The 115,343-nt window shown below is 40.4% G+C and carries 108 protein-coding genes and 1 riboswitch (2 of these 109 cut by a window edge); of the genes, 54 read left to right on the top strand and 54 right to left on the bottom strand.

Annotated features, from left to right (window positions below; translation table 11 throughout):
* The 8 genes from guaB to F885_RS08850 form a co-directional block, all read right to left on the bottom strand.
* Positions 1-911, bottom strand: partial view of an IMP dehydrogenase gene (guaB, locus tag F885_RS08815; RefSeq protein ID WP_004803627.1) — the 5' portion only. 556 nt of this gene lie to the left of the window's left edge; 911 of the gene's 1,467 nt are visible here — the first part of the coding sequence; its start codon is at positions 909-911; the stop codon falls past the left edge of the window.
* A 141-nt stretch (positions 912-1,052) separates the two neighbouring features.
* Positions 1,053-1,418, bottom strand: coding sequence for a YkgJ family cysteine cluster protein (locus F885_RS08820; protein WP_005317381.1), 366 nt, complete (start codon positions 1,416-1,418; stop codon positions 1,053-1,055).
* A 127-nt stretch (positions 1,419-1,545) separates the two neighbouring features.
* Positions 1,546-2,352: an oxygen-binding di-iron domain-containing protein gene (locus F885_RS08825; protein ID WP_005317378.1), complete on the bottom strand. Its 807-nt coding sequence runs from the start codon at positions 2,350-2,352 to the stop codon at positions 1,546-1,548.
* Between the two features lie 162 nt (positions 2,353-2,514).
* Positions 2,515-3,090, bottom strand: a complete 576-nt coding sequence (locus F885_RS08830) for a TMEM165/GDT1 family protein (RefSeq protein WP_004803622.1) — start codon at positions 3,088-3,090, stop codon at positions 2,515-2,517.
* A gap of 83 nt (positions 3,091-3,173) precedes the next feature.
* A riboswitch (yybP-ykoY riboswitch) is annotated at positions 3,174-3,315 on the bottom strand.
* 34 nt (positions 3,316-3,349) lie between these two features.
* On the bottom strand, positions 3,350-3,637 hold the full coding sequence (locus F885_RS08835) for a hypothetical protein (protein ID WP_004803620.1): 288 nt from the start codon (positions 3,635-3,637) through the stop codon (positions 3,350-3,352).
* 122 nt (positions 3,638-3,759) lie between these two features.
* On the bottom strand, positions 3,760-5,727 hold the full coding sequence (locus F885_RS08840) for a 2-oxo acid dehydrogenase subunit E2 (protein WP_005317375.1): 1,968 nt from the start codon (positions 5,725-5,727) through the stop codon (positions 3,760-3,762).
* A gap of 2 nt (positions 5,728-5,729) precedes the next feature.
* Positions 5,730-8,447 carry a pyruvate dehydrogenase (acetyl-transferring), homodimeric type gene (gene aceE / locus F885_RS08845; RefSeq protein ID WP_005201592.1) on the bottom strand — a complete coding sequence of 906 codons (2,718 nt, stop codon included), beginning with the start codon at positions 8,445-8,447 and terminating at the stop codon, positions 5,730-5,732.
* A 204-nt stretch (positions 8,448-8,651) separates the two neighbouring features.
* Entirely contained in the window at positions 8,652-9,353 is a 702-nt protein-coding gene (locus tag F885_RS08850) for a M23 family metallopeptidase (RefSeq protein ID WP_005201593.1), read from the bottom strand.
* Between the two features lie 105 nt (positions 9,354-9,458).
* On the opposite strand from F885_RS08850, the gene F885_RS08855 reads away from it, so the two are divergent.
* Positions 9,459-9,899, top strand: a complete 441-nt coding sequence (locus tag F885_RS08855; RefSeq protein WP_004803613.1) for a hypothetical protein — start codon at positions 9,459-9,461, stop codon at positions 9,897-9,899.
* 98 nt (positions 9,900-9,997) lie between these two features.
* Here the strand turns inward: F885_RS08855 and lpxC are convergent, their stop codons facing one another.
* The 9 genes from lpxC to F885_RS08900 form a co-directional block, all read right to left on the bottom strand.
* Positions 9,998-10,900, bottom strand: a complete 903-nt coding sequence (gene lpxC / locus F885_RS08860; protein ID WP_004803611.1) for a UDP-3-O-acyl-N-acetylglucosamine deacetylase — start codon at positions 10,898-10,900, stop codon at positions 9,998-10,000.
* 111 nt (positions 10,901-11,011) lie between these two features.
* Positions 11,012-12,193, bottom strand: coding sequence for a cell division protein FtsZ (ftsZ, locus tag F885_RS08865; protein WP_005317373.1), 1,182 nt, complete (start codon positions 12,191-12,193; stop codon positions 11,012-11,014).
* A gap of 164 nt (positions 12,194-12,357) precedes the next feature.
* Positions 12,358-13,620 (bottom strand): cell division protein FtsA, encoded by a 1,263-nt coding sequence (ftsA, locus tag F885_RS08870; RefSeq protein WP_004803607.1) that lies wholly within the window; start codon positions 13,618-13,620, stop codon positions 12,358-12,360.
* Positions 13,621-13,681: 61 nt separating this feature from the next.
* Positions 13,682-14,539, bottom strand: coding sequence for a cell division protein FtsQ/DivIB (locus F885_RS08875; RefSeq protein ID WP_005201594.1), 858 nt, complete (start codon positions 14,537-14,539; stop codon positions 13,682-13,684).
* Between the two features lie 6 nt (positions 14,540-14,545).
* The gene (locus tag F885_RS08880; RefSeq protein ID WP_005201595.1) at positions 14,546-15,472 is read right to left on the bottom strand and encodes a D-alanine--D-alanine ligase; all 927 of its coding nucleotides are present in this window, start codon (positions 15,470-15,472) and stop codon (positions 14,546-14,548) included.
* 91 nt (positions 15,473-15,563) lie between these two features.
* Complete coding sequence (gene murC, locus F885_RS08885) at positions 15,564-17,015, bottom strand: UDP-N-acetylmuramate--L-alanine ligase (RefSeq protein WP_005317368.1); 1,452 nt, start codon at positions 17,013-17,015, stop codon at positions 15,564-15,566.
* A 13-nt stretch (positions 17,016-17,028) separates the two neighbouring features.
* Positions 17,029-18,126 (bottom strand): undecaprenyldiphospho-muramoylpentapeptide beta-N-acetylglucosaminyltransferase, encoded by a 1,098-nt coding sequence (gene murG, locus F885_RS08890; protein ID WP_017402156.1) that lies wholly within the window; start codon positions 18,124-18,126, stop codon positions 17,029-17,031.
* Positions 18,127-18,355: 229 nt separating this feature from the next.
* Complete coding sequence (gshB, locus tag F885_RS08895) at positions 18,356-19,300, bottom strand: glutathione synthase (RefSeq protein ID WP_005317365.1); 945 nt, start codon at positions 19,298-19,300, stop codon at positions 18,356-18,358.
* A 225-nt stretch (positions 19,301-19,525) separates the two neighbouring features.
* Positions 19,526-20,005, bottom strand: a complete 480-nt coding sequence (locus F885_RS08900; protein ID WP_005317362.1) for a glutathione peroxidase — start codon at positions 20,003-20,005, stop codon at positions 19,526-19,528.
* Positions 20,006-20,183: 178 nt separating this feature from the next.
* Here F885_RS08900 and F885_RS08905 point away from each other — a divergent pair, with 178 nt between their 5' ends.
* Positions 20,184-20,636: a MarR family winged helix-turn-helix transcriptional regulator gene (locus tag F885_RS08905; RefSeq protein ID WP_005317359.1), complete on the top strand. Its 453-nt coding sequence runs from the start codon at positions 20,184-20,186 to the stop codon at positions 20,634-20,636.
* Complete coding sequence (locus F885_RS08910) at positions 20,637-20,858, top strand: DUF3565 domain-containing protein (RefSeq protein WP_005317356.1); 222 nt, start codon at positions 20,637-20,639, stop codon at positions 20,856-20,858.
* Here the strand turns inward: F885_RS08910 and F885_RS08915 are convergent.
* The gene (locus tag F885_RS08915) at positions 20,828-21,727 is read right to left on the bottom strand and encodes a hypothetical protein (RefSeq protein WP_005317353.1); all 900 of its coding nucleotides are present in this window, start codon (positions 21,725-21,727) and stop codon (positions 20,828-20,830) included. The two genes, F885_RS08910 and F885_RS08915, sit on opposite strands and share 31 nt — an antisense overlap.
* Positions 21,728-21,886: 159 nt before the next feature.
* Between F885_RS08915 and F885_RS08920 the strand changes: the two genes are divergently transcribed.
* Positions 21,887-22,606, top strand: coding sequence for an SDR family NAD(P)-dependent oxidoreductase (locus tag F885_RS08920; protein WP_005317351.1), 720 nt, complete (start codon positions 21,887-21,889; stop codon positions 22,604-22,606).
* 4 nt (positions 22,607-22,610) lie between these two features.
* Here the strand turns inward: F885_RS08920 and F885_RS08925 are convergent, their stop codons facing one another.
* Positions 22,611-23,447 (bottom strand): GNAT family N-acetyltransferase, encoded by an 837-nt coding sequence (locus F885_RS08925; protein ID WP_005317348.1) that lies wholly within the window; start codon positions 23,445-23,447, stop codon positions 22,611-22,613.
* Positions 23,448-23,776: 329 nt separating this feature from the next.
* Here F885_RS08925 and ddlA point away from each other — a divergent pair, with 329 nt between their 5' ends.
* A complete protein-coding gene (ddlA, locus tag F885_RS08930; RefSeq protein WP_005317345.1) occupies positions 23,777-24,886 on the top strand; it encodes a D-alanine--D-alanine ligase in 1,110 nt (369 codons plus the stop codon).
* Between the two features lie 70 nt (positions 24,887-24,956).
* Here ddlA and pyrE read toward each other — a convergent pair whose 3' ends face one another.
* The gene (gene pyrE, locus F885_RS08935) at positions 24,957-25,607 is read right to left on the bottom strand and encodes an orotate phosphoribosyltransferase (protein ID WP_005317342.1); all 651 of its coding nucleotides are present in this window, start codon (positions 25,605-25,607) and stop codon (positions 24,957-24,959) included.
* A gap of 42 nt (positions 25,608-25,649) precedes the next feature.
* On the opposite strand from pyrE, the gene F885_RS08940 reads away from it, so the two are divergent.
* On the top strand, positions 25,650-26,474 hold the full coding sequence (locus F885_RS08940; protein WP_005317339.1) for an exodeoxyribonuclease III: 825 nt from the start codon (positions 25,650-25,652) through the stop codon (positions 26,472-26,474).
* Between the two features lie 439 nt (positions 26,475-26,913).
* Positions 26,914-27,264: an arsenate reductase gene (locus F885_RS08945; RefSeq protein ID WP_032859429.1), complete on the top strand. Its 351-nt coding sequence runs from the start codon at positions 26,914-26,916 to the stop codon at positions 27,262-27,264.
* Positions 27,265-27,329: 65 nt separating this feature from the next.
* Here F885_RS08945 and F885_RS08950 read toward each other — a convergent pair whose 3' ends face one another.
* Positions 27,330-27,767, bottom strand: a complete 438-nt coding sequence (locus F885_RS08950) for a DUF2147 domain-containing protein (RefSeq protein WP_004803572.1) — start codon at positions 27,765-27,767, stop codon at positions 27,330-27,332.
* Between the two features lie 204 nt (positions 27,768-27,971).
* Between F885_RS08950 and F885_RS08955 the strand changes: the two genes are divergently transcribed.
* Together F885_RS08955 and F885_RS08960 are read left to right on the top strand one after the other, a co-directional pair.
* Entirely contained in the window at positions 27,972-28,883 is a 912-nt protein-coding gene (locus F885_RS08955) for an alpha/beta hydrolase (RefSeq protein WP_005317333.1), read from the top strand.
* A gap of 272 nt (positions 28,884-29,155) precedes the next feature.
* Entirely contained in the window at positions 29,156-30,343 is a 1,188-nt protein-coding gene (locus tag F885_RS08960; protein ID WP_005317330.1) for a GGDEF domain-containing protein, read from the top strand.
* 38 nt (positions 30,344-30,381) lie between these two features.
* Here F885_RS08960 and F885_RS08965 read toward each other — a convergent pair whose 3' ends face one another.
* The 5 genes from F885_RS08965 to F885_RS08985 form a co-directional block, all read right to left on the bottom strand.
* Positions 30,382-31,077, bottom strand: coding sequence for a glutathione S-transferase family protein (locus F885_RS08965; RefSeq protein WP_005317326.1), 696 nt, complete (start codon positions 31,075-31,077; stop codon positions 30,382-30,384).
* A 2-nt stretch (positions 31,078-31,079) separates the two neighbouring features.
* Complete coding sequence (gene dsbD / locus F885_RS08970; RefSeq protein ID WP_005317315.1) at positions 31,080-32,915, bottom strand: protein-disulfide reductase DsbD; 1,836 nt, start codon at positions 32,913-32,915, stop codon at positions 31,080-31,082.
* A gap of 83 nt (positions 32,916-32,998) precedes the next feature.
* Positions 32,999-33,766 (bottom strand): transporter, encoded by a 768-nt coding sequence (locus tag F885_RS08975; RefSeq protein ID WP_005201616.1) that lies wholly within the window; start codon positions 33,764-33,766, stop codon positions 32,999-33,001.
* Positions 33,767-33,798: 32 nt separating this feature from the next.
* On the bottom strand, positions 33,799-34,344 hold the full coding sequence (locus tag F885_RS08980; RefSeq protein WP_004803559.1) for an ankyrin repeat domain-containing protein: 546 nt from the start codon (positions 34,342-34,344) through the stop codon (positions 33,799-33,801).
* A gap of 143 nt (positions 34,345-34,487) precedes the next feature.
* Positions 34,488-34,862, bottom strand: a complete 375-nt coding sequence (locus F885_RS08985) for an HPF/RaiA family ribosome-associated protein (protein WP_005317311.1) — start codon at positions 34,860-34,862, stop codon at positions 34,488-34,490.
* Between the two features lie 369 nt (positions 34,863-35,231).
* On the opposite strand from F885_RS08985, the gene F885_RS08990 reads away from it, so the two are divergent.
* The 3 genes from F885_RS08990 to F885_RS09000 all read left to right on the top strand — a co-directional run bounded on the left by F885_RS08990 (position 35,232) and on the right by F885_RS09000 (position 37,463).
* Positions 35,232-35,957: an outer membrane protein OmpK gene (locus F885_RS08990; protein ID WP_005201617.1), complete on the top strand. Its 726-nt coding sequence runs from the start codon at positions 35,232-35,234 to the stop codon at positions 35,955-35,957.
* Between the two features lie 135 nt (positions 35,958-36,092).
* Positions 36,093-36,644, top strand: coding sequence for a GNAT family N-acetyltransferase (locus tag F885_RS08995; RefSeq protein ID WP_005317309.1), 552 nt, complete (start codon positions 36,093-36,095; stop codon positions 36,642-36,644).
* A gap of 81 nt (positions 36,645-36,725) precedes the next feature.
* On the top strand, positions 36,726-37,463 hold the full coding sequence (locus F885_RS09000; protein ID WP_005317307.1) for a hypothetical protein: 738 nt from the start codon (positions 36,726-36,728) through the stop codon (positions 37,461-37,463).
* A gap of 265 nt (positions 37,464-37,728) precedes the next feature.
* Here F885_RS09000 and urtE read toward each other — a convergent pair whose 3' ends face one another.
* The 7 genes from urtE to F885_RS09035 all read right to left on the bottom strand — a co-directional run bounded on the left by urtE (position 37,729) and on the right by F885_RS09035 (position 46,081).
* Positions 37,729-38,427 carry an urea ABC transporter ATP-binding subunit UrtE gene (gene urtE, locus F885_RS09005; RefSeq protein WP_004657106.1) on the bottom strand — a complete coding sequence of 233 codons (699 nt, stop codon included), beginning with the start codon at positions 38,425-38,427 and terminating at the stop codon, positions 37,729-37,731.
* Between the two features lie 9 nt (positions 38,428-38,436).
* Positions 38,437-39,264, bottom strand: coding sequence for an urea ABC transporter ATP-binding protein UrtD (urtD, locus tag F885_RS09010; RefSeq protein ID WP_004657105.1), 828 nt, complete (start codon positions 39,262-39,264; stop codon positions 38,437-38,439).
* Positions 39,265-40,335 (bottom strand): urea ABC transporter permease subunit UrtC, encoded by a 1,071-nt coding sequence (urtC, locus tag F885_RS09015; RefSeq protein ID WP_004803546.1) that lies wholly within the window; start codon positions 40,333-40,335, stop codon positions 39,265-39,267.
* Positions 40,336-40,339: 4 nt separating this feature from the next.
* Positions 40,340-41,962: an urea ABC transporter permease subunit UrtB gene (gene urtB / locus F885_RS09020; RefSeq protein ID WP_005317303.1), complete on the bottom strand. Its 1,623-nt coding sequence runs from the start codon at positions 41,960-41,962 to the stop codon at positions 40,340-40,342.
* Between the two features lie 88 nt (positions 41,963-42,050).
* Positions 42,051-43,331 carry an urea ABC transporter substrate-binding protein gene (urtA, locus tag F885_RS09025; protein WP_005317301.1) on the bottom strand — a complete coding sequence of 427 codons (1,281 nt, stop codon included), beginning with the start codon at positions 43,329-43,331 and terminating at the stop codon, positions 42,051-42,053.
* A 261-nt stretch (positions 43,332-43,592) separates the two neighbouring features.
* Positions 43,593-45,476 (bottom strand): DNA topoisomerase IV subunit B, encoded by a 1,884-nt coding sequence (gene parE / locus F885_RS09030; RefSeq protein ID WP_004803540.1) that lies wholly within the window; start codon positions 45,474-45,476, stop codon positions 43,593-43,595.
* A 14-nt stretch (positions 45,477-45,490) separates the two neighbouring features.
* Positions 45,491-46,081: a YqiA/YcfP family alpha/beta fold hydrolase gene (locus F885_RS09035; protein WP_005317294.1), complete on the bottom strand. Its 591-nt coding sequence runs from the start codon at positions 46,079-46,081 to the stop codon at positions 45,491-45,493.
* A 262-nt stretch (positions 46,082-46,343) separates the two neighbouring features.
* Here F885_RS09035 and F885_RS09040 point away from each other — a divergent pair, with 262 nt between their 5' ends.
* On the top strand, positions 46,344-47,690 hold the full coding sequence (locus F885_RS09040; RefSeq protein ID WP_004803536.1) for a PGAP1-like alpha/beta domain-containing protein: 1,347 nt from the start codon (positions 46,344-46,346) through the stop codon (positions 47,688-47,690).
* 80 nt (positions 47,691-47,770) lie between these two features.
* Here the strand turns inward: F885_RS09040 and F885_RS09045 are convergent, their stop codons facing one another.
* From F885_RS09045 to gshA, 3 genes are all read right to left on the bottom strand, one after another.
* Positions 47,771-48,319, bottom strand: coding sequence for a hypothetical protein (locus tag F885_RS09045; protein WP_005317291.1), 549 nt, complete (start codon positions 48,317-48,319; stop codon positions 47,771-47,773).
* A 155-nt stretch (positions 48,320-48,474) separates the two neighbouring features.
* Positions 48,475-48,981, bottom strand: coding sequence for a disulfide bond formation protein B (locus F885_RS09050; RefSeq protein WP_005317288.1), 507 nt, complete (start codon positions 48,979-48,981; stop codon positions 48,475-48,477).
* A gap of 18 nt (positions 48,982-48,999) precedes the next feature.
* On the bottom strand, positions 49,000-50,574 hold the full coding sequence (gshA, locus tag F885_RS09055; protein WP_005317285.1) for a glutamate--cysteine ligase: 1,575 nt from the start codon (positions 50,572-50,574) through the stop codon (positions 49,000-49,002).
* 227 nt (positions 50,575-50,801) lie between these two features.
* Between gshA and F885_RS09060 the strand changes: the two genes are divergently transcribed.
* The 5 genes from F885_RS09060 to F885_RS09080 all read left to right on the top strand — a co-directional run bounded on the left by F885_RS09060 (position 50,802) and on the right by F885_RS09080 (position 56,126).
* Positions 50,802-51,341 (top strand): DUF924 family protein, encoded by a 540-nt coding sequence (locus F885_RS09060; RefSeq protein ID WP_005317283.1) that lies wholly within the window; start codon positions 50,802-50,804, stop codon positions 51,339-51,341.
* Positions 51,342-51,377: 36 nt separating this feature from the next.
* Positions 51,378-51,935 (top strand): CC0125/CC1285 family lipoprotein, encoded by a 558-nt coding sequence (locus F885_RS09065; protein WP_005317281.1) that lies wholly within the window; start codon positions 51,378-51,380, stop codon positions 51,933-51,935.
* 18 nt (positions 51,936-51,953) lie between these two features.
* On the top strand, positions 51,954-53,261 hold the full coding sequence (locus F885_RS09070) for a DUF445 domain-containing protein (protein ID WP_005317279.1): 1,308 nt from the start codon (positions 51,954-51,956) through the stop codon (positions 53,259-53,261).
* Between the two features lie 245 nt (positions 53,262-53,506).
* Positions 53,507-54,661: a pyridoxal phosphate-dependent aminotransferase gene (locus F885_RS09075; RefSeq protein ID WP_005317277.1), complete on the top strand. Its 1,155-nt coding sequence runs from the start codon at positions 53,507-53,509 to the stop codon at positions 54,659-54,661.
* Positions 54,662-54,758: 97 nt separating this feature from the next.
* Positions 54,759-56,126 (top strand): MATE family efflux transporter, encoded by a 1,368-nt coding sequence (locus tag F885_RS09080; RefSeq protein ID WP_004803509.1) that lies wholly within the window; start codon positions 54,759-54,761, stop codon positions 56,124-56,126.
* Between the two features lie 63 nt (positions 56,127-56,189).
* Here F885_RS09080 and F885_RS09085 read toward each other — a convergent pair whose 3' ends face one another.
* Positions 56,190-57,017: an SDR family NAD(P)-dependent oxidoreductase gene (locus F885_RS09085; protein ID WP_004657060.1), complete on the bottom strand. Its 828-nt coding sequence runs from the start codon at positions 57,015-57,017 to the stop codon at positions 56,190-56,192.
* A 275-nt stretch (positions 57,018-57,292) separates the two neighbouring features.
* On the opposite strand from F885_RS09085, the gene F885_RS09090 reads away from it, so the two are divergent.
* The 4 genes from F885_RS09090 (at position 57,293) to F885_RS09105 (ending at position 60,877) form a co-directional block, all read left to right on the top strand.
* On the top strand, positions 57,293-57,970 hold the full coding sequence (locus F885_RS09090; RefSeq protein WP_005317275.1) for a TetR/AcrR family transcriptional regulator: 678 nt from the start codon (positions 57,293-57,295) through the stop codon (positions 57,968-57,970).
* A gap of 251 nt (positions 57,971-58,221) precedes the next feature.
* Positions 58,222-58,932, top strand: a complete 711-nt coding sequence (phoB, locus tag F885_RS09095) for a phosphate regulon transcriptional regulator PhoB (RefSeq protein ID WP_004657056.1) — start codon at positions 58,222-58,224, stop codon at positions 58,930-58,932.
* A 9-nt stretch (positions 58,933-58,941) separates the two neighbouring features.
* On the top strand, positions 58,942-60,300 hold the full coding sequence (gene phoR, locus F885_RS09100; protein ID WP_005317273.1) for a phosphate regulon sensor histidine kinase PhoR: 1,359 nt from the start codon (positions 58,942-58,944) through the stop codon (positions 60,298-60,300).
* A gap of 109 nt (positions 60,301-60,409) precedes the next feature.
* The gene (locus tag F885_RS09105) at positions 60,410-60,877 is read left to right on the top strand and encodes a DUF2147 domain-containing protein (protein WP_005317271.1); all 468 of its coding nucleotides are present in this window, start codon (positions 60,410-60,412) and stop codon (positions 60,875-60,877) included.
* 73 nt (positions 60,878-60,950) lie between these two features.
* On the opposite strand, the gene F885_RS09110 is transcribed toward F885_RS09105, so the two are convergent.
* The gene (locus F885_RS09110; RefSeq protein ID WP_005317269.1) at positions 60,951-61,403 is read right to left on the bottom strand and encodes a PACE efflux transporter; all 453 of its coding nucleotides are present in this window, start codon (positions 61,401-61,403) and stop codon (positions 60,951-60,953) included.
* A 94-nt stretch (positions 61,404-61,497) separates the two neighbouring features.
* On the opposite strand from F885_RS09110, the gene F885_RS09115 reads away from it, so the two are divergent.
* Positions 61,498-62,391, top strand: coding sequence for a LysR family transcriptional regulator (locus F885_RS09115; protein WP_005317267.1), 894 nt, complete (start codon positions 61,498-61,500; stop codon positions 62,389-62,391).
* Between the two features lie 426 nt (positions 62,392-62,817).
* Positions 62,818-63,159 carry a DHCW motif cupin fold protein gene (locus F885_RS09120; protein WP_005317264.1) on the top strand — a complete coding sequence of 114 codons (342 nt, stop codon included), beginning with the start codon at positions 62,818-62,820 and terminating at the stop codon, positions 63,157-63,159.
* A 402-nt stretch (positions 63,160-63,561) separates the two neighbouring features.
* On the opposite strand, the gene F885_RS21355 is transcribed toward F885_RS09120, so the two are convergent.
* Positions 63,562-63,687 (bottom strand): hypothetical protein, encoded by a 126-nt coding sequence (locus F885_RS21355; protein ID WP_005201657.1) that lies wholly within the window; start codon positions 63,685-63,687, stop codon positions 63,562-63,564.
* A gap of 97 nt (positions 63,688-63,784) precedes the next feature.
* On the opposite strand from F885_RS21355, the gene F885_RS09125 reads away from it, so the two are divergent.
* From F885_RS09125 to F885_RS09145, 4 genes are all read left to right on the top strand, one after another.
* Complete coding sequence (locus F885_RS09125; RefSeq protein ID WP_005317261.1) at positions 63,785-64,690, top strand: LysR family transcriptional regulator; 906 nt, start codon at positions 63,785-63,787, stop codon at positions 64,688-64,690.
* Between the two features lie 484 nt (positions 64,691-65,174).
* Positions 65,175-66,319, top strand: a protein-coding gene (locus tag F885_RS20705; protein ID WP_085944219.1) for an IS3 family transposase whose coding sequence is annotated in 2 segments (ribosomal slippage) — positions 65,175-65,439 and positions 65,439-66,319 — 1,146 coding nt in all. Because the reading frame shifts where the segments join, the coding sequence is not laid out codon by codon here.
* A 195-nt stretch (positions 66,320-66,514) separates the two neighbouring features.
* Complete coding sequence (locus F885_RS09140; RefSeq protein WP_005317258.1) at positions 66,515-67,360, top strand: ADP-ribosylglycohydrolase family protein; 846 nt, start codon at positions 66,515-66,517, stop codon at positions 67,358-67,360.
* Between the two features lie 199 nt (positions 67,361-67,559).
* The gene (locus F885_RS09145; protein ID WP_005317256.1) at positions 67,560-68,165 is read left to right on the top strand and encodes a LysE family translocator; all 606 of its coding nucleotides are present in this window, start codon (positions 67,560-67,562) and stop codon (positions 68,163-68,165) included.
* On the opposite strand, the gene F885_RS09150 is transcribed toward F885_RS09145, so the two are convergent.
* From F885_RS09150 to F885_RS09175, 6 genes are all read right to left on the bottom strand, one after another.
* Entirely contained in the window at positions 68,146-69,042 is an 897-nt protein-coding gene (locus F885_RS09150; RefSeq protein WP_005317252.1) for a LysR family transcriptional regulator, read from the bottom strand. The two genes, F885_RS09145 and F885_RS09150, sit on opposite strands and share 20 nt — an antisense overlap.
* A 357-nt stretch (positions 69,043-69,399) precedes the next feature.
* Positions 69,400-70,251, bottom strand: coding sequence for an archaetidylserine decarboxylase (gene asd, locus F885_RS09155; protein WP_005209584.1), 852 nt, complete (start codon positions 70,249-70,251; stop codon positions 69,400-69,402).
* Positions 70,248-71,096 (bottom strand): sulfurtransferase, encoded by an 849-nt coding sequence (locus F885_RS09160; RefSeq protein WP_005317246.1) that lies wholly within the window; start codon positions 71,094-71,096, stop codon positions 70,248-70,250. The genes asd and F885_RS09160 overlap by 4 nt, the downstream gene beginning before the upstream one ends.
* A gap of 374 nt (positions 71,097-71,470) precedes the next feature.
* Positions 71,471-72,688 (bottom strand): nicotinate phosphoribosyltransferase, encoded by a 1,218-nt coding sequence (gene pncB, locus F885_RS09165; protein WP_005317241.1) that lies wholly within the window; start codon positions 72,686-72,688, stop codon positions 71,471-71,473.
* 143 nt (positions 72,689-72,831) lie between these two features.
* Entirely contained in the window at positions 72,832-73,317 is a 486-nt protein-coding gene (locus F885_RS09170) for an ankyrin repeat domain-containing protein (protein ID WP_005317238.1), read from the bottom strand.
* Between the two features lie 130 nt (positions 73,318-73,447).
* Positions 73,448-74,971 (bottom strand): catalase, encoded by a 1,524-nt coding sequence (locus tag F885_RS09175; RefSeq protein WP_005317236.1) that lies wholly within the window; start codon positions 74,969-74,971, stop codon positions 73,448-73,450.
* Between the two features lie 195 nt (positions 74,972-75,166).
* Here F885_RS09175 and dtd point away from each other — a divergent pair, with 195 nt between their 5' ends.
* On the top strand, positions 75,167-75,607 hold the full coding sequence (gene dtd, locus F885_RS09180) for a D-aminoacyl-tRNA deacylase (protein ID WP_005317234.1): 441 nt from the start codon (positions 75,167-75,169) through the stop codon (positions 75,605-75,607).
* A 46-nt stretch (positions 75,608-75,653) separates the two neighbouring features.
* Here the strand turns inward: dtd and F885_RS09185 are convergent, their stop codons facing one another.
* The 3 genes from F885_RS09185 to serB form a co-directional block, all read right to left on the bottom strand.
* Positions 75,654-76,133: a hypothetical protein gene (locus F885_RS09185; RefSeq protein WP_005186060.1), complete on the bottom strand. Its 480-nt coding sequence runs from the start codon at positions 76,131-76,133 to the stop codon at positions 75,654-75,656.
* A gap of 148 nt (positions 76,134-76,281) precedes the next feature.
* Entirely contained in the window at positions 76,282-76,617 is a 336-nt protein-coding gene (gene aciT / locus F885_RS09190) for a ciprofloxacin tolerance protein AciT (protein WP_005317231.1), read from the bottom strand.
* A 406-nt stretch (positions 76,618-77,023) separates the two neighbouring features.
* Positions 77,024-78,244, bottom strand: a complete 1,221-nt coding sequence (gene serB / locus F885_RS09195; RefSeq protein WP_005317229.1) for a phosphoserine phosphatase SerB — start codon at positions 78,242-78,244, stop codon at positions 77,024-77,026.
* A 61-nt stretch (positions 78,245-78,305) separates the two neighbouring features.
* On the opposite strand from serB, the gene F885_RS09200 reads away from it, so the two are divergent.
* The 14 genes from F885_RS09200 (at position 78,306) to F885_RS09265 (ending at position 94,959) form a co-directional block, all read left to right on the top strand.
* Positions 78,306-79,601, top strand: a complete 1,296-nt coding sequence (locus tag F885_RS09200; RefSeq protein WP_171068211.1) for a hypothetical protein — start codon at positions 78,306-78,308, stop codon at positions 79,599-79,601.
* Between the two features lie 283 nt (positions 79,602-79,884).
* The gene (gene ribBA, locus F885_RS09205; protein WP_004803465.1) at positions 79,885-81,006 is read left to right on the top strand and encodes a bifunctional 3,4-dihydroxy-2-butanone-4-phosphate synthase/GTP cyclohydrolase II; all 1,122 of its coding nucleotides are present in this window, start codon (positions 79,885-79,887) and stop codon (positions 81,004-81,006) included.
* A gap of 11 nt (positions 81,007-81,017) precedes the next feature.
* Positions 81,018-81,488 (top strand): 6,7-dimethyl-8-ribityllumazine synthase, encoded by a 471-nt coding sequence (ribH, locus tag F885_RS09210; protein WP_004803462.1) that lies wholly within the window; start codon positions 81,018-81,020, stop codon positions 81,486-81,488.
* A 3-nt stretch (positions 81,489-81,491) separates the two neighbouring features.
* Positions 81,492-81,941: a transcription antitermination factor NusB gene (nusB, locus tag F885_RS09215; protein ID WP_004803459.1), complete on the top strand. Its 450-nt coding sequence runs from the start codon at positions 81,492-81,494 to the stop codon at positions 81,939-81,941.
* Positions 81,942-81,955: 14 nt separating this feature from the next.
* Positions 81,956-82,873 (top strand): thiamine-phosphate kinase, encoded by a 918-nt coding sequence (gene thiL / locus F885_RS09220; protein WP_005317222.1) that lies wholly within the window; start codon positions 81,956-81,958, stop codon positions 82,871-82,873.
* Positions 82,851-83,372: a phosphatidylglycerophosphatase A family protein gene (locus F885_RS09225; protein WP_005317219.1), complete on the top strand. Its 522-nt coding sequence runs from the start codon at positions 82,851-82,853 to the stop codon at positions 83,370-83,372. The genes thiL and F885_RS09225 overlap by 23 nt, the downstream gene beginning before the upstream one ends.
* 19 nt (positions 83,373-83,391) lie before the next feature.
* Positions 83,392-84,756, top strand: a complete 1,365-nt coding sequence (glmU, locus tag F885_RS09230; protein WP_005317216.1) for a bifunctional UDP-N-acetylglucosamine diphosphorylase/glucosamine-1-phosphate N-acetyltransferase GlmU — start codon at positions 83,392-83,394, stop codon at positions 84,754-84,756.
* A gap of 12 nt (positions 84,757-84,768) precedes the next feature.
* Positions 84,769-86,607, top strand: a complete 1,839-nt coding sequence (glmS, locus tag F885_RS09235; RefSeq protein ID WP_005317212.1) for a glutamine--fructose-6-phosphate transaminase (isomerizing) — start codon at positions 84,769-84,771, stop codon at positions 86,605-86,607.
* A 159-nt stretch (positions 86,608-86,766) separates the two neighbouring features.
* On the top strand, positions 86,767-87,576 hold the full coding sequence (locus tag F885_RS09240; RefSeq protein ID WP_005142106.1) for a heteromeric transposase endonuclease subunit TnsA: 810 nt from the start codon (positions 86,767-86,769) through the stop codon (positions 87,574-87,576).
* Positions 87,560-89,650, top strand: a complete 2,091-nt coding sequence (locus tag F885_RS09245) for an integrase catalytic domain-containing protein (protein ID WP_005142108.1) — start codon at positions 87,560-87,562, stop codon at positions 89,648-89,650. The genes F885_RS09240 and F885_RS09245 overlap by 17 nt, the downstream gene beginning before the upstream one ends.
* The gene (locus F885_RS09250) at positions 89,647-91,299 is read left to right on the top strand and encodes an AAA family ATPase (RefSeq protein WP_005142110.1); all 1,653 of its coding nucleotides are present in this window, start codon (positions 89,647-89,649) and stop codon (positions 91,297-91,299) included. Before F885_RS09245 ends, F885_RS09250 begins: the two co-directional genes overlap by 4 nt.
* A 15-nt stretch (positions 91,300-91,314) precedes the next feature.
* Positions 91,315-92,847, top strand: coding sequence for a TnsD family Tn7-like transposition protein (locus tag F885_RS09255; RefSeq protein WP_005142112.1), 1,533 nt, complete (start codon positions 91,315-91,317; stop codon positions 92,845-92,847).
* The gene (locus F885_RS09260) at positions 92,837-94,423 is read left to right on the top strand and encodes a Tn7-like element transposition protein TnsE (RefSeq protein ID WP_005142113.1); all 1,587 of its coding nucleotides are present in this window, start codon (positions 92,837-92,839) and stop codon (positions 94,421-94,423) included. The genes F885_RS09255 and F885_RS09260 overlap by 11 nt, the downstream gene beginning before the upstream one ends.
* 125 nt (positions 94,424-94,548) lie before the next feature.
* Positions 94,549-94,959, top strand: a complete 411-nt coding sequence (locus tag F885_RS09265; protein ID WP_005142114.1) for a VanZ family protein — start codon at positions 94,549-94,551, stop codon at positions 94,957-94,959.
* A gap of 266 nt (positions 94,960-95,225) precedes the next feature.
* Here F885_RS09265 and F885_RS09270 read toward each other — a convergent pair whose 3' ends face one another.
* The gene (locus F885_RS09270; RefSeq protein WP_005317206.1) at positions 95,226-95,927 is read right to left on the bottom strand and encodes an IS1-like element ISPa14 family transposase; all 702 of its coding nucleotides are present in this window, start codon (positions 95,925-95,927) and stop codon (positions 95,226-95,228) included.
* Between the two features lie 384 nt (positions 95,928-96,311).
* Between F885_RS09270 and F885_RS09275 the strand changes: the two genes are divergently transcribed.
* The 5 genes from F885_RS09275 to F885_RS09295 are packed head-to-tail and all read left to right on the top strand — an operon-like array spanning position 96,312 to position 102,911.
* Positions 96,312-97,583 carry an effector-associated domain EAD1-containing protein gene (locus F885_RS09275; RefSeq protein WP_112986303.1) on the top strand — a complete coding sequence of 424 codons (1,272 nt, stop codon included), beginning with the start codon at positions 96,312-96,314 and terminating at the stop codon, positions 97,581-97,583.
* Between the two features lie 13 nt (positions 97,584-97,596).
* Complete coding sequence (locus F885_RS09280) at positions 97,597-98,706, top strand: GTPase-associated system all-helical protein GASH (protein ID WP_005317202.1); 1,110 nt, start codon at positions 97,597-97,599, stop codon at positions 98,704-98,706.
* A 2-nt stretch (positions 98,707-98,708) separates the two neighbouring features.
* Positions 98,709-99,665 carry a TRAFAC clade GTPase domain-containing protein gene (locus F885_RS09285; RefSeq protein WP_005142130.1) on the top strand — a complete coding sequence of 319 codons (957 nt, stop codon included), beginning with the start codon at positions 98,709-98,711 and terminating at the stop codon, positions 99,663-99,665.
* On the top strand, positions 99,658-100,509 hold the full coding sequence (locus F885_RS09290; protein ID WP_005142131.1) for a TRAFAC clade GTPase domain-containing protein: 852 nt from the start codon (positions 99,658-99,660) through the stop codon (positions 100,507-100,509). The genes F885_RS09285 and F885_RS09290 overlap by 8 nt, the downstream gene beginning before the upstream one ends.
* A 5-nt stretch (positions 100,510-100,514) precedes the next feature.
* The gene (locus F885_RS09295) at positions 100,515-102,911 is read left to right on the top strand and encodes a GAP1-N1 domain-containing protein (protein ID WP_005142132.1); all 2,397 of its coding nucleotides are present in this window, start codon (positions 100,515-100,517) and stop codon (positions 102,909-102,911) included.
* A 482-nt stretch (positions 102,912-103,393) separates the two neighbouring features.
* Here F885_RS09295 and istB read toward each other — a convergent pair whose 3' ends face one another.
* Positions 103,394-104,149: an IS21-like element helper ATPase IstB gene (istB, locus tag F885_RS09300; RefSeq protein ID WP_005317197.1), complete on the bottom strand. Its 756-nt coding sequence runs from the start codon at positions 104,147-104,149 to the stop codon at positions 103,394-103,396.
* 115 nt (positions 104,150-104,264) lie between these two features.
* On the opposite strand from istB, the gene F885_RS09305 reads away from it, so the two are divergent.
* Positions 104,265-105,194, top strand: a complete 930-nt coding sequence (locus F885_RS09305; RefSeq protein ID WP_005313773.1) for an IS5-like element ISAba10 family transposase — start codon at positions 104,265-104,267, stop codon at positions 105,192-105,194.
* Here the strand turns inward: F885_RS09305 and istA are convergent.
* From istA to F885_RS09320, 3 genes are all read right to left on the bottom strand, one after another.
* Complete coding sequence (gene istA, locus F885_RS09310) at positions 105,172-106,713, bottom strand: IS21 family transposase (protein ID WP_005142168.1); 1,542 nt, start codon at positions 106,711-106,713, stop codon at positions 105,172-105,174. The genes F885_RS09305 and istA overlap by 23 nt on opposite strands.
* A 174-nt stretch (positions 106,714-106,887) precedes the next feature.
* Positions 106,888-107,082, bottom strand: coding sequence for a DNA-binding protein (locus tag F885_RS09315; RefSeq protein WP_005142171.1), 195 nt, complete (start codon positions 107,080-107,082; stop codon positions 106,888-106,890).
* Between the two features lie 117 nt (positions 107,083-107,199).
* Positions 107,200-107,682 carry a hypothetical protein gene (locus tag F885_RS09320; RefSeq protein WP_005142172.1) on the bottom strand — a complete coding sequence of 161 codons (483 nt, stop codon included), beginning with the start codon at positions 107,680-107,682 and terminating at the stop codon, positions 107,200-107,202.
* 99 nt (positions 107,683-107,781) lie between these two features.
* Between F885_RS09320 and F885_RS09325 the strand changes: the two genes are divergently transcribed.
* A complete protein-coding gene (locus F885_RS09325) occupies positions 107,782-107,994 on the top strand; it encodes a helix-turn-helix domain-containing protein (RefSeq protein WP_005142173.1) in 213 nt (70 codons plus the stop codon).
* A 111-nt stretch (positions 107,995-108,105) separates the two neighbouring features.
* Here the strand turns inward: F885_RS09325 and F885_RS09330 are convergent, their stop codons facing one another.
* The gene (locus F885_RS09330; RefSeq protein WP_005142257.1) at positions 108,106-108,339 is read right to left on the bottom strand and encodes a hypothetical protein; all 234 of its coding nucleotides are present in this window, start codon (positions 108,337-108,339) and stop codon (positions 108,106-108,108) included.
* 189 nt (positions 108,340-108,528) lie between these two features.
* Here F885_RS09330 and F885_RS09335 point away from each other — a divergent pair, with 189 nt between their 5' ends.
* The 4 genes in view from F885_RS09335 to F885_RS09350 are tightly spaced (at most 29 nt apart) and all read left to right on the top strand, a layout consistent with a single transcriptional unit that may run on beyond the window.
* Entirely contained in the window at positions 108,529-110,028 is a 1,500-nt protein-coding gene (locus tag F885_RS09335) for a type I restriction-modification system subunit M (RefSeq protein WP_005142258.1), read from the top strand.
* The gene (locus tag F885_RS09340) at positions 110,025-111,176 is read left to right on the top strand and encodes a restriction endonuclease subunit S (RefSeq protein WP_005142259.1); all 1,152 of its coding nucleotides are present in this window, start codon (positions 110,025-110,027) and stop codon (positions 111,174-111,176) included. The genes F885_RS09335 and F885_RS09340 overlap by 4 nt, the downstream gene beginning before the upstream one ends.
* A gap of 29 nt (positions 111,177-111,205) precedes the next feature.
* Positions 111,206-114,646, top strand: coding sequence for a DEAD/DEAH box helicase family protein (locus tag F885_RS09345; protein WP_005317191.1), 3,441 nt, complete (start codon positions 111,206-111,208; stop codon positions 114,644-114,646).
* A 17-nt stretch (positions 114,647-114,663) separates the two neighbouring features.
* Positions 114,664-115,343: the 5' portion of an ATP-dependent nuclease gene (locus tag F885_RS09350; RefSeq protein ID WP_005317189.1), read on the top strand. Its footprint extends 1,186 nt past the window's final position; the window shows 680 of its 1,866 coding nt (coding positions 1-680); its start codon is at positions 114,664-114,666; the stop codon falls past the right edge of the window.

Raw genomic sequence — 115,343 nt, 5'->3', positions numbered from 1 at the left:
CAGATTGAACCAGGGCCGATACCGACTTTCACAGCATCTGCACCTGCATCAAGCAATGCCAATGCTGCATCACCAGTCGCAATGTTACCGCCAATCACTTGAACTTGCGGGTAGTTTGCTTTAACCCAGCGTACACGTTCAATGACACCAGCTGAATGACCATGGGCAGTATCCACCACAATCGCATCTACACCTGCATCGACCAAAGCTTCGACACGGCTTGGTGTTTCAGCACCTGTACCGACCGCAGCACCAACACGTAAACGACCCAAATCATCTTTACAACTGTTTGGATAGCTTTCAGCTTTACGGAAGTCAGTTACGGTAATTAAGCCTTTAAGCTCATGGTTCTCACCAACAACCAAAACTTTTTCAATACGGTGTTTTTGCAATAATGCTTGGATATTTTCTTTAGACTCGCCTTCACGAACAGTCACGAGACGGTCTTGACCGGTCATGATGTTGCTTACAGGTTGTTCAAGATTGGTTTCAAAGCGTGTATCACGACCCGTGACAATACCCACCACTTTGCCATCTTTTACAACAGGCACACCGCTAATGTTATTCGCTTGGGTAATCGCAATCAGCTCACGCACTGTTGTTTCAGGGCCAACAGTGATTGGGTCTTTCACCATACCAGCTTCAAATTTTTTCACACGGCGAACTTCAGCGGCTTGCGCTGCGATATCCATGTTTTTGTGCAAAATACCAATACCGCCATTTTGCGCCATCGCAATTGCCATACGTGATTCAGTCACTGTATCCATTGCAGCAGAAACGAGAGGGATATTAAGTTGAATTCCGCGAGTTAAACGTGTCTTTAAGGAGACATCTTTTGGGAGAACAGTTGAGTAGGCAGGAAGTAATAAGACATCATCGAAGGTTAGCGCTTCTTGAACGATGGTCAGCATAACAATCTCACTGGTAATTTCCGTGAGCTATTATAAACAAATTTCGATGTGATTTTCATTTTCTATGATGAAAATAATTTCAAGCGTTGCTTAAAAAGCTTTCTGATGCACACTTATGCCTACCGAATCCTATAATTCCTGTTAGCAAACCTGATCATAATTGTCATTATTTTCAGAGGCCTGCTGCTCAACCGTGACCAACGGAATCAGGTTGTGCGCCAACCGTGTTTTGTTACAATGTGAATCGGCAATCTGTACTTCCTTGCAACTTGAACTCCGAAATGGGTAGATGGAACAGCTCACTTGCTGTCCCACCTCCCCTTGCAAAGCCACACATTTGACTTGTGCTTGATTGGTTCCCTTCATACAGGAATAGACGGCTGTAAGTGGTTCAACCATGTGCTCAGGGATCCGTTCTGCCTCAGCCCAATAGAAAGAAACACGGTAATTTGCACAGCACGCACCACAACTGACACACGCATCTGGTGTCGCAATTTGAGACAACATTTTCTTAAAATTCTCGTTATCAAATTCAATCCTTTATCTAATGAATCCTAAGAAAATTTATTGATGGCGACAAGCGTGCTCAATCAGCGATTTATGTATTTCCCAGTCATTTTCCGGACTCAGAAATTTAGCTCATTTCAGTCGGTAAACTAAAAACATATTCATTCATCAAATCTACGCCACATTCCAGCGTTTCGATCCAGTCTAGAAATTGATTGATCATCTGTTTACCAACAAAAGCGGTTCCATGTTGCGGCACAATCATGTCGATATCCATTTGGCGAACCATATTGACCCACAAACGGATCACCTTATTAGAACACATATAGCGCTGATGGAAACCTTTCATCTTTTTGATATGTGTTTCAAAATCTGTAATCGGTAGGCTTGCATCATCAACGATCGAAGCCCCCATATCCCCAGAAAATAGGATTTTGGCAGTTGGATCATAAAACTGGAAATTACCAACGGAATGCAGAAAATGTGCAGGCACTGCAACAATCGCAGACTCGCCCAAAGGAATAATTTGCCCTGTATCGGACAGTTCAATCAGACGATCTTCCCAATTCCCCTTCATACGCTCACTCATAAAAGCTGAATTTAAATGCGGTAAAAACCGTGCCCACAGCTTAGAAGCCACTACTTTGGCATCGGTATACACCAACCAGCGCGGCATTGAGGTAATAATGTCAGGGTCTTGATGCGAGGCCATGACATAGTCGAGATTTTTCAATTTGGTATAGCGATTGAGTTCCATGGTTAAAGGAACATACGTCAGATCGCCACCCGGATCTAAGACAGCGGCACGTTCATGATCAATAATTAAAAATTGATTGGCCTGAATACCTTCCCCTTTAACCAAACTGGTAAAACTAATGCATTTATGTGTGCCATTATCAAACAATATTTGCGATGTTGTCCGTTCAAAACTCATAACCACCCCAGAAAAAATCTTTAAATATGAAATATTTTTAATTCCATAATAAAATAATGGGATTTAGTTCATGTTTCAATCAAATATTGGACTTTTATCATAATTTATAAAAAAGACCCATCACTGTTGGATGGGTCTGGACTGATTTTAAATTCGAATCATTTAGAAGAAATAATGCTGCACTAAAGTTGAAATACCCACAATCAAGAAAATCGCGGCGCCAATTTTATGAATTAATGAAATCGGCAATTTATCCGCCAGCTTATTACCAATAAATACCGCAGGGGCATTGGCAAGCATCATCCCAAATGTGGTACCTAACATCACCCAGAACACACTATCAAAACGTGCCGCTAAAGCCACGGTTGCAATCTGGGTTTTATCGCCAATTTCAGCCAAGAAGAATAAGATGAAGGTGGCACCAAATACCCCAAATTTCTGCCATTTATTGATGTTTTCAGTTTCATCTCCCAATTCATCTGGAATCAGCATCCAGATTGCCATACCAATAAATCCAAGCGCCAAAATCCATAATAGAATTTCAGGACTGAGTACGGTGGTAATCCATTGTCCCAAGACAGCAGAAATACCATGGTTAATCGTAGTGGCCAGTAAGATGGCAATTAAAATCGGAATCGGTTTACGGAAACGTGCTGCAAGCAAGAGAGCGAGTAATTGCGTTTTATCACCCATTTCAGCAAGGGCAACAATTGAGGTGGAAATGAGAAATTCATACATAGTTGAATGCTCTGGCTAGCAAAATATACCGATGACCTACCCCTCCTGCTAGCCAAAATCAAATAGATTGATGCAGAGTGGTAAATCAAAGGTCTTGCCAACAAAAGCACAGCTGAGAAGCTGTTCTTGGTTCTTTGCTATGATGACCATGTTCGGTTGAACAATTATGTTGATCATCACCTCTTTACTTTGCGTAAAGAGCGGCTACTCCCCAATGAAGTGAAACTATTCTAGCAAACAATAAAATGCTTTTGAATGGTTAAACCCAAAATTTTTGGTAACTCCAGATCAACACACGCAGACAACCAAGTAAAAACGCCAAATAAGCACTTAAGCCCAGAAAACCAAAGCTCCCCCAGCCACTCGCTCCACCCACATCTTGGGCTTGATATTCCATCGCCATGACGACAGTCGCAAGCAGCACTTCAACTCCCATCACCACATACATCACCCAATCCCATGGAAAATGTAAGAAGCTGACCCACAAGCCCATCGCCACAAAAACAATCAGCAATAAAGGCAGCATCACCCGATAAATCACCAACATCCCTGCTCCTTCAGCAATGAAAATTTATTTTAAGTTCAACATAACATACATCTATTCATATTTTATTCAGCCTAAAAACAGAAAACCCCGCCAAAGCGAGGTTTTCTAAATTCAAAAAGCGATTAGAGCAATAAGCTACGAATGTCTTTGAGTAACTTGGTCAACTTATTGGTAAAACGTGCTGCATCCGCACCATTAATCACACGATGGTCATAAGACAATGATAATGGCAACATTAAGCGCGGATCAAAGTCTTTACCATTCCACACAGGTTGCATGGTCGCTGGTGAGATACCCAAAATCGCGACTTGCGGCCAATTGACCAACGGCGTAAATGCGGTACCACCAATACTACCCAAGCTGGTAATGGTAAAATTGGCACCTTGTAGATCTTTCGGTGACAATTTACGATCACGGGCTTTTTGGCTGAGTTCAGCCAATTCTGCTGCAATTTGCTTAATTGATTTTTGATCAGGATTGCGCAATACAGGCACTGTTAAACCATCTGGGGTTGCAACTGCAATACCCATATGAATTTCGTTACGCAATAGCACCGACTTCTGATCATCAGCCAAATGCCCAGCAAAATACGGCTCTTCTTTTAACAAGTGCGCAACCGCTTTGGCAATAAAGGCCAAGATAGTCAGGCTAAGGCCTTGCTTTTTAAAGCCATCTTTCAGCTCACCACGCCATGCTTCAAGCTCGGTAATATCCGCCAAGTCAAACTGCGTCACTTGTGGAATGAAGTTGTTCAATGACAATTGCGGTACAGACACTTGCTGTAAACGCGTCATCGCTTTCACTTCACCACCACCAAATGCATTAAAGTCTGGCAACTTCGGTAAGCCTGAAGCAACTGCTGCCGCTTGGGTTACTACAGCCGGTTGTGGTGCAGTCAGACGTGTTTTCACATAGGCAAAGACATCGTCCTTCATCACACGGCCGTGCTCACCTGATGCTTTCACTTGTCCAAGAACCACGCCTAACTCACGTGCCAGTTTACGCACGGCTGGACCCGCGTAGACTTTTGCATTGTCAGCTTCTTGCTGTTTAGTCAACTTCTCAGCTTGCGCAGGCTCACTTGGTGCCGCTGTCACGGTTGCTTGTGGTTTTGCTGGAGCTGTCGTTGCTGCTGGTGCCGAATGAGCTTGAGCTTTTGGTGCAGATGCTGGTGCAGCGGCCTGACCACTGACCTCAATCGTTGCCAAAGCCACGCCTTGACGCACTTCTTGATTCGCAGACACATGGATTGCTTTCACAATCCCTGCTACTGAACTTGGCACTTCAACCGACGCCTTATCTGACTCAACCACGCATAGGCTTTGTTGAGCTTCAACGCGATCACCGACATTGACTAGAATTTCTGAAACAAGAGCTTTTTCTACACCTAGATCAGGTACTTCAATTTCAACATTACCTGTTGAGGTATTTGTTGCAGCTGGTGCTTCTGTAGTTGCGACTGGCGCTTCTGTTTGAGCTAGGGCTGCTTGTGGTTCAGATGACGTTGCAGCGCTCGCAGTCTTGACCTGAATCAATACCACGCCTTCTTTGATGCTGTCGCCTTCTTTAATCTGGATCGCTTCCACAATCCCCGCAACCGAACTTGGGACTTCTACCGTCGCCTTGTCCGATTCAACCACTACAATACTTTGTTCAGGTTCAATCTGATCACCGACTTTGACCAGCACTTCTGCAACCAAGGCTTTTTCTACACCAATATCTGGAACTTTTACATCCACAATCTGGCTTGAAGTCGCTGCTGGAGCAGCAACTGGTTGCGCTTTTGTTTCAGCTTCGACAGCTTTTGCTTCGGCTTTTGGCGCTTCTTGCGTCGGTGCTTCGTTCTTAGATGTTTCAGCAGCAGACTCAGACTCTAATTCAATCAATGCGACGCCTTCAGTGACTTCATCGCCCTGTTGAACCAGAATACTTTTCACGATACCTGCCGCAGTACTTGGTACTTCTACCGTTGCCTTATCTGATTCTAAAACCAGAAGGCTATCGTCAACTGCAACATGGTCGCCTACTTTGACTAAGATTTCTGCAACCAGTGCTTTATCTACGCCAATATCAGGTGCTTGGATTTGCATGATTATTTCCCCTCACCTGTTTGCGTTTCATGGTATTCAGCAACTGCCTGAACTTCTGGATGTGCTTGTGGCGCCCATGCCACTGGACGGTCCGTATCTAACTCAAAGTTAGAAATTGCGTCTTTCACCAAACGGTTTTCAACTTCACCTTCGTCCGCTAATTTTTTCAATGTCGCAACCACGATATGCGCAGCATCAACACCAAAGAAACTACGTAAGTTTGCACGTGTATCTGAACGTCCATAACCATCAGTACCTAATGCAACAAATGGACGACCATCTGGAAGATATGCACGGATCTGTTCACTGTACGCACGCATATGGTCCGTCGCAGAAACCACGATACCTTCTGTACCACGTAACTGTTTAGATACCCAAGATTCTTTTACTTCTTCAGTGAGCGGGTGTAAGCGGTTGTATTCTTCACATGCCATGCCATCACGCGACAACTCATTGAAGCTGGTGACGCTCCACACGTTTGAGTGGATTTGGTATTCATCACGCAAGATTTTCGCCGCTTTAATCACTTCACGAAGGATTACACCTGAGCCCAATAATTGCACAGTGGCTTTTTCATCTTTTTCGAACAAGTACATACCACGTTTAATGCCTTCCTCAGCGCCTTCTGGCATTGCAGGATGCTCGTAGTTTTCATTCATTACGGTTAAGTAATAGAACACTCGCTCTTGGTTCACATACATACGTTGTAAACCGTCGTGTACGATCACAGCCAATTCATAACCAAAACATGGATCATAAGATACGCAGTTTGGAATGGTGTTCGCCAAGATATGTGAATGGCCATCTTGGTGCTGTAAACCTTCACCGTTCAATGTGGTACGGCCAGCAGTCGCACCGAGTAAGAAACCTTGTGCCTGCGCATCACCAGCAGCCCAGGCAATGTCACCAATACGTTGGAAACCAAACATTGAGTAGTACATATACATTGGAATCATCGGCAAGTTATTGGTTGAATAACTGGTTGCCAATGCAGCCCACGCACTCATCGCACCCGCTTCGTTAATTCCTTCTTGAAGCATGTGACCATCACTTGCTTCACGGTAATGCATTAACTGTTCTTGGTCTTCTGGGGTATATTTTTGACCGTGTGCCGCATAAATACCAAGCTGACGGAACATCCCTTCTAAACCAAAAGTACGCGCTTCATCTGGAACGATTGGCACGACGCGGTCTTTAATTGCTTTTTCTTTCAGTAAAGCCGCAATTAAACGAACCATCAGCATCGTGGTCGATTGTTCTTTACCGCCTGAACCATTTAATACCGCATCAAATACAGAGAGTTCAGGAATCGCTAAAGTGTCACTCTCACGACGACGTGCTGGTAGGTAACCCCCTAATGCTTCACGACGTGCCTTCATGTACTTCATTTCTGGAGAGTTTTCACTTGGGCGGTAGAATGGGAGTTCTTCTAACTTGTCATCTGTAAATGGCAGGTTAAAACGGTCACGTACATATTTCAAAGAGTCGATCTGCATTTTTTTGATTTGGTGAGTTTTGTTCACCGCTTCAATTTCCTCAGACAGACCATAACCTTTAACCGTTTTCGCAAGAATAACGGTTGGTTGACCTTTGGCTTTCATTGCTTCTGCATAGGCAGCAAAAACTTTGTACGGATCATGACCACCACGGTTAAGATTATCGATGTCTTCATCACTTAAATCTTTGACCAGTTCCGCAGCTTCTGGGTACTTGCCAAAGAATTTCTCACGTGTATACGCACCACCTTTCACTTGATAGCGCTGATATTCACCATCAACTGTTTCTTCCATGACCGCTTTTAAAGCGCCTGAATTATCTTGCGCAAGTAGTGGGTCCCAATGACGGCCCCACACCACTTTAATCACACGCCAGCCCGCACCACGGAATAAAGATTCTAATTCTTGAATAATTTTACCGTTACCACGTACAGGACCATCGAGACGCTGTAAGTTACAGTTCACAACCCAAATGAGGTTATCAAGCTTTTCACGACCCGCAAGTGAAATTGCACCTGTACTTTCTGGCTCATCCATCTCACCATCGCCAAGATAAGCCCAGACTTTACGATCTTCTTCTTTGATCAAACCACGATTCATCAAATACTTTTGAATGTGTGCTTGGTAAATCGACATAATCGGGCCTAAACCCATCGATACGGTTGGGAACTGCCAGTAATCAGGCATTAAATAGGGATGCGGATAACTCGGAAGACCATTGCCACCCACTTCACGGCGGAAATTATTCAATTGATCTTCAGTTAAGCGTCCTTCCAAGAACGAACGCGCATAAATACCAGGGGCACAGTGACCTTGGTAATAAATCATATCACCGCCAAAGTTATTGCTGTTTGCGCGGAAGAAATGGTTAAAACCCACATCATATAATGTTGCAGATGATGCGAAACTTGCAAGGTGGCCACCGAGGTCATCGCCTGTTTTATTGGCACGTAATACCATCGCTAAGGCATTCCAGCGGATCAAGGCACGGATACGGCGTTCCATATCCTGATCGCCAGGCATCGCTGGTTGTTCTTCAACTGAAATGGTATTGAGATAAGGTGTATTTAAGCGCTGGATTGGCACATGTTTCGCAATTGCCCGTTGATAGAGTTTTTCTAGTAAGAAGGCAGCACGTTCCGTGCCCATATGTTGTAATACTGAATCAAATGCTTCTTGCCATTCTTGGGTTTCTTGCGCGTCAGAGTCGCCATAAAACGCCATACAATTCACCTTTTCCCTTAAGTTATTTGTCGACCCTATTTTTATCATGTTTTGCTGTGATAGAACTATTGCCCCAGATGAATGCAAAACGCCTTATTATTTTCTGACAAAATAGTCATTGACCTAAATGAAACAAAACACATAAAAAATCGCCAATAAAGGCGATTTTTTTGAATATTTATATACAACTGTTAACAAATTACATTAAGGCAACATTGCTAAGTAAGTTGATGGATTTTTACGTTGACCATCTTTGACTACTTCAAAGTGTAAATGTGGGCCCGTACAACGACCTGTACAACCAACATTGGCAATATGCTCACCAGCACTCACACGATCACCCGCATTCACGATTAAACGTGATGCATGGGCATAACGAGTGATATAGCCATTACCATGATCAATCTCGACATACTGACCATAGCCTGTACCCCAACCCGACTTCGTCACAACACCAGGACCAGTTGAGTAAATTGGCGTACCAGAAGGTGCAGCAAGATCAACACCTGAGTGATGACGTGTTGAACCTAATAGGGTGCGGTTACCCCAAGAAGAGCTGACACGGCCTTCTTGCAATGGATGACTCACCAACCAAGAATAACCTGTGTTTGCAGAGAATGAAGGAGCATTGTCTTGAGATGAAATCGCTGAACGACCATATTTCTTCTCGATCGTTGCGTTGTTCAATTCAATGGTTTTTTCACGTAATTTAACTGAGACATTCGATACGGCTGGCAGATCCATATCAGCAGAATGAGTATAAGAACCTTGAGCTAAGGTTTTTGATAATTGCTCTAAGCGGTCATCACCTGTGGCTTGACCAATGTTCTGATAATCTGCGAAAGCAACCGAAGCAGCTGAAGCAGCCAACGAAAATGCGAGTAAAATACGACGCGTATGATGCATAAAAAACCTCTTGAAACCGTCCTTCAAACGTTCCTTTATCATCTGTTCCTTGATAACAGCTGAAGCAAACGCTTAAGATGGACACATCACCTCCGAGGAAGTTCTATGTCTGACCCTAACAACGTTTTCCAACAGAAAGGACAACACATAAAAACTGGAAACTTAACGTTTCTGACGACGCAAGTCACACAATGGAAACAACTTACGAAAATTATTCAACCTTTACTGCCCCAACCAGAGCAATGGCAGGTTGTTTGTTATCAACATGGTGTATTGATCATCACTGGTGAAAATCAAGCAATGATTAGTCAACTCAGCTATTTACAAAGCCACTATGTTGCGCAGTTAGCTCAGCTCGAAGGACTCAAGGAATTACGAAAAATTCAAGTTCGGTTAAGAAACAAAACAGTTGTCTCTCGTGAACCCTCTCCCCCAACAAAAACACTAACATCAGAGACCCAAGAGCAATTGCGCAGCGCCGCTGAATATGTGAGCGACCCTAAGCTTAGCCAAGCTTTACTACGTTTGGCAAGCAATAAAAAGTAAACTTCATATATTAAGTGTTGGAATACACACTAGTTTTATGTGACGAAACTCTCACATTCATTTGTTATAATATAACATAGGCAATAAAAGACAATGACTTATGTCACACTCACATAAGGAATTGGACAATCACTCTCGTTATTAAATGTTACAATTTCATAGCTGCTTGGATCGTTTTGAACATTGCGTAATAGCTGATTGTTTAGCGCATGCCCCGATTTATAGCCATCAAACTTGGCAATAATTTGATGTCCAAGCAAATATAAGTCTCCAACAGCATCTAATATTTTATGACGTACAAACTCGTCGGCAAAGCGCAAACCTTCCTCATTGACCACACCTGTGTCATCGACACCAATCGCATTTTCAAGGCTCGCACCTAAAGCCAGATTATTGGCTTTTAAATAGTCCAAATCTTTCATAAAGCCAAAAGTTCGCGCTTCGCTCACTTCGTAGACAAAAGTTTCCGTCGAGAAATCGATGGTTGCGGATTGATACTCTTTGGCAAAGGCAGGATGATCAAAGTCGATGGTAAAGTTCAGCTGGAAACCTGAATGTGGTGAAAAAATGGCCTTCTTGTCGTCAATTAAAGCCTCAACAGGCTTTAAAATACGAATGAACTTCTTTGGCGCGTCTTGCTCCGCCAATTCACCTTGCATCAATAAATAAATAAAAGGCCCTGCACTACCGTCCATAATCGGTACTTCGGATGCAGAGACTTCAACAATCAGATTATCAATCCCCAGTCCTGCAATCGCACTCATGACATGCTCAATAGTGCCGACTTTGATATCTTCACGGACCAAATTCGAGCACATAAAGGCTTCTTGAATCAATAAAGCATTGGCTGGAAGGTCAATCGGGGGATTTAAGTCGATACGGCGAAAGACAATACCTCCATCAATATGATGTGGAACAAAATTAATCAGCACCTTTTGACCACTGTGCAGACCAATACCGCTCGCTTTCACCACACGTTTGAGAGTACGTTGTTTCAACATGCCATACCAACTTCATTTGCAAAAACCGATATAACTTAGCATATTTTGCCATTTTAAAAAAATAAAAAAGGGGGTAATTACTTACCCCCTTTCTCTAAATATATGATTTTATTATTTACGCTGTTGATTTTTCAGATAGTCTTGAATGCTCATTGGCGATGAACGTGGCGTAGAACTTGCTGTTGCGCCCACTGGTGCATCCGTATTTGCACGTTTGCTGATCGCAGGAACATCATCTTCATCCACTGGTTGCTGAGCTGCTTGAGCAGACGGTGCATGTGAAACTACAGTACGTCTTTTCTGATCAACTTCACTTGCATTACGGGTTAAGCCTGTTGCAATAACAGTCACACGAAGCTCATCTCGCGCATCCGGATCGAATACCGTACCGTAGAAGATTTCACCTTCATCCAAATCAACGATTTGGTTGACTACATCAGTAATGATTTCAGTTTCACGTAGGGTAATGTCATCACCACCCGTGATGTTGATCAACACACCTTTTGCATTGATAATATTTACATTATCAAGCAATGGGCTACGGATCGCCTGCTCTGCTGCTTGACGAGCACGATCTTCACCGCGACCCAAGCCAGCACCCATCATCGCATAACCACGCGTACTCATTGCAGTTTTCAAGTCAGCAAAGTCGAGGTTAATGTGACCACGATTGACCACAAGATCAAAAATACTGCGCACTGCGTTCAACAATACATCATCTGCCTTTTTATAGGCATCTTTCATTGAAATATCGCCATAAACGCTAAGTAAGCGTTGGTTTGGAATGATGATTAATGAATCAACGTGTGCTTCTAAAGCATCAATCCCTTTTTCAGCAGACTTTTGACGACGACGGCCTTCAAAGTTGAATGGTGTAGTCACCACACCTACGGTCAGGATGCCCATCTCTTTGGCAACTTCTGCAACCACTGGTGCAGCACCTGTACCTGTACCACCACCCATACCGGCAGTGACAAACACCATGTCGGTACCTTCAAGATGCTGACGAATCACTTCACGGCTTTCTTCCGCTGCGATTTGACCCACTTCTGGATTAGCGCCTGCACCTAAACCACGTGTACTTTGTTCACCCAATTGAATTTTGAATGGGGCGTTCATGCTATCCAAGGCTTGTTTGTCTGTATTTGCACAAACGAACTTTACACCTTGGATATCAGATTGCGCCATGTGCTGTACGGCATTACCGCCACCACCACCAACGCCAAATACTGTGAAACGGGCTTGACCGTTGCCATTGTCTAGTTCATCTTCTATAAATTCAAATGAGGCCATGACCTTTAGATTTCCTAATATTAATGGCAGTTACTTCAGCCCGTTACTGCCCTGATTTTTAAACAACTGATGTTTAGGATGCTGTTCAATAATAGCTAGCTTGTCAAGTACAGTGGCTGATTTAGAACAACTTCCTAACAAATTTTCCCAAAAATAACTACAACTTAAAAGATGGCCTTTAATTTGCTATTTAATGCATTCCAACCATTGGCAACACGATCAACAAAACTACGATCATTTGCTTCTTCTGGCTCTTCAACCGTATCTTGCAAATCACTTTGGCTAAACATCAACAAGCCAGATGCGGTTGCGTACATTGAACGACGCAATGCAGCTAAATGCTGATCATCTGCATACACCTGTAATGGCGGATTGCCCAAATGCGCAGACACCCCCAACATTCGACGCGCCAAATTCACCATACCTTCAATTTGACACGCATCACCTGTCAGTACCACACCATGATAGAGACCATGAATCGCACCGCTATGTTCCAATTCTTCACGGATTAAAGTGAAGATTTCTTCATAACGCGCAATGATGATTTCTGCAAGCTCAATACGACTGATGGTTTGCGTACCATCAATCCCCTGCACCTGAATCATGTGATCAGGTTTCACCACACTCAAGTCAACACAACCGTGTAAAATCTTGATGCGTTCCGCTTCTTCTGTGGTGGTCTGCAAAACGGCAGCAATATCACGCGTCACATTCTCACCACCACGTGGCAAGGTTCGTGCCAAAGCCAAACGGCCATCTAGATATACCGCGATATTGGTAATACCCGCGCCGATGTCGACCAGACACACGCCATATTCTTTTTCATCTTTGAGCAGACTGGCTTCAGCGGTTGCCAAGCAAGACACCACCATTTTCTCCACCCCGATATTCGCCCCTTTCATGGCACGATCAAGGTTTTGCATGGTGCTGATCGGCATCATCATTAACTGATAATGCCCAGTCATACTATGCGCCGACATATTGACTGGGTTTTGTACCCACTCCGCTGAATCACCCAACTCGAAGCCCAATGGCACAGCACTGGCAAGATAGTAATCTGGCGATACATGACTGGCTTTCGCCAACTCTAACGCACGCACCACTTCATTTGTCGTAATAATATGATCGTGGTTTGCAACAGGCGTACGGCCTGAGGCATAAAAACTTTGTAATTCAGTACTTGGAATCGACACCCACGCACTATGAATACGACACTCAGCCATATCCTCAGCTTCGGATACCGCATTCTTAATCGCCGCAATGACCTTGTCTAAGCTAACAATCTTGCCTTTAACCATACCTCGGTTGCGAGCAGTTGCCATGCCAATGACTTGGATCTTATCTGGTGCATGGATCTTACCAATCAAAACTGAGACTTTATGAGTCCCAATATCAATCGCAACAACTGAGGGAACAGCTTCACTCATTACTTCAATACCATATCTTTAGTGTTGTTTAGGACGATTGCCCTTTATTTTAAGCCACGTATTATGGCTTTGCCTGAATTGCCCCTGCAAGGCTTGTGTCATCAATCGTTACAACTAACTGACCGTTGACAATCTTCGGCGGAGCTGCGTTTTTCCACTGAATGGCAAGACCATTCCGATAACGCAAATCGATTGCCGTGATTTTTGACCATACAGGTTTTAAATCCGTTTGTGCCAAATGGCTTAAGCGTTGCAGCTTATTCATAGTTTGATCTTGGTCTACAATAATCCGTAAGCCCGAATCAAACTGCATGAACCACGTCATACGCTCGGTTAAATACAATTCTTTTAATCTCAAATTCGCTGGATGAAATAACTGATTAATTTCATTATAGCGACGCATCATCATTTTGGATTGGCTGGCTGGCCCATGTAAAAGCGGCAAGTTTGGATGTGCTGTTGGCACCGCCTCACTAAATACATCGCCATTGTCACTGAGCAAACGCCCTGTTCCCCAACGTGCAATCGCATGGCGCGGCATCACCCGTACCCGAATTGCATTTGGCCAAGCCCGTGACACCACCACACGATCAACCCATGACACTTTTAACGCTTGATCTCGAATTTGTTCTAAATCTGAAGTGAAATAGTTATCTTTAATAATTGGACTCAGATATTGAACTAACTGTTGGTTCTCAATATCAGAATTGGTTCCAACCACCTGCAACTGCGCCGCTCTTGCATCGGTCATGACTTTATATAAGCCAAACAAACCCAATGCCAAAACAGCAAACGCAATCACCAGCAAGACCCAACCGCCCGCATTCACCATTTTTTGTTTAGGCGAAGGCGGTTTCTCGTGAATCGAGCTAATGGCTGGCCGCGTTTTACGGCGCATCGAGGCAGGAAGCTGAGCCATAAATCGTTAAGCCGACGTAGCTAAGGTTTGCTCTAAAATCGCAACACAGAGCTGATCAAAGTTATAACCCACTGCTTGCGCCGCTTTTGGCACCAACGAGTGGCTGGTCATTCCTGGAACGGTATTCACTTCTAATAACCAGAAGTTGCCCTGCTCATCTTGCATCGCATCAATACGGCCCCAACCTTCTGCACCCACCGCTTGGAATGCGCGTAAGCACAATGCTTGTAAGCTTTTCTCTTCCGACTCGCTTAGACCGCAAGGAATACCATATTCCACATCATTACGCTGATACTTTGCTTCATAGTCATAGAAGGCAACGTCTGCAGGTGGCTGTAAACGAATCACGGGTAATGGTTGACCATTTAAGAATGAAATGGTGAATTCACGACCTGTGATCCATTTTTCTGCCATCACTACCGCATCATGCTGAGTCGCTTTTTCAATTGCCGCAGCAAAATCTTCAGCTTTCTCAACCTTGCTCATGCCAACACTTGAGCCTTCATGTACAGGTTTGATAATGACTGGCAAGCCCAATTCAGCAATCACGGCATCCAGATCGGTATCTTTAGTGACAATACGATAAGGTGCTGTTGGCAAATCACTGCCTTGCCAGATTTGCTTGGTTTTAACTTTGTCCATACCGATCGCAGAACCTTGCACACCCGTACCGGTATAAGGAAGGTTTAGCCACTCCAATACACCTTGGATCTGACCGTCTTCACCACCACGACCATGTAATACGATAAAAGCGCGATCATAGCCAACCAATTCAGTCACACTACGATCTTGGGGGTCAAATGCTTCTGCCTGAACGCCCGAACGTAATAACGCCTCTAAAACAGCTTGACCGCTGTCCAATGACACAGCACGCTCAGCCGACTTCCCACCAAACAACACAGCAACTTTGCCGAATTTTGCAGCATTTGACACGTTTATATCCTTAAAAAAACTTCATATATTCTATTAAATCTCTCCCCGCCTCCCTTTAAAAAGAGAGGGGTTCCCCCTTTAACAAAGGGGGTTAGGGGGATTTGGCATACAAGCGATGCTGAGCCAATTCTACCGAAATTGCGCCAACGTTACCCGCGCCTTGTGTTAATAACAGGTCATTTGCTTGTAACACTTTTTGTAAAACGTTTGGTAAATTGCCTTCCACTGGATCAACCAAAATCGGTTCAACATCACCACGTAGACGAATACTACGCGCCAAAGCACGACTATCAGCGCCCACAATCGGCTTTTCACCTGCTGGATAAACTTCCAGTAATAACAACTGATCCACTTGCGATAACACATCAACAAAGTCATCAAAACAATCACGGGTACGGCTAAAACGGTGCGGCTGGAACAACATCACCAAACGACGGTCTGGATGGCTGGCACGCGCTGCTTTAATGGTTGCTTCAACTTCTTTTGGATGGTGACCATAGTCATCCACCAATTTTACTAAGCCTTCATCAACCTCAAATTCACCCTGAACTTGGAAGCGACGACCAACACCACTAAAGCCTTCTAAGGCACGGCAAATCGCGCCATCAGACACGCCTTCATCAGTCGCTACACCAATCGCAGCCAATGCATTCAAGACATTATGCAAACCTGGTTGATTGATAGTAACGCGCAATGGCTCACGGTCTTTACGCAATACGGTAAAATGCGACTGCATACCTTCTTGCGCCACATCCACCGCACGGATGTCATTGTCTTCAGCAAAACCATAGGTTAAGACTGGACGACCCACGCGCGGCAGAATCTCACGGATATTGGCATCATCGCCACAGACCACAGCCAACCCATAAAATGGCAGGTTATGTAAGAACTGGATAAAGGTATCTTTTAGCTTATCAAAGCTGCCTTCATAGGTGTCCATATGATCCGCATCGATATTGGTCACGATCGCAGCCATCGGTTGCAAATACAAGAAAGATGCATCTGACTCATCCGCTTCTGCCACGATAAAACGGCTTTCGCCTAATGCAGCATTTACACCTGTGCTATTCAGCAAACCGCCAATCACATAAGTCGGATCAAGGTTTTCTTCCGCCAACATGGTGGTCAATAAGCTTGTCGTTGTGGTTTTACCATGTGTTCCCGCAACCGCAATACCATGACGGTAGCGCATCAACTCACCCAACATTTCCGCACGACGCACGATTGGGGTACGTTGTTCGATAGCTGCTTTAATCTCTGGATTTTCAGGATCAATCGCAGTCGACACCACCAATACATTGGCATTTTTAATATTGTCAGCTGAATGGCCAATAAATACTTTAATACCATTCGCTTCGAGTTGAGCTGTGGTTTTCGACGCTTTAATGTCTGAGCCTGAAATTTTATAACCTTGGTTACTCAATACTTCGGCAATACCGCACATCCCCGCACCACCAATACCAACAAAGTGGATATTTTTAATACGGCGCATTTCTGGCACTTTAATCAGCTTTTTGGCTTGGTTTGGATTTGTAGGAGACATAAATAAACTCGAATTACAATTTTTTAATCAGATCAACCACATGCTGTGTTGCATTCGGTTGTGCTTGTTGACGTGCTTTTACAGCCATTTCAGAGAGTAGCTGACGATTTAATAAGGTCGCTAATAACTCATCTAAAACAGCAGGTGTCATGTCTGCTTGCTGGCAAATCTTAGCTGCGCCAGCATTGGCCAAGAATTTCGCATTTGCTGTTTGGTGGTCATCCACCGCAATCGGTAAAGGCACAAAAATCGCCGCCAAACCTGCGGTTGCCACTTCCGTCACCGTTAAAGCGCCAGCACGGCATATAATTAAATCTGCTTCACTATAGGCTTTTGCCATATCGTGAATAAAGGGTTCCACTTGAATATCCAAACTCGCAGGTGCACCTTGATACAATGCACGTGTGGCATCTTGCTTGTTTTGACCACACTGATGGAACACCTTCAGCGGAACATTGACCTTTTTCAAAGCCTCAGGCAAACGCTCATTCAATGCTTGTGCGCCCAGTGAACCACCAACAATTAAAAGATTGATGGGCAATTGTTCCTGTTCACGGGTTTGATAACGCCATGACGGATTTAAAATCGCTGTAATCTCCGCACGCACAGGATTACCTGTGGTCACGACTTTATCACTGTTTGCAAATGTATTTGGAAAAGCCTGACACACGGTCTTGGCAATACGTGCCAATTGGGTATTGGTAAATCCTGCAATCGCATTTTGCTCATGAATCAGCACAGGAATACCCAGCAAACGTGCAGCTAAGCCACCTGGACCTGCCACATAACCACCAAAACCCGCCACAGCATCAATCTTGAGCTGCTTCATATAGCGCATGGCGCTGAGCGTGGCTTTTAAAATTTTAAACGGCGCACTGAGTTTACGAACCAAGCCATTACCGCGTACACCTTGAATATCAATTTGATAAATTGGAATATTTTGATCTTTCAGCAACCGATTTTCCATTCCCGTAGGCGTCGCTAACCAAGAGACTTGGCAGCCTTCCTGTTGCAGCTGTTTGGCAACAGCAAGCGCGGGAAACACATGCCCACCTGTACCTGCGGCCATCATCATGACATGTTTGGGTTTGTTCTGCGGTGAATTGGTCACGGTCTAATTCTTCAACTCAAAAAAAGAAGGTTATCGTCTATTGTTTTCGGAAGTTATTTTAATCCTAAAGTTTCATTCACGAAAAGCGAATTTCACCTGTTTACAACAGAAAGCTGTGCTTTTTTCGATTCTTTGTTAAAAACAAGGTTCTGCCAATATACAAAAGCCCATTTGCGTCCAAATTTTGATGGAATACAAACGGGCAATTCGGTCAAAAATGCAACTTTTTTTAGTTTTTAGGACCTGCTTCTAAAACATCGAAAAGATCGTCGGCAATCGAGGTGCCAAATTGCGCATCAATCTCACGGATACAGGTTGGGCTGGTCACGTTAATTTCAGTCACATAGTTACCAATCACATCCAAACCAACAAAGACCAGACCTTTTTCACGCAGGAAGGGCCCGACTTTTGCCGCAATCAATTTATCATTTTCAGTCAGTGGGCGGGCCTGACCTAAACCACCTGCCGCCAAGTTACCACGCACTTCGCCATTTTGCGGAATCCGTGCCAAGCAATATGGAATTGGCTCGCCATTGACCATCAAGATGCGCTTATCGCCTTCGACAATTTCAGGGATATAACGTTGCGCCATAATTGGACGCGTGCCCATTTCCGTGAGCATTTCCAAGGTCGAACCAATGTTCACGCCATCTTGGTATAAACGGAAAATCCCCATACCGCCCATGCCATCCAAAGGCTTCACAATCACATCACCATGTTCTTTGATAAATTCACGAATCAGGCTTTGTTGTGAGGTCACCAAAGTGGGTACTTGTAATTCAGGGAATTGGGTCGCGAACAACTTTTCATTACAGTCACGTAGCGATTGTGGTTTGTTAATAATCCACACGCCTTCACGCTCGGCTTGTTCCAGAATGTAAGTGGTATAAACAAAATTCATGTCGAATGGTGGGTCTTTACGCATCAACACCACATCGTAATCGGCCAACGACTCTTTGCGCTGCTCGCCCAACTCATAGTAATGGTTATAGTCTTCAAATACTTTTAGTGGTGAGATCAGGCCAAAGGCTTTGCCTTGGTCGATATATAAATCGTGTTGTAATGCATAACCCAATTCATGTCCGCGACGGCTGGCCGCCCATAACATCGCCATGGTTGAATCTTTTTTAAGATTCACAGTTTCAATCGGGTCCATCACTACAAGTACACGCATAATCTGACGCTCGTATTTTTAATCTTGGCAAAAAGTATAGCGAAGTTTGCGGTCAATCGTGAAACAAGTTGTATAAATCTTAAAGATTAAAAAATCTATTTTGTTCAATTAATTACAACATATTAAAAATATTCAGCTTTATGATTTAATTTGTTTCGGATGAGGAAATCACCAGTGGATACATCGTAGACCAGTCATTTCCATTTTCCTCATTTTTCAGCCTATTTATCGCAAAAGCTTTTGAATATCTTTGGCAATTTTTTCAGGTTTGGTGATGGGAGCATAGCGTTTGACCACTTCCCCGTTTTGATTGATCAGGAATTTGGTGAAGTTCCATTTAATGCTGCTGCCTAACAGGCCTTTAGCTTCAGAAGTGAGGTATTGATACAAAGGATGTGCGCTTGGGCCATTCACATCGACCTTGGCAAACATCGGAAAAGATACGCCATAATTACGTTGACAGAAGCTGCCAATTTCTTCATTGCTGGATGGATCTTGGTTGGCAAATTGATTACATGGAAAACCAAGAATCACCAGACCTTGCTGTTGATAGTCCTGATATAACTTTTCCAAACCTTCAAATTGTGGCGTTAGACCACACTGACTCGCCGTATTCACCACCAATAAAACTTTGCCTTGGTAATCGGCGAGGTTCTTTTGTTCGCCTTCTAACAGTTCAGCCTGAAAATCATAAATCTTGCTCATAGATGCTCTCTCTTCGATCCAATCGTGGATGTACTCAAAATCGTTTGCTGAATCATTCAGCCTGCCTATTTAATATTGCACACAATCACCTTGTGTACAAGTTAATTATGCGCAATATACTTTTTATGCAATCCCATTTATACTGAATGTTCAACAACCGAGTCGAGGACAAATCATCATGGCTGAAGTTTCATTTTTGGATAACCAAGTGTGTTTTGCCATGTATTCCGCGACCAATGCGATGATTCGCCAGTACCGCCCTTTACTTCAGGAATATGATCTAACCTATCCGCAATTTATTGTATTGCTGGCTTTGTATGAGCAGGACAATGTGATGTTGTCTGAAATTGGACAAAAGACTTTTTTTGATTCTGGAACGCTGACACCGATTATTAAAAAACTCGAAGAAAAACAGTTTTTAAAGCGTGTTGCGGTCAAAGAAGATGAGCGAATGAAAAAAGTGATTTTGCTGGAAAAAGCACTGATTTCAAAAGATGAAATTATCGCAATTCCGTTTAAGCTCGCCTGCTCATTGGGTATGGACCCAAATGATCTGCTGGCGATTCATAACTTATGCCATCGTTTTTTAAAGGGTTTGGAACAATCTAAACTCGAGAGTCAGGAAAATTAAATGCAGCAAGCGATTGTCGGTTTTCATCTCGATGAAGAAGCTCATTGGATAGCTGATCTTGCTTGTGGGCATGGGCAGCATGTACGCCATGATCCGCCGTGGCAGAATCGCCCTTGGGTGTTAACCAAACAAGGGCGCAGTAAGAAATTAGGCGTGATGTTGGAATGTAAGAAGTGTGAGGAAGAAAATACTCAATATGATCGTTTTAATAACCTTATTTGATAATCCGCAATACGGTTTAGCTTTCGGGTGTATATAGGAAATTGCTGTTGTAGATAAAGTAAAGCATCTGCCAGTGTCACCTGATGCAAATTTTTACAGGTCCCAAATATTAAATTATCTAAAGTCAGCATGAACTGTGTTAGATCGCCCTCCAAGCTTTGACTATAAATATCCGCATCCAGCTCATCCTCAGGATCCTCTAATGGTGTAGTAGCCTGTATGTGTAGATGGAATTTAAACTTTTGCATTAATTCAGATGGAATTTGATTTTCACACCGCATCAACCAAGTAAGCGTAATTAAATTATGTCCGAAGAAACTAGGTTGATGTATACATTCGTTAAGTAAACTTTGAAAAGTGATATTTTGATCAAAGGATTCAGATAGGATTTGTTTGCTTGTATTACCAAAAGTGGAGGTTAAAAATTCTGTAAAACGATCTAAAAAAGGATATATCTGTTTTTCATTCAACTTAGGCAGCAAAGTCTGGAAAGATAATAATATCGTTACATTATGAGATAAATATTCATTATTCGAGGCAGCTGATTTTATATAATGATCAAAAATATTTTTAAATCCATAATTGCGATACCATTGATATAATGCTGAATATGCAACAGGATAAATACTTCTATTCAATATGCTTTGAATACGAGGTAATGAAAATTTTGTATCATGACTATCTTGAGTAAATGAGCGCACATTATATACTTCACTTTGAAAAATTAATTTATCAGCTTGCTCCCAGATAGCATTATTTCCCAAAACTGTAAAAATATTTTTCGCAGCCTGATAAGATTTTATTGCATGGGGCTGATGAATCGTCGCACTATAATTCAATGCTCTTTCTAATAATTCATCTTCAGTCATAAGAACCTAGTTGATTATATCTTTTTCAAATTACATTCTGATAATCCACCAAATTCCTCATATTATCAATAGCACCACCCTAGTATTCCAATAACTCTTGACCTCAAGTTAACTTGAGCTTTTATAGTGACCTTTTAATCTAAAAATACGGATAGATGGATGGATAACTCAAATAAAACGTTTCTCATATACGGCGTCAGCAAAGGTCTAGGCAAAGCCATTGTTCAAGCTGTACCAAAGCCAACAGATACCATCTACGGCGTATCTCGCAGCCAACCACAAGAAACTCCAAACTTAAACTGGATTTGTGCTGATCTATCCAAACCAGAGCAGGCTGTAAGCGACGTAAAGACAGCAATTGGACAACAAAAACTTGATGTGCTGATTTACAATGTCGGCATTTGGGAACAACAAGCTTTTAGCGACAACTATAATTTTGAAAATGTTCCTGCTACTGAAATCAACCAAATTATTCATACCAATATCAGCACCTGTATCCTGTCGATTCAATCTCTTATTGAAAATCTAAAACTCTCCGATAATGCCAAAATTATTCTGATCGGCTCCACTTGGGGTGTTGATAATCATAACGGTAAAGAACTTGTTTTCTCGGCAACCAAATTTGCATTAAGGGGCATTGCACAATCACTACGTGAAATCTTGCGTGAGCACTTGATTGGGGTCAGTGTGCTGAACTTGGGCTATCTGGCCAGTGAATATGAAATAGATAAAGCTACACAAGATGTTTTAGAACAAACCGAATACTCTCTCATCCCTTTAGCCGATGTGATTCAGGCGATTCATTTTATTCTTTCAACCAGCAAGGCAAGCTGCGTTAAAGAAATCCTGATGCCTGCGATGTTGGACCAGAATGTTTAGCTGTTTATGAATACTCCAAATAGCCAACATAAGATGAACCAATACATTCAAAGCCCATTTGTCGGTACAGTTCTATTGCAGAGGTGTTATCTATATCGACAACGAGGTGTGCCGTACGCCCACTCTCAATGATTTGATTGACTGCAAACGCCAAAACACACTCAGCATAGCCCTGCCGACGATAGGCAGGAAAGGTATACGTTCCGCCTAGACTGACTAAACGATGAGTTTCAATCCCGAATCGGACGATTGAGACAATCTGACCATCAACCTCATACACAACAACTTTCGCTTGCTGAATAAGTACATCCCAATCAGATCGTTCATCTACCGAGCGTTCTTGGTTGTATAAGTGCTGATATTCAATCAGACGAGGAATATCTGAAGTAATCGCTAAACGGCCACTTGTCTGTGGGAAACGACGTGTACAGACCATAATCCATTGATCATACTGTCGTAATATGCTCACTTGATGCCCTGCCACAGAACGCAATACATCACGGCCAAAAGATGTAGTGACAATTCGAAGTGGCTGGAGTTTAAGAATCTCTGAACAAAGCAATCCAGCAGAGCTGCTTTCCTCAGGTAACCAAAAACAAGTCCCTCTGGCAAGTATGGCTGCAACACCGAGGAGCTCATCAGGCTGGTTAGAATCATATAGTCTTAACAGCTGCCACTGTGTATCAATCACTTGTGTCCGATCAAGAAATACGGTGATCCCAAGAGAGTGATAAAATCGAGCATCTAGCCATTGAGAAATGAGTTGGCACTCACTTTGGGATGTAAAAAATCCTCTTATAATTTTCACATCAGGATTTGCCTGCTCAATCTTGTTTTTCACTTTTCTTTTCTCTAACTCTGGTTATATCAATTTGAAACAAATGAAAATATCTTTGATATCCAAGCTAAGTTAATTTTCAACAATAAGCTAAATATTTTAATTCTTTATTTTATTAAAAGATTATTGAGCTTTAGCTAACCTAGAAATGAAGAAAAATATATCGTAACCAATAGTAATCAATCATTCTGTAATGGCTTCCCTTCTCCCTTGATATTCAGATAAATTTAGCTAAGTGTCACAAATATTAATCATGATGTTACATCATTCAGAGGTACATTAAGGTTTAGTTTTTAGTCGAAAATTTAGTAAATATTTAAGGAAATATAGGAATGCAGAAGAAAAATATTGGCATTATATTTGGAGGAAAGTCTACCGAGCACGAGGTTTCGCTTCAGTCTGCAAGAAATATTGTTGATGCAATAGACCGAGAAAAATTTGATGTGACATTGATCGGTATCGATAAAAATGGAATATGGCACCTGAATGAAAGTACTCATTTTTTATTAAATTCAGATAATCCATCTCTCATTTCACTGCATCAATCAGGACGAAATATTGCGTTCATTCCAGGGAAAAATGAAAAACAAATCATAGAGTTTCAAAACAAAACGCTATCGCAATTGGATGTGATCTTTCCGATCGTTCACGGAACACTTGGAGAAGATGGCTCATTGCAAGGATTGTTAAGAATGGTGAACCTTCCATTTGTTGGTTCTCAAGTCCTCAGTTCTGCCATGTGTATGGATAAAGATATAACAAAAAGATTATTAAGAGATGCTGGCTTAAATATTACCCCCTTCATAAAGCTAATGAAGAAAAAAAGAAAAGATATCAGCTTCGAAATTGCAAGTTCACAATTAGGCTGCCCTTTATTTGTTAAACCCGCTAATCAGGGTTCATCAGTAGGTGTGAGTAAAGTCAGCACTCAAGATGAATTTGAAACAGCTCTAGATACAGCGTTCATTTACGACAATAAAGTTTTGATTGAACAAGGAATTAATGGCAGAGAAATAGAATGTGCCGTTATCGGTAACGATGAGCCTTCAGCAAGTGTTTGTGGGGAAATTGAGCTTGAAGATAGCTTCTATTCGTATGACACAAAATATATTAATGATAAAGGTGCAACAGTAACCATTCCCGCAAACATACCAAATGAAATTAGCGAAAAAATTAGAGAGATCTCAATCAAAGCTTATGAAGTTTTGGAATGTACAGGACTTGCAAGGGTTGATGTTTTTTTAACAAAAAATGGAGAAGTTTTTATTAATGAAATAAATACTTTACCGGGTTTTACGAATATAAGTATGTTTCCAAAACTATGGGAAGCGAGTGGACTAAGTTACTCTGACCTCATTACCCGTTTAATAGAGTTAGCGATTGAATATCATGAAAATAACGCTCAACTACAAAATACAGTCTCTTTAAACAAGATAGAGTAATCGTATTTTCCCGCTCAAACCAAAGAATAAAAAAGGAAGCCTCAGCTTCCTTTTCGTTTACATCTAAAACTTAGATGCCATATTTTTCACGATACGCCTGCATATTGGCCAAAGCGTCTTTTTCGCCTTTTGTATCCAGATAATCCATCAAATCTTTCATAGTGATCAATGCATGAACTGGAATTTCGAGTTCTTTTTGTACTTCCTGAATCGCAGAAAGTTCACCTTGACCACGTTCTTGACGATCTAGCGCAACCAATACACCTGCAATTTCAGCACCTGCATTCTTTAAGATCGTAACAACTTCACGAATCGCTGTCCCCGCAGTGATCACATCATCAATGATCCAGACTTTTTGACCTGCAACCGATGCACCCACCAACACACCACCTTCACCATGATCTTTGGCTTCTTTACGGTTAAAGCCCCAAGGTACGCTTTTACCGTGCACTTGAGACAAGGCCACCGCTGTTGCTGCGACAAAAGGAATTCCTTTATACGCTGGGCCAAAAATCACACCAACATTGTCGCACTGCACTAGTTTATCGGCATAGCCTTGCGCTAACAAAGACAGTGCTTCACCATCGTTTAACAAACCTGCGTTAAAGAAATAAGGACTGACACGGCCTGATTTTAAGGTAAACTCACCAAATTTAAGCACTCCACGTGATAATGCGAGTTCGATAAAAGCTTGCGGATGAAATGACACAGGCGTTGTCATATTAAAGTGCTCCAAATTCTTCAATTGAGGTTAAACAGACGTATGATACCAAAGGATAGCTATCCAAGTGATGTAAAAATTCTTCGAGTCGTTTCAATTAACGTAAATGGCTTGCGCTCATCAGTCACCAAAGGCCTACTCGAATGGTTAGAACAGTCGGGTGCCGATGTGGTGTGTATGCAGGAAAGTCGCATCACCCATGAACAATGGACCGATAAATTTAAACCTGAAGGTTGGTATACCCACCTGTTTCCTGCTGAACGCGCAGGTTATGCAGGTACGGCGATTTATAGCCGTCTGCCATTCGTGTCAGTGAAAGATGGTCTAGGCTTTGAACTGGCTGATTCTCAAGGGCGTTTTACCACAGCTGAATTTGATTTAGGGCTGTCACAAACTGTTCATATTGCCTCGTTATACTTGCCATCAGGATCAAGCGGTGACGAAGCGCAAGCACGCAAAGACGTGTTTTTACAAGAATACGCCAAAATACTCAAACAGTGGCGAGATGAAAATAAATCAATCATTGTCTGTGGGGATTACAATATCGTGCATAAACGCATCGATATTAAAAACTGGTCAGGTAACCAGAAATCTTCTGGGGTTCTGCCACATGAACGTGCTTGGCTCGATCATATGTATGACGAGTTAGGTTATGTGGATACTTTCCGCGAAGTTCGCCCTGAAGCAGAATTGTATTCATGGTGGTCAAATCGCGGTCAAGCGCGTGCGAAAAATGTTGGGTGGCGTATCGACTACCATGCCTGTTCTCCAGACTGGAAAGCACGCACAACAAATGCATGGGTGTATAAAGAACAATGGTTTAGTGACCATGCACCCGTGATTATCGACTATAAAATACACGAATAAGTGAACACTTGTTCACTTTGATCGCTTCTTTAGCTTACATAACTTGTCGCTTTTGTGTATTTTTATTTCGCATCTAGAACGGCATTATAGCTTCACGGCACAGGGAAGCGGTCAGGATGACCAAAAAGGGATAGGACGCCGTAGGAAGATAAAATAAACTTAGATTAAGTTTATTTGCATGGATGAGACATTGGACGTTGAAATGAGACCCGCATAATCAGGAAGATTATATGCGGGTTTTCTCTTTTCTAAATCTTAGATTTTCTCGCTTGAATTTGTCTTTAGCAGTTACGCTCAATTCACATGATCATTTTTCGTCATTTCATTGTTGTTGCATACACCCTAACGATCAACTTAATAAAAAATTTCAACTGGTACACCACCCTTCTTTTGCGTTAGGCTTTGGTTCATCTCTTTTATTCTTTTTATGGTTTTCGCTATGTTTAAAATTTACGGCATTAAAAATTGTAATTCGATGAAAAAAGCCTTTGATGCATTACAAGCCAACGGCATCAATTACGAATTTCATGATTATAAAAAACAAGGCATTGATGCAGATACTTTAGCGATCTGGTTAAAAGAGATTGGTGCGGACAAAGTACTGAATAAAAAAGGCACCACATGGCGCAAACTCACTGCAGATGAGCAAACACACGCGACCAGCAATGAACAGAACCTGATTGAAGCCCTAATTGCGCAACCTAGCCTGATTAAGCGTCCTGTACTGCAAACTCCACAAGGTTTTGTGATTGGCTTTGATGAAGCCACCTATCAAGCTCTATCCGCTTAAATTTTATCAATCAGCAGCAATAAAAACCGAGTCTCACGACTCGGTTTTTATTATTTAAATCTGGCTTAGTTGGTACGAATCCAAGTTTGGTTACGACCTAAAGCAGCGACACCAATATAGCCACGTAATTTCAGCTTTTTACCACCTTCGATGATTTCAGCTTTCAATTTATAGGTTTTACCATTTTTAGGATCGATAATTGAACCACCATCGTAGTTCACACCACCGACATTTTTCAGGCCATTTACGATAGTCACGCCTTTCAGTGGTTTGTTATGGTAAGTTCCTTCACATTTAGAACAAGCATTTTCCTGACCTGCTACTAAATATTTTTGAATCGACGCCGTTAACGTTCCATCCTTTTGCTCCGTGAACTTCACGATCGCCTTTGGCTGTTTTGTTTCATCATCAATTGTCTGCCAAACAGTGCCATTCAGCGCATCCGCTGCATTGGCAAAAGTTGTCAAACCGAGCAATCCAAATGCTAAAGCAATTTTCTTCATTTTTGTAATATCCTTAAGGGGTCTTTCAAACTGAAAGTATTGAGAACTTCAATCAATATTGCAATTCTTGATTATGACTATTTGGTATAACCTGAGTAAGGGTGTCATAGTGCACATTTTTTCAGATTTTATCGTCGTGCTTAGACATAGCTTATTTTCAAGAACTTTCTTATTGCTATACTGATCTAACAATATGGAAAAATTATGAAATTTGCTACTGTTTGGAAATATTATTTTACTGAATCCTTACTTAAAGCGACGATTCGGACACCTAGTCAATTTAACTTGGCCCCAAATGCATTACGTCCGTTGCTCGATCAACTGTGTCGTCTATTTCCACAAGATTCAACAGTACAAGTCCGCCCAATCCGTCTAGCGGGTGTACGTGGTGAAGAAATCAAAGCCCAAGCCGCGGCTACACAACTTATTTTCCATATTCACGGTGGTGCTTTTTTCCTCGGTAGTTTAAATACTCATCGTGCTTTGATGACAGATATTGCTGCACGTACTCAAATGCAAGTGATTCATGTCGATTATCCACTTGCACCTGAACATCCATATCCTGAAGCGATTGATGCGATTTTCGATGTCTATCAAGCGCTGCTGGTACAAGGCATTAAACCGAAAGATATTATTATCTCAGGTGATTCTTGCGGTGCTAACCTTGCCTTGGCGCTGTGTTTACGTCTCAAACAGCAACCTGAACTGATGCCAAGCGGCTTGATTCTGATGTCGCCTTATCTTGATCTCACCTTGACCAGTGAATCGCTACGCTTTAACCAGAAACATGATGCCTTGTTGTCGATTGAGGCCTTACAGGCAGGCATCAATCATTATCTTACCGATAATATTCAAACCGATGATCCACGTGTTTCACCGTTGTTTGATGATTTAAAAGGGCTTCCACCCACCTTGGTACAAGTCGGCTCTAAAGAAATTCTATTGGATGATTCAAAACGCTTTAGAGAAAAAGCGGAAAAAGCCGATGTCAAAGTTCAGTTCAAGCTGTATACCGGCATGTGGCATAATTTCCAGATGTTTAATGCTTGGTTCCCTGAAGCAAAGCAAGCTTTGGCAGATATCGCAGAGTTTGCACATGCACTCGATCGTGACTGAACCACATAAAATCGTGTAAAAAATGGTCAGCTATGTCTGACCATTGTCATTCTTAATTCCCTTTGGTCATCATAAAATAAAATTGATTGGATATTCTGATAAGAGCTGATTTATCAAAGAATTTTTCCCGTCCTGATTTGCATTAAAAAGCCCAGAGCTAGACTTTTTTCTCATTCTAAAGATGTTATTGTTATTTCAATAATCGTTCTTCGGTATTTTGACGACAGATCTACAGTTGCTAGGAATCTCATTGCATAAAAGGATGCATGCCAATGGTGAAGATTCGTTTTAATCGGTCAACTGACACAAAAGGATGGGGCTTTAAGCTTTCTTGGGAACATCATATTGTAGTCAATTGGACCATACTCAAAAAAAGTATTTTATTACTGATACTTGCTGCATTTATGAGCCTATTTTGGATCAGTTGGGATATTTTTGTCCTGATACATCCACAGTATTCTGAATGGGTTAATCTTGGGATCGTGCGCTCGCACTTAATGACCAGCCTGATTACGCTGACCGTGATGTTGCTGCTTATTATTCCTTGCCATGTATTTAAGGATCGAACTTGGGCACAGAATGTTTTACCTATCCTCAGTGTGCAGATTTTTACTGCAATGCTATGCCATAAAGGCTATTTAGCAGGCAGTTTTAGCCCAGCGACTATGGTGGGTTATGTCAGTGTAGTAGGTGTGGGTTTAGTGCTGTTTGACCGCAGGATGGTGTATTGCGCTTTGATTCCAGCAACACTTGCCTTATTGCTATGCAACTACCTGAGCATGATTGGGATGCTGACTTATGCGCCTCTGTTTAATATGCAGCGCCTAAATGAAGTACCGATGCATCCATTCTGGGTCGGCAGTATGGTATTTTTCTTATTGCCGATTTTATTGGCGTGTTTATTCTTATTTGAAATTTTACTGACGCAATGGCGAACGCGGGAAATGACCATTCAGATTCTCAGCCGTCTCGACCCTCTGACCAATGTACTCAATCGACGTAGTATCAGTAGTTATTTAAATAAGTTGCATCAACACCCCCACCCACTCTATTCGATTATTCTGCTTGATCTCGATCATTTTAAAACGATTAATGATCAATATGGGCATAGCATGGGCGATCAAGTGCTGATCCAAGTCGCACGATGCTTGGCAAGTAATCTACGTGATCAGGATATCATTGGTCGTTTTGGTGGCGAGGAGTTTATTTTATTGCTGCCCAACACGCCGACGATGCAAGCACAGAACGTAGCTGAACGCTGTCGTCATGCAGTATCACAACTGCGCTTTATTACAGAATATAAGCAGGAATTTAGCGTGAGTGCCAGCTTTGGGATTAGTAGTTCGCTCAGTGCCGATGAGCCACATTTGATCATCAGTCAGGCCGATCAAGCCCTGTATGCAGTCAAAGCTGCGGGGCGTAATCAAGTGAAAATATTTACTGATCTTGCAACAAGCTAGAACAATGAAGGCACAATATGCCTTCATTGCAATGTTGATTAGCCTTTCAAAAATTCTTCTCGATGTTGACGATAAGGTTCATCAAAAGGCACAAACATCTGCTCTTGTTTGGCTTCGTCAATCCATTGCTGTACCGATGGTAAAGACAAGATTTTTTGCACATAGGCTTGGCTGGATGCGGAGAGTGGCAATTGATAGCATTCAAAACGCATCACCACCGGTGCATAGAATGCATCGGCAATACTAAACTCGCCACATAAAAAACCGTCTTCGCTCGGACGTTCAGACCAGATCTGATCAATTCGAGCCACATCGGCACGTAACTGCGCATGTTCGGCCCAGAGTTGTTTACCAATATGACCTAGATCCGCTTCCACATTCATGGGGCAAAGATTACGTAAGCTTTGAAAGCTGCTATGCATCTCTGCACTAATACAACGTGCTCGAGCACGCCATGTCTTCTCCTGTGGCCACAAATCAAGCTCAGGATGCTGTTCCGCAATATATTCACAAATCGCCAAGCTATCCCAGACTACCAGTTCGCCATTCACAAGCGCGGGGACTTTACCCGTTGGGTTGAGCTTTAGAATCTCTGTTTTAAATTCACTTTCAGGTTCAAAACTATCAAACCGAATCACATGCTCCTGAAAGGAAATCCCCGCTTGTGTAAGTAAAATCCATGGGCGCATCGACCACGTGGAGTAATTTTTATTGCCGATAAAGAGTTGATACATTGTTATTGTTTCCCTTTAAATAAAGCCAATTGCTGTAATAGCTCAGCTTTTTGGAATGCACCCGTTAAGCGTAGCGAGCGAATTTCTTGTTGTTGCTGATCTAAGAATAAGTAGGTCGGTGGCCCTAAAATATCCCACTGTGCTAACAATGCTTGGTGTGACGCATCATAGTGGCTTAAATCCATTTTAATCAGATAATAACCAGACAAGGCCTGTTGCACCTCTGCATCTTTTAGAATGCGATGCTCAATCGGCTGACAAGCCACACACCAATCCGCATAGACATCAATCACAATGCCACGGTCTTTGGGCGCATTGGCTAAGATCTGCTGAAATTCATCTGCTGTTTTTGCCACATGCCATTCGGCCAGCTTATCTGCCTGAACTGAACTGAGACTTTGAAAATGCTGATATTGATTAAAGGCCAATGCTGGAATCGCTAAAATCAGTAAGATCGCATAGAGCCATTGCAGCTTACTTTTCTGTGCAAACAGACGATATGCTGCATAAATAATAAAGGCCAAACCAAGAATTAAACTGAGAATTTGAATCGCGAGTTCTGGCAATAAAGGACGGATAAAGTAAATGCTCAAGGCCAGCATTAAAAAGGCAAAAATCACCTTGATTTGGTTCATCCAGTCGCCTGCTTTGGGTAAAGCTTTTGCCCCCAGAACGCTGGCCAATAGCAATGGAATACCCATGCCAAAACCGAGTGTAAACAGCAACAACCCACCTTGCCATTGACTCTGTGTTTGCGAGATAAACAGTAATACCCCTGCCAGAGGTGCGGTCATACAAGGCCCAACCAACAATGCAGAGATCATACCCATGACACTGGCACCAACCAAAGTACCGCCTTTTTGATTGGACTGCAGTTGATCCAGTCGATTGACCCAGTTCTGTGGTAGTTTCAACTCGAACAAGCCAAATAGATTGAGGGCAAACACCACGAACAATAAGCTAAATGCGATCAATGTTGCGGGTTGTTGTAACCAGCGTTGGAAATTCAGCCCTGCTGCAGAAGCAATCAAACCTAATACCGCATAGACCAAAGCCATACTCACGACAAAAGTCAGTGCAATTGACCAAGCTTTGACGCCTTTATTGTCACGTACAATTAATGAAGTCAGAATCGGTAACATTGGTAAGGAACACGGTGTAAACGCCAGTAAAATTCCTAGGCCCAAGAATAATAAGATGCTATAAGCCAGCGAATGCTGTTCGAGTGCACTTGACCACTTTTGGTCTTGTGCCATCACATTTGAATTTTTTGCCGTTGGCTCGGCTTGCACTTCATCATTTGTTGCCGTTTGGGTATTTAAGGCATTGGATGCACGCGCCACATCTAAAAAGCTTTTTTGTGAGTTTGCACTGACATTCTGAGCACTGACTAGACCATCGGCATCGGTCTGAAATTCAATATTCTGTGGAGGATAACAAATCCGGTCTTTGGCGCAGCCCTGCCAAGTCACACGATAATGCTGAGAAGCTTGGGTTGGAATACTAAATTCAGCTTGCTGATAATAAACTTGGCTGTGACCATAATTCTCATCATACTGCTCTACCGCTTTCGGTAAAGTCAATGCGACGGGCTGATTGCCCTGCTGTACTTCAAACTTATGCTGATAGAGATAATAATTTGGCTGGATCGACCAATGCAAACGTGCTTGATTCTGTGCAGTCGACTCAACCGTAAATGCAAAAGCCTGTTCGGGGCTAAGTAATGGCGCCGATGAATTCTCTTGGGCGTAAGTCAAAGACCCACATAACAACAATAAAGTCCCAAGAAAGTAACGCATCAGCGGGAAAGATTTCCCAGCCTGAACAGACATTTGCATGATTATCTCACTATCAATCTCCTGAACCTCCCTCCCACTTATGCAGAAGTGAATTTAAGAGAATTCAGGAGTATTCATTATTGTTAGAATAAAACCGATACGCCGAAGCCACCGTTATAACCTTTTTGATCGCCATTCAGGTCTACACCAATGCTGGCATCCAATTGCGTGCGATTATTCAAAGCATAAATCAGACCTGTACCGAGACCATATTCATAGTCTTGGCTCTCGGCTTTACGATAAACAAACTCTGAATAACCCGATAATTTACCTGCAATTTTATAGTCAATGGTTGGAATTGCAGTCACGGCCCAATTACTGTTCTGCGCTTCATAACGCATCGTGATCGAAGTTCCAATCAAGTCACTAAATTCGTAAGCAACTGCTGAAGTAAGACTATAGATATCATCATGGTTGGTGAATTCATCATTCCCCGTTGCAATGATCGCTTCAGCCAACAATGCCATGGATAAACGATCATCTTTTAGATCAATGGCTTTTTTCAAACCAATGCTGACATCGCCCAGACCATTGGTCTCTTTTTTCGTACCTGCACGTTTGTATTGCTGCCACACTGGACCTTGCCAACCCAATTGCAGTTCCAAACCATCGGCCAAACCGGTACGCAATAACATGTCACCGTTAAGGGTTAAGGTTTTGTCTTTGACACCATCTACCTTACCTTCTTGGTAGTTGATACTCGGTAAACCTTGTTCCCATGCCAACTGTCCCACAGGGGTAATACCAGTCCCTATCCCCGTACCAGGGCGGTCAAAAGAAAAGTCAGCCGCAAAAACGGTACTTGTCAGCATAGATGCAGCAATTAAGCTCAATGTTTGCAATGTTTTCATTCTATTCCTCGTTCTATTTCTAATAGCTTGGCTTATGCGCTGAGCTCTTTTGACATTTTTGCACCATGTTCACGTAGCAATTCCAGTGTTGCACGCTCTTCTGGTAATGACTCCGACCAATCAATTTCATCAAATTCACAATCAAAGAACAATTGGCTGATTGATGATAAAACCGTTAAACCTTCTTCATCACGGGTATTTGGATCTACTTTTTCAACCAATAACCGTTCTACCACAGGCACGCAAGCAGAACTTGCCGCATCCCACAATGGACCATAAAACTCTTCTGAATCCCATAAATGCAGATTGGCTTTGGCTTGAATCAATACATCTAAAATATCTAAATAAACTTTAAGTTGTTGTTGCTTTTCTTCATCAGTGAAAGGCTTCCCTGCTTCATAAGCTTCACAAATTCGTTCCCACCATACGAACAAACCATCGCAAATCACAGAGACAGGCGGACCTTGTTCAGGGTCAATAAAATTCGGGTCGAGTCCTTCAGCAAGTAAAGATTGCACTTGGTCCAAATCGAGTTGTTGTATGGCTTGCACCAAGGCCTGCTGTTGCTTATTTAACATGACCAATTCTCACAATATTTTTTAATATGTCTATTATGCCGAATATCCTGACAGGATTTTATAAAACCATCTAAAAAATCATGTATAAATTTGATACACGCATAAAAAAAGCCCCGAACAGGGCTTTTTTTATGCGTCGATTTTTATGCTTCATCATCCACTTTTACGTCATCATCGACATCAACAAATTCGGGTAAACCGCCACGATGGTGCTCTTTTTTCTCATAAAGATGCTCCAGACTACGTTTCAATTTATCAATCGCACCATGAATCGAGTTATCAATATTTGCTGCTTTATGTGTCACTGCGACAGGTTTCATTCCTGCTGGGCGAGCTTCAATCATACATCGTTTGTCATGATCGCCCGTTTTGTCCCCATTCTCATCACTAATATGAACCGAAAAATGTGTAATACGCTCGCTATAACGTTGGAATTCTTGTGTAAGTTCTGCACGAACATAACTGTTTAAGCGTTCACTACCTTGAATGTTTTTATCTGTACGGATTTCAATATTCATAAATATCTTCCTCTCTTTTCTGTGAGACGGTGCTACAAAACTTTTTTCTTTGCACACTTTGAGCATGCAGTCATTCAGTGCAGTTGTATATTCTGATTGTGTAAATGCGTGTTGTCTCCTCGCTTTGCATCTGTTGTTTTTCAGTATGTAAGAAGATCTTCTATAGTTCCAATATCTGACTTTCCTCCAAAATATGCAAGCTGATTTTTGACATTTTGATGAAATCTTCAACAAAAAGATGACCAACTTTAGCATCCGCTTAGACGGCTTCTGGCATATACAATTCTTTTGTTCATTTGGTCAAATTTGGCTTTATTTTTGCTTAATACCTTGTATCCTTTACACGCCTTTTGGGGGGAGATTTTTTAAATGCAATTGAAGCAACTTGCAGCAACATGTTTATTGGTATCTACAGCAGCTTTCACTCAAGCGAAGCCGATTTGGCAAGATTTCAGCTTGACCGGTTTGTATGGCGAGAACTACGAAGTTGTTGATGAAAAGCAAACAACCATCACCGTTGAATATGCGGCAAAAGTAAAATATGCCGATGTATTCTTCTTTATGGACCGTATGCGTGGCAGCGATGACCATAAAAGCACTTATTTCGAGCTTTCTCCACGTTTAAGCTTGGGTGAAATTTCAGGTCAAAAACTTGCGTTTGGTCCAATCAAAGATGTGCTGATCTCAACTACTTGGGAAAGCAACAATGATGACTTCGCTAGTTTTGACAACTTCTTGTATGGTGTAGGTTTCGATCTTGCGATTCCATATTTCCAATATGCGAATGTAAACTTCTACCGTGCCAACAACGAAAATACTGCTGATGACTATCAAATGACCATTGCTTATGCTTTGCCATTTAAAGTATCAAACGAAGATTTCTTGGTGGACGGTTTCCTTGACTGGTCAACAGGCGAAAAAGATCACGCCAGTGAACTCAACTGGACCACACAATACAAGTGGAACTTGGGTAAACACATTTCACCAGACACTCGCCTCTATTTAGGTGTTGAGCATTCTGTTTGGAATAACAAATTTGGTATGAAAAACCGTGACGAAAACAACGTCAGCGCTTTGATCAAATACCACTTCTAATTGGATTAGAATGTTAAAAAACAGCAAGGATTTCCTTGCTGTTTTTGTTGGTATCACCGAATATAAATGCCTGTTGATCTGTTGTCCGATCAGCATCATATCTGTTTATTTTGTCCAATTTGATGACCTGCACATATGTCTGAACATCTTGCGCTTACTGCTTCTGCCTTAGCCGCACATTTCCACATGCGTTTTGCCACAGTCGATGACCTCGAACAAATCCTCGCGATCTATAATGCAGAGATCCTGAATGGCACAGCCAACTGGAATGATCAGGCGGTTTCCTTAGCTGATTATCAGCAACGTTTTCACGACATGCAGCAACAGCACTTCCCCATGATCGTGGTTGAAAACCTGAATAATCATCAAGTGGCAGGCTATGCCTATTACTCCGCATTTCGAACCATCAGTGGTTATCGCCAAAGTATTGAACATTCTGTTTTTGTTGATCCAAGCTACGCTCGCCAAGGTCTGGGCAAAGCGTTGATGCAACAACTGATTCATCTGGCCAAACAGCAAAACATGCATATCATGGTAGCTGCGATTGATAGTGAAAATAAGGGCTCGATTGTGCTACATGAACAGCTTGGCTTTATTCAAACAGGTTATATGCCTCAAGTGGGACAAAAGTTTGGGACATGGCGAGATTTGGTCTGGATGCAACTGCAACTCACAGAATCTCAATAAAAAGCTCACTTTTACCCTACTGTCCTACGACTGAATTGTGGCTTAGAATGAAAGCAATACTTGATTTCAAAAATAGCCAAAATGATTAAAACATCTCAACTCGGTCTGTGCCTTTCCATCGCAATCGCTTCAAGCGCGAGCTTTGCCGAAGTTTCTTTTGAACAAGAGTTGCAACAGGGCTGTGCCAAAGTAAAACAATATGCACAAGCAGGTAAAAAGTTTTACGATCAAAAGCAATATTTCAATGCCGCCAATCAATTTGAAGAACAGGCTGCTTGGGCGCATTTCTGTCAGGCCAATGCAGCTGAAAGCGGCATTCGGGTCAGTGACCGAGACATTGAAATTGCCAACAACAATGTCGGCTTGAGTTATGCCAAACTGGACAAACCACAATGGGCCAGAGTCTGGTTTCTTCGAGACAAAGACTCGAAAACCAGTCAATACAACTTAAAACAGTTGCCCAAGCCAAAACTATCTTCTGATCTACAAGGGACTTATGTCCGCGCCAACGGTTTTGGGCAATGGGATTACCTCAAGGTTAGTAAAAAGCAAAATAAATATGTGATTGCATTTGATGGTTATTACTTCGGACAACGTGGCCTGATCTATGGACCCAATATGGGACAGTTTGAAACCAGCATGCCAATCAAGTCAAAACAAGCCAGCTATCGCTATGAAGATTGCCAAATCAAACTTCAATTCGCCAATGATGCGAATCTTGGACAAAAAATTGAGGTTGAACAGCTAAATGGCGAATCTTCATGTGGCTTTGGACATAATGTCTATGCAGGCGGAACATTTTATAAGGTTGAAGGTTAACAAACCATCAAAATTCAGCCTCAAATATGATACTCGGAAATGTCATCTACAACCTGAGCAAGCTAAAGCGACTAAAGCTTTAGCGAAGCGCAAGAAAGGTTGCAATAAAGAATGCCTTTGCCCTTACGAAGCTTCAAACGCTTCTCAGGGCGAAACCAAAGTAGGGCGAACCGCAGGTTTATCCTAATATTAGATATAAAACAATAAGATTCCACAATGATCACTATTTAAGCAGGCCGTAGATGGAAAATCTCTTTCGAGTGTTTTAAATCGCCACCAACTCCCGAATTCCCTTCTCAGGCATATCCTCCCCCCGCCCTTGTGCAATCACCTGCCCACGCGCCATCACGGTATACGCATCCGCCAACTCTTCAGCAAAATCATAAAACTGCTCCACCAAAATAATCGCCATCTCACCTTGATCCGCCAGTTTACGAATCACTCGACCAATATCTTTAATAATCGAGGGCTGAATCCCTTCAGTCGGTTCATCTAAAATCAAAACACTCGGCTCTGAAGCCAACGCTCGGGCAATCGCAAGCTGTTGTTGCTGACCACCGGATAAATCTCCGCCACGGCGATGTTTCATTTCATCCAGCACAGGGAAAATTTCATACAAATGGCTTGGCACCTTACGCGTCTTAGCCCCTGAAAATTTCGCCATGCCAATTAAAATATTTTCTTCTACCGTTAAAGTCGAAAAGATATCGCGACCTTGCGGCACATAAGCCAACCCCGCACGCACCCGTTGCTCAGGAGACATCTTGGCAATGTCTTTACCATCTAACAGAATCTGTCCTGATTTAATCGGTAGTATCCCCATCAGGCATTTCAGTAAGGTGGTTTTGCCCACGCCATTACGGCCTAGCACCACACTACATTCACCCACAGGCGCATTAAAAGACACATCACGCAGAATATGACTGCCACCATAGAATTGATTAATTTGTTTCACTTCTAACATGCGCGTCTCCTAACGTCCTAAATACTTTTCGATCACATCTTCATTGGCCTGAACTTCTGCCAATGTACCTTCTGCCAAAATCGCCCCTTGCGCCAATACCGTGACTTTTTCACTGATGGTATCAATAAAACTCATGTCATGTTCGACCACCACAAGGGTGTGATTTTTTTTCAGTTCCAGACACAGTTCAGCGGTGCGCTCGGTTTCAGCATCGGTCATGCCTGCAACAGGCTCATCCAATAAAATCAACTTCGGCCGTTGCATCAGCAACATGCCGATTTCCAACCACTGTTTTTGTCCATGTGACAGCAGACCTGCTGGCTTGTGTACAAACTCCTTTAAACGAATCTGTTCCAGACTTTCATCCAAAGCCAATTGCGCTTCTGGGTCTAAACGAGAAAAGAAGCTTTTCTTCACCCGTTTATCTCGTGGTGCTGCCAACAGTAGATTTTCCATGACAGTAAAATTTTCAAACACCGTTGGTTTTTGGAATTTTCGACCGATGCCCGCTTCGGCAATTTGCTCGGTACTCATTTTGGCAAGATCATAGTTTTGCCCAAAAAATGCCGTACCTGTGGTTGGACGCGTTTTACCAGTAATCACATCCATCAAGGTGGTTTTACCCGCTCCATTCGGTCCGATGATGCAGCGTAATTCACCCTCGGCAATGTACAACGACAAATCATTGAGGGCTCGAAATGAGTCAAACCAGACACTGACTTTTTCCAGATATAAGGCAATACCATGGCTAAAATCCGCACCTTGGGGCTTGGCACGACCATAGCCCTCACCCAGTTGACCGCCATGTTGAGCTGAGTCTATTAATACATCACTCATTTAATCACGCTCCTTTTTAAAACGGTCAAATAAACCAATCACACCTTTTGGTAAGAACAAGGTCACGACAATGAACAACGCACCTAGGATCAATAACCATGCTTCTGGTGCAGCCACAGTGAAATAGGTTTTCACTGCATTGATTAAACCTGCCCCTAAAATCGGGCCAATCAAAGTGCCACGTCCACCCGCAGCCACCCACACCGCCATTTCAATCGAGTTGACTGGGTTCATTTCACTTGGGTTAATGATGCCTGCCTGCGGCACATACAATGCCCCTGCAATGCCTGCAATCACCGCAGACAATACCCATGCAGATAACTTGTACCACAACGTGCGATAGCCAAGATATTGCAGGCGATTTTCACTGTCGCGAATTGCACCCAACACACGACCATAAGGACGATTCATCAGTTGACGCAGGCCAAGGAAGCACAACATCAACATTAACGCTGTGACAAAGCATAAGGTTGCACGCATCGGTGCAGAGGTAATATCAAAACCCAAAATAGTTTTAAAACCCGTAAAACCATTATTCCCGCCAAAACCTGTTTCATTACGGAAGAACAGTAACGCTGCAGCAAAGGTCATGGCTTGAGTAATGATGGAAAAATACACGCCTTTGATTTTGGAGCGAAAGGCAAAAAAGCCAAAGATAAATGCAATCAAACCCGGTACAAGAATGACTAAAGCCAAGGCCCACGCAATATGCTCCGTGCCGATCCAGTACCAAGGTAACTCGGTCCAACTCAGGAAGCGCATAAAATCAGGCAGCCCATCACCTGCGGATTGGCGCATCAGGTACATACCAAAGGCATACCCCCCCAAAGCAAAATACAAACCATGTCCCAAACTTAGAATGCCGGCATAGCCCCAGACCAAATCCAGTGCCAAAGCCACCAAGGCCAAACACATGATCTTGCCAATCAAGGTGATCCAATAAGCAGACAGATAAAATGCCGAGTCAGGAGACAACAGGTGTAACCATGGCAACAACAACAGCACGCCGAAACAAAGCGCAATCGCCACCGCGCTATAGGGCTTGTCGGCAAATAAAGAAGTGATTTTCATTGGCTTACTCCACAAAACGGCCTTTGATGGCAAACAAACCTTGTGGACGCTTTTGGATAAACAAAATCACAAGAACCAAGAGAATAATTTTTGCGAGCACTGCGCCTAAACCAATCTCTAAAACTGTACCGCTAATCCCCAGTCCGAGTGCCGCCAATACCGCCCCCCAAACTTGACCGACACCACCCACAACAACGACAAGGAAGGCATCGATAATGTAGTTTTGTCCAAGGTCAGGTCCAACATTACCCACCTGCGCCAAGGCACAACCTGCCAAACCCGCCAAGCCTGAACCCAGACCAAAAGCCATCATGTCAATCCGTGCAGAACGGATACCAACAGCACGTGCCATTTGACGGTTTTGCGTTACCGCACGTACAAATAAACCAAAACGGGTTTTATTGAGTAGGAACAGCAACAGTAGTAGCACCGCAACAGTAAAGCCGATAATGGCGATCCGGTTATAAGGCAACATCAGGCTCGGTGTTAGCGCAATTCCGCCGCTCAACCATGCCACATTAGAAACCTCGACATTTTGCGCACCGAACACCATACGCACCAATTGCATCAGAATCAGACTCACACCAAAGGTGGCAAGTAAAGTTTCCAATTGACGGCCATACAGCGGGCGAATCACGGTGCGTTCAATCAACATGCCCATCAAGGCACTGACCAGGAATGCCGCAGGAATTGCTGCCAATAAATACCAATCGACTAATCCAGCAAAATGGGTCTTAAAAAAGCTCTGGATTACATAGGTGGTATAGGCGCCAATCATGATGAGCTCACCATGTGCCATGTTAATTACCCCTAGCAGACCATAGGTAATGGCTAAGCCAAGCGCTGCAAGCAGCAAAATGCTGGCGGTACTTAAGCCTGAAAAGACATGGCCTGACCACTCACTGATTTGTAGGCGGGTTTTAATTTGATTGTGTGCATCCAGCAACGCTGCCTTCAATGCAGGATTAGTTTGTGGTTGTTCTAAAGTTTGGTTGATTAAGGCGAATACGTCAGGACGATTTGAATCGGCCAAGACTTTCACTGCTTCAAGCTTGGTAAACTCATCAGCACTGTTAAAATCCAGACGAGCTTTGAGCTGTGCTAAACGTGCTTTGACCTGATCATTTTTTTCATTCAGATAAAGCTGCTTCGCCATCGCGACATCAAGTTCAGCCAAGTTATTTTCTAAAATATCAACTGCAGCTAAACGTTGAGAAGCATCTGTAGAATCTAGTTTGGCTTTGGCTTGACCAAAATTCAGCGCCTTGCGTAAGGTATTCACCAAAGTCACTTGGGATAAATCTGCTGGCCATTGTTCCAGCGCTTGCTGCTCAGGATAACTAAACAGCTTGTCATCATTTTTTAACAGATAGGTATTGCCTGCGCTATCGGTATATAGCTCATTTTGATCAATATAGGCCACCAGTTGATCCAGTTGTTCAATACTGGCAGGCCATTGATTGAGCATGGCACGACGCGTCGCAAAATCGGACTTCACAAAGGTCTGAATGGCATCTTGAGAAGCTGTAGACGTCACGGTTGTTGCGGATGTGGCTTCTGCCCATGCTGGACTAAAAATCATCTGTGCCATGATGCAGAGCAGTGCCAAAACATAGTGTTTCGCCATAGAACTCCCCTTATTATTACGGTTTTAAATAGATCAAAAAAAATCAGAATAGAAAAGCCTGCTGTGAATACAGCAGGCTAAAAGTCAATTATTTCGGGATATACGGGCTCCAAGGCTCTGCCTTGATGGTTTGTGCAGTTTTATAAACCACGTCGAATTGACCATCGCCGCGGATCTGTCCAATCATCACAGGTTTATGTAGATGGTGATTAGTTTCATCCATTTTTAAGGTATAGCCTGATGGCGCAGCAAAAGTCTGACCTGCCATCGCATCACGTACTTTGTCGACTTCTGTAGAGCCCGCTTTTTCAACTGCTTGCTTCCACATATTGATACCGACATAGGTTGCTTCCATCGGATCATTGGTCACTACTTTGTCAGCATTTGGAAGCTTGTATTGCACCGCATATTGTTTGAACTTATTCACAAACTCAGTGTTCTTCGGATTTTTCACCGACATGAAGTAATTCCATGCCGCTAAATGACCCACCAATGGTTTGGTATCGATCCCACGTAATTCTTCCTCACCCACCGAGAAGGCCATCACCGGAATATCGGACGCTTTGATGCCTTGGTTACCTAGCTCACGATAGAACGGTACATTGGAGTCACCATTGATGGTCGAAATCACTGCAGTCTTTTTACCCGCAGAGAACTTCTTAATATTAGAAACAATAGTTTGATAATTGCTGTGACCAAATGGTGTGTACTCTTCCATGATATCGGCATCGGCAACACCTTTCGATTTCAAGAAAGCACGAAGAATTTTATTGGTGGTCCGTGGATAGACATAATCTGTGCCGAGTAACACAAAACGTTCTGCTTTACCGCCCTCATCCCCCATCAAGTATTCAACCGCAGGAATCGCTTGTTGATTTGGTGCTGCACCCGTGTAGAAGATGTTTTTAGACTGTTCCTGACCTTCATATTGCACTGGATAGAACAATAAGCCATTTAGCTCTTCCACCACAGGTAACACTGATTTACGCGAAACGGATGTCCAACAGCCAAAAATAACAGCCACTTTATCTTGGGTAATCAACTGACGGGCTTTTTCTGCAAATAATGGCCAATCCGATGCAGGGTCAACAATCACAGGCTCTAATTTTTTACCCAGTACCCCACCATTGGCATTAATCTCATTAATGGTCATCAAGGCAGTGTCTTTCAGTGACGTTTCAGAAATCGCCATGGTGCCTGAAAGCGAATGCAGAATTCCGACTTTAATGGTATCGCCACTCGCTGCAGGTGCAGTTTTAGCTTCTGTTTTGGTCTGTTCTGTTTTTTCTGCTGGTTTTGAACAGCCTACTAGACCGATCCCCATCATGGCTGCCATGAGCACTGACATCGACATCAATTTGTTTTGCATCTTGTTTCTCCACCCATCAATAATTGTGATTTTTACTGGGTGGAGTTATTCAATTTCTGTGCCAACACAATAAGATATTGTTTTTAATTAATTTAAATAAAATTTAAGTCTTAATTCTTTCATCTTGTATACAACATTGCATACAAAAAATACGTGCTGACCTAAAATGATGCAAATTTGCTCAACTCAAAGATCAAAAACTCAGTCAAAGAAAAAAGCCAAGCATTCGCTTGGCTTTGATCTATGCATTTGATGAAGTGCTTAGACGGTAATATCCGCTAAATTACCCTTTTGTTCTAACCAATGTTTACGGTCCGCCGACCGCTTTTTCGCAAGTAATTTATCCAATAAACCTGCGGTTAAATGCGCATCATCTAAGTCCAACTGCACCAAACGACGGGTATTCGGGTCCATGGTGGTTTCACGCAATTGACTGGCGTTCATCTCGCCCAAACCTTTAAATCGGGTGATCTGAGGATTTTTGTTGCCTTTGACTTTTTTCAGGATGCTTTCAAGCTCGTCATCATCCAAGGCATAGTACACCTCTTTACCAATATCAATACGATAGAGCGGTGGCATAGCGACGAACAAATGACCTTCCTCAACCAAGGTCGGGAAATGTTTCACGAATAAAGCGCATAATAAGGTTGCGATATGCAGACCATCCGAGTCCGCATCGGCAAGGATACAGATCTTGCCATAACGTAATTCAGACAGATCATCACTGCCTGGATCGACCCCAATTGCGATGGCAATATCATGCACTTCTTGAGACGCCAACACTTCATCTGAAGAGACTTCCCAAGTATTCAGGATTTTTCCGCGAATCGGCATAATCGCTTGGAAATTCTTGTCACGTGCCTGTTTGGCACTACCGCCCGCAGAATCCCCTTCGACAATAAACAGCTCACTATCTTCACGGGTTAAACCAACACAGTCTGCCAGTTTTCCAGGCAGCGCAGGGCCTGCGACAATCTTCTTACGTTCAACTTTTTTCGCTGCTTTTAAACGACGTCCTGCTTTGGCAATCGCCATTTCCGCCAGTTGTGTCGCAATCTCGGCATGCTGGTTTAACCATAAAGCAAATGCATCTTTGGCGATGTTCAGCACAATATTAGAGGCTTCACGACTGGATAAACGTTCTTTGGTTTGGCCTGAAAATTGTGGTTCTTGGAATTTCAGCGATAGAATAAAGTTTACGCCATCCCAAACGTCTTCCGCAGAAAGCTTCATATTACGCGGCAATAAATTGCGTAATTCACAAAACTCACGTAACGCCTCAGTCACACCTGAACGCAGACCATTGACATGAGTACCGCCTTGCGCAGTCGGAATCAAGTTGACGTAGCTTTCCTGAATCTGCTCGCCACCCTCCACATTCCAGCAAATTGCAAATTCACAGGCTGCGCGGTCTGCTTGTCCACTACTGACAAAAGCGGGATCTGGCAAGATGTCTCGATCTTGCAGTTCATCCATTAAATAGTCGACCAGACCATTTTCAAACTGCCACTCGATCTTTTCATTATTGATTTTATCGTCATAAATTATTTTTAAGCCCGCAGCTAAAACCGCCTTGGCTTTTAAATTATGTTTCAGTGCTTTAAGCGCAAATTTAGGGCTATCAAAATATTTGGTTTCAGGCCAGAAACGTACTGTGGTGCCTGTCGCCCGCTTAGCGACCTTACCTTCTAAGACCGACAAAGGTGCAACTGGCTCGCCTTGTTCAAAGGCCATTTGATACAGATTACCTTGACGCTGTACTGCCACTTCAACACGGGTCGACAAGGCATTGACCACCGAAATCCCAACGCCATGCAAACCACCTGAGAACTGATAATTATCGGTACTGAATTTCCCACCCGCATGCAGCTTGGTCAAAATAATTTCGATACCGCTTTGTCCATATTCTGGATGAATATCGACTGGCATTCCGCGTCCATTATCTTCGACTGACAATGAACCGTCTTCATAGACCGTGACACAAATCTGGTTGGCGTGACCTGCAAGCGCTTCATCGACTGCATTATCAATCACCTCTTGCGCCAAATGGTTTGGACGTGAGGTATCGGTATACATGCCCGGTCGACGACGCACTGGATCTAAACCAGAAAGAACTTCAAGAGATTGTGCCGTGTATTGTGTCACTTGGTCTGACTTCCTTATTGGATGGCTGCCGATAAAAATTCGAGAACTAAAGGTAATTTTTCTTCAAAATCATCCATTGCATGATTACCATTAGCGTCGGTTAAAATCAATGAGGATGGATGAACTGCACTATAATAGCGTTGAGCTTCACGATAATCCAAAACTTCGTCGCCTTGTTGCAACAGCACCAGAATTTTATCAGCATGAACGAGCTTCGTGTCAGCAATCGATTGTAATTGCTGCAGTTGATCGGCATCAAGCGTCCATGATGCAGTGACTTTGAGCGGGATTTGCTCAACCCCAAATAAATCTTCGAATAATTGCCATGGTCGCATAGCAGGATTAATCAATACAGCAGCACAGCCATATTTTGCGACAAGATATGTCGCATAGAAACCACCGAGACTGCTTCCCACTAAAACTACTTTATCCTGTGCTAAATTTTCGATAAGCTGAGAGAGTTGTTCCAGCACTTGATTGGGTGGCTGATTTAAATCAGGTAAATGCACCTGTATCGCCTCATGCTGTGCACAATATTGTTGCAACTGCTGCCCTTTTATCGACATCGGACTGCTTCGAAAACCATGTAGATAGATAATTTGCATACGCACCAAAATAGGCAATGACTTGACATAAAGTGAAATAAATCACATTATTTTGATTAATAGTTAAACAAATAACAATATAAATTACATTTAAGCTAGATATTGTCTGACACAAAAAACGATACTGTACTCCGTTCATCAGTATTCTAAAAAAATTACGTATGAAAGACATAAGATGTAAGCGTTTGTTGTAGTTTATCTAAACAATATTCAGAAAAAACACTTCAAACCTTCGGTATATATCAAGGATGGGGAAATCAATATGCCAAGTTTAACACCTCTGCATGAAACCTATTGTAAGTGGGATCGCACGCCCCCGAGTCAGGCAGATGTTTTGGAGGGTTTGGCACAGCTGGTCAGTACCAGCCTCAGTGGTGTACATGAACTGATTCAAGTGGTACAGACTGAGGTATTAAGGACAACGCTCGGTTTAAGTGCACAAAAAGCCAAACAATTACAAAAGCACCCGCAACTGCAAAAGTTTTATCAGTTTTCATATGTGGCACTGCAGAAATATGGCAGTCATTTTCTTGCGCCAAATTTACGTCGCATTATTGAAAAATTTCCAGTCTTGCATGACAAGCCCTTAACCCCAACTCTACATTTTTTGGTGGGTGCGTTGAATGGGATTTTTGGTGATTTCTTTTTAAAGCAACACAATCCAATGGCTTTGCCAATGGTGCTTTATGATCACTATGGTTCTTTACAGCAAGGCGAGCTAACAGGCCGTGTGGTGATTCTTGCCCATGGTTTATGTATGAACCATTTAACCTGGTCTAATCATCGTTATGGCGGGATTGGTGAGCGTTTGCTCGCGCAACGTGATAACAACACCATGCTGTATTTGAATTACAACACTGGTCGCCGAATTTCCGCCAATGGTCGTAGTTTTGCCAATACCTTAGAAGATTTGGTACAGCGTAATCCACGCATCACCAGTATTGACCTGATCGGGCACAGTATGGGTGGCTTGGTTTCGCGTAGTGCCCTGTTTTATGGCAAACAGAATCTGTATCAATGGGTGCATATGGTCGAGAATCTGGTTTGTATCGGTTCGCCACATCATGGTGCAGTACTTGAACGCTTTGGTTTTGTATTGCAAGACAAACTTGGTGGATTCCCGTTTATCAACTTGCTTGGTCAGTTGGTGAATGTGCGTAGTAACGGCATACTCGATCTACGTTATGGCAGTGTCCGTGATGATGACTGGGAACATAATGATGCTCGCATCGGTTTTGCCGACGACAATCGGAAACCCGCTCCGTTACCGTCCCATATCAATACCTTCTTGATTGCAGGAACTTTAGAATTTGAGAAGTTACGTAATAAAGCACTGTCTGTGATTGGGGATTATCTGGTCAGTGTGAAAAGTGCCTTAGGTGAACATCAAAATCCGCGTTTTCAATTGAAATTACCTGACACCCATAAAGCGGTTTTCTATGGGCTGAATCATTTTGAAATTCAGTATCATTCCAGTGTGGCCGAACAAATCACACGCTGGTTATATCCAGATGCTAAAGAGAAAGTTGAAGCTGGTGTACAAACCCATATGATCAACGTACCTCAGAACTATACCTTTGATGATTTAGAAGGCATTGTTGAGACCTAAAAGATAAAAGCTCAGTTAGGTTCTAGCTGAGCTTTTATCGATCAAAATCCGTGACAAACTTCATCAGCTTAGAAATACCCTTACTGAACAAATTCACCTTGGTCATTTAATTTCAGTTTTAGATCTTTTCCATATTCTTTATATAAAACCTCATACTTCTGGTTAATAACAATATTTTGAGATGCGTCTAAGGTAATACTTTTAACCAAGCCAAACCTGTTGACCGTCGTCAGATTTATTTCTGGCGTTTCCCTTTCACTTGTTGAGGGGGACGCGATCAATAAAACACCCGCACTTGTTTCTGGGAAAACAACCGAATCGCCATAGCTTGGGTTCATAAATTTATAAACTTTGATCAAACCAACACTATCAATTAAGTTAATTGAGCCACAATTCATTCTCTGTGCAGATAAAATACAATTCAGATGTGCATTTGAGTTATAAGGAAGTGAAGTGATCAGGAAACCATCATCATTTTTTATCTTGATAGATGTTGGGATAGTGTTTTTTGTTTGGCTGTGACGATTAGACTCGCTACTCTTTTGCAAAGTATTCATGCATGAAGAAAGTAAGAGGCTCAAACTTGCCAAGCCGAAAATATATGTATATTTTTTATAAGAAAAATTCATCGTAAATTCCTTTAAAACCAATTTATCTCGTTAATAATTTTTATCTAATCACTTTCTGGATTAGTTTAATACGAACTAATCCAGTCTTAAGAAAATTAAACCCGAAACATGCATTCATATTTCGGGTTTTAAAAGGATTTAGAACAACGATTCGCTTATTTTTGTGTAACGCGATAGCTTCTAAATAATTGCCATAAGCAGATCAATAAAATCAAACTGAAATAAACCAGAGACCAAACGGGTAGCGATTGACCGAGAAAAGTCCAATCTATCGCGGCGCATTCACCTGAACCCGAAAGTACTTCTTGCAGTACGGTTTTCATCGGTAAAGCATCTACCAGATAGTTTAAGCCAGGTCCACAACTCGGCACTTTATCGGGCGGTAGGCTTTGCAACCAAACATGACGAGCCGCAACACCAACCGACCAACCAATGGATAAAGTCGCCAAGAAGGCATAAAAACGTTTAAATCCGTTTGAAACTGGATTATGGATAAATGCCACAAGTGCAATTAAACCCATCCCAATTAAGCCAAGGCGTTGGAAAATACAGAGTGGACAAGGATCCAAGCCCTGCACATGCTCTAAATACAACGCAAATGAGATACCAATAATGCTGGTCAGTACCAGTACTGCACTGACTAAGCGGTAATTCCATCGCATGGGAAGTCCTCTAAAATTTTAACGGTATTGTGCAAGATATTGTTCAAAACTCATGTCGTTATCTTGTTCAAGTTGCGCCTGTTTTTGCAACGAAGTTTGCGCCAATTGTTCAAAATAGTGTTTGCGTTCTTCACTGAGTGGATGCTGGTCATAATGATCAACATGTTGCTGCGCCATGACACTACCAAAGTTCCATGTGCCACCATGTTGCAAGGTATCTGCAATGACGTGCGCCGAAGGTGTGTTTTCAACATGGTCTAGGCGTTGTTGCATCACTTGAATGGCATCTTGATATAGCTGGGTACCATCCATTTGGTCTAGAACCTTGGCACAGGCTTGAATTGCATTTAAATGAGTTTGTGCCCAGTCTTTTAAAGCAATCGACTGGTCTCCCGCTTCAATCTTGGCATCTGCTGCACGACCACGATTCACCACTTCAGTTTGGTTACGATCAATCTGTTCTTGTTCTTCAGCAAAGAGATCTGGACTGTCTTTGAGTAAGCAGTACAAGGCTAAACTTTCAAGGAAGCCTGCCGAAATCTCATCAATCCCAATCGCGCTATACGGATTCACATCCACTGCACGCAATTCGACATAGCCGACGCCACGATTTTTTAAGGCTTGTGAAGGCGTTTCACCCGCTTGTGGCACCTGTTTAGGACGCACCAGACTGTAGTATTCATTTTCAATCTGTAGCACATGATCATTGATCTGAATCGGCTCGCCCTGTTCATCATTTAAACCGAGCTGAGTAAATTCTGGATAGGGGGTATGCACGGCTTTTTGTAAGCCATCCAAGTAATCGTGCAGGTCGTTATAATGAATACCAAGTTCTTTTTGTGCTGAGTTTTGATAGCCCAAACGCCCCATCCGCAATGCTGTTGCTTCAGGTAAATAGAGCGTGCCTTTGACTAAAGGCTGTAAATGATGCTGGCGACCGGTCAGGAAGCAACGACAGACCGATGGACTTGCGCCTAGCATATACATCACTAAAGGAATCAGGCGAATAAAATTACGGATCAAGCCAAAATAACGGTGACTACGATAATCTTGTAGGCTGAGTTGTTTTAATTCTGGACTGCTTTCATGCTGCTGCAAAACAGCAAACAGTTGTTCTGGAAAGGATAAATTATAATGTACCCCAGAAATGGTCTGCATACGGCGGCCATAACGTACCCCTAAACCACGACGGTATAAGGTTTTAAAGCGGCCAATATTGGAACTGCCATATTGTGCCAGTTTAATATTTTCTTCATTATCATCCAGCATACACGGCATCGACAAAGGCCAGAGTTTCTCACCCTCTTCAAGCTGCTGATGTACAACACTATGGATATCACTCAACTCATTTAAAGCGGCAGCAATGGTCGTTTGTGGCGTGGTAATAAACTCCATCAACGCTTCTGAATAATCAGTGGTGATATGCGGATGTGTGAGAGCCGAACCTAAAGCGATTGGGTGATTTTGTTGTGATAAAAATCCATTGCTTTGCATGCGTAGGCTTTCACGCTCAATCCCACGTAACATCCCCTTTAATAGCGAGGCATCTACCCAAGTTGGTATCACAGAGGAAGTAAGGCTGGGTTGATTCATATTCTATGCTCGCTTATTCAAGATCAGCCGACCACATGCATGGTAGCGACATCGTCGATTCTACAGACATGCTGTGCATGCCAATCCCTTCGACTCAGCCAATTATAACGACAATTACAATCTAGTCATCTGATTTAGTTTGGCAATTTTTATCACAATCTTGTTACATAAGACACGCAAAAATTGTGATTTTATTGAAAAATAAATCTTCCAATGGATACTCGACCATGCAAGCGCAAGACATTCTTAATTTTTGGTTTGACCCTGATCATCGTGCACTTTGGTTTGCCAAAAGTGATGATTTTGATGCAAAAATTCGTGCGTCCTTTGCAGAGATTCATCAACAAGCTGCTCAGGCAGAGCTGTGGTCATGGCGCCAAACACCTGAAGGACGTTTGGCTGAAATTATTATCCTCGATCAGTTCTCACGAAATTTATATCGAGATCAGGCACAGGCCTTTGCCTACGACAGCTTGGCTTTAACCCTGTCACAAGAAGCGATTAGCTTGCAGCTGGATGCACAACTCAGTCCCGAGCAACGTTCCTTTCTTTATATGCCATTTATGCATAGCGAATCCAAACTCATACATGAATTTGCCCTAAAATTGTTTCAACGCTTAGGCAATGAAATTAATTTAAACTTTGAGAAAAAGCATAAAGTGATCATTGATCGTTTTGGGCGTTATCCACATCGCAATGCAATCTTGGGTCGCAGCTCAAGCGCTGAAGAACTGGAATTTTTAACTCAACCGAATAGTAGTTTTTAAGTCGACCTCCCTCGACACTGAATAAAGGAATGGCATATGAAAGCTTTATTAATATGCACCCCGCTCCTTGTCGCACTGACATTTGCAGGATGTGCAACGGTTCCCTCCAAACCCAGAACCTTTGATCAACTCGGACAATTCACCGCTTATCCGTTAAATAACAAAACTTACCGCGTTGGTTTCCAAGCGGATAATAATTTGAGTTATGGTACGGCTGAGGAAATTACCTTGCTCAAAGCAGCGCAAACCACGGTCAAAAATGGTTTCCGTTATTTTAGTGTGGTGGACGATCCAAGTAATGCCCGTCATAAAACACCTCGTCAGGCGGTAATTTATCCGACACCATCTTATTATCCTTATGGTTATTATCGTCGTCATCCTGCCTTTTGGCCTGATCCATTCTACGATACCCCACAAGTGGTCAATATTGATCCGATTCAAGTGTCGTATACTATCGAGTGCTTTAAGACACAACAGCAATCACCAGATGCCTTTGATGCACAACTGATTTTGCAATCCCTAGGGCCTAAATATGGCTTGAGTCCATCAGGAGATGTGTTGCAGCCGCCTGCACCACCTCAAAACAAGAAATGAAATTAAAAGGATGACTCAATGAGTTCAGTCGAAGAAATCCACGTCCCAAGCTTACAACGAAGTAAATACTTCGCCACCATGGCACTGATTATTGCAGTGGTGTCATGGGTCGCTTTAATGGTCGCGGCACATTTTCTGCCTGAATATAAATGGCTCATCCATATTTTCATGCTCGGTGCAGAAGCAGGCGTGGTTGGTGGCTTAGCCGATTGGTATGCAGTCACCGTCTTATTCCGCAACCCTTTCGGCAGAATGCCCTTACCCAAACTGTTGCGTGACCACACTGAAATTATTCCACGTAATAAAGCGCGTATTGCCGAATCAATGGGACGCTTTGTACAGGAAAATTTCTTATCACCACAAATTGTGGAACGTAGCTTACAAAATGCCGATATCAGTTTGGCAGTGGGTCAATGGTTGGCCAGTCCAAAGAACAATCAGCAAGTGGTACAGATGATTCAGCATGCTGTGCCGAGAATCTTTGAATTTGTCAGCCAAGATCAGATTGCACACTTTGTCCAAAATAACAGTGTGCAATGGGTCAGAAGTACCAAAGTCAATAAACTGGCCAGTGAAATGCTGCGTGCGGTGCTGGAAAATGATTTCCATCAAGATGTATTACAACGTGGACTGGATCTGGCACATGAATGGATGGTATCTCACCCTGAAGAAGCACGTGATTTGTCACGTAAATTATTCCAAGAACTCGGTGTTTGGAAGCTGGCTAAAGGCGCAAGCTGGATCGGCATTGATGTACAGCAACGCACTATTGATTCACTCATTGAAAAAGTTGAATCGATGCTGGCCAATCCTGACCATCCTTGGCGTCAAGATATTGAAGCCACCACGCATAACCTGATGCTGGAACTGGCAGAAACAGACAGTGACGCCAGCCAACGCTTAAACCGTGGCAAAGATGCCCTGCTCGATAGCCCACAAGTGCTGAACTTTATCAGTGGCGCTGTGGCCATTCTATGTGATGCGATTAAAACTGATTTAATGCAGGAAGATTCAGGCATTGCTACCAATTTACAAGCCGCCATTCAACAGTTGGGTGAGAGCCTGATTCAAAATGAAAAAGTGCGTCAGGTACTGAATGAAAAAATGGTCGGTTTAGCCACCAATTTCAGTGAGCAATATAGCGACAAGATCATTCGTTATATCAGTGAGCGCATTCATGAATGGGATTCTCGGGAAATGATCGCCAAAATTGAAAGTGAAGTTGGCGGTGATTTGCATATGATCCGCGTCAATGGTGTGATTGTCGGTGCGTTTATTGGTTTAGCACTCGGTGTGATTCGTGCCATTGTTGAAAATGTTTTGTAAATAAATCACATCGTAAAGTTCTCTAGCTCAATTTAAGTTGGGATCAACTATCGTGACGGCGGCATGGATGCCGCCCGTAGTGCTGCGGCCTCAAGGATGGGCCATCAGCACTACAAAGGATTTTTGTTACTTTTCATCCTTGAAAAGTAAAACATGCCTATGCAAATTACATATAATTTCTCACAGCATACGAGGCTGTGCAGAGTCATCGTAAAAAAGAAATTAGATATTAAAAAGGACATCCGATGTTGCAACTTCAGTCAAAACTCCCAAGCCAAGGCGTCACCATTTTTAGTGTCATGACTGAACTCGCACACCGACTCAATGCCCTGAACTTATCCCAAGGTTTCCCCGATTTCCCTGCGCCACCTGCATTGCTCGAAGCCCTCAGCCAAGCGACACTTTCAGGTTATAACCAATACCCTGCGGGTGACGGCGTACTGGCTTTAAGACAACAACTGGCCACACAATTCTTGGCACGTGATCAGTTGCAACTCGATCCAGTCACTGAAATCACCATCACCCCTGGCGCAACCATTGCAATTTTCTGTGCCATTCAAGCCTGTATCCACGCTGGCGATGAAGTGATTATTTTCGATCCAAGCTATGACAGCTATGCCCCTGCGGTTCAATTAGCAGGTGGAAAATCAGTACATATCCATTTAGATGCACCCAGCTTTCAGGTGAATTGGCAAAAGGTCAAAGACAGTATCAATGCCAATACCCGCATGATCATTGTCAACACCCCACACAATCCAACAGGTGCAATTTGGTCAGAACAGGATTGGCGTCAGTTAATTGATTTGATTCAAGATAAAAATATCGTGGTGCTCTCAGATGAAGTCTATGAACATCTGATTTTTGATGGGCAAAAACACTATAGCGCACTGCAATTTCCAGCATTGCGTGAACGCAGTTTTGTGATTGGTTCTTTCGGCAAAACCTATCATGTCACTGGTTGGAAAACCGGCTATTGTGTTGCTGCACCACAACTCATGCGCTTATTCCGCCAGATCTATCAATTTGCCAATTTCTGTGGCACCACTCCATGCCAGATTGCACTGGCCAACTATATGCAACAACACCCTGAGCATATTCAAGAATTGCCAAGTTTTTATCAGGCGAAACGTGATCTGTTCAACGCCCAAATTCAAGATTCACGTTTCGACTTCATCCCATCTCAAGGCACCTATTTTCAAAATCTGGATTACAGTGCTATTCGCCCTGATCTTAATGATGTCGAGATGTGCCAATTCCTTGCGGAGCAACATAAAATTGTGGCAATTCCAATTTCGGTGTTCTATCAACAAGCACCAGCCTCATTACGCCTGATTCGTTTCTGTTTTGCCAAAACAGATCAAACACTGCAACGTGCAGGTGAAATCCTCGTACAATGTTGATCAACAAAAAGAAACTGAACCCTCATCTTCAACACAACTGAGAATGTTATGTTGACAAAAATACAATCGTTTCAGGATGAAGCGTGAAGGAAATTGAATGACACCACGCCAACCCTTGGTCATGCAACCAAATCTCTGGAAAACCTTTTTTGTGTTTCTGGTACCGTTGATTGCCACCAATATTTTACAAAACCTGTCAGGAACCATTAATACTATCTTTGTCGGTCAAATGATGGGAGTCAATGCAATTGCCGCAGTATCAGTATTCTTCCCCATCCTGTTCTTTTTACTGGCTTTTGTAATCGGGATTTCCGCAGGCTCCACAGTGTTGATTGGGCAGGCATGGGGTGCGCAGAATCTAGAAAAAGTTCGCTCAGTGATTGGTTCTACCGTCTTTATGACCTTAATCGGCGGCAGCATTATTGCGGTCTTGGGTCTGATCTTCGCCAAACATATTTTGGAGTTGCTGGGTACCGATCCTAAAGTGATGCACCTGTCCTTGCCTTATGTGCAATGGATGTTGGTGGGCAGTCCCTTACTGTTCGTCTATATTATTTATACCTCGATCTTGCGCGGTGTCGGTGATAGTGTGACGCCACTGATTGCCCTGAGCCTCACCAGCTTGATTGGTTTGGGCGTAACCCCCGTTTTACTGAAAGGTTATTTTGGTTTTCCAGCGTTAGGTATTGTTGCCCCTGCGATTGCAACCATTATCGGTTATGCTGCGGTGCTGATTTTTTTAGCCATTTATCTAAATTATAAAAACCATCCGCTGAAAATTGATGGTCTATTGCTGCAACATATTCGCCATGATGCAGAACTGAGTAAATTAATTTTAAAACTTGGTATTCCAACAGGGATTCAAATGGTCACCACCTCCTTAGCGGGTTTGGTGATTATTGGCTTGATTAACCATTATGGTGCGCATGCCACCGCTGCCTACGGCGCAGTCAATCAGGTACTGAACTACATTCAATTTCCAGCCTTGTCGATTTCAATTGCCGCTTCGATTTTTGCAGCACAAGCAATTGGCGCAGGTAAACCTGATTTATTGGCCAAGGTCACCCGTACCGCTCTAGGTATGAACTTCTTATTTACCGGTAGTTTAATTGCCCTCGCTTATTTGTTCTCAAAATATCTGATGGCGCTGTTTATTACCGATCACAGTGTGATTGAACTGGGTCAGCAACTGTTATTTATTGTGCTGTGGTCGATTTTGTTCTTTGGTGCCAGTGCCATTTTTGCATCGATTATGCGTGCCAGTGGTGCGGTCAATATTCCAATGTTGATCAATATTTTCACGATTGTTCTAATCGAAGTGCCGTGCGCGTATTGGTTTAGCTCATTGTGGGGCTTAACAGGCATCTGGATTGCCTATGCGCTGTCCTTTGTTTGCCTATGTCTGTTCCAAGCCTTTTATTATCAATTCTTTTGGAAGAAGACCAAGATTAAGGTACTGATCTAAAACCACCTTCTGACGGATATAAAAAAGCCATTCACAGAGAATGGCTTTTTTCATGCTAACGACTTACATCATCTTGGTTGCAAGCGCTGCAATACGCTGATAACCCGTCGGGAATAAACGTTGGAACGAATCCACAATACGCGCATCGGTCCCAATCAATAAACGGCGTTTATCTTTCAATACTGCATTTAAAATTTGACGTGCAGCTTCTTCTGGTGGGGTACGCAGGAACTTATCAAATTGCTTGATTGATTTGTTTGGGTCCATGCCCAAGCTCTTCAAACTGTCATTCATTTTCGCTGCTTTGGCGATATTGGTACGAATCCCGCCCGGATGTACGCAAAGTGAGCTGACACCACCCTTCTCAATGTCCAATTCCTGACGTAATGATTCAGTAAAACCGCGTACCGCAAATTTAGTTGCGTTATACGCCGATTGGGTTGGTTGCGAGGTTAAACCAAAAATACTGGAGATGTTGATGATATGACCATCTTTGGTTTGTTTGATGAATGGCAGGAATTCTTTGGTGCCATAGACCACACCCCAGAAATTAATCCCAACGATCCATTCTAAATCTTCATAGCTTGCGCCTTCCACTGTCGAACCAAGTGCTACGCCTGCGTTATTGAAGATCAAATTGACTGAGCCATGATCCTGTACAGTCTCTTGCGCCCACTGTTTCACCGCATCACGGTTTGAAACATCGAGGACTTTGGTGGTCACTGTCACAGGGTACTGCTTCACTAATTCGACAGTTTGCGTCAGGCCTTTTTCATTGATATCACTCAATGACAAATGACAGCCTTGTTTCGCCAATAAAACAGCCAGTTGTTGTCCAATCCCAGAACCTGCACCGGTGATCGCTGCGACTTTATTTTTAAAATTTTTCATTGCCTATCCTTTGTGTAAGGGCCTGTTTAACCTGTAACCAATATAATTTTGACAATACGTGTTGTCAATATAGTACACTACAGCTTTAAGACAAATGGCAATAACCAACATCCTACATGTCATAATAGGCCTATTTACATTTCATGACCGATGATGTTTAAAAGAGACAAGGTATATTTTCAAAATATGGTTATGCTAGCAGCACAACAAGGTTGAAATGCACATATTAGACTTAGACATACGATTTAAAGACTTTTTAGGGAACGGTTTTCTCAATGGCAACTCAAGATCAAGCGACACGCAAGAAAAACAATACAGAAGCGAAAGAACGGCAATTCAAAGGTCTGTCTTTAACTGAGCGCAAAGAAGCACGTCGTGAAAAATTGATTGAAGCAGGTATTGCAACCTACGGTACACAAGGCTTTTTCTCAGTCACGGTCAAAGATGTCTGTAATGAAGCCAAGCTGACTGAACGCTATTTTTATGAATCATTTAAGAAAAGTGAAGAACTATTTCAAACCGTATTCTTAAAAATGATTGAAAAAATGCAAACCTGCTTAACCCAAGCTGTCCTCATGGCAGCACCTGAACCCAAGAATATGGTGACTGCAGGTTTGTCAGCGTTATTGAGCGCGATTAAAGATGATCCTCGTATGGCACGGATTATTTATATTGATGCGATGCTAGTGCAGGATTTACATAATCAAGCCACCATTCAAGAAACGCTGACCCAATTCGATCGCATTATTCAGGGCTTCGTGATGATCACCATGCCCAATGCCCCACATAGCACTGAAGAAGTCTCGTTGATGGCAACTGGCCTAAATGGTTATGTCACCCATATTATTATTCGTTGGGTCTCGGAAGGCTTCAAACAGCCTCTGGAAGATGTTCTGTCCGCCTGCTGTGCTGTCTTTTTGTCTTTTATCGAAACCACCTCGCAAAAAAATTAAAATCGTTTTACAGTTTTGTGACACGCAAAGCTGTTAAACTACAGTTAAGTTAAGCAAATGAATTCATTTGCTTTATTGCTAGGCAAATTGTCATCAATCCGTCACGACTCTGCCCCATGCTTGTCACAATTTATTGCTAAATTCGACTTTATTAATTCTTTTGCAATGATATTGTCATAATTAATCTTTGTAATAAGCCTGTCATAACAACAAAACGGTTAAACCGTTACAGATTTTAAGGGTATTGCGCTGTGAAAGATGACTATATTTTAATTGTCGATGATGAGCTACCGATCCGCGAAATGATCCATACCTCTTTGGATATGGCAGGCTTCCAATGTTTACAAGCTGAGGATGCCAAACAAGCGCATCAGATTATCGTTGATCAGCGTCCTGCGCTTATTTTGCTGGATTGGATGCTACCTGGTGGCGTGAGCGGTGTGGATTTATGCCGTCGCCTCAAACGCGATGAAAACTTGGCCGAGATTCCTGTGATCATGCTGACTGCACGTGGTGAAGAAGACCACAAAGTACAAGGTCTGGACGCAGGTGCCGATGATTACATGACCAAGCCATTTTCAACCCGTGAACTGGTCTCTCGCATCAAAGCGGTATTACGTCGTGCCAATGCATTGAGCGGTGAAAAAGTGATTGATGCCAATGGTTTATTACTTGATCCTGTCAGCCAGCGCGTGAGTTTCGGCAACAGTATTTTAGATATGGGCCCAACCGAATATCGTTTATTGGCCTTCTTCATGACCCATCCTGAGCGCGCCTATACCCGTGCTCAACTCCTAGATCAGGTCTGGGGTGGCAATGTCTATATTGAAGACCGTACTATTGATGTGCATATCCGTCGTTTACGCAAAGTGTTAGAGCCTTTTGGTGTCGACCGTTTTGTACAAACCGTTCGTGGCACAGGTTACCGTTTTTCGACACGAGCAGATTTAGCAGTAGGTTAAAAATCCTTTATGTATGAGCCTTACCCCGTCCCTGAACTGGCACGTGAACACCAACGTTTTCGCTACAGCAGTTTATGGACCTTTGCAAAACAAGATTTAAGACTGTTACTTTTTTTCTTATTGATTGCAAGCTTAGTCGGATTCGGGGTGGGTTACTTCTGGAGCTGTATTTTTATTGCCTTCGTGCTGTTTTTTTTCCTACAGCTACGCTCGCTTTATCTGGTCAATGAATGGATTTCCAATCGCCCTTATGATGTCCCACCCAATCTGAACGGGATTTGGGGCGCTTTGCTGTTCAATGTTTACCGTGCACAACGTCAAGAACGCATTGTTCAAGCGGAGATGGTCGGATTGATTGATCGGGCGCAATCCTCTCTGGTGGCATTGGCCGAAGCGGTGGTTTTAATTGATGATCAACATCAAATCGAATGGTGGAATCCTGCCGCTGAAAAATTGTTAGGGATTAGCCCTTTGGATCGTGGCCGCAACTTATTGTCGATTCTGCGCCAACCCAATTTTATTGAATATTTCAACCATAGCGATCAATCTCCTGATGGTATCCGTTTACAGGCGCAGATGGATGAAGAACGTTATGTACAGGTCAAACTCACCCGTTTTGGTGGAGAAAGCCGTCTGCTGGTCGCGTATGACACCACACGGGTGCATAATCTGGAACAAATGCGTAAAGACTTTGTCGATAATATTTCACATGAGTTACGCACACCATTGACCGTGCTCAGTGGCTATATCGAAACCTTTACCGATCAAGATGATATTACCCCGCGTTGGAAACGTGCTTTCACCCAGATGCAATCTCAGACCAAACGGATGAATGCTTTGGTCAATGACCTCTTATTATTATCAAATTTAGAAAATAATAAAAAAGTCGCAAAGAATCAGATTATTGATATGGCCAATCTGATGAACCAAATCTTTGATGATGCCCGTGCCTACAATCTCGATTATGGTCATACCCTCAATCTGGATATTGATAGCCATTGCGACCTGATTGGTTCTGATATCGAAATTGCCAGTGCATTCAGCAATTTAATTACCAATGCGATTAAATACACGCCTGCAGGTGGCATCATCACCATTGGCTGGCATGAAGATGGTGACCATGCCTACTTTACCGTTCAGGATAATGGCATCGGGATTAACCCAAAACATTTGCCGCGCCTAACAGAACGTTTCTACCGTGTCGATAGCGCACGTAGCCGTCAGACTGGTGGAACAGGATTAGGGCTTGCGATTGTGAAACACGTGTTGATGCAACACGGTGCGCACTTGGAAATTACCTCTAAAGAAAATGAAGGTTCGACCTTTACTGCGGTGTTCCCGAAAGAACGCTTATACCGCATGATTTAAACCTGAAGGGAACTGCTAAGTTCCCTTAAATATGATGTGATCATTCCACTAAAATAATATAATAAATTTTTGTTTCATTTCATTATTTATATTTCTCGATGTATTCCTCATGCTCAATACCCCTTTTCTTCGTGCTTGTATTCTCTTACTTGGACTCAATACCCCTTTGGCGATTCATGCTGCTCCAACAGATCCACTGATTGGGACGTGGAAAGTCGTCGATGAGCGTACGGGCTCGTATCTGTCTGATATCGTCATTCGCAAACATTCTGCGACCGAGCAATACAGTGCGGTGATTGTCAAAATGTATCCTTCTGCCAAGGAGGCTGCGCCAACCTTATGTACAGCATGTACAGGTACTTTTAAAAACCAGCAGATTATCGGTATGGAAGTGCTAACTGGTCTAAAGATGTTGAGTCAAAATGAAGAATTTGGACAAGGTGTTTGGCTCAATCCTTATGATGGTCACAAATACAACCTAAATGGACGCCTCAGCAAAACAGGTAAAATGTTGAGTATCAATGCCAAAAATCCAAGCAATAATAGTTTCCGTAATATGACTTGGATTCGACTTTAATTATTTAAATTTCACATAAAAAAGAGTGCATTTTATGCACTCTTTTTTATAAATTTAAGCATAAGACTGTCAATTAAGAGCTGGTTTTGGCACTCATCGCTGCTGGCTCAAGCAAATGACTAGGCAAACCAAAAATATGATCAAAAAAGTAATTATAAACAAAGGTATAACATGGAATCAGCACCATCAAACTAAAATCTAGCAAGAAGGCTTTAACTAAACTGATCTGCATCCACCAAGCAATCAAAGGAATCAAAATCATCACCAAGACAATTTGAAAGCCAATCGCATGTGCCACACGTCTGAGTACCGTACGTTTTTTTGATGTCTGCTTCTTTTCCCACATCTCAAACACATAGTTATAAAAGAAATTGACTGTCACTGCGATCACAGCAATCAAGATCGACAAAGGTCCTGTATGACTGATGGTCGTGCCTGAAAGCACCGCCAACACCATCGCACAGATAAAAAAGCTCAAAACTTCATAGAAAAATACGTAAGTGACTCTTCTCTTGGTTCCTTGCATGACCACACCTTAAAATCAATAATGAGTGGATTTTACGCCTTAAATTTGATAAAAAAAGTCAATCGTCATCAGATTTACTGACAAGGGAATGACCATGAAACTCAGTAGCGAACAGCTTGAACTGATTCTTGAAATTATTGATCGTGGTAATTTTTCCGCAGCAGCACGCGCACTAAATCGAGTGCCTTCAGCAGTCAGCATGGCGATTGCCAACCTAGAAGCAGAGTTAAATTTAAAACTGTTTGAACGTAGTAAAAATCATCTCGCCCCGACAGAAGTCGCGCTTTCAATCGAACCACATGCCCGACTGATTGTGACCAAATTACGTCAGCTCGACCTGCATTTGACCGAACTTTCAACGGGATTAGAAACTAGTCTTTGCATTGGCATCGCTGCAGATGTGAATCAAAAGTTTTTATTGGCAGGGATTGAACAGCTGACTCAACGCTATCCCTTGTTAAATATTGAAATAGTCAGTGCACCACAACAAGAGCTCAAAACACGGCTACACAATAACGAAATTGATCTCTATATCGCGTATAGCTCATCACAACTCGATAACAATGAGCGTTTCCGCTTACTGGGGATGGAACAATTCGTTGCTGCGGTTTCACCGAAAGATGCACAACAGCTCAAAGCACATAATAAGAATGAATTCACCATGTTATCTGAACTCAGACAGATTATTGTTGCAAGCAAACATTACCCTCTACCTGACAGTCGGGTTTTGGTCTCGGATTCTTATTGGTATAGCGACAATTTATCTATGGCCATTGATATGGTGGAACAAGGTCTGGGTTGGGGTAATTTCCCCCTTTCCGTCGTACAAACACATTTTGCCAAACAAAGCCTGGTGCGCTTGGCCTTTCTCGATACCACCAATGGGCTGGATATGCCGATTCATGCCATTTGGCCAGCTTATAAGCCACTGAGCAAATCCATGCAACTCTTGATTGAACTGTGGGAAAAACAAATCCATCGCACATAAAAAAAGCCCGACATCCAAGTCGGGCTTTTTCGTATTCCTTTCACTAGATACAACTCCTGTCATATCTCACGTCCTGATGCGCAAACTTATCATTCTTGTTTTATGTTTTGGAACTTCCTGTTCCTGATGAGTTCATATTAGGCAATTCAGCCTTGATTGAAAATGGGACATTGCCCTGAATTGGTGTAAGTAAAAGCGTACATGGTTTATGTTTAAAAATCTGACAAGAAATATCTAAGCTATTCACAAAGAAGCTATCTTATTTTAAATCAATGGCTTCTTTAATTTTCTTAATATGATCCAAGTAAGTATTTAAATTTTTTAATTAATTTTCCTTCGCATTACAGCTCTTCGCTTAAATAAGAGTATTGCAAAAACTAAATTTATCTATATTTATAGAATAAATCTAAAGTTTTGGAACAGTATATGAATATTTTCCCTTTTCCATTTCAAGTAACTGACTGGAATAAAATAGAAACAGTAGAATACCGTGGAGAAACTGGAAATGCGTATTGGAAAACACAATACTTTGGTGAAGAAGGAAATAGAATTAGAGTAAGAATTGTAGAATACTCAGCTAATTACTTAGCTGATCATTGGTGTGAAAAAGGACATATTCTATTTTGTTTAGAAGGCGAACTTGAAAGCAGATTAAAAGATGGAAGGACGTTTATTTTAACCCAAGGAATGAGCTATCAGGTTGGTGATCATGCTGAACCACACCAATCCTTCAGTTTGAATGGAGCTAAATTACTCATTGTTGATTAAATTAACATTATGTGGCTAAGGTAAAAGACATAAGATTCAATCTTAAGCCTTAGGTTCAGTGATACACCTATTCACTCCAATTCTGTTGGTTATAAAACAATAAGCCAACACACTCAATCACTTGTTAGATTTGCAATAAAAAAGCCCGACATCCAAGTCGGGCTTTTTCGTATTCCTTTCACTAGATACAACTCCTGTCATATCTCACATCCTGATGCGCAAACTTATCATTCTTGTTTTATGTTTTGGAACGTCCTGTTCCTGATGAGTTCATATTAGGCAATTCGACTGAGGCTGGAAATGGGACATTGCCGTTGATCGGTGTAAGAAAAAGCGTACATCGCTGAGCCTTCTCACCCTTAAAAAGTCAGTAATCGTATGAAACTAAGTAGGATGAATTTATCAATCTCCCAATAAATCAATAGTCTGCTCTTTTGTCATCACGCCCATATACTGATCGTAGCTTTGAGCCAGTAAACAAATCACTACAGCAGCAATCAAGGTCAACATCTTGTTTTTCATAGTCATGTTCAGCTACCTAAATCGAGGATCTATAAAAAAAGGTATAAGATTTCTTCCATCTAATCTAATATATAAAAAACAAGCACTGATCTAATTTTGAGATATGTGGACATTCAAACAATTCAATTATCTAATCACAATTGTTGAAACTGGGGGCTTTATTGCTGCCTCGGAAAAGCTATTTATTGCTCAATCCGCCCTAAGCAGACAAATTAAAAATTTAGAAGAAGAAATAGGTTTTGAAATTTTTGATCGATCTGAGAAGAAAATTAGACTCACACCTGCAGGGGAAGCACTGTATAAAAGTTTAAAAACCAATATCGATCATTTAAGAAGTTCAATTGTCAGTGCCCAAAGCATCAGCCGTGGTGAAGGTCGAATCATTAAAATTGCCCATTCCAGTAGTATTGTGTTGGATCAAAACAAGTTGGAAATCTTTGAGCAACTCTGTGATACCCATAACATTGATATCGAAATGAACACTCTATCTTCTGAATTACAGCTCGAATATTTATTGAATGGGACAATTGATCTGGGTTTTATTCGCCCCCCGATTTATCACAATTTAAATGATGTCAATTCGATCAGTTTATACACTGCCCCTTTATATGTTGCTGCCCATATTTCAGACCCATTATTAAGTGAAAAAGAAAGTATATCGATCCGTGAGTTAGAACCTTTAAATTTTGTTTCCGTACCACATAAAGCCCGTGGTGGTTTAAGCTATTTGGCCGCCAATTTATGTTTGGTGAATGGTTTTAGTCCCAAAAGAACCAGAATCTACTCAAGGAAAAGATCTCAACTGGAACTGGTCGCTAATGGTTTTGGCATTTGTATTGTGCCTGAAGAGTTTAAAGTGATTTTGCCCAGCAATGTCAGACTGATTCCAATTCAGGACGAGAATACCCTCAGTGAAGTGAAGCTCATCTGGAAAAAGGATGATGATCTAATCGTTGAGCGTTGTGCAGCATCGATTCATGCCTATTACAGTGCCAAACAAATAAACTAAAGAATTGACTATGTTTCAGCTCAAATGAAAAAAAGCCCGACATCCTGTCGGGCTTTTTCGTATTCCTTTCACTAGATACAACTCCTGTCATATCTCACATCCTGATGCGCAAACTTATCATTCTTGTTTTATGTTTTGGAACTTCCTGTTCCTGATGAGTTCATATTAGGCAATTCAGCCTTGGCTGAAAATGGGACATTGCCCCTAATCGATGTAAGCAAAAACGTACATGACTTTTTAGTTTATTAATTAAATGAAAATTACTTATACAAAATAAGAATACTTTTAAAATATGTACTCGGATTAGTTTATTTAATGATAAAGTAATTAGACTTAGAAAAGTTTCTTTATCTGATTCTTAATCAAGTCATTTTTCTATAGATTCATTTGATCTCAAAAATTATTCAAAGAGGTGGATCAGGAAATTTGAACAACACTTATAAGTGATATTTTGCTCCCCAAATGATGTTATAAACATCAATATATGGAGTATTTTATGGCACGTAGACCAAGAAGAAATCATTCAAATGATTTTAAAGCTAAGGTAGCACTTGCTGCGATTAAAGCAGAAAAAACACTTGCTGAATTGAGTGCTGAATTTGATGTTCATCAAAACCAAATTATCGACTGGAAAAATCAACTGATTTCAGCTTCCTCGCAAGCTTTCGATCAATCAAAAGCTCCAACAGAACCACCCATCGATCTAAAAAAACTACATGCAAAAATCGGTGAGCAGGCATTAGAAATTGATTTTTTAGAAGGTGTGTTGAAGAAACTGGGCCGCTTCAACCACAAAAGTTAATCGATGACTCACTTCAGATTTCAGTATCTAAGCAAGCTCAGCTGCTGAAAGTCTCCCGTGGTTGTTATTACTATCGCCCAAAACCTGTGAGTGCATCAGATCTGAAGCTGATGCGGTGTATGGATGAGTTACATATGCAATACCCTTTTGCAGGTAGCCGTATGATGCGTGATTTGTTGAATCGTCAAGGACATCATATAGGACGACGTCATACACGTACTTTAATGAAGAAAATGGGCATTAATGCGTTATATTGCAAACCAAATTTAAGCCAGGCTAATCAAGCTCACCGCAAATATCCATATCTGCTCAAAGGATTGGCTATTCAGCGCAGTAATCAAGTGTGGTCTACGGATATAACGTATATCCCTATGGCAAAAGGCTTTGTTTATTTATGTGCTGTGATTGATTGGCATAGCCGCAAGGTACTTGCGCATAGAGTATCGATTAGTATGGAGGTTACATTTTGCATAGAAACATTAAATGAAGCTATTGAAAAATATGGTCGACCTGAAATATTTAATACAGACCAAGGCAGTCAGTTTACCAGTGATGCATTTATTGATGTATTGAAATCAAATGACATCCAAATCAGCATGGATGGTAAAGGTCGATGGGTTGATAATGTGATGGTTGAACGATTATGGCGGAGCGTTAAATATGAAGAGGTGTATCTCAAAGCCTACAGCAATGTTTTGGATGCGAAGAAGCAATTAAACGCATATTTTGAATTTTATAATTTGAAACGACCTCATTCGAGTCTGGACAAAATGACTCCAGATGAGTTTTACTATGACCAGCTACCACAACAAAATAAGGTAGCTTAACTAGAGCAGAGTATCACTTATAAATAAGCTTTTAGTTGTTCAAACATGTGGGACCACCTCTCAACATGCTTTTTCAAGGTAAGTTTTAGAAATGTATTTTTTAACTCCATATATTTAAATAAAATACTGTAAATGGAGTTGCATGCGTAGATTCTAATAACTGATTAAAACATGTTTAAAAGAGGGTACATTTGCATGTTAACTGAAATAGCTATTGCAGATGTATATGGTGCAGGATTCGAATTTTGTGCTATAGAAAAAATTAGTCTTCATAATAACTTAGAATCATATTGTAAACATGAGCTATATGATATTTCAGGTAAATATACAGATGATACTCAAATGTCAATTGCTATAGCTGAATTTATCTTGTCTGGAGCAGAATGGAATAAAGAAAATATAGCAGCTAAGTTCTTAGAGTGTTTCCAAAGAGATATTAGGCTTGGATATTCCGAAGGTTTTTATAATTTGTTAACCCAAGTTAGCTCAGGGAAAGAGTTAGTTAAGACGCTGATATCAACTAGTGAAAGAAATGGTGCTGCTATGCGTTCAGTACCTATCGGATTTTTAAAAAATAAAAATGATGTTGTTGCTTTTGCCACACTACAAGCACAAATAACGCATAATAGTAGCTTAGGGGTAGCCTCAAGTTGTGCTGTAGCTTTAGCCGCATATTATGGCTTACAAGAGAGAGGCACATTAGCAGAATTGGAAAGCTTTTTAGGAAATGAAGGCTTTAATGGATGGAATTTTAACTGGCAAGAAAGAGTTTCTTTAAGTGCATATGATACCGTTAGTGCCTCATTTAGTTGTTTAGTAAAACATAACTCAATGAGTTCTCTTTTGAAAGCATGTATTGAATTAGGTGGAGATACGGATAGTGTTGCGTCTATAGCTATAGGTCTAGCTACTTGTTTTAAAGAATACAAAGATGATTTGCCAAATCATCTTTTTGAAATGCTAAAAGAAAATAGATATGGAATATCTTTTCTAAAGGATTTAGATAAAGATCTAATGAACCTACTACACTATTCACAGTGATAAAAAAAGCCCCTATTTTGGAGCTTTTTAAAATCATATCTAAATTAAACAGAATGACCTAAACGCTCACCCATCACCACCGTCGAATTGGCTTTAAACCTTCAAAAAATCAAAATCTGCTTTTGATAAAACCAGACTAATCTTATTTAAACCACGCTGTATCATCTTCTTTTAAGATTGATCTCAAAAGACCATAACAATGCAGCTTTCCATTCTTTTCAGTATGTTTATCTTTTCATTCACGATGTCCATCTCACCAGGACCCATCAATATCTCCATTCTCTCATCCAGCTTAATCTATGGATTTAGAAAAACACTGCCCTTTATCTCAGGTGCAAGCATTGGCTTTAGTTTACTGCTTATATTTTTAGGCTTTGGGATATCTAAAACCATCATGCATTACCCGACATTTTTTATGATCATTGAGGTTTTAGGCAGCTTATTTATTTTCTATATCGGGCAAAAAATTATATGTTCAAAAGCAGAAGTTGAAATATCAAACAATATTGCGGCAGGCAATTTTATGGATGGATTTCTCTTACAGTGGCTCAATCCCAAAGCATGGATTGCCTGCCTCTCTGGTATCTCATTATTTTCCTCCCCCGTGAGTTATCATCCCTTGATTCTGTTTACTCTCATCTATTTCATTACCTGCTATATCTGTTTAATGCTTTGGGGAATTTCTGGGCATAAACTCGCTAAAATATTAACCAACTCACGCCAGCTCAAAATCCTGAATACCATAATGGGTGGGTCGTTAATCATTCTATCAAGCTACATGCTCATTAAACTATTTTGGAGTTAAATGATTGATAAATTCGCTCAATCAAAGCATGTGCAATACTATTGATTGGAATATTGGCAGGCCAAACCGCATACACACTCAATGGCTCAAGTGTCCAATTCGGTAGAACTTTCACAATATTTTGCTGTTCAAGATCAGCTTGGATTAATTCATCAGGAGGCGCTGCCAACCCTGCATTTAATTTTGCCAATCGATACGCGGCTTCAACATTATTCACATAAATATGAGGCTGATAGGAAATTTCGACTTCCTCACCTGTGTGTTGATGCCGCAATATTCTTTTATTTTTTCTCATACTCAAACCAATCCATTTCATATTGATCAGCTCTTTAGGATGAGTAATGGATTGCTGTTGGCTTAAAAATTCAGGTGTTGCAACAATACTTCGGGCTAAAGGAAATAAATAGCGAGCTTTAAATGAACTATCTGGAAGCTCACCAATTCGAACAGCAATATCCACATTCTCAGCGATCAAATCTGTCCGACTATCATCACAAGTAATATGCACAGTTAAGTCCTGATATGCCTCACAAAATGTCGTGATACAGCGCATCAACTCACTGTGAATAAAAACCGCAGGAATAGAAATATGCAGCTGTGTCTTTCTAAGAATAGAACGTTGCTTAAAATCTAAAATACCTGATTCATAGGTTTCCAACATGACTTGGGCGGTATCTAAAAGTTTTTGACCATCATGAGTTAAGGTCATTTTCCGTGTATTTCGATAAAATAAGGCACATTCCAAATTCTTTTCTAACTTGGCTAAATGCATACTCACTGTCGTTGTAGATAAGCCTAATGCTTTAGCACCTTTTGAAATTGAACCAAACTCTGCAATTTTTGCAAAAATAATTAAATATCTTATATCTTCAATCATATGTTTGATCTACCGAAGATGAGTCCATACACAGCAATTGTAATTAATCAGAAATAGTAGTATTTCTTTTATAACGGATATACAAATTTAAACTGGATAATATCCCTGCAAAAATACAATACAGTATAAAAACCGTCATATTAATCAATGGTCGATCCAAAAAATAATTACTGAATATTGTTGCAAAAGTAAGCATTCCTAAAAATTCAAAAAATGAGAGTTGTGGTATTAAAAATTTCATCATTATTTGCCTTTATTTTAAATTATCTAAGACTATTTCACGTCATACAAAATATATAAGAATTAAACTATAAATAAAAAGCCCCAATTTTGGAGCTTTTTAAAATCATATCTAAATTAAACCGAATGACCTAAACGCTCACCCATCACCACCGTCGAATTGGCTTTAAACTGTTCTTCCCAGACCATTTTATCTTTTTCAAATAAAACCACAGCAGTTGAACCTAGGTAGAAACGACCTAACTCGGCACCTTTATCCAATTTCATTTGGTGATGCTGCAATTCAACTTTGCCAGAAGGCTTTACTTTGCCCGTTGCAACCGTTTCAATACCAGCCACGATCATTGCACCCACTAGAACGACCGCCATACGACCCAGTTCGGTATCAAACAAGCACACCATACGTTCATTACGTGCAAACAAGCCCGGTACGTTTTCAGCCGTGGTTTGATTGACTGAGAATAACTCGCCCGGAATATATAAGGTTTCGGTCAATGTCCCCGCCAATGGCATATGGACGCGGTGATAATCTTTCGGCGATAAATACACGGTAGCGAATTGACCATCAATAAATGGTTTCGCCAGCTGCGGATCACCAATCAATTTTTCAGCGGAAAAGCTTTGGCCTTTGGCTTGAAAAATATCACCCGCTTCGATTTTACCCAATTGCGAAATCGCACCATCCGCAGGACAAACAATGCTATCCGCTTGCTCATCAATACCACGGACACCATCTTTCAATGCACGGGTAAAAAATTCGTTGAAAGATTTATAGTGTTGCGCATTGCTTTGTTCAGCAATGCTCATATCAATTCCGTATTTTGCTTTGAACGCTTGAATAACAGCAGTTTTTACCAAAAGATTTTCACTTGCGGCAACCTTACCGACAACACGGCTGAGTTGATGTTGCGGCACAAGATTCTGTGCTTTGATAAATAATTGTTTTTTTAAATCTGCTGCAAAACTCAAGACGGTGACTCCCCTGAAATAATAGGACTATCGAGGCGATTGCCCCATTCACTCCACGCACCATCGTAGGCCCTAACTTGCCAGTTGAGCAATCTTGCTAAAATATACGCCAAGCCAGAACGGTGATGAGACTGACAATACACCACTACAGGTTGTTGTAAATTAAAGCCTAATTGTTCTAAACGTTGTTGTGTGCGTTCAAGCGGGTGTAATTTTAGATGATTTTCACGGTTTAGGGCAGTACTCCATTCAAAATGCAGTGCATTTGGGATGTGACCGCCGCGTCGCGCAGCGAGGCGCAAGCCTGTATATTCCTCGTTGGTACGGCAATCCCAGAGCTGAATATTGTCTTGTTCGACCTGTTGTAACAATTCGTGATATCCAATTCGATGCTGTTGTACCGTGTCTAAATCGATCTGGAACAGATCCGCAACAGGTTTTACGGGATCAACTTCCGCGGTAGTCGGCAAACCTGCCCCCAACCAGCCATGAATGCCACCATTAATCAAACTGGTGCGGTTAAAACCAAGGCAATGTAAATTCCAGATTAAACGCCCTGCCCAAGCCCCACCTTCATCGTCATAAACCACGACATGATGCTGAGGTGAAATATTTAATTTTTCGATTAAAGCGTGTAAACCTGCTAAATCAGGCAATACCCCATTGGCTTGTTCTTGTTGTGCAACCAAGTATTTAGGTTGTAAATGAATCGCATGAGGAATATGCAATTGTTCATAAACCGAAGCTCGGCTTAAATCGACAATACGAATCAACTCGCTGCCTAAATAAGGCACTAGTTGTTCAGGTTCAATCAGTAAACCCAGTTTAAAATCTACGTCAGTCATGGTTATGCTGTTTTATCATCCGCATTGGGGATGATATTAACATAGCCGACTTTTTATCTTTGTCTGATTTTTTGCATTCATTTAGCAGAAAAGTAGATATACCGTCTGACGAATATCCATAATGCTTTTGAGATTTAATATAAGCTATCACATGAAATTGGATACTCGAAAACGTCATCCACAACCTGCGAAATATCTACAAGATATTGTTTCTGCGAAATATAAAATAGAAGAAAGAAATGAACAGGTTTTGTGGATGACAATGGTTTTGCCTACTTTTCCCGAAAGAAAAGTAGGTCGAACCGAAGGTTGAACCTAATATTTAAAAAATGCCCAGTAAGATACCGCCATCACCATCCTCTAAACTTGTTTGCTTAGACGCTAACTTCGTTCTCTTCAATATCAAACACCTGACGCAAATACGCCAAGAAGGTATCATTATCCGTCATAGTCTTACCTGGACTATCTGAAATCTTCGCCACCGACTGACGATTACACTCCACCAATTTCAGCACAATATTCAACGGCTTCTGCCCCATATCATTGGTCAAATTGGTGCCAATCCCAAAACTCACTTGGAAACGGTCTTTAAAATACTGATGCAATGACCATGCTTTTTCTAAATTTAAACCATCACTAAAGGTCAACATCTTGGTCTTGGTATCAATCTTGAGTTTGCGATAATGCGCGAAAGCTTTATCACCCCATTCATACGGGTCGCCACTGTCATGACGCAAACCATCAAATAACTTGGCAAAATACAAATCGAAATCACGCAAAAAGGCATCCATTCCCACCACATCGGTCAAAGCAATACCTAAATCACCACGATACTCTTGTACCCATGCCTCAAGTGCTGCTTTTTGGAAATTACGCAAACGTACATCAAGTGCTTGAAAAGCCTGTAAGAACTCATGTGCCATGGTACCAATCGGGCTAATCCCCAATTGCTTTGCCAACAGCACATTACTGGTGCCTCGGAATACTTTAGGTGCAGCGGCCTGAAATGCCTGCACGACATGCTTTTGCCACTCAAAACTATAGCGACGACGGGTGCCAAAATCAGACACTAAAAATGGTGGATCATTTTCTTGTTGTTCTTGCTCATATTGTTGCAACTGCACCAGCTTTTGCTGCAATCGTCGCTCACCTTCAACCCAAACCTCATCATTACGGATACGGCGGAAATACAATTCATTCACGATCGCCAAGACAAAAATCTCAAACATCATCGCCTGAACCATCGGGCCTTCAATGCGAATATCTAAGCGCCCAGCCTCATCGATACTGGCTTGGATAAAACGACGTTTGAGCTGGAACAATTCCAGATAATCAACGAAATCACTTTTAATAAAACGCAATGAACGCAGGTACTGTAATTCATCTTCGGCAAAACGTAGTTCACACAGCAAATCCAGCTGCTGATTCAAGTCATCCAAAATATCAACTAAGGGATAAACCGTATCTTCTAAATTGCGACAACGAAATAAATACACACTATGCGTTTGCGGAAACTGATGCAACACCACCTGTAACATGGTGAATTTATATAAGTCGGTATCCAGTAAAGATTGAATAATTGGTGTAGACATGACTGAATTAGGATCTATTCTATTTCAAGCATTAAAGCATACTTTTACGCAGAAATGAGTCTGTCTACGACGATGGATATTGTTCTCGAAATCATTTGATTCAGCGTCTTTTAGAATTCAATAGTTTAGAGTAATAGCAAAGCTTAGTTGGATAGCTCAGCCTGAATCTGTTTTAAACGTTGCTGTTGTCCAAATTGAATTGCGAACTGTTCAGCAGTGAGCTGTCCAGTTTTCTCTGCATTAATGTCACAGTCGACCTGACGTAATTGTTTGGCAATACTCCATTCAGCTTTGACAATCGCCCCCATTAAAGCGGTATGTCCACGTTTGTCTCGTAGACAACGATTGGCATTGTGTTGCAACAATGTTTTTACTGCATCTTTCTGCCCATAATAACTCGCCATCATCAATGCGCTATAACCAGAATGATCTTGAATATCAACGGGGAACCCTTGCTTTAAAAACTCTTGCAAGACCTCGATATTGCCGACTTTGGCTGCGGAGAAAAATAGCTCAACCACCTCCTCTGATCCTTTGTCTGTGACAGATGGTGTGTCTGTATTGGCAGAAACAGAGAAACTGCCACAAAGTAAGCTGATCGTAAATAATAAAGACCGAAAATGAAGCATTATTCACATCCAATTAAAAGCCTAAAAAGGAATGCCTGTAACACTCGCCCTAGGTGCAGGAAAGGCTATTGAGGTTACAGGACTTTCTGGGGGTAACATTCAGGCACCTGTTACCACATCATGAAAACGTTTATTCGTCTTTTAGTTGAGATGCTTTGGCCTGTACATTTTTTAGATTCACATTTAGCACTTTGGCAAGACGTGTCCCATAATCGGCATCGGCCTTATAAAAGTAAGACAGCATAATGGTCTTGGTTTCAATGTCTTTTACTGCTCCTAAATCTGCAGCAAGATTACGAATCAAGTCATTCTTTTCAACAGCTGAATAGCTGCGATAAAGCTCGCCTGCCTGTTTAAATGGCTGCTCTTTTTGAATCGCATGCTGCATCACTGTACCTTGCAACGGCGTTTGTACAGCTCTGGCAATCTCAGTGGATTGTTTAGGCTCAATCGTACTTGGCTCATAATTCACATGGGATTCAGTCTGGCCCATGTTCATAAAGCCTTCTTGGTTATTGTTATTTACCGCGACATGTGGACGATTAACTGGAATCTGCTGATGGTTCGCACCTAGACGGTATAACTGTGTATCCGAATAAGAGAAGATACGACCTTGTAATAAACGGTCTTCCGATGGCTCAATCCCAGGAATTAAGTTACCTGGAGCAAATGCCGATTGTTCTGTCTCCTGGAAGAAATTTTTCGGCATACGATTCAGTGTCAAGGTTCCGACTTTCACTTCAGGGACTAGATCATTTGGCCATATTTTGGTTGCATCTAATGGATTAAAATCAAATTTGTCCAGATCTTTTGAATCAAGCACCTGAATGTATAAGTCCCATTTCGGATAGTTTCCGGCATAGACATTTTTGTACATATCATTGGTCAAATGGCTCCAGTCACGGCCCTGTACTTCTCGTACCTGATCCAGATTCAGACCTTTCACGCCTTGTTTCGAACGCCAGTTAAATTTGACGTACTTATACTCACCTTTCTCGTTGTATAACTTGAATGCATGCACGCCAAAGCCATCCAGTGTACGGTAGCTTTCAGGTGTGCCCAAGTTTGAATAGACATAGGTCAACATATTGATTGACCATGGCTGACTTTTTAAGAAATCAAAAACTCGGTTCGGATCTTGGACATTGGTAACAGGATCAGGCTTCATCGCATGGACAAAATCAGGGAACTTGATCGCATCTCGGATAAAGAATACGGGTAGGTTATTGCCGACCAAATCCCAGTTCCCTTGCTGCGTATAGAATTTCACTGCAAAACCATGCGGATCACGTGCAGTTTCTGGAGAACCTTTAGGATGAATCACCGTTGAAAAGCGAACAAAAACAGGGGTTGTGGTACCTGCCTTAAACATAGAAGCGACGGTTAAATCAGACAAATCTTTTGTTGCGACGAAATCACCATAAACACCTGTACCCCGTGCATGCACAACACGCTCGGGAATGCGTTCACGACCAAAACGTTGTAATTTTTGAATCAGTTGTACATCTTGTAGTAGCGTTGCGCCATTCACACCTGCTGTCATTGAGTTTTGATTATCACCTACAGGTGCACCATTGTCTTTTGTTAAAGGCGCTGCATACGCGGTGCCAAGCGTTGCTGCCATTATCGTAAATAAAAAAGTTCGCTTAAACATGCTATTAAATCCAAAATCTAAATACCTTTCCTGCACGAGGACTATACAAAGATTTGAACAATAGATAAAAAAGATAATTTTAATAAAATAAATCGAAAAATAAGATTAAGGCCAACCAAGCATCTTGCTGGGGTCGGTGTAGAACAACCAAATCTGTTAGACTGTTGCGCTGATTCAATACCGATCTTCATTTTTATGCGCGCATTAATTCAACGTGTCCTCGAAGCCAAAGTTGTGGTTGAAGGGCAAATCACTGGCGAAATTCAACACGGCTTATTGGTATTTTTAGGTCTAGGCAAAGAAGACACATTAGAAAAAGGCCAAAAGCTGATTGATAAGATTTTGAAGTATCGTATTTTTGATGATGAGCAAGGCAAAATGGGCTGGAATGTTAGCCAAGCCAATGGTGGGGTTTTATTGGTTTCACAATTTACCTTGATGGCACAAACTCAAAAAGGCCTACGTCCTGACTTTGGACCCGCCATGCCTCCAGCAGAAGCCAAAGCCCTATATGAACAATTGGTTGAATATGCGCAACAACAATTCGACCATGTGCAAACAGGTATTTTTGCAGCGGATATGAAAGTTCATTTAATTAATGATGGACCAGTCACTTTCAATTTAGAGATTGAATAATTCTAGGCAATAAAAAACTCCCGATTTGGGAGTTTTTTATGACAGCTTATTTGCCAGTTTTTTCTTTAATAAAGGCACGTGCTTGACGAATTTTTTCTTTGACTGGTTTTGGTACTTTAGGTGGAATCAACTTCGCCGCTTGGTTAAACCAAACTAGCAGGCTAAAGTCACCTTCCATTTTGATGCTGCCATCTTGCATACCGGTCATAAATGCAGTTGGGTCGCCTTTTAGCAACGTTTTTACACCTTGCTCACTCGATGCAAATTGTAAAATAAAATCAGCTTTTTCTGGGCTACCAGCCACTGTCTCGATCTTGCCACGGTTCACAATGATCTGACGTGCCAAACCTAAATCTGTACCAATCTGAATACGAAATTCACGGTCATGAACCAATTCAATAAACTTTGGGCTCGTACGTGCCAATTGCTTCATACGTAACGCCAAACCTGCCACTAATAAATCAAGTGGATCAGTGCTTACATCAACGATAGGTAACTTAACCACAGGTAAAGAAGAAAGCTTCATGACATTTATGCCTACAGTATTATGATGAAAATTAAGACAACCGTATCCTAGCACAATTGTATATGGGTCTGTAAAAGCTTTGTTGCAGAAAATTAGTACAAAAAAGGCATGCTGAGCATGCCTTTGATGTTATTCAAATTATTATAATTTATCTGCTAGAACATTGCTGCTGGTCGTCCTTATATACAGGTGTATGTTCAATATACTGACGATTTGCCAGCTCTTTTTGTGCTTGTTTGTCTTCACGTAAAAGGATAAATGTAACCGTTATCATCGCAAGGCTTAACGCAGTCAAATAACTATAGGCGACGGACATCTCGAATATGGTTTGCGCACCAAAGCGCACCACTTCTAACAGTCCCCAGCACAGCATACCCGCCAACATAAAACCTAACCAACGACGATAAGGAGAAAAGAAAACAGCAATAACTGCGACAGCGATTAAGCCAAATCCAACCCACATGGTGAAATTCGCTGCTTCCATAGAAACCTCCGTCTTAAAAGGGGTGGTCTGTATTTAATTCAGACCTCTATATTTGTTCTGTAATCTCTAACAGTACTTCGTATTGCATTAACGTCTTTATGCATTATGGAGCGTTTTTTTTAGAAAAAAAGAGCCTGAAATTAACCTTACGACACAAGCTGTCGCAATATGCTTTTGTCATTACATTTTTAAAACATATAAAAGTCTTGAATGTCCATATAGCATCAATTACAGCGTGTCATTACAAAAAACTATGCCTATTTTTTGCTGCAAAAAAACTTTTTTCGGAATTTTTTTATCGTTGTTTTTCTATACATTTAGACATAATTATGACGAATAAATGACGTACAAAAAATGAATAAGGCCGCAGTAAAAGCGACCTTATTGAAACGCGATAAATGTTACTCTAAGCGCGGTTTAAATCCTTATCATGCATACCTAATAGGTACAGCACGCCATCTAAACCCACACTTGAAATTGCCTGATTGGCATTTTGACGGACCAAAGGTTTAGCACGGAATGCAACGCCTAGACCTGCAATTGAAAGCATCGGTAAGTCATTGGCACCATCACCCACGGCCATCGCCTGTTCTAGTGAAATCCCCATTTTTTCCGCCAGTTGACGCAGTAATTCTGCTTTACGAGCACCATCAACAATCGCACCCTTGACCTCACCTGTCACCACACCATTTTCGACATCTAAAATGTTGGCATGTACTTCATCAATTCCCAGTTTTGCTTGTAAATACTCAGCAAAGTACTGGAAACCGCCAGAGAGGATTGCGGTCTTATACCCCAAGGCCTTCAAGGTAGAGATCAAACGCTCTGCCCCTTCTGTCACCGTCAAACGTTCTGCAATTTTCGGCAATACCGAAGCATCCAAACCTTTTAATAACGCCACACGGGCACGGAAACTTTGTTGGAAATCAAGTTCACCCAGCATAGCACGCTCAGTAATTTCAGCAACTTGAGCGCCAACGCCTGCTTCTAATGCCAATTCATCAATGACTTCTTGCTCGATCAAGGTGGAGTCCATATCAAAACAAACTAAACGACGATTACGGCGATATGCATTGTCTTCTTGTACAGCGACATCAATATTTAACTCGCCAGATAGGCTTAAACATGCTGCACGCATCGCTTGAGCATCCAACATCTGTCCGCTGAGGCCAAACTGCACACAGGCACGACGTGGAAATTGGCTTTCTGCATCCAGATCTAAACGCCCAGATAAACGAGTGACCGTTTCAATATTAAAGCCTTGACTTGACACAATTTTAGTCACGGCTTGCAGATGTGCAGCGGTAAGTTCAGGTGCAAGCGCAGTCACGATATAGCGAGTTCGACCACCTTCACTTACCCATTGATCATATTCTGCGTTGGAGATTGGTTTAAATCGCACAGTTAAGCCAATATCATGTGCTAAAATCAAAATCTCTTTCATTGCTAATGCAGTTGCAGTCTCATTATCCGATGCAACAACGATCCCAAGGGTCAGTTGATTATGGATAACTGCCTGCCCCACATCGAGTATTTGCAAAGAATGTACGGATAGTACCTGCATTAATCGAGTAAACTGATTCGGTTGATCTGGTCCTAGAAAGGATATAAGAATGATTTCTCGCATGAATTGACTCGTGGTTGAGCGACAACTATTGTAAGAATCATAACATAACCCATGAATCTATTTGCCTTGGAAATTTAACTTGAATGCGCCTCGCCAAGGGCTATTTGCTAGCCTACTGATCGTAAGTTTTGCATTGCATACCTTTTTATTGGTGATTGCAACGACACATCAACTCAATGAAAATCGCGCTAGCCAAGGACAACTGATGACCAGTCAGTTAGTGGCAGATAGTCTTGCCGAGTTGGAACCAGCCAATACCGTTTCGCTGGCATTGGTGGCGAATCGTTATGCAACCAATCCGAGTGTTGCATCCATTCGTATTTTAGATGCCAATAAACAAGTGCTTGCAACCAGTGGGATGGCTAAAACCCGCCAAGGTGAAGTATTTGTTCGCGATGCGCTACAAAATGAAAAGAAAGTCGGTACCGTTGAAATTACCTTAATCCAACCAAGTATCGGTGAGATTTTGCGAACTCAATGGTTAGCGATTTTAGTTTCCCTGTTCATTCATGGCTTGATTTGGTTGGCTTATCGCGCCATCGCACGCCCAACACGTAGCGAATACTTGGCACGTATCAATCAAGAGAATCATCTCAAGCATGAGATTCAACGTTTAACCCAAGCTCTTGCCCTTGAAAAACAAAATGCCGTGACTTTGGTTACTCAGGCACAACAGCAGGCACAAGTTCAAGCCAAACCGCGTGTTGAAAAAAATCCAGCTGAATCCGTATCACTGGATAATCAAGCTTTGGCGCTCAATATTCAGTTTTATGATCCTAAGCAGTTATTGAATAGTGTGAACCAGTCTGTTTCAGTCCCGTATTTCAAGCTATGCCAATTATTTTTAGATAAAAGTATTGCGCTCTGTGCCAAGCATTACCAGATCGACGCGGCTCAGATTCAGGTGGTTCAAGAATTCAATGCTGATGGTGCAAGCTTAGCAACAACGTCTGAAAACAGTCATGCCCTTGAATGTCTGATGATGGTCGGAGCTGTTTTCCAATTATTGGCCGATGTACTGTATAAACGTTATCGTGAAGATAAACGTTTTGCCTTGCAAACCCGTGGTGCGGTTGCAAGTGCAGTCGATGCAATGCAGTTAGATGCAGTTGAAGCAGCGAAACGATTGGCACAACATTTACATGCCAAAGAAGCAGCGTTGCATTTAAATCATGAGCAGCTCAAAAGCATTCAAAACAGTTATGAATTGGTGGCAATGCCAAACCCAAGTAATATCATGACCCGCCATGCGTTTATGATTAATGGCATGAATGAAGAATGTGCAACATTGGCGCAAACGCTACGTACAGAAATTTTAATGGGTAAAAAAGCCAAAGCATCGACAGAGCTGGAATAAATAGCATTTAGACTACGCGAATAGAGTCATTCAAAACACAAGGCTTTGTCTAGATACAAAGCCTTGTGTTTTTTTGTTTAGCCCATAGATATAAAGCTTATAATCGCATCACACTGTCTTTTAAAGTGGCAAAGCTGGGCAGGATAATGTGTTGCAAGATAATTTGTTTGGCCTGACTTTTTATTGATAAAGAAGCACAGGCGAAATTTTTTAAAATGCGGTAAACTATGCCAGATTTATCGAATACTAGTGCCTAAAAAGGCAAGATAAAAGGTGAAAGCGAATGCCGCTGAGTCATGTTGAAGAGCTTGTTGCAGATATTCGTGCAGGCAAAATGGTCATCCTGATGGATGATGAAGATCGTGAAAATGAAGGTGACTTAGTCATCGCCGCAACGCATGTTCGCCCTGAAGATATTAACTTCATGATTACCCATGCACGTGGTTTGGTTTGCTTAACACTCAGTCGCGACCGCTGTAAACAGCTCAACCTTCCATTGATGGTTGATCAGAACGGCGCGCAACACGCAACCAACTTCACGCTTTCGATTGAAGCTGCAGAAGGCATCAGTACAGGTATTTCAGCTGCAGAACGCGCGCATACTATTCGTACTGCGGTTGCGGCACATGCCAAACCAAGTGATATTGTTCAACCGGGTCATATTTTCCCGTTAATGGCACAACCAGGTGGTGTTTTACACCGTGCAGGTCATACCGAAGCAGGTTGTGACCTCACCCGCTTAGCAGGTCTAGAGCCAGCGTCTGTGATCTGTGAAATTATTAATGATGACGGTACAATGGCACGTCGTCCTGATTTAGAAGTATTTGCAGAAAAACATGGCTTAAAAATTGGCACCATCGCGGACCTGATCCATTACCGCATGACCAATGAACAAACCGTTGAACGCTTGTCTCAAGAAACCATTGAGACTGAATACGGAACGTTTGAGCTGTATAAGTATCGTGAAATCGGCAATCCTGATATTCATGTTGCCTTAGTTAAAGGTGAACCAAAACAAGGCGTCACTACGGTACGTGTTCATGGTTTCAGCCCGATTCGTGATTTATTAAAACTTAATAAAGCCGATGGTTCTCCTGCTTGGAACTTAGACCTTGCTATGCAAACGATTGCTGCAAGTGATCGCGGTGTACTGGTATGGATTGGTCAGGGTCAATTAGAAGATCTTGGTCCTGCATTGCAGAATTTAAATCAGCCAAAACCACTGAAATCCAATGCCGCACTTTCTCACCAATATCAAACCATTGGTGTGGGTGCACAGATTTTACGTGATTTAGGCGTTGAGAAAATGAAGTTGTTGAGTTCTCCACTTCGTTTCAATGCCTTATCCGGATTCAATTTAGAGGTAGTGGAATACATCACTGCCGATCAAATCACAGCAAAATAATCGAGGTTGCTATGGCAATTCGCCGAATTGAAGGTTTATTACATCTCGCAAGCGAAGGTCGTTATGCGATCTTAGTCGGTCGTTTCAACAGCTTCGTTGTTGAACATTTACTTGAAGGCGCAATCGACACTTTAAAACGCCATGGCGTTGCAGAAGAAGCGATTACTGTTATTCATGCACCAGGTGCATGGGAACTGCCGATTGTTGCGAAAAAATTAGCAGCTTCAAATAAATTTGATGCCATCATTGCATTAGGTGCAGTGATTCGTGGTAGCACACCTCACTTTGACTTTGTTGCAGGTGAATGTGCAAAAGGCTTAGGCGTAGTTGCTCTTGAAAGCACAATGCCTGTAATCAATGGTGTATTAACTACAGACAGCATTGAGCAAGCAATTGAACGTTCTGGTACGAAAGCAGGAAACAAAGGTAGCGAAGCTGCATTGACTGCAATCGAAATGGTTAACTTATTAAAGGCAATTTAAAGCATGTCGCAAACACTTCAGGCCGCTTATGCAGCGAAACGCAAAGCACGTCGTTTTGCTGTACAAGGGATTTATGAATGGCAAATGAGTCAGAACCCAGTACATGAAATTGAAGCACGCACGCGTGTAGAAAATGCCATGCACAAAGTTGACCTTAACTATTACCATGAATTACTTACTCAAGTGATTGCTCAACATGAAGCTTTAGATGAGTTGCTCATTCCAGTGCTTGATCGTGAATTAAGCGCATTGGATGGTGTCGAGCTTGCAACCCTACGACTCGGTGCGTATGAACTCCGAGATCATCTTGAAGTTCCATACCGCGTTGTACTTGATGAAGCGATTGAGCTAGCTAAACACTTTGGTGGTGCAGACAGTCATAAATACATCAATGGTGTATTAGACCGTCTTTCATCAAAGCTGCGTGAAGCTGAAAAACAGCAAGCAAAATAATAGGCTTATGTTAAATGGCTGAGTTTTCAATTATTGAGCATTACTTTAAACGCACATCCAATACGGATGTCAGTTTAGGCATCGGTGATGACTCAGCCATTATTACCCCACCTTCTTCACAACAACTGGTGATCTGTGCAGATACACTGGTTGCTGGTCGTCATTTCCCCTTAGACACCGCTGCCCATGCCATCGGCTGGAAAAGCGTTGCAGTCAATTTATCTGACTTGGCAGCAATGGGGGCAAAACCTCATAGTATTTTACTCGCACTGAGTCTCCCAACTGTTGATCATGACTGGCTGGCTGGATTTAGTCAGGGCTTGTTTGATTGCTGCGATCAGTTCGGTGTTAGCCTGATTGGTGGTGATACCACCCAAAGTACTCAACTCACGATTAGTGTGACTGCACTAGGCTGGATTGAACAGGGTCAGGCCATTACCCGTGCAGGTGCACAAGTTGGTGACTATATTTGTGTGAGTGGACAGATTGGCGATGCTGCATTTGGATTACAGCATCTAGGGCATGCACTACAACAACGCTTAGATTATCCAACCCCACGTTGTCATTTGGGTCAACAGCTCAAAGGGTTGGCATCGAGTATGATTGATATCTCAGATGGATTGGCGCAAGACTTAGGTCATATTTTAAAAGCATCCAATGTCGGTGCAAAATTACAGCTTGAGCAACTTCCGTTAGATGCATCACTGAAACAACTTGATCTGCAACAAGCTTGGCATTATGCGCTTGCAGGTGGTGATGATTACGAATTATGCTTTACAATATCACCGCAAAACTTCAAAGAACTGTCGCGACAACAATTAGATGTTCCGCTTACAATAATCGGCGAAATTACCCAACAAACTGGATTGTTATTTGAGTATATGGGCAAAGCACACCCATTACATGTTCATGGATACCAACACTTTGCATAAGCCTCCCATTCACTTTAGCCAAATGACTTGGTTTGCCCGCTTCATCGTATTCTGTGGTGTCGGTTTTGGTTCTGGTTTAGCACCCAAAGCCCCTGGAACCTTTGGTTCTGCCTTTGCACTGTTATTTGTACCACTATGGCTCTATTTGGGTCTGTCGGCCAGTATCGTTGTGGTTATTTTAATGTCCTTAATTGGCATTTATATCTGTGGACATACTGCAAAAGTCATCAATGTGCATGACGATGGTCGCATTGTCTGGGATGAGTTTGCAGGACAATCCATTACCCTCCTGCCTTTGCTCTATTTACAGCAAATGAATTGGCTGTGGGTCATTGTCGGATTCATCTTATTCCGTATATTTGATGTCTGGAAACCATTCCCAATTAGCTGGGCTGACCAAAAAGTGTCTGGCGGCTTAGGGATCATGCTGGATGACATCATTGCTGGCCTTTGGGCAGCACTCTGTATTCTTATTTTTCATTTTTATCTTTTGACTTAAGCCACTATTAGAGTTAGTTATGTCAACAACTGTTATTATTCTTGCAGCTGGGAAAGGAACGCGGATGCGTTCACAATTACCAAAAGTATTACAACCACTTGCAGGTCGTCCTCTGCTTGGACATGTGATTCAAACCGCAAAAAAACTCAATGCCCAAAACATTATTACCATATATGGACATGGCGGTGAGCTGGTTAAAAAAAGCTTTGCAGCAGAACAGATTGAATGGGTTGAGCAGGCAGAACAATTAGGCACAGGCCATGCAGTACAAATGACCTTACCTGTTTTACCACAAGAAGGTGTTTCACTGATTTTATCAGGCGATGTACCTTGTATTCAGGCAGATACGCTACAAAAATTATTGGATGCATCCACTCAAACAGGCATTGGCTTAGTGACACTCACAGTCGATGATGCAACAGGTTATGGCCGGATTGTTCGCCAAGATGGTAAAATTCAGGCCATTGTTGAACATAAAGATGCCAACGAAGCACAACGCCAAATTAAAGAATTTAATACTGGCATTTATTGTGTCAGCAATGCAAAACTTCATGAATGGTTGCCTCAACTTTCTAATGAAAATGCGCAAGGTGAATATTACCTCACTGATATTGTCGCGATGGCAATTGCGGATGGCTTAGAAGTTGCCTCAGTTGAACCAGAGCTTGCGTTTGAGGTTGAAGGTGTGAATAACCGCTTACAACTTGCGACCTTGGAACGTCAGTTCCAACAGCAGCAAGCCAAAGAATTGATGCTACAAGGTGTTCACTTAATTGACCCAAATCGTTTTGATTTACGTGGTACCTTAAGCTGTGGGCAAGACGTACAAATTGATGTCAATGTTATCATCGAAGGCGACTGTGAACTGGGCGATAACGTACAACTTGGCGCAGGCTGTATTCTAAAAAATACCCGTATTGCTGCTGGTACAAAAGTTCAGCCCTATAGTATTTTTGAGAATGCGATTGTCGGCGAAAACACCCAAATTGGGCCTTTCGCACGTTTACGCCCAGGTGCAAACCTTGCCAATGACGTACATATCGGCAACTTCGTTGAAGTAAAGAATACAAATATGGGTCTAGGCTCAAAAGCCAATCACTTTACTTATTTAGGTGATGCAGATATTGGTGCGGGCTGTAATATTGGTGCAGGTACCATTACCTGTAATTATGATGGTGCCAATAAACACCGTACCATTATTGAAGACAATGTATTCATTGGAACCAATAACTCCTTGGTTGCACCAATTAAAATTGGTCGAGGTGCTACAACAGGTGCAGGATCAACCCTCACTCGAGATGTAGCTGAGCATAGTTTGGCTGTCGAACGATCAAAACAGTTTGAAAAAGCAAATTATCAACGTCCCCAAAAGCTGAAAAAATAAGAGGATAAAATTATGTGTGGTATTGTTGGTGGCGTTGCTGAACGTTGTGTAACCGATATTCTGATTGAAGGACTAAAACGCCTTGAATACCGTGGCTATGACTCTGCTGGTTTAGCATTACTCAATAATCAAAAAATCTTACGTGAACGTCGTGTTGGTAAAGTTGCCAACTTAGCTGAAGCCGTGTCAGAACAGCACTTAACTGGAAATGTCGGGATTGCACACACACGTTGGGCAACTCACGGTAAACCGACAGAAAATAATGCACACCCGCACGTTTCGGGTGATGTTGCAGTGGTTCATAACGGGATCATTGAAAACTACCAAGACCTTAAAGATGAATTGCAAGCTTTAGGTTATGTGTTTACCTCGCAGACCGACACTGAAGTTGTTGCGCACCTCGTTAACGATGCGCTAAAGCAAACAGATAGCCTGTTGGAAGCGGTACAAAAGATTACACCACGCCTTAAGGGTGCTTATGCACTTGGGATTGTGCACACAGCACATCCAGACGAGCTGATTACGGTTCGTGAAGGTTCGCCACTGGTGATTGGTGTCGGTATTGGTGAAAACTTTATCAGTTCCGACCAATTGGCTTTATTACCAGTCACCAATCGCTTCGTTTATCTAGAAGAAGGTGATATTGCGCGTTTAACCCGTACCAGTATTGAAGTTTTTGTCAACGGCGAGCCTGTACAACGTCCAGTCAAAGAGTTAGATGCAACGGTCAGCAATGCATCTAAGGGCGAATATAAGCACTTCATGCTGAAAGAAATCTATGAGCAGCCTGAAGCGATTCAGCAAACCATTTCTCAAGCATTGAACGGCAATAGCTTACGTGAAGATTTCCTCAATCATGCCAATGCCGATTTTGACAAGATTCAGCAAATCCAGATCATTGCCTGTGGGACCAGCTACCATGCAGGGATGATTGCTAAATATTGGTTTGAACAACTGATTGGCGTCCCTTGCCAAGTTGAGATTGCCAGTGAGTTCCGTTACCGCACACCGGTGATTGTGGCAAATACACTGTATATTTGTATTTCACAATCTGGTGAAACAGCTGATACCTTAGCCGCATTACGTGAAACCCAAAAACGTGCCAAGGCAAGCAATATTGACATCAGTACCATGACGATTTGTAACGTTGCAACCTCATCAATGGTTCGTGAAACAGATCATCATTTACTGACGCTTGCTGGTCCTGAAATTGGGGTGGCGTCAACAAAAGCCTTTACCACGCAACTTGCAGCATTGATGTTATTGATCTTAAAAATTGGTCAAGTCAAAAATCGCTTGTCTGATGCTCAATTGAATGAGATCACAACAGCACTTTGGCATTGTCCAAAAGTGATTTTAGACACCTTACAAGGTGATACTGAAATTCTGCGTTTATCTGCATTATTCGTTGAGAAAAATCACTGTTTATTCTTGGGCCGTGGTACACACTTCCCGATCGCACTTGAAGGCGCATTGAAACTGAAAGAAATTTCATATATTCATGCGGAAGGTTATGCAGCAGGTGAGTTGAAGCATGGTCCATTGGCATTAGTGGATAATGAAATGCCTGTGGTCATCTTAGCACCACAAGATGACATGCTCGATAAACTCAAATCGAACATGGAAGAAGTACAAGCCCGTGGTGGTGAATTATTTGTCTTTGCAGATGAAAATAGCGGTATTCACGGTAAAGATCGTCAACACGTGGTTCATGTGCCAACGGTAAATGAATGGTTAGCACCGATCGTTTACAGCGTGCCTGTACAACTGTTGTCTTATCATGTTGCCGTGTTACGCGGTACTGATGTCGATCAACCACGTAACCTTGCGAAGAGTGTTACGGTCGAGTAATTCGATACAGCTATCAACGTTGTTTGTGTGTTTGGACAATATAGTTTTAAACTAAACATTAAAGTTCTAAACTGTAACAATATAGTTCTAAACTAGACATTAAAGTTGTAAACTAGCTAAACCCAGCTATACTGATTAAAAAGTAGGCTGGGTTTTTCTATGAGTAGAGCACCGAGATTCTTCACACAAGAACAAATTAGCAAAAGAATAAAAAGTGGTCGTGGACAAGGTATGGGAAAAGATTACCAACCATGGCTGACTATTCAGGATGTACCCTCTCGTGGGGTCTCTCATCGTATTTACTCTCATAAAACGCAAAGAGTTCATCATTTACTTTCTAATTTGGAACTGTATGTTTTTTTGATTTTAGATTGGTCTAGTTCTGTTCAGGATATTCGGGAACAATTTCCTTTGAATCTAGATGACACAAAAGAAATCTGTTTAGAGCATGGTTTGAGACATCCCAGCATACAAGGCTCGGAACAGGTCATGACTTCCGATTTTCTGATTGATACAAATGATAAGAAAAAACCTCAATTCGTTATTCAGGTGAAACCATTAAAAGAACTCATCAAAGAAAGAACAATTGAAAAACTCGAAATTGAACGTCGATACTGGGAGGTTAAAGAAATCCCATGGAGTATTGTGACGGAACAAAATATTCCCACAACTGCCCGAAAAAATCTTGAATGGTTGAGCCCTTTTATTACTGAACATTTAGAACCTGATATCTGGGATAGCCTACATACAATTTCTTATTATTTGTCAAAAAAACCAGGGGTTTCTATCATTAAACTCTGTACAGAAGTGGATACACAGGAAAAAACTACCTCTGGAACAACCCTACAATATTTAAGAACACTTATAGCAAATCGTTTAATTAAATTTGATATCCAACAGCCATTCCAGAAATTAAAAGGGTCTGACCTGCTGTTTGATTTAGAGGTGTCATATGTGGCAAATCAATGAGGTCGTTAAATTTGATGAAAGCCACTACCGGATTTTATTCTTTCAATCTGGCGAAATCATATGGATTCATATGGAGGAAACCAAAGGAGTTCCATCTTTAGTTCTTGAAGAACAACTTTCACAATGGATTGATGAAAAACGCTTATTTAGAAGTTCAGACCCTTTTGAATATCTTAAGTCTATAGAGCCACCCGTAAACTCAGTCGCTTTTGAAAAACGTGCTCAGGCTTACCGAATTATTGAACCAATCGTATATGACACGGGCTGTTTTAATGAAGAGATTAGAGCTAAACGGGTTCGTTTAGTAGAACAGACAAATATCGCAACTAAGGCGACGATATACAAATACCTACGCCGCTATTGGCAAAGAGGCCAAATTCCAAATGCCTTATTGCCAGATTATAGAAATGCTGGTGCACCAGGAAAGCCAAGAACCTTAGCTGGTTCTCAAAAATCTGGAGCAAAGCGTAAATTTGGTAATGGAACTGGTATTAAAATTACACCAGAAATTGAACGGCTCTTTCGATTAGTCGTTGAATCTGAATTATTAAATGACAAGAAAATCAATATCACATCGGCTCATCGACAATTTGAAGAACTTTTTGTCCAACATTACCCACATATAAAACAGGGAGATATTCCGACACGTAGACAGTTTGACCATTTCTACAAACGTGAATACGAACTTCCACAGAGAATAGAAGCCAGAACTCCTGTCTTGAGTTTCCAAAAAGATGTACGGCCATTAAGTGGAACTGCTACAGCTAATACCCTTGGGCCAGGTAGTCGTTATGAAATTGATGCAACTATTGCTGATATCTATTTAGTTGCTGATGATGATCGAAGCAAGATTCTAGGTCGTCCGATCCTATATGTAGTGGTTGACGTTTTTAGCAGAATGGTCGTGGGATTCTATATCGGATTTCATAATCCATCCTATGTTGTTGCTATGCAGGCGATTGTAAATGCTTGCAGTGATAAAGTCAGTTTATGCAAATTGCTTGGAATTGATATCGAGCCAGAACAATGGCCAACCCTAGGCTTGCCCGATGTCATCCTTGCTGACCGTGGTGAAATGATGAGTCATCAGGTCGAACGCTTAATCCAAGGCTATAATGTTCGTATTGAAAATGCGCCTGCTTATCGAGGGGATGCAAAAGGTATTGTTGAACGCTATTTTGGAACATTACAGGCAGAATTCAAACCTTATGCCCCTGGGGTAGTCAAAGGAAATCGTATTCAAAAACATGGTGAAAAAGATTACCGTCTTGAGGCGGTTGTACCTATTTCAGCCTTTGCCAAGATAATCATAAAGACCATACTTTATCGTAATCAGTATCATGTATTGGATACTTATGACAGAGATGCAGATTTCCCTCCAGACTTACCCTCAATTCCATTACATATATGGAACTGGGGAATCCAAAACCGTACAGGCCATCTTCGTACTGTAGATCCAGATACTTTACGGATCATGATACTACCTCGTAAAAAAGTTTCCATTTCCACTTCTGGTGTCAATTTATGGGGCCTGTATTACATTGGATCAGAGATACTTAGAGAAGGCTGGTTACATCGTAGTAAAGAAGTCACTCGCCCACAGGATCTCCAAGCTGCTTATGATCCAAGTTGTGTAGATAAGATATATTTATTCCCAAAACACGATAGTACGATCTATTGGGAATGTTCTTTATCAACCAAAAGTCGTCAATTTGCGGGTATGTCATTTTGGCAAGTGTGGGAGATACAAGATCAAGAAAAGAATCTACATGCAATTGAAAAAGATAACAGTAAAACTGCCCGTAGAGAGTTGGATCAATTTATTCGTGACACCATTGCTGAATCAAAAAAAATGGCGACCAACTCTGGTGTATCCAATCGCCAGCGTTTATCTGAAATTAAATCGAATAAAAAGTCTGTTCGTGAAAATGAGAAATTATCAAATACTTCCTTAAAAACTGATAAACACCCTAAAGATCAGGGAACAATTATTTCATTTAAGCCAAAACAAGATGAATCAAGCTATCCACAGTTCGTTCCAGGTCTTTTTGATGATGAGGATGATCAGTCATGACAAATCATATAATAAGAAATGCAGAATATCAGGACACTGGTGTTCATGCTTATAAAGATAACCCGTTCATTGAGGCTCTACCGCCTATTCAAGAACCTTTTGAAGATACAAAAAATCTTATCTCAAAAGTAACGCCTACTCTTGATGATCTAAAGCAAAAAAGAGTCATTCGTGCCCATAATATCCATCAGATCACAGGTTCTTTTTTTCAGCCTTTAGCAATGCATATGTTACTGAGTGAACGTATTTCTCTCATGATTCGTGGAGGATATGTTGGTCGTAATCCAAACACAGGAAAGTTGCAACAACACCTGCAAAATGGTTATGAAAGATTGCAAACACGTGATTTGAATGCCAAACGCTTTGATGAAACCGAATCAACTGCTCATAGCATGGCCATCATTGGCTGTTCAGGCAGTGGCAAGACGACCTCTTTACGAAGAATACTAGGGTCATATCCTCAAGTCATTTTTCACCCAGCATTAAATCGTCATCAGATCGTCTATTTAAAGATAGATTGCTCACATGATGGTTCACTTAAAGAACTTTGTCTCAATTTTTTTCGGGCGATTGATAAAATCATCGGTTCAAATTATGAGAAAAAGTATGGGATGAAAAGACATGGCGTAGAAACCATGCTTGCTCTCATGGCTCAAACAGCCAATATGTTTGCTTTAGGCCTGTTAGTCATCGATGAGATTCAACATTTAAGTCGGGCAAAGTCTGGTGGTTCAGAGAAAATGCTCAACTTCTTTGTCACTATGAGCAATACCATTGGTATTCCTGTACTTTTTGTGGGGACACCTAAAGCAAGAGACATCTTTGATCTTGATCTACGTTCCAGCCGACGTGCTGCTGGTCTAGGGTCTATCTTTTGGAACCCAATACCACAATACCTACCGGATCAGAAGAGTCAAAATCCTGAGTGGATAGCATTTACTAATACGCTTTGGAAGTTGCAGTATTTGCAGAAAAGAGACCCTATCTTAAGTGATGAGATTCGAGATACCTGGTTTGATTTGAGCCAAGGTATTCTCGATATTGTAGTAAAACTTTTTATTTTGGCCCAGTTACGTGCCCTCGCAACGGGAGCAGAAACGATTACTGTAGAGCTACTCAAGCGTGTTTATGAGGATGAACTGAAACTTGTACATCCTATGCTCAGCGCATTACGTTCAGGTATACCTGAAAGAATCGCTCAATTCTCAGATTTGGCTGTACCCGATATGGATAAGAAAATCATCCATCTTATTCAGAAAATCTCCGCATCTACGGTTGAATCCGAAGAAGACCGAGCCTTAAAACAGTTGAATAATGATGATCAACGACGTATCTACTTGATGCTAAAAGATGAGTTTCCGTCAGACTCCATCATCTTTGCCATTCAAAAAATTGTAGCGTTAAAACCCCAAATATCTAGACAACAGCTCTTGGCTGCTATTATTCAAGCAATGGAAACAGACAATACAACGTCACAAGTACCAGTAGTCAAAAAGAAAAACCAACGGATTAGCTTAAAACAATGGAATGAGCTGGAGGATACCGATCTTCGTCATGTTTTCTCAATGAACCCAACCAGCCCAGAAAGTATTTATACCCAATTAGACCATCAAGGTTTAATTCTGCAAATGTCAGACCTGTTGTCATAGTATGGGGTAAGAATCATGTGGAATTTTCCAACACCGCTTCCTGATGAGCTGATTTACAGTACCATCGCCCGTGCTGGATTACACCATGGCATTCAAAGTCCTAAACAGCTACTTGATGAGGTTTACCAAGATAGAAAAGTCGTTGCTACCATAGACTTACCCAGTCATTTAAATGCTATCGTACATTTATTAGAGCGAACTGGCTGTTTTACTTTAATAGACCTGATTTACAAACATACGATGTTTGGCTTATATGCACCTTTTGTTCAGGAATCCCATCGACAAAAAGCAATCATTTTAATGGCTGAGCAGGCATCTGGATCTATTCATCTTATGCTTGGTCTGAATGCTTCCAGAGTCCCCAACAACACCAAATTCCACTACTGTCCAATCTGCATACAGCAGCAACGAGAAACTTATGGAGAGTATTTCTGGAATCGGGCTTGGTTTCTACCCAATCTTTCAATCTGCCTGAAACACAATTGTTCACTTCTGTCTCAGGATTATATTCAACAACAGCATCGGCATCTTTTCTTGCCCTTATTACCAAATCAAACTCAAGACTCTGCTCATTCCTATTACAAGGAAGACTTCATATTAGGGCAAATGGCTGTAGATTTATTACAACTCGATCCTCAATCATCCCCAAGCTATGAACAATGGACTAGATTCTATCTGGAAATTGCTGATGCAAAGAATTTCCGTAGGGGGAATCATGTTTGTCATGATCAGACCTATGAGCAGGTGATTAATAAGTTTAATGATGTCTATCTCAAATCTAAGAATTTAGGGATTGATCCTGATCAAGATACGTCCTGGTTTAGATCGATTTTCAGAAAACATCGCAAAGCCTTTAGTTTCTTAGAACATTGTATTGTCTGGTCTTCATTTATACCCGAAATGTCACCTAAAGAAATTATGCAATATGTGGGTTCTATTTCAACAACCCCATATTTTGTAAAACGACCTATTTCTACTGAGAATGTTCCTCCTATAAAAATAAGAGAGATTAGACAAAAATGGCAAAATATCGTGCTACTTCATGGTGTAACGACTGGCCGTAATATTAAGTCAGGTCAGGCAATTTATATGTGGCTATATAGAAATGATCAAAATTGGCTACTGACCTTTAATTCAAGACATTTATCACAACCTCAAGTCCGAAAAAATAAAGTAAATTGGCTTATACGTGATTTTTCAATAACCAAAGAATTATTCAAAGTTTTATATCGTTCAAATGATGATTTAGCTTGTCCAAGAATGTCAAAAAATTGGTTTCTCAATCAGTTATCCAAAGGAAATTCCATTTCCAAACATTTGCACCAACTGCCTTTAAGTTCCAAATTTCTTTCAACTTATTCTGAAGATACAATGACTTATCAAATACGGAGAATTACCCATGCCATGATCAAGCTTGGTTATACCCAATCCAGTACTACAGATAGATGGCGGATATTACGACTTGCAGGATTAAGTAAAGAAAGAATTACTCAAGAAGCCCAAATTTTCCTAAATATGATTTGTGAGAAGAAGATTTATGCACATTAAACGCCTCCCTTTAGATACATTGATTACAGGTATAGGACGACTATTTAAATATGATGATAACCCCTGGTTTATTAATCTGTGGGGAGAATCCGAAGAATCTAAAGCAAAATATAACACCTCTTTTTCCCACATGCATTTGTTAGCCAAACGTCGCATTATCAACTCCACACAAAATGAGCATCGAAAGTCAGGCTTTTACCTAAAATTTAGATGTCCCCTACCAGCAGAGTGGATGTCTTTTGCCCAGTCTAAATCACAATTTCACTTTTTTGGGTTTGATGCTCTGGCAACGTTTTCAAATGAAGTTCAAACCGTTAAGCAAGTCCATATTCAATTGCCTCAGCTTGAGTTGGCAAGAGCTTTCTTCTTCCAGAATGCTTACCTAACTCGATCTGCGCTTGAGTTGAATGTGCTGGCAGAAGACTTTGACATTCAGAACAGGGCTGATCATTACTTGATTAATGTTCTTCCCTCATGTGAGGGTTCACTTGCACTTTCTCATTTCAATAAGCCTGGGTTTCGTCGATTTCTTGCATATTTACTCCTAAATAAAAACATAAGAGCTTCATACGAAAGCATCGCTCAACAGTGTCAGGCTTTTGAAAGTATCAATAATACGGTAAGAACATGGAACTTTAGTTTCATCCCACCCAATTTAACAGACGTGAACATTGAAGCGCATGGTTACTATGACAGGTTAACCAATACATTTAAGATAGATGAAATCATTGGCTTTTCTGGGCTCTCCACCCATATTGATAAGCCTGTTTATTTTCATCATGATAAATTTTCTAAAGCCTCAAAAAAATCGGGTAATACCAGTACCATACCACCAAAGCCGAATCATGCAGAGCCCAAACTCAATGATGAGGAAGAAGCAACGCCTAGCAACAAGCCTACTATTGTAGATGCTCCAACCACTTTACTTGATTTTAATGATCCATTTGAAACAAGGAAAGTCGCAGATAAAACTGGTACAAAAAACGCTGTTATCGTGGATGATGCTCAAGAGTATATTGATGAATTAATTGGTGATGTGAATGCAGATGAACCAGGAATTGGTGGTTCAGTTAAAGCGGGTGATTTTGAGGGTGCAAAGGATCAAACTGATGATGCCCATTTATACCTAGACCGTTTCTCCGCTTTTATGCAGATGCTTTATAAACTTGAGGAAAAGTATGGGATACAGTATTCACTAACTCTAAAAGTACTACCTGAAGTAGAAGGATTTACCAAACATCTAAAAGCAGATAAAAATCCACGCTGTATTGCTGAAGTACATTTCATTTATCGAGGCCAACATTTCATTTTACTAGAAGTTGATACATCCGATAATGCGACCCGTCTTTCAACGCAATTATTAACGATAAAAGATATGAATAGTTGGGAAGAAGATTATGAAAAACTTCGCAAGTTTGTGGTTCAAAAAACGCTTAACTGGCCACTTGGCTTTATCAAAAAAATAGCAATGCGACAGATCCGATTGAATCACCCTCGTATTGATGAAGGTCAAAACGTCGCTCTTGCAGACTTAGAAAGCTGGGCTAGTCGGATTTATACAGGTTTAACCCAATAAGAGTAGAAAACTATTAATAGCTATCTTCTAAATTTACACTTGTTTGGATGCTATTCTCTCATTCAATATTATAGATACTTTGTAAAGTGTAAATAGTGACTTTTTCATACTGGAGTCCTTGCTCAATGAAAGCTCTAAGGTTTCTTCGAATACTACCTTTTACGGCCCTCGCTTTAGCCAGTATTTGGGCTGCTAATCGGGCGCCTGATGGTCGTCGTCCTCCGCAGATGGACTTCACCGTTACGTTTGAAACAATCACCAATGCGCTTACCAAGGTTCCGCACATAGCGTCCATGGTTATGCTGTTTATTCTTGCAGTACTCGCAACTGGCTATTCTCGCACTTGGCTTGCTGCCATACTGACATTTCTTGTGGGAGTGAGCTGGGAACTCGTTCAGACCACCGTAATTGGCCACAATCCTCGTGTTGTTGACCTGTTTCCCAACCTCGTTGGCATTATCCTTGCCTGGATCATCGTATCGGTATCATTTTTTCTATGGCGCTCATTCCGTTCCCGCTTTCCAACCTATCGTTGAAAACATAGTATTGAAGGTTTAGAAAGTTGGGCTAATCGGATTTACAATCGGTTAATTACTCTTTAATAGGAAACCAGCTCTTTACTTTGGAATTTGAGAATGTACTAGAATGAATTTCATGCGATCAATCACCAATTTTAAAATTGGTGATTGCCATCCACAATATATGTAATTCAAAAATATATTTTTTCTTATTTCATCAAACTAAAATCATTTTGGATGGAATAAGAAAACTATCAGGTGGTGTTTCAAAAAGTATGCTGACATTAAATGAAGCCATTATTGATGTAAAAAAAGGTTAAGTCGAAAGCTTTAAAATGGTTTTCAATCTTTTTTGAAAAATTACAACTCCTTCTAAAACCGCGCCTAATTCGATGCCTTATTTTGCAATTATTACCTTCAATACCTACAGTAAAAAATTTACCAATACTTTGCTTGCAGTTTTTAAAAGCAGTTATGAAACTGTCCCAATGATCACTTGCAATTCGGGTGTAGTGAATACCTAATTGTTTAAGCTTTGCCTTCAATCGTTGAACTGTAGCTAAGTCTCTTTTACCCCAAACATAAGCAACAATCTCACCTGTTTCTCGATGGTAGGCGTAAATAAGCCATTGTTTATTATTTTTATTTCCCACAAAAGTCCAAAACTCATCAACTTCAAGAGACTCATAATGACTTTGTTTAGGCTGAATTTGGTAGGTCGATTCGGTTAAAGTACGTAAAACTTTACCGATACTGATTCGCTCAACTTCAGCGATATCTCGAATACCACTACCTCTGACCATCAACTGTAATATTTTTCCAGTAATGCCTGAATGACATCCTAGATAGCTCAGAGCATGGCCACCAATAAACTGACGTTTACAGTCTTTGCACTGATAGTTTTGTTTCCCATCTACTTTGATGCCATTTTTCTTTATACTGTCACTGAGGCAGGTTGGACATTTGATTTCTAGAGTTATTCGCATTTCTCTATTTAATCAAAATTCAACCTGCTTTGTTTCAGCATACTTTTTGAAACACCACCCTTTTTCATTGATACAGGGACTGTTTTTGGGGGATTCTTAACAGTTTTAGAAATTTAAAAAGTTGTTCATTCGTAGTTAAGCTAATGCCATACATTTAATGCAATTAAAGGCCAGTCACATCGTAAAAATAAGAATATTTAAAAAAATAATTAACAGCGAGGCATATCAACGAGCGAAGCCCGACAATCAGAGTATTCTTAATTTTTTATCAAAGAAATCATAATGTTAATTAGATATCTATCCCAATAAAAAATTCCAAATATTGTTTTAAGAAAAGTGATTTTGTTATATGATTTAGTATTTCATGCAATACAATTATTAAATATGACTGATGTACTTATTATTTGTGCCTTACGCGATGAATACAATGCCTTACTAAAAACACTAGGTGGTGAAACCTCTTGGAAAGAAGAGGTTGTTGATGGATGGACTGTTGCTAAAGCAACTATAGCAAGTGCATCAGGCACTTTATCTCTAATGGCTACTTGGCAAAACTTTATGGGCCGAGAGCAAGCAATTGCTGCAACCACCTCTTTACTACAACAAGAAAAAAATAGAATAAAGTGCATCTGTATGACGGGTATTTGTGCAGGAAGAAGAGGAAAAGTTCATCTTGGTGACGTTATATTTGCCGATAGGTTATGGTCATATGATGCTGGTAAATCAGTCGTTATTGGAGGTGTCGAAAGTTTTCAAGGAGATCAACTCCAATTTAGACCTAATCCTAAAATTTTACAGAGAATGCAAAGCTTTAAGCTTGAAGAAGAAAAATGGTTAGAATTTAGACCCCAATACTCATTAGACTATCAAGAAAGATGGCTTATTTTACAGCTATTTGAAGGAATCCAACCATCTGATAATGAAATATTTAAGACGTATTGTCCTAGCTTCTCTGAAGTAATTAAACGTTTAAAAAAGCGTAACTGGATTACACCACAGGGATTTAATTTAACTGATGTAGGTTTAAAGGAAGCAGCAACATTAAAAGAGGAATATCTTTTTGGTCTCCCCAATGATCCTGATTTTTCACTCCATATTGCACCTATGGCAACTGGAAGTACTGTGAAAGAAGATGAGAACATATTCAATTACTTAGCTGATCGAGATATGCGTAAAGTCTTAGGGATAGATATGGAGGCAAGTGGATTAGCAGCCTTAGGCGAAATATTAGATATTCCTATCATAATTTCCAAAGCTGTTTCAGATTACGGTGATACTTTTAAAGATGATACGTATAGACATTTTGCATCGCGAGCCGCAGCTGAATGCTTGATCAAACTTTTAATAAATTGTTCTGATTTAATTCTAGGCAATCAAGAAATAAATGAACTTATTCCTGGAGTTTCTGCCTTATCTAATAAAGGTCTAATTAATGAGTTATCAACTTTATATTATGATGTAAATAGTATAAGAAGTATTTGGGTTAAATCAGGCGGTAAACCTTCAGATATTTCTAATATCTCAAATATTTCTGACCTCTGGTTTGAGTTGATACATAAAGCAACTAATGGGGCAAATGTTACTATTGATGATTTAATTAAAAATATTTTAGTAGATTTTCCTAAAAATAAATCTCTTAGCAAATATGTAAATTAAAAGGAATTATCTAATGAGTATGAGTTTTTTAGAAGCTTTAAATAAAGCTGGTTGCATTGATAAACAAATTACTGAAAGTGATGATCGCTTTGATAAAGTAAATGCTGCGGCTGAAAAGTTTGCAAATGATATGGAGCCAAATCTCTTAATTGATGGATTTCATTCTTTAATTAAAGAGTCTTTTTTTGAGACAAATGTGGCAATGCAATCCGCATATTCTACATTGAAAGAGTATTGGATAAATGTTGGTTTTATTTATCCTGATGAAAAGCCCCATAGATTACTTACAGCAATGGTTCTATATGCATGTGTGAAACTTGCAGAAAAGAATAATAGCTATGCATCTATGTTGGCATTAAACATAGTTGATATTTGGCCATATTTATCTGTTCATAACCCTCATATAATTCTAAGTAAAGAGTTAGTTGATGAATGGAACAAAAAACTTAATATTTATTCTTATTCTACTTATACAGAAAGTGTAGAAATTAAAGGATTAAAAAATAAAACTTTTAAGTCTGAAATTTTTCAAGCTGACGGTGAAGTTGAAGTCTCTGCTGAAAAAGTTGCAAAGAATTTTACAGATACATTTAAAGAATTAAATGATCAGATAAATTCTGTTTCCTCAGCATTAAAAAGTCCTTTTGAATATCAAAATGAGCAATTAAATATACTCTGGTGGTATGAAGCAAAGTATTCACAAAGTTTTTTTAAAAGCTATCGAGAAATCGATCCTTTACTTAATCCATTAGTAATGGCAATCGATCTATTACAACTCATTAAAGGATATCCAGCTCCTGTTAGTTCAACTTATATTTTAGCTGAATCAATTAACCAAACAGAAAATGCTAATTATGATACAAAGTATCCATTAATAGATATTCTAAAAAAAATTAGAGAAAATAAAGCGGAGCTATTGACTAAAGATATCTTTAATAATCTTGAACTTTCTTCGAATCAAAATTGCTTGAATATAAGAGATCTTATCGTTTCAGCATTTAAAACTGATATTGATTTAGAAACTTTAAAAAATCAATGTATTATACAAATTGACGAAATCTCTTTACCAAATCTAGCCAAAGCCATTTATAGACAAGAGCAAGTTTATAGATTTCAGGAATAAAAATGTATAAATGTAATAATCCAGAATGTGGTATCGCAGATGGTATAAGCTGTGAAAAAGGTCATCTTCATATGACTGATTGTGAAGATTTTATTAAACCTGAGGAAACCGATGAACAATTAGTCGAGGATACATCTAAATCTGCATATAAAGTTTTTTGGAGTGGAACACATCTAGGTTTTAAAGGTCTACAAAAATTATCCGATGTTCGGAAACCTTTAATTATTGGTATCGTAGGTCCAGCAGAAGCAGGTAAATCTACAATTCTACTCTCACTATATTTACAGATTTTAAGTGGTAAAAAATTAAAATTTGGAGATTTTTGGGCAAGTTATACTCTTGAATCATGGGAGGCCCTAGCAAAAAACTCTAGATTCGCCTCTCCCTTATCCTCACCAGACTTTCCTCCTCGAACACCAAGGGGAGATGCGAGAACACCAGGTTTTTTACATCTATCTTTTAGAGATGAAAACGATGGAATTCGAGATGTTATATTTATAGATGCTCCAGGGGAATGGTTCAATCAATGGGCAACTAATCCTAATTTAGCTCAAGGTGCAAATTGGGTAATAACTCATTCTGACTTACTCATTATAACTTCTGATTCAGAAAAACTTTCACACAAAGATGCTAAAATCCGTGGAAGCACCAGAAATGATATCTCAAGTATTTTTGATCGATTAAAAGACTATCGTTATGCAAAACATATTGCTTTAGTTTGGACTAAAGCGGAAGAAAACAATAATATCCCGAAAACTATTCGTGATTTAATTACTCGTAATCTTAATTCAATCAACTTCTGCTCAACGTCTAATCATTCTTGTTCAATAACACAACCAGATGAAATGTTTACTATAATTAATGAATTAATTTCAAATATTTCAGTAGAACATAAAGAAATCACTGATCATATTATTGGTAATTCTATATTTGAGTCTTTTAGAGGAAACCATGGATAAAACTAATTCTATTATGGTATTAGGAAAGCCAAATAGCGGTAAAACTGTTTATTCAGCTCAACTATATGGAAGATTAACTCGAGGCGTAGAGCAACAAATTGCTATACGTAATACTCCAGAAAATCTTGATATCTTTCAAGAAGCTCTAGAAAGGTTAGCTGAGGGTAATAATCCTCAAAGAACAACCTCTTCTCAGTTTGCGAATGTATCATTACCTTTAGTCATAAAAAATGAAAAAGAAGTAGATCTTACTTGGTTCGATTATGCTGGCGAACAGTTGACTCATATTTTTGAAAGCAGATCAGTAAATGAAAAATGGGCCGAAACTTTAATCAATGCAAATGGTTGGATGGTATTTATTCGCCTGAATGATGAAACTAAATATAAACATAAAATTGAGGATCTATTAACAAATCGAGATGTAATAAAAAAAGGAAAGACAAAACAAGAGGACACAGATAGTGTTGATGCTAACATCTGGTGGATTGAACTATTTCAAATCATACTTCATGTTTGTAATTTGAAAAGAAGTAAAAGAATTTCAAAACCTAAACTTGCAATTGTCTTATCTTGTTATGATCAGATCTCTAACTCAACTAGCACTACTACACCTAAAGAAATTTTTGAAAAAGAATTACCATTATTAAATCAATTTTTACATTCTAACTGGGAAAAAGATAGAATCTCTATATGGGGGTTATCTTCACTAGGCAGACCTTTAGATAAAAGATCACAAAATACTTTTGTAGATAATGGTCCTGAAAATCAGGGATGGATTATTTCTCCAGATAACCCTGAAAGAAGTGCTGATCTAACCTCACCTATAGTTTGGATTTATGGTTAATAATAATGGATAAAATGGCTTGGCCTAAGTATTTAGTATTTGGATATACTTCTCGAGGTCATAAACTAATATCTGAAACTGATATTGAATTTCCTATAGAATTAGTTAGTCTAACAGATATCCCCCCCAGCCAACCTTCAAGCTGGGAATATACCCTTAATTGTGGAACTATAGATACCTATTTCGCTATTTGGTATACAACACCAGATTTAACCCAAACAAGATCTGGCTCAGTAAAGAGTAACGTCGCAATCTGGCCCATCACTCATCTACTGGAACAAGAAGAAATTGATACGGTACTCAATCAATTAATGGGTAAAAATATCATAAATTTTTCTTTACCCCATGATGAATGTTTAACTATTTTAAATACATTAATAGACTCAAATTCTGTATGTTTAACGAACAATATTGAGCAATGGCCCAATATTATTAGTTTTTTATGGAAGTCTTTATGGCCAAAAGCACGTCAAAACTTATCTCTGCATTGTGTATTTAAAGAGCAAGATACAACATCTTTGTTAAACCCAATATTATACTGTGTATTAGGTAACTATGAGCTTTCTTGGACAGATAGATTTAGTAAAGTTAAAAGTCATAGTATACAAAACAGAAAAAACATTTCAGAATTTCTACTGAACAAACACAGTGAAGGTTTTTTATTTTTTAAAGAACTAATTTGTGACTATAACAACTTAAATGAATTAAGAATTGTAGAGAAAATAATAAACAATTATCAGGAGTACAAAAAAAATCCCAACATACCAAACTCTATTAAACTATTAAGAGCTAGTTTATCAACAGGTAAGGATAAAAATTCACTAATTATAAAATTAGTAGAGGAAACTACTGATTTTATAAATAAAAATATAAATAATTTAGATATTGATCAATTGTTTACTCTTGCCAATATTCCTTTACCTCCAGACTATAGCATTGATATATACAATTGGATGATCTCAAATCTAAGCAATAATTTTAATCTAGAAAAAATTGAAATTATCCTTAAAACAGCTAGTGAAAAAAAGTCTTATAAATGGTGGAGTGAAATAGTTTTAGCTGGATTTAGTCACAATATAAATAAAACCAATGGGTTAGCGTCTGAATACTTATCACTATTATCCAATCCTATCATTTCACAAATTATAGAAAATATTCTTACTGATAAAAAATCCTTTGAAGTTAAGTTGTGTGATAAGTCTCAATTTTCAGAAGAAAATATTACTAAAAACTTCTTAGATTTTTGCAAGAAAAATAATTGGTATCATGCACATGCATTAGCCGCAGGATACTTTTATGATGCTAAAGAATCTCTTACACATCAATTAACTTTCAATAACTCACAGAGCTTACAAACCTTGGTAGATAATTATCCTAATTCAGAGATAATTTACGCTATCATTGAATATAAAAATACCAGTATTTTAAAATTTGTAACAAATAGAATTTTATTAGATAAAAAAATATTAAACAATATTGACCTAGGTAATTACATTTGGCTTAAAGTATGGCTTAACTGTCTTGATATCGACAATAAAATTCTTCCAACTAAAGAAACAAAAGAATATTATATTCTCTATATTTTAAGTGAAATTATTAGCAACAATAATCCAGAAAAAATTCTCAACAAAATAATTCAAACTTTGCATATAGATGACGAAATCTCTAATATTTTTTTAAATTATGATAATAGAGATTTAATATGGTCACATATTGAAAACCCTCAAAAAAATTTAATACTTCATTCTGTAGCTGAGAAAATATTGACTCTACTAGCAGTTAAAAATATTAGCCAACCAGAATCATTACTTAGTCAAAAAATCATTCAACTTGCTCAACAAAAAAGCTCTTTACCTTTAAATACGATTATACAACTAATCCAATGGCGCTCTATAAATGAGGAAATTGCAAGATATCTACTTAGCCATGGAAGTTGGAAAAGTCAGGGAAATATGATTGGTATTATAATTAGCCAAAACAAGTGGAAAAACATTGCAAAAGATATCTATTCTTCTTATAAGAGTGGAGACAAGACATTTAAGGAAACTATTCCACATATTAAGGCCTTATTATCTAAGACAGAAAGACTTAAGTTAAAACTATTCGAGGCCAGAAGCTTTCCTACAAGAAATACGATTATTTCTCATCATGAAATTAATGAAATAATTATAGAGTTATGTGCGGAGCTTTTTGCTGACAGATTAAAAACTATATGGCTAAGAGCTGGTGGAAATGCTAGTGATCTAGTTACTAACGGCACCATTTACGATCAATGGGTTCATGCGATTAATGTAGCGTCTCAAGGTAAAATTCATAAATATCCAAAAAGTATTGCAAATATTTTATCTCAAGAATTTCCACGCAATGAAGATGTGAGAAATCTTGTTCAACTTCTAGGATAGGTCAAGCTTTTTTTGACCTATTCGCTAGGCTGTAAAAGCAATGATACTACTTTCATAGTCTATACATGCCCTATCTAAAGTTAAATAAAACTTAAAAAATTTAAAAAGAGCTCTTTTTTATTCCATACCAAAAATATTTTGACATTTACTTGTTTGGACATTAATTTGATATCAAGCATCGATACTATGCTTGTCAGTCCACCGCTCAATTTTAGTTGAGTTGGCGAATGTCCCCTTGTGATAATGTATATTTCTTGTCTTGAGATGAATATTCCTATCCTTATTGTAATGCCATAAGGGTGATGTGGGCTGCACAGTAAAAATGGCAAGCTATAAGGTTAGCACTTATGCAAAACTTAGTTTTCCCATCAGGATTGTCTGTTCAGAGAGCAAAAAAACGTGCCAAAGAACTTGTCAAAAGTGAACAAGCTGTATATCACACTCAAAATCTGCCACCCATTTCACTTTAAAATCTACCACTCTTAAAGAGTGGTAGTTGTATCTAGCATTACAGTTTTCCTCATTGAGTCACCATCTATTTCCAGTGTATAAGAGTTATGGATAATTCGATCTAGAATTGCATCAGCAATGGTAGGATCTTGGAATTTTGTGTGCCATAAATCATATGAGAATTGACTTGTAATAAGTAAGCTGCCGCATATTGAATAATTATCAATAAATTCTAGTAAAAGACTTTCTATTTTTGGAGGAATATTACTAAGACCAAAATCATCAATTATAAGTAAATCATATCTAATCAATTTTTTAATAAAAAGCTTTTCATTTGATTGATCTATAGCTTGTTCTAATGCTTCAAAAAACTCAGATGCTCTATAAAAAATAGTCTTATAACCTTTTTTACATGCTTCAGTTGCGAAAGCACATGCAAGCCATGTTTTTCCTACCCCAGTTGGACCTTGTATGCTCATGTTCTTATGTAAATTAATCCAAGTGCACTCTGAAAATCTATTAACAAATTGCTTTGATAAGCCACGACGTTCTATATCAAACTTAATTTCATCAATACAAGCATGAGGATATCTTAGATGCGCATTTCGTATTAGTCGTTCAGTGAGCTTTCGTGCCCGAGTTAACAACTCGGTTTTACAAGCATCAATCATAGCTTCTTCAAAATTGATTTCACCTGAATAAACAGCATCAATATTAGAATCTAATGATTGAGTAAAACCATGCAATTTCAACTGTGCAAGTAATGTTGATAAATGAGGATTTAACATTTATTTATCCCCTTTATAATAACTGGAACCACGCAGATTTTTATGTTCTTTTACAACATCTTGTTGATCAAACTGGCTTTGTTGCATAAATAAATTTCATCCCCATACATGTTAGATGAATACACAATCAAAAAGCCGATACAAAACAACGAACTGGTCTGAGTACAATCAGGCTTTACGTCAACGGGGTGCTTTCACCATTTGGTTTGATCCCCAAATGCAATGGTCTGCAACACCTACTGGAAAAAAAGGACGTCAACCTACCTACACTGATATAGCAATTCAATTTGCCCTCACGATACGAAACCTGTTCCAACTGGCTTTACGCCAAACACAAGGTTTCATTCAAAGCCTTTTTCAAATGGCTCACCTCGACTGGAATGTTCCAGACTTCTCAACATTGAGTCGGCGAGCAGATAAGCTCCAGCCACTTCTACATAAATCAGCAAAAAATCCACAGGAAGACTTGCATATTTTAGTTGATAGCACAGGGATCAAAGTTACAGGTGATGGGGAATGGGTGCGTAAAAAATATGGCGTAAACCAACATCGTCAATGGCTGAAATTACATCTCGCGACAGATGCAAACAGTGGAGAAATACAAGCGGTTGAAGTCACGACCTGCCAATATGGTGATGCTGAAATGCTCCAACCTCTTTTAGATCAAATTGATGAACCCATTGCATCTGTCACGGCTGATGGTGCTTATGACACAGTGAATTGTTATGATGCGATTTTGAAACGGCAAGCAAATGTAATTATCCCTCCTCGTTCCAATGCTGCTTTATGGGCAGAAAATGAAATTGGTAAAGCAAGGAATCATGCAGTACAAGGCTGTTGGGACAGGGGTCAAAAGCAGTGGAAACGAGATATTGGTTATCATCGACGATCCCGAATAGAGGCTAAAATGTTTGCCTTGAAACGACTTGGACAAGGTGTATCTAGTCGATGCTTTAATCGTCAGGTGGTTGATTTGCAAATAAGAGTCGATATTTTGAATAAATTTACTCAACTTGGTACAGCTAAAACGGTGGCTGTTGCATAAATATCTGAAGATTAGACAACTCTACCTTTCGTCTATTTGTGCAACAAAGCCGATCAAACTCCAAATATGATCTTGATTCAATAATGGACTTTAATCTAGCCAAATTTTCTATTTTTAATTTATAGGCATAACATAAGGCCTGTTCAAGTCGATCAATGAATTGTTTACTATTAACCCAACTTCTGAAATCAAATAAATAATTTAAGTTGTTGTATAAATTTGAGTTTTTACAAATAATCATATTACAGTAATTGAACGTGTTAGTGCCAATTGATTGGGACCAATTTAAAATACTTTCCTTCGATAGATAATCTGTAGTTCTATGATTCTCCGTTTTATGTTCATAAAATGTAGAGATTTTTCCTTCGCCTTGAAGAAGCGTATGTTGAGCGATTAGTTTTTTATCTTGATAGATATATAGCTGATTATCTAAAATTTTTAGCTCAACTTTTTCTCTAATATACTGATGAGGAACAGAGTAAGAATTGTTCAAATATTTCACATGATAATCAGAAGGTACTATTGTTTTCGAATATTCATTCAATACTTTGTATTTGATTAAAGGTAAGGGTCTAAGTAATTTTTTTTCATGCTCAAGAAATATAGCCATCCGACCCTGCGAAAAAGTTTTAGTTTTTTTATGATTATAACAATCCACCATATATTCAAGTCTTTCATTCAAAGCCTTTATACTTGTAAATTTTTCATGACGTATTCTCATTAAAATCTGCTTTTGTACAATATTCACGGCATTTTCACTGACTGCTTTATCTCTTGGTTTCCGTGGTCGAGCTGGCAGAACATTAATTTTATGAAATTCTAAAAATTCTTGAAAATATGGATTAACTTCAACGATTCGATTTCTATGTTTGGTAATTAATGCTTTAGCATTGTCACAAACAATAGTTTGAGGAATACCATCAATTTTATCAAACATTTGAGAGCATCCTCGAATCCAATCTTCGGTTTTTTGTGATTCCGTGGCATAAGCAAAAATTAAACTAGAAAAAGGTAAAGCCCCAACAAAAATATTGGCATTTATTACATCACCATTAAATAAGTCAATATCTACAAGATCCCCACTGTAATCAATTTGTACTATTTCACCCGGATAATATTCTTGCTTCATTGGAATGTCTTTTTGTTTTTGTGCTTGTTTTATTAGTTCACAAAACCGTGTGTATCCAACACCATTTCCATGAGTTTTCAATCTATATTCTTCCCAAAGAATAGCCTTTGTAAGTCCTTTATACGTAGCTAACTCACTACATATCGCTTCGCAGTCAGGTTGTGACTTTTTGATACGTTTTATTGAGCGATTAATTTTTAATTTTTGTTCTAATTCTGAATTGTTTAGTTTAGTAAAATCTTCATAAGTTAATTCTGTCAAAATTAGTAAGGACTTGATTTTTGATACAGTTTCACGAGAGATTTCTACAATTTTAGCTATTTCTCGATTGCTTTTATGACTAAATATATAGCTAATTACTAGCCTAATTTTTTCAATAGATGTGTTCATAATTATACCTCAGAATAAAAAATGAGGCAGAAAACACCCTACAACATTGATTAGAATATCAATGTCTTTTAGAATGAAATTGTCTTGGACCTACAAGTTAAAGACAAATTCATAAAGACTCATGTTCCCGCATGGGTCTTTATGTTTTCTGCAGTAAAAAAGAATAATTAACAATTAATCCATAGTTTTTTGCTCCTTAATACCTAGTTTTACTGCGATTCTGTGACTCTCTCCGCGTAGTGGGACTTTATTATTTTTTAAAATTCGATATACAAGATCAGGTGAGAAATTATTAATACGTGCCCATTCGGCTATAGAAATTCCAGACTGAGAAAAATCATCTCGAACTTGCTTAATTGACTTGATCATATCAGACTAATTTTGAATAAATTTGACGAAAAAATATCGGATGGGCATGCTTAAGTCAAGTAATTATTTTTTATTTTAAGCTATTGTTTTTACTATAATAAATTAATTGAGAAACGTTTATTTATTCATTATATCGTCCATTAATTTAATATTTGATTTTATATTTTTAATATCATTCTCCATAGTTTCTTTATAGTTAATAAAATATTTCTCTAACGTTTTATCATCTGATAATAATGACTGTAGAAATTCAATATTATTTTCTTTATCTTTGATCTGATCTAAAAATTCTGCTTTCTTTTTAGAAAAAATCTCTTCCAGTTTTTGCTTCTTTGTTCGATTCCTGAGTTCATTCATACGTGGTGTTTCCGTATAAGAAAAGATATTTTTTTTGGATATTGAAGGATTTACTTCCAAATATTGAAGTTGCATTAAAACTCTTAAACCAGAATACATAAGCCTCTTAGTTTTTTCATTTCTGTTGTTCTGACTAATATTAAGTTTTTCCCAAAATTGTTTGGCTTCCCAATTTTGAATTTCATAGTTATCGAATAATTCTAAGAATTCGTGATACAACGGCAAATGTACAGGTCTCTTCATGTTCAGTCTTTTAATCTTTTATTAAAAATGAGGATTATAGTCCGTGGATATTTAATCCTCAATTAGTGATATTTCTATTTTTTGAACAATTTATTTTAAATGTTAGAATTATCTATTGAGATTGGTCAATTAATACGCAAAAAAAGAAAAGAGAAAAAAATTACACAAGAAGCTTTAGCGTTACAGTGTGGTATTGACCGTAGTTATCTTGGTCGTATTGAACGTGGAGAGGTCAATATTACAGTTTTAAAGCTTTATGAAATCGCTCATATTCTTAAAGTTGAACCTTATCATTTACTACCTAAAGATTAACCAGATATGAACTTTTTGCTAGAATTCTAAATTATGGTATAAATTTTTACGATAAAGGCTTATAGCATTCTGCTTAGTATGAGCTATTTGTTTGGGGTGCTAATTTTTGTTTCATTTTTTAATTTTGTAAGTTCCTCTACTTGCAAATTTTTTAGCGAGATCGGGGTTCCGCCCAGACAATTGTTTAATTAAGATGGGATCACCATTTGGAGCCTTACTCCATACAGCATCATTCTTTACATACAGTACTGTTTCGGTGCGTGCAGCCTCAATAAATCTTTCTTGCAGTACCTTAGCTGCTGTGGCAGCTATCTCCCTTTCATCTTCTATACTTTGAATTTTCATGTCTAAAACCTTATGTTGCTTTAAATGGGTTAAATTATAGACTAGCAGAATAGATACATTAGTACAGAGCCTCGTGATTTGGAATGATATAAATATAACGCCAAACCCTGTCGCATCTGCTTTAATTCAAATAGCTTTTTTTGTTGATTTCTCCCACAATACTCTCAAAGAAATTTGAGAGTCATCTACGTGATTACAGGCGAAATTAAGAGCAAAATTGACCAGATTTGGAATGCATTTTGGAGTGGTGGTATTTCCAATCCTTTAGAAGTCATGGAGCAAATGACTTATTTGCTGTTTATTCGCCGACTGGATGAAATTCAGATCACAAAAGAAAAAAAGGCAAATAAACTCAGTCAAATTAAAAAGCAAACAATTGCTGTTGAACATCCAATTTTCACGCCTGAGCAAGACCATCTTCGTTGGTCAAAGTTTATTACTTTAGGCGATGCTGCAACTTTATATAATACCGTTGCCAATGAAATCTTTCCTTTCATTAAAAACTTAGGTGCAGAAGACGAAACCACCTATAGCCACCACATGAGGGATGCACGTTTTACCATTCCTACGCCTGCGCTTTTAACCAAAGTGGTGGATTTGGTTGCCGATGTACCAATGGATGATAAAGACACCAAAGGTGATATTTACGAGTATATGCTCGGTAAGATTGCCTCAGCAGGTCAAAACGGTCAGTTCCGTACTCCTCGCCATATCATCAAGATGATTGTGGAGCTGATGCAACCAAAACCAACCGATACCATTTGTGATCCTGCGTGTGGTACAGCGGGCTTCCTTGTTGCTGCAAGTGAATATTTAAACGATCATTACAGTACTGAGATTTTTGCCAATCCTGAAGCGGCAAAACGCTTTAGTGAACAAACTTTCTTTGGTTATGATTTTGATAGCACCATGCTTCGTATTGGTTCAATGAACATGATGCTGCATGGTGTAGAAAACCCACGTATTGAAAACCGTGACTCATTAAGCGAAGCACATTCACATATTGAAAGTAAGTACAGTCTGATTCTTGCTAATCCTCCTTTTGCAGGCAGTTTGGACAATGAAAGCTGTGCCAAGAATATTCAGGCTGTCGTTAAAACTAAAAAGACTGAATTACTGTTTTTAGCCTTGTTCTTACGTTTGTTAAAAACTGGTGGTCGTGCTGCGGTAATTGTGCCTGATGGCGTGTTATTTGGTTCATCTAAAGCACATAAAGATTTGCGTCAAAAGATTGTGGAAGAGCAAAAGCTTGAAGCGATTATTTCGATGCCGTCTGGTGTGTTTAAGCCTTATGCTGGGGTTTCGACTGCGATTATGATTTTTACCAAAACCATGTCGGGCGGTACGGACAAAGTTTGGTTTTATGACATGCAGGCAGATGGTTATTCGCTTGATGATAAGCGTAACGAGCTTGATGCGTCTAAGCATGAAAATAATAACATTCCTGACATTATTGCCCGTTTTAAAAACTTAGAGGGTGAAAAAGGCCGTAAAGCCACAGAGCAAAGCTTTATGGTGGATAAAGCTGATATTGCTGCTAATGGTTATGATTTGTCGATTAACCGTTATAAGGAAGTGGTGTATGAGCAAGTGGAATATGAAGCACCAAGTAAAATTTTGGCGGATTTAGAAGAGCTTGAGCAGGATATTTTAAAAGGAATGGCTACACTTAAGGAGTTACTTAAGTGAAATCAGTACGTTTCGGTGACTTATGCAAATTACAAAACGGTAGAGCATTTAAACCTGAAGAATGGTCTGAGGAAGGAACGCCTATTGTGCGTATCCAAAATTTAAATGATGAGACTAAACCATTCAATTATTGTAATTTTGATGTAGAAAAACGCTTTTGGATTAATTCAGGTGATCTATTGTTTTCATGGTCAGGAACGCCTGGAACTTCTTTTGGTGCATTCTTTTGGAATCGTGGAAAAGGCTTCTTAAATCAACATATTTTCCGTGTAGACGTAAAAGAAGAGCTAGTCGATAAGCATTACTTAAGGTATGCGTTGAATTCTTTAATTGTCAAAATTATTGACCAAGCTCATGGTGGAGTTGGATTAAAACATATTACCAAAGCTAAGTTGGAAGAAGTTCAAATCCCACTCCCATCACTTGCAGAACAACGCCGAATTGCGTCTATTTTAGATCAAGCGGATGAATTGCGCCAAAAACGGCAGCAAGCGATTGAAAAGTTAGATCAGCTTTTACAAGCCACATTTATTGATATGTTTGGCGATCCGATATCAAATCCAAAGAATTGGAACAAATGCCTGCTTGAGAAAGTAACTCATAAAATTACTGATGGAACGCATAAAACTCCTACATATATGAGTTCAGGTATTGAGTTTTTATCAGCTAAAGACATTAAGAAAGGTCGTATTGTTTGGAATACAAACAAGTATATTTCTGAACAAGAACACAGCCAACTCATCAAGCGATGCAATCCCGAAATTGGAGATGTTGTGCTTGCCAAAAGTGGTTCACTTGGTTCAGTTGCTATAATTGATCGTTCACATCAATTCAGTTTGTTTGAAAGTTTATGTTTGATTAAACATGATCGGCAGCAAATTGATGCGATATTTCTTACTAGTATGTTGAGAAGTCCGTCCATGCTTTCTCATTTATTGGGAAAAAATAAAGGAATTGCCATAAAGCACTTACATTTGGTAGATATAAGAGAGCTTGAAATTCTCCTTCCACCAATTGAATTACAGCTTGAATTTTCAAGTAAGATTAGATCTATAGACAAACTAATTGGTATTCACTTATCTTCATTAGAATATATCGAATCTTTATTCAAATCACTACAAAACCAAGCATTTAGCGGTACTTTATAAAATTTAATTTTAAAAATGAGGGTATATACATGAGCAACTTTCAGTTTTTAGAACCTGAATTTAAAAGCTTGGCAGCCACTGCCAAAGAAGCCGAAAAGCTCGTGTATATTTCCCCTCAATTTGCACTTGCTGCTGCTCGAAGCTCGCTTGAAAGTCTTGTACTGTGGCTCTATCAATACGATAAAAAACTGACTCAGCCTTACGATGCTTCACTGCATAACTTACTCAACGACCTCAAATTTAAAGACCTGATTCCACCCTATATTTGGGACAAAATGGACAACATTCGCATGGTCGGCAACAGTGCCGTTCATGGGAAAAAGTTCAAACAACTCACCACCGAAGAAACTGTAAAGCACATCAGTCACTTATTCCTGATGTATGTTTGGTTTGAGCGAAATTATGGCTCACCCTCAAAAGACCGTTCACAGTCGATTTTATTTAATCCAAAGCTTATTCCAAATGCGGATAATATTCAGCAAATCACTGCCAACCAAGAACAACTGCAAAAAGAAGTAGAAACTAAAGAAAAAGAATTTGCAGAACAGCATAAAGCCCTACGTGAGCGAGAACAGAAACTCTTTGAACTCTCTGCAAGTTTAGAAGAGCGTGAAAAACTACTTGCCGATATTGATGCTGAACTTGCCCAAAAACGTGCAGACGTTGAACAAGCCAAAATTGCCAACAGCAAAATCGAAGACCATACCGACTATAAAGAAGACGAAACTCGTAAACTTAAAATTGACCTCATGCTTGAAGAAGCAGGCTGGGAAATAGGTACATCGGTTCGAGAGGAAGTTGCTGTAACAGGTATGCCGAGTCCATCGGGTAAAGGTGCAGTGGATTATGTGCTGTATGATGCCAATGGCTTGCCTTTGGCTGTGGTTGAAGCCAAACGTACATCAACTGACCCTGATATTGGACAACAACAAGCCAAGCTCTATGCAGACTGTTTAGAGCAACAAACAGGACAACGTCCTGTCATATTCTATACCAATGGTTACAAAACCCGAATTTGGAATGATGTGCAAGGTGGTCCACCACGCTTAGTTCACGGTTTTTATACACAAGCAGAACTCAAACGCTTGATCGAAAGACGTAAGAACAACCCTGATTTAAGCAGCTTCCCAATCAATGCGGACATTGTCGAGCGTTACTACCAAACTCGTGCCATCAAAGCCATGCTTGCAGCCTATCAACGTAAAGAACGTGCAGGCTTACTGATTATGGCGACAGGTACAGGTAAAACACGTACTGCCATTGCACTGGTCGATGTGCTGATGAAAGCCAATGTGGTGCAAAAAGCTCTATTCCTTGCAGACCGCACTTCATTGGTCAATCAGGCACACAACGCTTTTAAAGCCAATTTAAAAGATGCCTCATTCGTCAATTTACTTGAGGATAAAAACCAAGTGGGTCGAGTGTATTTCTCTACCTATCAAACTATGATCGGCTTGATTGACGAAAAAAATGCCGATGGTACACGCCAATTCGGCACAGGTATGTTTGACCTGATTATTATTGATGAAGCACACCGCAGCGTTTATCAAAAATTTGGCGAGATTTTTAAATACTTCGATAGTTTGCTTGTTGGTTTAACTGCGACACCGCGGGATGAAGTGGATCGTGATACTTATGCACTGTTTGGCTTAGAAAGTGGTGTCCCAACCGATTACTACGACCTCGATCAAGCGATTGCCGATGGTTATCTTGTGCCACCAAAAGCTTATTCTGTTCCGCTTAAATTCATGCGTGAGGGCGTGAAATATGACGAACTCTCTGAAGAAGAAAAACAACATTGGGATAGCCTAAATTGGGGCGATGAAGATGCACCTGAAGAAGTCTCAGCATCCAAGATTAATAAAGAGCTGTTTAATACAGGCACGATTGATTTAATGCTCAAGCACTTGATGGAAAATGGTATTAAGACCGAAGGCGGTGATCGTCTTGGTAAAACCATTATCTTTGCCGTCAATCAAAAACATGCCCAGTTTATTGCTGATCGCTTCAATGAAAACTATCCGCAATATGATGGCAAGTTTGCCCGTGTCATTACTCATGCCACTAAGTATCCACAAAGCTTAATTGATGACTTTAGCAAGAAAGATTTAGCTGAGCCACAGATTGCGATTTCAGTGGATATGCTCGATACAGGGATTGATGTGCCTGAAGTGGTCAATCTGGTGTTCTTTAAAGCGGTACGCTCTAAAGTGAAATTTATGCAGATGATTGGACGTGGTACACGCCTCTGCAAAGAACTGTTTAGCCCTGAAGAAGATAAAAAAGAATTTTATATCTTCGACTATTGCTCTAACTTTGAATACTTCAATGAAAACCCTGATGGTGCACCTGTTGCGACCACAGAGCCACTCGGACAACGCTTGTTTAAAGCACGTTTAAATATCCTGAGTTTACTGAATGCAAAGGACGATGCCACCGAAGAATTAAAAGCTGTACAGCAAGATATGCGTCAAAGCTTACAGACCGAAGTGAAGTCCATGAACAATGAGAACTTCATTGTGAAATCTGAGCTTGAGCATGTTGAGCATTTCAAAAATGATGATGCTTGGAACAACTTAGATGACCTTGCCATCGGTACATTACGAGAACACATTTCTAAATTACCGAATCAGCTTGAGCCTGAAACCCTAGAAGCCAAACTGTTTGATATGCTTTGCTACAATCTTGAAATGGCTGTGTTAGAAAAAAACAATACAGCGATTCAGAGTTATGCCAATAAAGTGATTGAAATCGCTTCAAAGCTAGAAAGCAAAGAAAATATTCCTGTGGTTGCTGAACAGATTACGCTGATTCAAGACATTCAAACCGTTGAATATTGGAAAGGTATTACCTTGCCAATGCTTGAGGCGATGCGTAAGCGGATTCGTGGCTTGGTAAAACTGATTGAAAAATCGACCTCGACCATTGTTTACTCGATGCTTGATGATGAAATTGGAGAAATGCAAGCGGTTGATATTCCTGTCGTATCAAGTGGTGTCAATCTTGCACAGTACCGTAAGCGTGTAGAAAGTTTCATCAAAGCGAATGAAAATCATATTACGATTGCAAAGTTAAAACGTGGTTTGACTCTTACACCGACTGATTTAAGTGAGTTAGAACGCTTTGTTTTTGAAGCGCAAGAAGTTGAAAGCCGAGATAAATTTGAAGAATGCTTTGGTACAGATCAATCATTGCCAATGTTCATCCGCTCATTGGTCGGTTTGGATCGGAAAGCCGTACAAGAAGCCTTTTCTAAGTATTTACAAGGCTCAAGCTATAACGAAAAGCAAATCCGCTTTATTGAAATGATGATTGATCATTTGACTCAAAACGGTGTGCTGGATGCGGCACAACTTTATGAAGCACCTTTTAATCAAATCCACTATGAAGGAATTGACGGTGTGTTTAGCGAAGCAGATGCTGACAACATATTTGGGGTTGTTGAAGCATTTAATGAAGCGGTGGCGTAATAATTAAGGGTAAAATGATGAAAATTGATAAAGTAATTCTAAAAGGTTTTAGAAATTATAAAGATGCGACAATAAATTTTAATAATAACACTTTAATTATTGGTGAAAATGATGTTGGTAAAACTAATCTCATTTATGCATTACGCCTCATGTTAGACAGAAGTGTTTCTGAATTGGATATAGAGCCATCAGAGTTGGATTTTCATGTACAGGGTGGTGTCCAGTCTGAAAATTTAGAAATCATAATTAAATTCTTTGATATTAAAGAAGAAGCTGCATTATCCATTTTGAAAGAACACGTAAGTGATGATGGAGAATGTGTTTTTAAATACATGGCTTCTAAAGAAAATCTAGATTACAAATTATATCTTGGTCAAAATGAGACAGACTTATCTGAAATTCAAAGTCGTTATTATTTAAAATATATCAATTTAAAGTATATTTCTTCCCAAAGAGATTTAAGCAAATTTATTGCTAAAGAGAAAAAACAATTACTTAGGATCTCCAAAACAAAGATTACTGAAGAACAAGAAAAGCTTGATCGAGAAAACGTACTAGAAATTTCTAAGCAATTGGTTGACCTAGACGATAAAGTTGCACAATTAGAATATGTAAAAACTGCTACTCAAGAAGTTAATTTAGAATTAAAGAAATTAGCTTATGCCCATGATGATTATGATGTAAAACTAAATGCTAG

This window comes from Acinetobacter higginsii, from assembly GCF_000369845.1.
Classification (GTDB): domain Bacteria; phylum Pseudomonadota; class Gammaproteobacteria; order Pseudomonadales; family Moraxellaceae; genus Acinetobacter; species Acinetobacter higginsii.
The sequence above is the reverse complement of the archived record's forward strand: the minus strand, read 5'-3'. Positions and strand labels throughout refer to the sequence as shown.

What these genes read in the sequence shown, in the direction of transcription:
- F885_RS08820 (WP_005317381.1), bottom strand. Translation starts at nt 1,418, where the DNA reads ATGTTGTCTCAAATTGCGACACCAGATGCGTGTGTCAGTTGTGGTGCG.
- F885_RS08825 (WP_005317378.1), bottom strand. Translation starts at nt 2,352, where the DNA reads ATGAGTTTTGAACGGACAACATCGCAAATATTGTTTGATAATGGCACA.
- F885_RS08830 (WP_004803622.1), bottom strand. Translation starts at nt 3,090, where the DNA reads ATGTATGAATTTCTCATTTCCACCTCAATTGTTGCCCTTGCTGAAATG.
- F885_RS08835 (WP_004803620.1), bottom strand. Translation starts at nt 3,637, where the DNA reads ATGTTGGTGATTTATCGGGTGATGCTGCCTTTATTGCTGATTGTTTTT.
- F885_RS08840 (WP_005317375.1), bottom strand. Translation starts at nt 5,727, where the DNA reads ATGCAAATCCAAGCACCTGATATTGGCGTAGATAAAGCACTGGTTGCA.
- aceE (WP_005201592.1), bottom strand. Translation starts at nt 8,447, where the DNA reads ATGGCGTTTTATGGCGACTCTGACGCGCAAGAAACCCAAGAATGGCAA.
- F885_RS08850 (WP_005201593.1), bottom strand. Translation starts at nt 9,353, where the DNA reads ATGCATCATACGCGTCGTATTTTACTCGCATTTTCGTTGGCTGCTTCA.
- F885_RS08855 (WP_004803613.1), top strand. Translation starts at nt 9,459, where the DNA reads ATGTCTGACCCTAACAACGTTTTCCAACAGAAAGGACAACACATAAAA.
- lpxC (WP_004803611.1), bottom strand. Translation starts at nt 10,900, where the DNA reads ATGTTGAAACAACGTACTCTCAAACGTGTGGTGAAAGCGAGCGGTATT.
- ftsZ (WP_005317373.1), bottom strand. Translation starts at nt 12,193, where the DNA reads ATGGCCTCATTTGAATTTATAGAAGATGAACTAGACAATGGCAACGGT.
- ftsA (WP_004803607.1), bottom strand. Translation starts at nt 13,620, where the DNA reads ATGAGTGAAGCTGTTCCCTCAGTTGTTGCGATTGATATTGGGACTCAT.
- F885_RS08875 (WP_005201594.1), bottom strand. Translation starts at nt 14,539, where the DNA reads ATGGCTCAGCTTCCTGCCTCGATGCGCCGTAAAACGCGGCCAGCCATT.
- murC (WP_005317368.1), bottom strand. Translation starts at nt 17,015, where the DNA reads ATGTCTCCTACAAATCCAAACCAAGCCAAAAAGCTGATTAAAGTGCCA.
- gshB (WP_005317365.1), bottom strand. Translation starts at nt 19,300, where the DNA reads ATGCGTGTACTTGTAGTGATGGACCCGATTGAAACTGTGAATCTTAAA.
- F885_RS08900 (WP_005317362.1), bottom strand. Translation starts at nt 20,005, where the DNA reads ATGAGCAAGATTTATGATTTTCAGGCTGAACTGTTAGAAGGCGAACAA.
- F885_RS08905 (WP_005317359.1), top strand. Translation starts at nt 20,184, where the DNA reads ATGGCTGAAGTTTCATTTTTGGATAACCAAGTGTGTTTTGCCATGTAT.
- F885_RS08910 (WP_005317356.1), top strand. Translation starts at nt 20,637, where the DNA reads ATGCAGCAAGCGATTGTCGGTTTTCATCTCGATGAAGAAGCTCATTGG.
- F885_RS08915 (WP_005317353.1), bottom strand. Translation starts at nt 21,727, where the DNA reads ATGACTGAAGATGAATTATTAGAAAGAGCATTGAATTATAGTGCGACG.
- F885_RS08920 (WP_005317351.1), top strand. Translation starts at nt 21,887, where the DNA reads ATGGATAACTCAAATAAAACGTTTCTCATATACGGCGTCAGCAAAGGT.
- ddlA (WP_005317345.1), top strand. Translation starts at nt 23,777, where the DNA reads ATGCAGAAGAAAAATATTGGCATTATATTTGGAGGAAAGTCTACCGAG.
- pyrE (WP_005317342.1), bottom strand. Translation starts at nt 25,607, where the DNA reads ATGACAACGCCTGTGTCATTTCATCCGCAAGCTTTTATCGAACTCGCA.
- F885_RS08940 (WP_005317339.1), top strand. Translation starts at nt 25,650, where the DNA reads ATGATACCAAAGGATAGCTATCCAAGTGATGTAAAAATTCTTCGAGTC.
- F885_RS08945 (WP_032859429.1), top strand. Translation starts at nt 26,914, where the DNA reads ATGTTTAAAATTTACGGCATTAAAAATTGTAATTCGATGAAAAAAGCC.
- F885_RS08950 (WP_004803572.1), bottom strand. Translation starts at nt 27,767, where the DNA reads ATGAAGAAAATTGCTTTAGCATTTGGATTGCTCGGTTTGACAACTTTT.
- F885_RS08955 (WP_005317333.1), top strand. Translation starts at nt 27,972, where the DNA reads ATGAAATTTGCTACTGTTTGGAAATATTATTTTACTGAATCCTTACTT.
- F885_RS08960 (WP_005317330.1), top strand. Translation starts at nt 29,156, where the DNA reads ATGGTGAAGATTCGTTTTAATCGGTCAACTGACACAAAAGGATGGGGC.
- F885_RS08965 (WP_005317326.1), bottom strand. Translation starts at nt 31,077, where the DNA reads ATGTATCAACTCTTTATCGGCAATAAAAATTACTCCACGTGGTCGATG.
- dsbD (WP_005317315.1), bottom strand. Translation starts at nt 32,915, where the DNA reads ATGCAAATGTCTGTTCAGGCTGGGAAATCTTTCCCGCTGATGCGTTAC.
- F885_RS08975 (WP_005201616.1), bottom strand. Translation starts at nt 33,766, where the DNA reads ATGAAAACATTGCAAACATTGAGCTTAATTGCTGCATCTATGCTGACA.
- F885_RS08980 (WP_004803559.1), bottom strand. Translation starts at nt 34,344, where the DNA reads ATGTTAAATAAGCAACAGCAGGCCTTGGTGCAAGCCATACAACAACTC.
- F885_RS08985 (WP_005317311.1), bottom strand. Translation starts at nt 34,862, where the DNA reads ATGAATATTGAAATCCGTACAGATAAAAACATTCAAGGTAGTGAACGC.
- F885_RS08990 (WP_005201617.1), top strand. Translation starts at nt 35,232, where the DNA reads ATGCAATTGAAGCAACTTGCAGCAACATGTTTATTGGTATCTACAGCA.
- F885_RS08995 (WP_005317309.1), top strand. Translation starts at nt 36,093, where the DNA reads ATGTCTGAACATCTTGCGCTTACTGCTTCTGCCTTAGCCGCACATTTC.
- F885_RS09000 (WP_005317307.1), top strand. Translation starts at nt 36,726, where the DNA reads ATGATTAAAACATCTCAACTCGGTCTGTGCCTTTCCATCGCAATCGCT.
- urtE (WP_004657106.1), bottom strand. Translation starts at nt 38,427, where the DNA reads ATGTTAGAAGTGAAACAAATTAATCAATTCTATGGTGGCAGTCATATT.
- urtD (WP_004657105.1), bottom strand. Translation starts at nt 39,264, where the DNA reads ATGAGTGATGTATTAATAGACTCAGCTCAACATGGCGGTCAACTGGGT.
- urtC (WP_004803546.1), bottom strand. Translation starts at nt 40,335, where the DNA reads ATGAAAATCACTTCTTTATTTGCCGACAAGCCCTATAGCGCGGTGGCG.
- urtB (WP_005317303.1), bottom strand. Translation starts at nt 41,962, where the DNA reads ATGGCGAAACACTATGTTTTGGCACTGCTCTGCATCATGGCACAGATG.
- urtA (WP_005317301.1), bottom strand. Translation starts at nt 43,331, where the DNA reads ATGCAAAACAAATTGATGTCGATGTCAGTGCTCATGGCAGCCATGATG.
- F885_RS09035 (WP_005317294.1), bottom strand. Translation starts at nt 46,081, where the DNA reads ATGCAAATTATCTATCTACATGGTTTTCGAAGCAGTCCGATGTCGATA.
- F885_RS09040 (WP_004803536.1), top strand. Translation starts at nt 46,344, where the DNA reads ATGCCAAGTTTAACACCTCTGCATGAAACCTATTGTAAGTGGGATCGC.
- F885_RS09045 (WP_005317291.1), bottom strand. Translation starts at nt 48,319, where the DNA reads ATGAATTTTTCTTATAAAAAATATACATATATTTTCGGCTTGGCAAGT.
- F885_RS09050 (WP_005317288.1), bottom strand. Translation starts at nt 48,981, where the DNA reads ATGCGATGGAATTACCGCTTAGTCAGTGCAGTACTGGTACTGACCAGC.
- gshA (WP_005317285.1), bottom strand. Translation starts at nt 50,574, where the DNA reads ATGAATCAACCCAGCCTTACTTCCTCTGTGATACCAACTTGGGTAGAT.
- F885_RS09060 (WP_005317283.1), top strand. Translation starts at nt 50,802, where the DNA reads ATGCAAGCGCAAGACATTCTTAATTTTTGGTTTGACCCTGATCATCGT.
- F885_RS09065 (WP_005317281.1), top strand. Translation starts at nt 51,378, where the DNA reads ATGAAAGCTTTATTAATATGCACCCCGCTCCTTGTCGCACTGACATTT.
- F885_RS09070 (WP_005317279.1), top strand. Translation starts at nt 51,954, where the DNA reads ATGAGTTCAGTCGAAGAAATCCACGTCCCAAGCTTACAACGAAGTAAA.
- F885_RS09075 (WP_005317277.1), top strand. Translation starts at nt 53,507, where the DNA reads ATGTTGCAACTTCAGTCAAAACTCCCAAGCCAAGGCGTCACCATTTTT.
- F885_RS09080 (WP_004803509.1), top strand. Translation starts at nt 54,759, where the DNA reads ATGACACCACGCCAACCCTTGGTCATGCAACCAAATCTCTGGAAAACC.
- F885_RS09085 (WP_004657060.1), bottom strand. Translation starts at nt 57,017, where the DNA reads ATGAAAAATTTTAAAAATAAAGTCGCAGCGATCACCGGTGCAGGTTCT.
- F885_RS09090 (WP_005317275.1), top strand. Translation starts at nt 57,293, where the DNA reads ATGGCAACTCAAGATCAAGCGACACGCAAGAAAAACAATACAGAAGCG.
- phoR (WP_005317273.1), top strand. Translation starts at nt 58,942, where the DNA reads ATGTATGAGCCTTACCCCGTCCCTGAACTGGCACGTGAACACCAACGT.
- F885_RS09105 (WP_005317271.1), top strand. Translation starts at nt 60,410, where the DNA reads ATGCTCAATACCCCTTTTCTTCGTGCTTGTATTCTCTTACTTGGACTC.
- F885_RS09110 (WP_005317269.1), bottom strand. Translation starts at nt 61,403, where the DNA reads ATGCAAGGAACCAAGAGAAGAGTCACTTACGTATTTTTCTATGAAGTT.
- F885_RS09115 (WP_005317267.1), top strand. Translation starts at nt 61,498, where the DNA reads ATGAAACTCAGTAGCGAACAGCTTGAACTGATTCTTGAAATTATTGAT.
- F885_RS09120 (WP_005317264.1), top strand. Translation starts at nt 62,818, where the DNA reads ATGAATATTTTCCCTTTTCCATTTCAAGTAACTGACTGGAATAAAATA.
- F885_RS21355 (WP_005201657.1), bottom strand. Translation starts at nt 63,687, where the DNA reads ATGACTATGAAAAACAAGATGTTGACCTTGATTGCTGCTGTAGTGATT.
- F885_RS09125 (WP_005317261.1), top strand. Translation starts at nt 63,785, where the DNA reads ATGTGGACATTCAAACAATTCAATTATCTAATCACAATTGTTGAAACT.
- F885_RS09140 (WP_005317258.1), top strand. Translation starts at nt 66,515, where the DNA reads ATGTTAACTGAAATAGCTATTGCAGATGTATATGGTGCAGGATTCGAA.
- F885_RS09145 (WP_005317256.1), top strand. Translation starts at nt 67,560, where the DNA reads ATGCAGCTTTCCATTCTTTTCAGTATGTTTATCTTTTCATTCACGATG.
- F885_RS09150 (WP_005317252.1), bottom strand. Translation starts at nt 69,042, where the DNA reads ATGATTGAAGATATAAGATATTTAATTATTTTTGCAAAAATTGCAGAG.
- F885_RS09160 (WP_005317246.1), bottom strand. Translation starts at nt 71,096, where the DNA reads ATGACTGACGTAGATTTTAAACTGGGTTTACTGATTGAACCTGAACAA.
- pncB (WP_005317241.1), bottom strand. Translation starts at nt 72,688, where the DNA reads ATGTCTACACCAATTATTCAATCTTTACTGGATACCGACTTATATAAA.
- F885_RS09170 (WP_005317238.1), bottom strand. Translation starts at nt 73,317, where the DNA reads ATGCTTCATTTTCGGTCTTTATTATTTACGATCAGCTTACTTTGTGGC.
- F885_RS09175 (WP_005317236.1), bottom strand. Translation starts at nt 74,971, where the DNA reads ATGTTTAAGCGAACTTTTTTATTTACGATAATGGCAGCAACGCTTGGC.
- dtd (WP_005317234.1), top strand. Translation starts at nt 75,167, where the DNA reads ATGCGCGCATTAATTCAACGTGTCCTCGAAGCCAAAGTTGTGGTTGAA.
- F885_RS09185 (WP_005186060.1), bottom strand. Translation starts at nt 76,133, where the DNA reads ATGAAGCTTTCTTCTTTACCTGTGGTTAAGTTACCTATCGTTGATGTA.
- aciT (WP_005317231.1), bottom strand. Translation starts at nt 76,617, where the DNA reads ATGGAAGCAGCGAATTTCACCATGTGGGTTGGATTTGGCTTAATCGCT.
- serB (WP_005317229.1), bottom strand. Translation starts at nt 78,244, where the DNA reads ATGCGAGAAATCATTCTTATATCCTTTCTAGGACCAGATCAACCGAAT.
- ribBA (WP_004803465.1), top strand. Translation starts at nt 79,885, where the DNA reads ATGCCGCTGAGTCATGTTGAAGAGCTTGTTGCAGATATTCGTGCAGGC.
- ribH (WP_004803462.1), top strand. Translation starts at nt 81,018, where the DNA reads ATGGCAATTCGCCGAATTGAAGGTTTATTACATCTCGCAAGCGAAGGT.
- nusB (WP_004803459.1), top strand. Translation starts at nt 81,492, where the DNA reads ATGTCGCAAACACTTCAGGCCGCTTATGCAGCGAAACGCAAAGCACGT.
- thiL (WP_005317222.1), top strand. Translation starts at nt 81,956, where the DNA reads ATGGCTGAGTTTTCAATTATTGAGCATTACTTTAAACGCACATCCAAT.
- F885_RS09225 (WP_005317219.1), top strand. Translation starts at nt 82,851, where the DNA reads ATGGATACCAACACTTTGCATAAGCCTCCCATTCACTTTAGCCAAATG.
- glmU (WP_005317216.1), top strand. Translation starts at nt 83,392, where the DNA reads ATGTCAACAACTGTTATTATTCTTGCAGCTGGGAAAGGAACGCGGATG.
- glmS (WP_005317212.1), top strand. Translation starts at nt 84,769, where the DNA reads ATGTGTGGTATTGTTGGTGGCGTTGCTGAACGTTGTGTAACCGATATT.
- F885_RS09240 (WP_005142106.1), top strand. Translation starts at nt 86,767, where the DNA reads ATGAGTAGAGCACCGAGATTCTTCACACAAGAACAAATTAGCAAAAGA.
- F885_RS09245 (WP_005142108.1), top strand. Translation starts at nt 87,560, where the DNA reads ATGTGGCAAATCAATGAGGTCGTTAAATTTGATGAAAGCCACTACCGG.
- F885_RS09250 (WP_005142110.1), top strand. Translation starts at nt 89,647, where the DNA reads ATGACAAATCATATAATAAGAAATGCAGAATATCAGGACACTGGTGTT.
- F885_RS09255 (WP_005142112.1), top strand. Translation starts at nt 91,315, where the DNA reads ATGTGGAATTTTCCAACACCGCTTCCTGATGAGCTGATTTACAGTACC.
- F885_RS09260 (WP_005142113.1), top strand. Translation starts at nt 92,837, where the DNA reads ATGCACATTAAACGCCTCCCTTTAGATACATTGATTACAGGTATAGGA.
- F885_RS09265 (WP_005142114.1), top strand. Translation starts at nt 94,549, where the DNA reads ATGAAAGCTCTAAGGTTTCTTCGAATACTACCTTTTACGGCCCTCGCT.
- F885_RS09270 (WP_005317206.1), bottom strand. Translation starts at nt 95,927, where the DNA reads ATGCGAATAACTCTAGAAATCAAATGTCCAACCTGCCTCAGTGACAGT.
- F885_RS09275 (WP_112986303.1), top strand. Translation starts at nt 96,312, where the DNA reads ATGACTGATGTACTTATTATTTGTGCCTTACGCGATGAATACAATGCC.
- F885_RS09280 (WP_005317202.1), top strand. Translation starts at nt 97,597, where the DNA reads ATGAGTATGAGTTTTTTAGAAGCTTTAAATAAAGCTGGTTGCATTGAT.
- F885_RS09285 (WP_005142130.1), top strand. Translation starts at nt 98,709, where the DNA reads ATGTATAAATGTAATAATCCAGAATGTGGTATCGCAGATGGTATAAGC.
- F885_RS09290 (WP_005142131.1), top strand. Translation starts at nt 99,658, where the DNA reads ATGGATAAAACTAATTCTATTATGGTATTAGGAAAGCCAAATAGCGGT.
- F885_RS09295 (WP_005142132.1), top strand. Translation starts at nt 100,515, where the DNA reads ATGGATAAAATGGCTTGGCCTAAGTATTTAGTATTTGGATATACTTCT.
- istB (WP_005317197.1), bottom strand. Translation starts at nt 104,149, where the DNA reads ATGTTAAATCCTCATTTATCAACATTACTTGCACAGTTGAAATTGCAT.
- F885_RS09305 (WP_005313773.1), top strand. Translation starts at nt 104,265, where the DNA reads ATGAATACACAATCAAAAAGCCGATACAAAACAACGAACTGGTCTGAG.
- istA (WP_005142168.1), bottom strand. Translation starts at nt 106,713, where the DNA reads ATGAACACATCTATTGAAAAAATTAGGCTAGTAATTAGCTATATATTT.
- F885_RS09315 (WP_005142171.1), bottom strand. Translation starts at nt 107,082, where the DNA reads ATGATCAAGTCAATTAAGCAAGTTCGAGATGATTTTTCTCAGTCTGGA.
- F885_RS09320 (WP_005142172.1), bottom strand. Translation starts at nt 107,682, where the DNA reads ATGAAGAGACCTGTACATTTGCCGTTGTATCACGAATTCTTAGAATTA.
- F885_RS09325 (WP_005142173.1), top strand. Translation starts at nt 107,782, where the DNA reads ATGTTAGAATTATCTATTGAGATTGGTCAATTAATACGCAAAAAAAGA.
- F885_RS09330 (WP_005142257.1), bottom strand. Translation starts at nt 108,339, where the DNA reads ATGAAAATTCAAAGTATAGAAGATGAAAGGGAGATAGCTGCCACAGCA.
- F885_RS09345 (WP_005317191.1), top strand. Translation starts at nt 111,206, where the DNA reads ATGAGCAACTTTCAGTTTTTAGAACCTGAATTTAAAAGCTTGGCAGCC.